Below are 115,343 nucleotides of genomic sequence, written 5' to 3' on the forward strand. Positions count from 1 at the left end.
GTAGAGTGCTTGTCGACTTTAATGCCTTCAATGGCTGAGAGATCAATCGTTTCGCCAGAGTTAACCATCGCCTTTGTTAAATCAGCGCGTTCCCGGTCTGTCATGTCTTGGAAGAAGATCGCCATAGCGAGCGCACTTGCCTGATAATCAGGAATGCTTCCGTCTGTATAGCCATTGACGAAGAATTGAATTTCTTCCGAAGTGAGTTCTTTTCCGTTTTGTTTTTTTATGATGATATCTACCATTCTCATTGTAATCACCAGTCCTTTTCTATTAAGTTCAGTAAATCAGTCCGACAACGGTTGCTGTTAAGAAGCTGACGAGTGTAGCGCCAAATAATAATTTCAGCCCGAAGCGCGCCACGACGTTTCCTTGTTTTTCATGGAGACCCTTTACAGCTCCGGCGATAATGCCGATGGATGAGAAGTTCGCGAATGACACAAGGAACACGGACACAATCGCCTGTGTACGGCCGCTGAAGTTAAAGCCATCCTGCGCAAGAGCCTGCATGGCAACAAACTCATTCGATACCATTTTGGTCGCCATAATGCTTCCGGCATTAACGGCTTCATTCCATGGGATACCGACGAGGAAAGCGAACGGCGCAAACACATATCCAAGCAATTCTTGGAAAGAAATACCGAGCACAGCGCTGAAAATGCCGTTGATCAACGCAATAATGGCTACAAATCCGATGAGCATCGCCGCTACGACAACCGCCACCTTGAATCCATCCATAATGTACTCGCCGAGCACTTCGAAGAAGGATTGTTTTTCTTCTTCCTGTACCTCAAGCATATCCTCTTCATCCGTTACTTCATAAGGATTAATGATTGACGCAATGATAAATCCGCCAAATAAGTTCAATACAAGCGCCGTCACCACATATTCCGGTTTAAGCAGGGTCATGTAAGAGCCGACAATCGACATCGACACGGTCGACATTGCTGATGCACACAGTGTGTAAAGACGTTGCTTTGGCAGCAGGCCCAGTTGTTTTTTCAAGGAAATAAAAACTTCCGATTGACCCAAAATCGCTGAAGCGACAGCATTATAGGATTCGAGCTTCCCCATTCCGTTAACCTTGCTCAGAGCGAGTCCGATATATTTTACGATAAACGGAAGGATTCTCCAGTGCTGAAGAATTCCGATCAAAGCTGAAATAAACACGATCGGGAGGAGAACACTCATGAAGAACGAGTATTCCTTCACATTCACGAGACCGCCGAATACGAAGTTAACCCCTTCAGCAGCATATAACAACAGGTAACCGAACCCTTTTGCAAAGCCTCCTACGAGAAAGTTTCCGACACCCGTATTCAGGAGAATGTAGCCTAATATAAATTGAAGAATAATCATGACGATAATCGGACGATATTTCACTCTTTTTTTCCCGCTGCTTGCAAGCCAGGCAATCCCCAAAATCACGATTAAGCCGACGATCCCAATTAAGTACTTCATATGTTTTCTCCTTTATTTGTATTCGCTTACAATAATGAATGCTCAGAATGAAGCTAAAGGATATGGCGGAAAGCTTGCCGCTTTCCGCTCATCGCAGCTTGAATTAATAGTTGTCTCCGTTATCTCCGTTCTCTCCGCTCACAATGGACACGCCTGCACTCGCACCGATTCGGCTTGCTCCGGCTGCAGTCATTTGATCAACATCGGCTTTTGTTCTGATTCCTCCTGAGGCTTTTACGCCGATATCAGGGCCGACCGTTTTACGCATTAAAGCAATATCCTCTGCAGTTGCACCGCCTGTGGAGAAGCCTGTTGACGTCTTCACGAAATCCGCTCCTGCTTTTACCGCTAAACGGCACGCGCGCTCTTTTTCTTCATCAGTGAGAAGGCATGTTTCAATGATAACTTTTACAAGAGCTTTTCCGGCAGCCGCTTCGACGACACCGCGGATATCCGCTTCAACAAAGTCGTTTTCCCCATCTTTTAATGCGGCGATGTTAATCACCATGTCCACTTCTGTGGCTCCTTTTGAAATGGCATCCTTTGTTTCAAACGCTTTCGTTTCTGTCGTATTGGCACCAAGCGGAAATCCGATAACCGTACAAACATCAACGCCGGTTCCTGCGAGTTCTTTTGCAGCTAACTGCACCCACGTCGGGTTCACGCAGACGGAGGCGAATTGATATTTCTTTGCTTCTTCTATCAATTTCACAATATCCGCTTTTTGTGTATGCGGTTTCAAAGCTGTATGATCAATTAGATTTGCAGTCATTTATCGCACTTCCTTTGTTTAAGATATTTTTAGCATAACTGACTTTTGAACATATGTAAATTGGTAAATGAAATTTTGTTCATATTTCACAAAACGGACGCATTATTGGTCTGCCAGCGCCTTTGCTGTGTGTTGGTCGATGATCAGCACATTGGCATATTTACCTGTCAAAGCCCCGTGAATTGCGGCGATTTTTCTGTGTCCGCCCGCTACAAGAATGGATCGTTCCTTGAGCCTCAAGTCATCCAATTGTACACCGATTGTCCTGTCATTTATGGCGCTGCTGCAAATGTCCCCGTTCGCGTCAAAGAAACGAGAACAAATATCTCCAACGCCAAGCTTTTTGAGAAGCGCTTTTTCCTCTTCATTAAAATAGCCGAGCCTGAATAACAAGGCTTCATCCCGAACGGTTCCCACTGTAAACAGGGCGACGTTCGCCTGCTTGCCCATTTCAATAATCCGTTCAATATGGCGGTCTTTTTCCACCATTTTTTTGACCTCGGCGTTATCAAACACAACCGGCAGCGGCAGATATCTCGGCATCGTCTGCAATGCCTCGGCAAAGAGCTGAATCGTTTCAGATGAGTATGTATTCACACGGGAATGGCTGATTCCGCCTTTCAGCTGAACGACCTCAACACCTTTCACATGCTTAGGCTGCATATTTTGCGCGATCTGATACATGGTGGTTCCCCAGCTGACGCCGACGATATCGCCGTCTTTAATCACGTCATGCATATATTCTGCACCGTAATGGCTCAGGTAATGTGTAATGGTCCTGTAGTCAGCCGTAGGAGAAAACACAACATGCGCTTCCAGCAATCCATACTTCTCCTCCAGCATCGTGCCGAGCGCGTCCAGGTCCTCAAACGGGTCCAACACACGAATTTGGACGTATCCTTTTTCTTTCGCATATTGCAGCAATCGGGAGACAGTAGGCCTTGAAATGTTAAGCTGCTCGGCGATTTGCTGCTGGCTGTAATCCGACTGATAGTAGAGCCGGGCCGCTTCTATGCTTAATTGTTGTTTATCCCGGTCCATTCCGCACCTCCTTAACTCCTATTGTATAGTTACGCATGCCAGTATTCCAGCTGATCTTTTTTGTAGAAGTTTAATGTCTGCAGTCATCATAGCAAATCATCCATACAAAAAAAACCTCAGCCGAAGCGGAGAGGTTTTGTTCTTATCGTTTGAAGTCCATATATTGATATCTCCCTTTCATCATTCCGTAAATTCCGTATAAAATAAGCCCGCCGGCCAGAAGTCCGAGGATCACTCTGCCATGCGGCTGCTGCGCCAGCTCAGCAAGTGCCCCGTCGAATCCTTTTGTATCGTCGGGATCAGAGGTGATGGCTGTTTTGATGAGAAAGAAGCCTATCGCACCAAAAATGATACCGCGCGCCATATTGCCGGCACGCCCTGTATTTCTGGCAATCCGTTTTTCTTGGTCATTCATTTTTGAGGTTTGGAAATCACGCATAAAACCGGCACGGACGCCATTCACAAACTGGACGATGCCATAAATGATAAACCCCGCGCCTGTCAGGCCGACAAGCCATTGACCAAACGGCTGGGCTAATAGATAGGCAGACCATGTTTGTTCTGAACTGCTGCCGTCACCTCGGTCAAACGCAAATCGCAGGGCATTCCAGGCAATGGACGCGTATATGACGGCGCTGATGACATTTCCGGTTCGCCGGGAAAGACCGCGCTTCCCTTTACCGTGGCCTTCCGAATCTTTAAACGCGCTCAGCAGCATCCAGATGACAAACCCAATCAATCCAATACCGATCAGCCAAAGCAAGACCGACCCAAACGGCATACGCGCCAAAGATTGAAGCGCTCCGGCGGAATCCTCCGTGTCACCGCCGGCGCCGATGGCAGCCATAAAGGCCAGAATGCCGAGCAAGATAAATACACCTCCGAATGAAAAATAGCCAATCCTTCCAAAACGCCTTACCCAAGGCTTTGACTCATCCTTCACTTTCGAAGCGCCCTGCTTTGTTTTTTCTTTCGCATTCATGATCATCCAACCCTCTTTTCTCGGAAACTTGCTTACTAAGTTACTTATTCATTCCCGATTGACTGGAGATGAAACCGTTTTTCGCACTGGCCCGCAGCCTCTTAATCCAGCCGTGCGCCATTTCTCTGGTTTTTGTGCGCTTTCGCTTGTTAAAAACAAAAAGACTGTCCCGAATGGCTGACAGTCTCACCTTTGAACAAGAGAGGCACCGCTTCTATTTTCATTCTTTTGAGCTGGATATGATGGGGTCGCCCAGGCTGCGGCTACAACCGCCGTTATACCTCCGGCTAATTTTCCAATGATCATCGCAATTGCCATTTCTTTCTTCATCGCCGCCACAAAACCAAGATGGCTTCCCAGTACAAATGCGCCGCTCACGGCGAAAGCCACATTGATGACTTTTCCTCTCGGACTCATCTTTTTTACTAGCATCAGCATCGGAATATGATGGGCCAGAGAAGCGACCAGACCCGCAGTTGCCGCCTGATCCAGTTTCAAAAGGCTCCCTATTTTCCCAAGCGGCTTGTCGAATGTTTTCGTTATAAAGGCAACCATCGGGAAAGCCCCTGCCAGAACAATGGCGATGGTGCCTACAGTATGTATGCCAGTCTCAATTTTTGTCATATGGGGAATCAATACAATACCCGTCAATGTCTCAATCGAGATTGCCGCAAGTCCGATGATCGCCGCGATGCCGACGGCCTTCCCGAATACATGAAATATTCGGATCACGTATTCAGGAAACCGCCACAACCCGAAAGCAATGACAGCAGAAAAAACAATCGGGATGATCAAATTTTTCAGAATCAAACCGATATCAAAACCTGCCGCTAATCCGCCGATGAAGCACCCAATCGGTACCGTACTTATCCCAATCAAAATTCCTTTCGCAAAGTACGGATAATCCTCTTTTTCTATGATACCGAGGGCAACCGGGATCGTGAACACAATTGCCGGCCCCATCATCGTCCCTAAAAACACCCAAGAAAACAGCCCTGCCTCAGCGTCTTTCGCCATTTCACCGGCCAGCGCATAGCCTCCCATATCAATGGCCAAAATCGTGTTGGCGAAGGATGCCGGGTCTGCCCCAATGGCTAAATAGACTGGAGACACAACAGGAATCAGCACAGCCGCAAGCACGGGCGCCAGCGACACAATCCCGACCATGGACAGCGCAAGCGGCCCCATTGCCATAAACCCTTCTGCAAACGGTTTTCCAAGTCCCCATTTGTTGCCCAAACAATGATCGGCCGCTCCGAGAAAAAGAAATACAGCCAGAATGAATATCACCACATCATTAACAGTCATGGTTTCTCCTTTTTAATACGACTGATTCGTTTTATCATGCAAGGTGAAGAAATGGTACAGCGCACCATACAAGTTCGCATCGTTTTGAAAGCGGCATGGCACGATTTTCGGAATGATCGTGTGCATGGGGTTTTGGGCTGCGATTTCTTGTAACGCCCAGTTCAGTTTCTCAATAAGAGCAGGCTGGGCGCTGATGCCGCCTCCGATAGCGACAACCGACGGATCAATGATATATTGCAGGTTGTATATTTGCGCTACAAGCTCCAGACAGTACGTCTCAAATATCGCAAGAGCCTCTTGATCTCCGGAAAGGATATCGGCAAACACCTGCTCACCGTCAGAATCCTCTTTGGCAATGCCTTTCTTTGCCGCGATCCGCTGAATCATGGAGACAGCGGAGCACGTCTGTCCGAGAAAAACCGCTTTCTGATGATGGGAATGGAACTGGTTCATGATATAGCTCACTTCCCCCGCAAGCAGATGGCTTCCCCTATATAATTCTCCCCCGATGATGATGCCGCCGCCGACACCGCTGCCGAGGACCAACACAACGGCATTGCCCGCGTGCTTTACACTTCCGAGCCAGAGCTCCGCCAGCGCCGCACATTTTCCGTCATTCTCAACTGCCGCGGAGATGCCGAATTTGCTTTCTAGCGTTCCCGCCAAATTTACCTCGTGCAGACATGGCACTAAACCGCCATAATAAATCATACCTTTCTTTGTATCGACCATGCCGGGACAGCTTACTGCAATCCCTTTGATTTGTTTTTTCAGCGGTTCAATGACCGAAAATAAGCATGTTAAAAGATCGTTCAGGCTTTTTTTCGGTGTCGGGCGCTTTGCTTTTGAGATAATGGTTCCGGCTGAATCCATCACCGCGTGTTTGATAAATGTTCCGCCAATATCGAATACTAGGTACATAACCGGATGCTCCTAAAGTCGTATTTTTGTATGTTAAACATTCGACAGCTACAGAAAATAGCCTGCAAATTTGCTCTTTAAAAAAAGCTGACCCCGCATACATACGGGAGTCAGCTTTTTTAATTAAGCTCTTGAATACTCTCCTCCGCTTTAGCTGAAAACACTTTTGGTTCAGCACGGTCGAGGTCCTCATGAAATAAACATACTTTATGAATTTGGCGATTGTCATAGTGGTGAAAGTAATAATTCCCTGTGTCATTACACATCACAGAAGTATATTGTGTGTAATCTATTTCGCCATCATCGGTAATAACCGCTCCTTTTGGAATATTCATATTCGCCAAGATGTGAAAAGCGGATGATACCCCCTCCGTTTCACTGGCTGCCGGCTCCAAATGCTCTTTCAGAAAAACGGCTCTGACAAAACGGGAAGGCGGTGTGTAATCACCAGGCAGCCCTGAAGTTCCTGACCCTTGGCCAAACGCGGACAACGTCATTCCGCCCATCACTTTGTTTTCTAATTGTTTCGGTCTGACTCCGATATAATGGCGCAGGTTGGTCACATGCCATGGAAAGTCAGGGCTATTGGTCATCACACCCGGCTTATTGTCATGGACTTGTATTCCATCTGCTGTCGGTTCTATTGTCAGGCTGCGTCCCGTACGGTCTGATAAAATCCAGTGAAGCGGTAAAACGATACCCAATAAATCTAATTTCTTTTGAACGATTGTTAATGAGGCTATCTTTTCTTTTACCTCTTCCAAAGACGCACAGCTTGATAATACCCATGTAACGAACTCATGCGGTGCAATATGTGAGGAACCTTCCTGAGTCATTTCCCCGTATTCCGCATAACCCGGGAAATAAAGCGTCGCACATGATAACCCCTTTTCATTCACACCGTCTGCAAATAAGATATTCCCAAGATTTCTCCCCATACCGATAAACGCGTATTGCGTCTTATGCTGCTTGCCATTAGCTTCACTTTTCCAACTGTATTGACGCGGATAAAGCATCACGTCTGTGCCAAGCTGAAAGGCAAAATCCATCGTTCTGGCTAATAAATGGTTCCCGTCAGCAGTTTTCAATGTAAGACTTGTACACATATGATCCATCCCCTTTTTGCGTAATGTTTTCGGCTTGCAATACTACACTTGGTAAACTAATTATTTTACCAGCATAACGAATGTCGGGCATTTTAGTCAAAAGATTCAGTCAGACATTGGCACATTCTGCAAAAATATCAATGCTGCTGATTCTATATTTATGTGCTGACTTGAAGAGACAGAAGAAGATTCAAGCTTCAATGGCGAATGTACTGCTTTGAATTGTTTTCCAAAAATGAAAGGACAAGGAGACTCATTTATGAGAAAAACGAGTGTTTATTCATTCTGGCAAAAAGCGCAGCGGCTCCTTTTAATGGCGTTTATCTTGATCATTCCGTTAAAATTGACGGAGCAGCCAGAAAAGAAATATTAGTCTCCATTCCCCAATGAGGCTTGCAGGTCATTACTGATCGAACAGGGACAATGAAACCAAGATAACGAAAAGAATCCAGCCCTTTACGCGGCTGGATTTTTCATTTCATTATTTTTTGAGAACGAGTTCATGTATGGCATGCGCCACGCCATGTTCATTATTGGAACGAGTTTGAAAGTCCGCAGCCTCTCTCACTTCCGAAATCGCGTTTGCCATGGCAACGCCGCAGCCGGCCCATTCAATCATCGTTAAATCATTGCCGTTGTCCCCTATACTCATGACCTCTTGCTGCTCAATGCCCAGCAACTTCGCCAGCTGCCGAACGGCATTTCCTTTGCTGGCTTCAGGGTGAAGAATTTCATAGAAGAACGGCGCGCTTTTGACCATTGTATATTTTTCTTTCACATCTTCCGGTATAGATGAAATTACATGACTTAGATTCTCAGGCTTATCAATAAACATCACTTTCGGGATGACGATATCTTCTGATATTTCCTCGAGCTTGCGATAATGAAGCGGCACCTGTGTCACATATGACTCATATACCGTATATTCGCTGATATCACGGTTAGGTGTATACAAACGAGATGAGTCAAAGAAATGCATCGGTGTATTCAGCTCTAAGCTCAGCTCATATAAGGACTTAAGATCATCATATCCGAGAGACAGCTCAGATACGACTTCATTTGTATGCGTATTTTGCACAAGCGCTCCGTTATAGGCAATCACGTAGTCGCCTTCTTCAATTAAATTCAGTTCATCCAGGTATCTGCGTACGCCTCCGATAGGCCGGCCGGTGCAAAGTACAATTTTTACCCCTTCGGCTTTTGCAGCGTGTAATGCTTCACAGACTTCCGCTGACACTTCATGATGATCATTCAGTAATGTTCCATCCATATCAATTGCGATTAATTTGTACATCTTGCATCTCCTTTGTGTCTTTTTCAGACCATAGTCTCATCATATCTCTTTTTCTTTTTGATATTCAACTCAAACAGATGACTTTCTCCGTCTTTTCTTCATTTGCCTGATTTGTTTTCTGACAGGTATGCGGTTTCTCCTCTTTCTGCCTGTCTCCGTTTCGCTGCTGTCTGCTTTTTTCTGTTTCATCAGCATGAAACCGCCAGCCAAGAAAAGGATTCCCGTTATGTTCATACTCGCAAGCTTAACGCCCATCGCCGTTATAAAGTAAGCCCATGATGAATATGGGTTCCGCCTGATCATCACATAAGCCGCGATCTCTAAAACGATAAATACAGCATTAAGCGATAAATAAAAGATAAGAAATGCAAACATAAAAAACAGCACGTAATTAACCATTGCACCCGAATAAACCATAGAACGCATCATCTGCATAAATGAAAAAGACTGCATCGAACCGTTGATGACATTCGGATTATAGATCGTAAAGTGCCCGAATGAATTTTCAATTTTTAAAAATGCCCATAATACAGAAAACCACTGAATAATATGTAAAATAACGCCTGTTAAAACCAGTCGGTCAGCTGCTTTATTTCTCATTTTTGTCCCTCCTTGCCGTCAGGCGATGTGACTCTTTTCATCGTTTTCGTTTCTCCATTTTGAATCCAAATTAACGTGTCGTTTTCTCCCCTTTTTAAAGTGCTTTTGAGAGGATAATAAGCCCCGAGGTATTGGATCTCGATAGAACCATCTGTGCTTTGGGAGATCACCTTGTATGCCATAAAGGGCAATTGCACCTCTCCTCTTCCTTCAATGACTTCTTTTTCAAGCACTTGGTCTTTCGTAAATGTGACAGTGGCTGCTTTCACACCGTCCATAGGCCCCGGCTCCAGCCCCTCATCCCAAGTGCCATAATAAAAAGGCGTCTCGTCCTCTTTCTTCTGCTGGCAGCCTGACACCATGACACATCCAACAATCAACAGCAGGATGGCAAGTCCTTTGCCAAGCTTATTTTGATTCCTCAATTTATCACCATCCTCTAAAAAATCTTTATTACACCCCAGTTTTTGGGCGAATGCCGTGGCACTATGCCAATGACTACATAAGGTATAAGGAAATCACCCACATTTTAATTCCCAAGGAGAATGATTACATGAACCCTTATCAATATTACAGCCCGCAGCTCCCCCAACAGGAGAATTACTATGGCCAATATGAATACAATCCTTACGAACAGCAAGACCTTTTTGAGCCATTTCATAGCGAAAGACAGCCGTCAGCGCTGGAAAGAAGAGTAGCTGCGCTGGAAAGGCAGAACCAACAGCAGACAAGAGAATTAACCCGCCTGACAAATGAGGACCGTCGCCAAAACCGGGAAATTGCGCGGATGAACGAGCAGATCAGCCAATTGAGCCAAGGCATTGAACGCCATACACGCCGCTTAAACAGACTCAATCAGCGTCTGCGCGCAGTCGAAAACAGACTGAATATCCCATTTACTGCGGGTGAAGGCGGGTTCTAAATATGATGTAAAAGAGGAATACGATTCTCCAAACCTGTTGTGAGCGTCGTATTCCAAAATCGTTTTTTATGAAAAGAACCAATCGCCGATATGTATGCTGACGAATCGGTTACATACATTTCTGCCGCCCATGTTGTATAAAAAGGATGTTTACAAGTATACAATCTTTTACTAATTCCTTCAAAAGATGAGAGGCCACACCAATAAAAAGGGAAATAATTGAATTTACTCTTTGATTGAATTTCTTTCCGATCAAGTCACATCATAATATTGACAATTACAAGATAAATGTCAATTGATCATTTGGAGGATTTTTTTCTTATGCATAATACACAACATGGTTTACAGCAGCTCAATCAGTGCCGCCAAACGGCTCAGCAGCTCATCCAGCAAACGCAGCAAAGCAGCAATCAATATCGTCAAATGCTTCATCAGGAACAGCAAAACATTCAAATGCTTCAGCAAATCCTAACACATGAACAACAAGCTGCCCACACCATTCAGCAAGCGCTGCAAGGCCATGACTTGGCCATTCAAAAATGCCAGCAGATCGTCAACATGTGCAACCAAATGCAGCAGGAGCTGAACGGACAAACATCTGTGATGCATACAAATGTATCATCACTTCCATTCGGGCAAAACACGCCATTTCAGCAGCAGTCTTTCCAGCCGTAGCACATACAAAAAAGCGGCATAGATATCACTATGCCGCTTTTTCCTATTTACTGTTCAAATTTTGATTTTACCTCTTTTGGCATGTCATCAAGCTGAACTTCTTCCCAAGTCTCTACATATTTGCCCTTTGTATCTACTTTTAAATAGGCGTTCTTACGAAGATCTCCTCCGGCAAAGAAGGTGACTTCATCTTTTTTGCCGGACTTGTTGTATCCATCTAACGTATATTCAGTACCGCCTTGGCTAAGATGTTTGCCATCTCGGTTAATCTGTACATACATATCTTGTTTGGAAATGAGTGGATTGTATCTGTCTGTAACCTCATTATGGACGAAGAGAAAGCCGCAGATTGCCGCAACAGCCCCCAAGGCCACAACGATCACCAGTACTTTTTTCATTTTATGATCACCTTTACTTTATCGTTAAAAATCATTTTATTTTTTTCAGGTAGCTTGTCCGAACCATCAGGAAGAATAAAATTTGAAAAGCCAAGAATCCTCCGATCGTCATAAACAGCGGCTTCATCACATCAGAGAAGCCTTCTACCTCCAACGTTTTCATGGCAAACAGCGTATGGAGAACAGCGACCGCAAACGGGAAAAAGAATAAGATCGCTAATTGAATCGTTACGCTCTGGGACATCTCTTTTTCACTCAGACCGATTTTCGCCAATGAGCGATAACGCTGCTGGTCTTCCTCTAAGTCGGTAAACAAGCGGAAGTACAAAAAGCTTCCCGCCGCAGTAAAGAAGACAATAGCGATGAACAGTCCGATAAATAAACTCAAGCTTGGCAACTGCACCCTGACATAATACGTGTCGGCCTTTGTTGCAAAATCAAAGTTAACATCCGAATAATCTCCGTAAAACCTGTTTTTCAGTGATTGGCTGATACCCAGACTGTCTTTCCAGCCATCAAATTTGTAACCGAATAACTTTGTGCTCTCCCCTAGTTTTTCCAGATCATTGTAGGTTTTTTCGTTTACTGCAATGATGCTGTTAATTGAGATAAGAGGGTCTTTCACCTCTTTTACCGTCAGCTTTTGATTCGAAAGCTTCTGCTTCTGATTGAGCAGGTTCAATTGATGCGGCACTTCGTTTTTCGAATTCCCCTCGAAAGTGTTCGGGAAATAAATACCCTCGCCGTCTTTCAGTTTGTCCAAACTGATGTTGAAGTGTTTTGCTAACTTCGTTTCATCCATCATGATGACTGGAGGAACGCTATCCCCTTGCTTATAACGAATGTAAGAGGATTTTATATCTTCTCTTGCATATTGAAAATGGCCCTTTTTCAGATTATGTTCAATCTCTTGCAGATGGGTTTGTTCTTTCTTATTGCCGCCAAAAGATAAATACTCCATTTCATAAGCTGAATCCATTGAGCCGACAGTGGATTTGTACTTCACCAAAACCCCTGTGGCTGTAAACGCAACAGCTGAGATGATACTCACCATAAAAAACAGGCGGGCATTATCTTTTAACCGGTATACAAGATCAGAAATCCAAATGACATTTTTCCCGCGCAAATAAAAGGTTTTCCACTTTTTCAAAGCGCGTAAAATCCAAATGCTGCTCTGGCTGAAGAAAAAATAAGTGCCAATGATGGTTAGCAGCAAAATGATTACAGGCTCGAGACCGTGAACATTCCCTTTTACCACCATGCTGTATCCGGCAGCAAGACACGCGATGCCAAAAATCGACAAGATGATAGACGGCTTTGGCTCAGGTTTGATCTTTTCGGTACCCTTAATCAGTTTAATAATCGTTTTTGATCTGATGAAAAAGATCGTGAATTGCGATAAAAGGAAAAATAAGAACAGAAATCCACCAACCGTGATGCCCAGTGCTTTCCAAGGCATATATAACGGCAAAGCTTTCATTTCTAAAATATAAGCACCGATTGTAAAAAACGTTTTCGAGAAGATCAGACCGCCGATAATTCCGGCAATGACCGACAGGGCGCCGATGATCATGTTTTCCGCTGTAACCAGCACTCTGAGCTGCCCCGGCGTGATACCCTGAATCAACAGGATGCCGAATTCTTTATTTCTTGATTTCAAAAAGGCGTTTATGGAATACAGAACAAATAAGATAGAAAAAACAAAAATCATCCATTCGGCTGCGGTTAATCCCTTTTTGGCAATGTTATTCAGATATCCTTCTTTTAGAGCCGGATGGAAAAGAAACATGGCAAAGGTAAAGAATATCAATACGGAAAAGGCACTGCTCAAAAAGAACGCCAGATAAGCCCTTTTGTTCCGTGTGACATTTTTATAAGCGAACTGAAGAAAGGTCATTTGCGTTTCCTCCCAGCATAGACAGCACATCTAGGATTTGTTCATAAAATACTTGGCGGTTTTCGCCGCGGTAAATTTCGTTAAATAGTGCTCCGTCTTTAATAAAAATCACGCGCTGGCAATAGCTTGCCGCTACAGGGTCATGGGTGACCAGTAAAGCTGTGATATTGTCGTTTTGATTCAGGCTTTGCATCGTCTCCATAACATCCTTTGAAGCTTTGGAATCAAGGTTCCCCGTCGGCTCATCAGCCAGAATCAGGGACGGTTTATGAATGACAGCTCTCGCAATGGCGGCCCGTTGGCGCTGTCCTCCCGATACTTCAAAAGAGCGCTTATTCAAAAGCGTTTCAATTCCCAGTTTCTCAGCAATTTCCTGCAATTTCTTTTCCATGACAGACGGCGCTTCTTTTTCAAGAGTTAACGGCAGCATAATATTTTCGCCAATCGTTAACGTATCAAGAAGGTTGAAATCTTGGAATACAAACCCCAATTGCCTGCGGCGGAAATGGGCAAGCTTTGTCCGTTTCAGAAGATGCGGGTTCTCGCCCTGAATCAGGATATCACCGGAATCCGGACGGTCAATCGTTGAAATGATGTTTAAGAGCGTTGTTTTCCCGGAACCTGATGGCCCCATAACCGCCGTGAAACCCCCTTCTTCAACTGAAAACGATATTTGTTTTAAAGCTTGATGGGACACTTGTCCTTTATAGGTTTTATTTATATGTTTGACCTCGAGCATATTCGCCATGAGAATCCTCCTTATGTTTATTCTTAGTGTGCAGCGGCCTCATAAAAAATCCCCCTGCTAAGCTGTTTCGTAAACAAATCTTATCAAGGGGGATGAAAATGTGCTATGTCGTTTTCTTAATGTAACCTTACACTTTTGTAAGGAATATAAATTGAACCGCCGTGCCCTTTCCGGGAGCAGAGCTGATCTCCACTTCATGATTCAGTTTCCCTGTAATCTCTTTGACAAGGTAAAGCCCTATGCCCGTTGATTCTTGGAAGCGCCGTCCGTTTTCGCCGGTATAGTAGGGATCAAACACTCGCTTCAGATCCTGAGAAGGAATCCCGACACCATGATCTCTAATCTCCAATACCGTTTTGTCTTCACGCCGGAAGATCTTCAGCTCCAGCCGGTCACTCACTCCCGACGAATATTTCACCGCGTTTGTGATCACCTGGCCGACCGCGAACCTCAGCCATTTGGCATCCGTATAAATCATGTCATCCGCCTGTATATGGGTTTTAGGATAAACACGATGCTGAATAAAATACCTTTTATAGTTTTGAATGACGGATTGGAGAATGTCGGATAACGAGACCGCCTCTATTTTGAAATCCCTTTCGAACAGATCAAGCCTTGACGAGTAGAGCAGCGTTTCCAGCCCATACTCAATCTGCCGGACTTCTTTTTTAATTTGCTCAAAAATAGGCTCGTCCTCTTCCTGAATGATTAAATTAATGACAGAAAGCGGCGTTTTCACTTGATGCACCCATTGGTTCATATACGTCACCCGTGCTTCCAGCTTGGCTTCTGTTTCATGAAGCTTCTGATGCTGCAAACGGCTCAGCTCCATCTGCTTTTCATAAAGCTCTGCACAAAACACCGATGAACCGAGATAAGGAACTTCTGTATCCTCTTGATGAGCGCCGATCCATTGATAGACGCCCCGGTCTTGGTACCAGCGATACACCAAGTATCCTGCCAAAATCAGCAGCTGCACGCCTAATATATAAAAAAGGTGAGAAAAAGAATGAAGACCTGCAAACCAATAGTAAAAAAATACAAAGAAGCCTTGAACGAGAAAAAGCAGGATTAACACTGCGTGGGAATGTAAAAATAACTTCATGATCCAGCCCTCAGCTGATACCCTTCGCCGCGCACGGATTCTATAGAAATCGGCACATGGAGATCGCGCAGTTTTTTACGCAGCCGGGTAATATACACATTTAGTGTATTGTCATCGACAAAGATATCAGTATCCCATGTTTTTTCCATTAACCGGTCTCTTCCCGTTACCTTTTCTCCTCTTTCCAACAGCACCTCAAGCAGCTTGCTTTCCTTTTTGGACAGCTCGCATTTTTGGTCTTGATAACGCAATTCAAACCGTTCCACAAAGAGCTGCACTCCTTCGTATTCCAACACTTTTTCCCCTTGTTTTGCCGCGTACTCTCCGTAAGCCCTGCGAATCTGGCTTTTGATTTTCGCCAAAACAATATCATAGGAAAACGGTTTTTCTATATAATCATCTCCGCCATTTTCAATCGCCATCACCTGATCCATCTCTCCGCTTCTGGCCGATATAAAAATAATCGGACTGGTCGAATGCTGGCGGATCTGGCGGCACCAGTAATATCCGTCATACGATGGCAAATTGATATCAAGCAGCACCACATCCGGTTTTTCCCGCAAAAACAGGTCCAAGACAGATGTGAAATCAGAGGTCACCACCGTTTGATACCCGTATTTCTCCAGATAATTCTGCAATAGCGACCGAATGTTTTCACTGTCTTCTACAATCATCACTTTCTTCATATGACACACTCCCAACCTGTATAGACGGCCTTGTCAGAGACGCCGAAGTACTTCTATTAATGATCCCATCATAATGGTTCAAGGACTGCTGAAGCAACACAAAGTAAGCGGGCCTTCACAAGTAAGGACCCGCTTCTTATTGTTAATGATGGTCATGTCGAATATGTATATCTTCAATAGGCTGTTTTGGTGCATTAAATTTGCTCTCGGCTTCACTTCTTGCCGCCGCAAATTTCCGCGCCTCCACATGATCTTTATACACGTCGAGCTGAATTAAGTACAGCGGCCGCGCTTTGAACCCGTGAATAATCGTCACCGCCCACAAAGGGAGCACAATGATAAGCCCCGGGGTATCGGGAAGCACAAAGCCAAACGCAAATAGTATAAAATAAATGATTCCATACATAATCCAGTTTCTATTTCTCACCCTAATGCCAATAAATAAAAAGGCGAAAAAACTGGTAATGGCAAAAGGCATAAAAATAAACAGCATCCACCAGCTATTCAGCCATTCCCACGTTTCTCCTCGTTTGGTTATTCCCATATTTTACTCCTCCTTTCTTCCTATAATAATGGAAAGAACAAAGCACGTCATCTTCATTTCTTGCGTAACTGGAAAAGTTCTCGCCGCCTTAAAAATAGTGATAGACGAAGAAGGGGTTTCTTGCTATATTAATATTTGATAATGATTATCATTATTATTTAATCGGAATACATAATAGGGAGGTTCTTTATGAGAAAGAACACATTGGTTATGGGCATGCTAGTTCTTCTGCTTTTGTTTGTCAGCGCTTGTAGCGGCTCAGCTTCAAAAGAAAGCACGGGCGGTTCAGCTTCCGGCAAAGAAAAGACAGAAATGAGAACATATAAATCAACAAAAGGGAACGTCAAAATCCCCGTACATCCGAAGCGTATCGTCACTGATTTTTATGCTGGCGAATTTTTCTCCGTCGGCGCAAATGTCGTCGGGTCCGGGTCTTGGTCATTTGATAATCCATTTTTGAAAAATCAGATGAAAGATGTAAAAGATATCGGTGATCCGGTCAGTGTTGAAAAGGTGATGGAGCTTCAGCCGGACTTAATTGTCGTTATGAATGATGAGAATGTTGATAAATTAAAGAAAATCGCTCCAACTGTGGTCGTTCCTTATAACACCGCCAAAAATGTAGAAGATACAGTCGAGCTGTTCGGTGATATTGCCGGAGCAAAGAATGAAGCCAAGTCATTTATGGCCGATTTCAATAAAAAGGCGGCGGCTGCCAAGAAGAAGATCGCAGGCGTGATTGACAAAGATGCCACGTTCGGCCTTTATGAAAACACAGACAAAGGCGAATTCTGGGCCTTCAACGACAACGCCGGGCGAGGCGGACAAGCGATATACAATGCGCTTGGCTTAAAAGCCCCTAAAAAGATTGAACAAGATATCATGAAAACGGGAGAAATGAAACAGCTCTCTCAAGAAGTCATCCCTGAATACGCCGCTGATTATATGTTTATCACGGACTACAATCCGAAAGGCGAAAGCAAAACACTCGACAAACTAAAAGAATCGTCCATTTGGAAAAACCTCGATGCCGTGAAAAAGAATAGAGTGTTTATTAATGATTTTGATACGTACTACCCGTACGATCCGATTTCGGTCAGCAAACAGGTTGATTTGATTGCTGATATGCTTGTGAAGCGCGAGAAGGAAAATCAGAAGTAAAAAAGAGGGCACGCACCTTCTCAGATGATATTGCTGAGAAGGTGTTTTTTTCGCAAAAAGAAAACACTCACCAATTCAAAGTGAGTGCGATGTATAGCGATGCTGTTCGTTTGTTAAGTTTTAGCCGACTTGTAGCTTTGTCGCTTTATTTGAAGAGCCAAATTCTCTCATTTTGCTTTTGACTGTTTCCATAACGGCATGAACCCCAGGAGCCAGAATGACACGCGGTTCGTAAAAGTCCGTGTTCTTGTTGAACATGTTACGTGTCTCTTCCGTCCAAGCCACCATACATTCAGTATTAATATTAATCTTTGCATGTCCGAGCTGGATGGCTTTTGTGATTTGATCTCTTGGAATGCCGGATGCTCCATGAAGAACAAGCGGAACGTCCGTTACCTTGGCGATCTCCTCCATTTCCTTAAATCCAAGCTTCGGTTCCCCCTGATACTTTCCATGCACGGAGCCGAGCGCCGCTGCCAATGCGTCGATATTGGTTTCTTTCACAAGTCGCTCACATTCATGGATATCTGCGTATTGCACCCCGCCAATGAGACCGTCTTCCATACCGCCGACCGTACCGACCTCTGCTTCAACCGACACATTGTGCAGGCGGGCATACTCAACGACTTCTCTTGTCATGGCGATATTCTCATCAATTGAAGAATGAGAGCCGTCAATCATCACCGAACTAAAACCGGCATCAATCGCTTTTTTACACCGCTCCGCACTGCTTCCGTGATCAAGATGCAATGTAACAGGGACCGTTATCGACAACTCTTCCATTAACGCATGGACCATAGCGGAAATCGTATGAAATCCGCCTAAGTAATCTACTAACCGATCAGACGCCGCCGCGATCACAGGAGATTGTTCTTCTTCCGCCGCTTGTAAAATCGCCTTTGTCCATTGAAGGCCGTTGATATTAAATTGCCCGACTGCGTACTGGCTGCGCTTTGCTTCTGCCAGCAGGTTCTTCATGGGTACTAAAGCCACGTTCACCCCTCCTATCTCACTACATCTTGAAGTATTTTGACACGGCATCAACCGCTGTTGCTTTTGCCGTCTTAATGGTTTCCTCTGCGCTTAGCTTATAATATTCCGGTCTGAATAGCTCAACAGATACAACGTCTGAAAAGCCGATTTCTTTTAATGCAGATAAGTGGGCGTCCAGATCAATAGCCCCTTGGCCCGGCCATACGCGATCTTCATCTGTTAAGAAACCGATCGGAAAATCTTCCGTATCGTCAATATGATAAATAAAGATTTTCTTGCCGTCCGCCTGCTTTAAGCTTTCGATATTTGACCCCATCGCATGGAAGTGGAAGCTGTCAAGGACAAGTCCGACGTTGTCGCGGTTGACAGTATTGACGATGTCATATGCCTGTTCAAACGTATTGACTGTACATTGCGGATGTCCGACAAACTCAAGGGCGATTTTAACGCCGTACGGTTCGGCGATATCAGAAAGCTCAGTCAGAACCTCTACACAGCTCTTTTTGATCTCTTCTTTTAAGATTTTCTGCTCTGTCACAAGCGGAACCGCCACTACATATTTCACACCGAGGGTTTTGCACGTTTCCATCATGCCCTTAAATTCAGCAATGATGTCCTTATAGCCCTTTTCATCACGATTATTGAAGAAAACAAGTGCGTTTAAGGCAAGCGGTTTAATGTGATGGGTTTGAAAGTATTCCGCAAGATCGGCCAGCGAATGGGCTTTTAAGTACTCCGGCAGCTTATCCATTGTGCGGATTTCAATATAATCATAGCCGTACTTTTCGCATAGCTCTAAATCCTGTTTGAGATTTGAGTTTTTCAATGTTGTCGCTTCATTAAAACAAAGTTTCATGTCAGACTCTCCTATCTGCGTTTTAGATATGAAGGGAGTTCGGCAGGAAGGCTGTTCGCCATATCCCGCCGAACTCCATGCTCAGCTTATGCCAGACCTAATTCTTCTTTCATTTTTCGAAGCATAAATCGGCTTGATTCATCCGCTTTTTCGTCGACCCAAGCAAAAACGGCATTCGTCGCAATTCCGTCGAACTTCATCTCTCTCAGCTTTCTGAAAATCGTATCAAAATCAACCTCGCCTTGACCCATGTCCAAATGCTGGTGAACCGTTACTTTCGCGTCAGGCGGATTGACGATGTAGCGCAGGCCATGAGCCGCTTTATGATTAAAGGTATCTGCAAATAAAACATGTGTGAGACGGTCGCCGGCTTCGTCAAACATTGTCTCGATATCGCCTTTGCCGTCATCATAGAAGAAGGTATGCGCAGTCGAGTAGACAAGGTTGATCCAATCCCGGTCAAGCGCGCGGATCATATCCATTGCCCCTTTGTGCGTTTCGATAAAATCGTATGGATGGGCTTGAAGATTCAGTTTAATGCCTTCTTTTTCAAAAACGGGCAGAAGCTCATCCATGGATTTGATAAATTTTTCTTCACATACATAAGGATCATATTTTGAACCGCTGAATTCGCTGTTCATTAAATCCACTTCAAGTTCAACCGCAATTTCGATCGCCCTTTTCCAATTGCGCACCGCAGCCTGGCGGCGGTCTTCTTCAGGACCCGCCCAGTGGTAAAGCGGAAGGAGTGATGAAAGCTTAACACCTGTATCTCTTAAAAGCCGTTTTAATTGTTTGATCTTTGCTGAATCGACTTTCGGATATTTATAGAATGGACAAAAATCCTCGCGCGGCGACAGTTCGATATATTCATAACCAAGCTCCGCCGTTTTATAGACCATTTCCTCCAACGTTAAATCATCTCGATACATCGATGGATCCAATGCTAATTTCATTTTTTTCACTCCTCAATATTCCTAGTTTTCAACTGTTGTAAAAGATTGATAGAATTCCGGTTTTTCCTTCAATTCAACTTTTTCTTTTTGTCCAGATTCCTGGGCTTTTACACACGCGTCAGTCGTAACAGCAGCAATATAGCCGTCCCATGCCGTCGGCCCGCTGACTTCGCCTTTTTTCTGGATGGAATCAATGAAGTCTTGGATTTCCACATCGTACGCATCCACAAAGCGTCTCTGCCAATCCATCAGAATATCTGTGCTGAATTTTCCTTCTTTTCTCACGCTGATGCTTGATGGTTCAGGAAGCTTGATGATCCCGTCTTCTCCAACGACTTCACACTGAATGTCATATCCGTATTTACAATTGACGTAAATTTCAGCGTTGATCACAATGCCGCCTTTTGTTTCAATCACAACCATTTGCGGATCTTTTAGATGCGGCAGCGCATTTTTTGATTTTTTCGGATAGATGACTTGGACGGACTCGTAGTCATCATTGACGAGCCAGTGAAGGACATCAATTTCATGAACGAGCGTATCGACAACTGCCATATCAGTCGTATAATTTTCAGCTACAGTCGGGTTGCGGTGCGCGCAGTGAATCATAAGCGGCTCTCCGATGACATTGTTGTCGAGCGCCTCTTTCAACTGGACGTAACCGCTGTCATAACGGCGCATAAAGCCTACCTGTACAAGGCGTTTGCCCGTTTTCATTTCCTCTTCGACAATACGCATGCATCCTTCAGCAGTTGTCGCGAGAGGCTTTTCACAGAATACATATTTCTTGGCTTTAATCGCTTTCAAAACACTGGACTCGTGAGCCGGTCCCCAGCTTGTGACCAAGACAGCGTCTACATTTTCATCAGCAACGAGGCTGTCATCATCAGGATAAACAGTTGCGTTTAATTGATAGTCTTGAACGACCTGTTGTGCCGCTTCTTGATTGACATCCGTTACAGCCACAATCTCCGCGCCAGCCAGTTTGTTCGTGATGCGGTTAATGTGCTCTTTTCCGATTGCCCCAGTTCCGATAACACCAATACGTAAAATCATTGATCGTCACTCCTTCTAATAGTCATTACATGATTTTTCTATCGTTACCTTGCTTGGCAGCAGGAGTTCCATAAAGGTCTTCTTGAATTTCTTCAAGCGACTTGCCAGACGTATTCGGTGCGAAAATAAGCCCTATGATCATACTAGCCGTCACACATCCAAGGAGAATCGCAGCCATAAAGCCAATGCCGAAGTTCGTCATAATCATCGGTACAAACAAGCTCCAAACTCCTATCGAAATACGAACAAGAAAGAACATCAATCCTTGCGCTGAAGCACGGTATTCAGTTGGAAACAGCTCGCTGGCCCATAATTGGTAGTTCGCTTGCTGCCCGGCTCCGTTATTGATTCCCATAGCCACGATAAACAGGAGCAGAATAGGCATGCCTTGAACCGGCATCAGAAACAGCGACCAGCCGATGACCGCCATAAAGGCGCAAATACCAAAAACAGTTTTTCTGTATTTATCTGCAAAAGGCATGAAGATAAAAGCAACACCCAGTCCGGTGAAAATAAACAGACCCATTTGCAGCATATTTGCCATATTGGCAGAAACGCCCCCGACTTGCTGGTATATATAAGGCATGAAAAATCCCATGACCCCGGCTGCTAAATTCCAAATCAGATAAACACCCATTAGAAACAAAATTTTCTTTAAGAATGTAGGCTTGAGTAAGTTCAGATAAGACGTTTTATTCACCAAGACCGCACCTTCAGCCTGTGGTTGTTTTGATTGACCTTTCCAAGCTTCAGATTCAGGCAATCGAATTCTTAATATATAAGTGATCAACGCAATCACTAATAAATGAGCAAACACAATTTTATTTCCCAACAGGCCTAAATCGCCGACCAGCACTGACAGCATCAGGACGACTACTGCTCCGGCAGCCCAAGCCACCTGTGCAACACCGCAATGCCTGGCTCGGTTTCTCTTTGGCGCGTTTTCCGCAATGATGGTCCACGATGCCGTGATATCCGCACCTACGGAGATACCGATAATCATGTAACCGCTTAACAGCATGGGAAAATTCATTCCAAACAGCACCAAACAAATCCCTAACGCGTACACTAACATGCTGTTTGTGTAGACCGCTTTTCGTCCCACTTTGTCCGCGAGATATCCGCCGAGCAAAGCGCCGACTGCCGCTGAAATGGCGTTTGCGCTAAACGCGCCGAGCAATCCGATTTGGCTGTCTGACAGCTTCAGGTAGCTGACCCACATTGATAAACCTGCTGATCCTGCCACGATGGAACCCGCATCAATATAGTTTGCTAATGCTGCGGCGATGGTCCTTTGATTAAAAGCCGAATCCGCCTTCGCACTATTCATATTTGGTCCCCCTCTAGTCAGTTTGCAAGATCGAGCAGCTGACGATCAATATACTTTCTGGCCAAAAGCGCATATTCAAGCGGATTTGCAACAGCCGGGTCTTGCTCAGCTTCAATCACGATCCATCCGGAATAATCGTGTTTCAACAAGGTTTGATATACTTCTACAAAATTGATGCATCCATCTCCGGGAACAGTGAACATGCCTTGCAAAAAGGACTGCTGAAAAGATTTTCCCTCTTTTTTGCATTGCTCCATGACGTTTACCCGTGCGTCTTTGAAGTGGACATGTTTAATCCGGTCAATATGCTTTTCAAGTATTGTCATGTAATTGCCGTCGGAGATATAAGCGTGGCCTGTATCATAGAGAAGGTGTACATGCTTTGCGTCCGTTCCGTCCATAAGGCGGTCTACTTCTTCCGCTGTTTGGACCCCGGTGCCGAGATGATGGTGATAGACAAGCTTCAGGTCATACTTTTCAGCGATTTTGCCAAGGTGGTTTAATCCCTCACAAAGCCTCTCCCATTCCTCATCTGTAAAGTATGGCTTCTCTTTAAACACGTCTTTTTCCAACCCTTGCACACTGTAGGTTTGTTCAGAAACGACAGCAACATCCGCGTGCACCTGATTCAAATATTCACAATGTGCGGTAAATTCCTTCTCCGTTTCATCAAGCCCGTCGCGCAGGATAAAGTTGCTGAACCATTTCCCGGCAATCCGTAAGTTTCGAAGCTCAAGCTCCTTATTGAGGATGGAGGGTTCAGGGAAAAACCCTCCTACTTCCGTACCTTGAAAGCGTGCGACAACGATATCGCTTAACAAATGCTGCAATGTATTTCCCGCTCCGATCTCAGGAATATCATCATTACGCCAGCCTATGGGGGCGATGCCCCATAGAATCTCTTTTTTGCCCATCGTGATGTCCTCCCCTCTAGTACTGCTTCGCAGACTCCAGCATTTTCTCTTTGGCTTCATATGCCTTCTGGACGCTTTCTTGCTCAGAAACTTCAGCAACGCCGACATGCCACCAGCTGTCATAGCCGTCCGTCATTGTTTTCGGCAGCACTTTCATTTCTATCAAAGTTGACACGTCTTGTTTCTTCGCATCCTCTAACGCTGCTTTCAGCTCTTCTGCCGTGTTGGCGCGGTAGGTTTTGGCTCCGTAGCCCTCAGCCACTTTTGCATAGTCCACGTTCAAAATTTGATTGTCGTCTGTGCGGAACTCACAATAATAGCTGCCGCTTCCGTGATCCATTTGCAGATTGTTGATACAGCCGAATCCTGAATTGTCAAAGAGCAGGACATTGATTTTCTTGTTGTACTGAATTGCCGTGATTAATTCGGAGTGAAGCATCAAGAAGCTGCCGTCTCCGACAAGTGAATACACTTCTTTGTCCGGATGGGCTAATTTAAGTCCGAGTGTGCCGGACACTTCATATCCCATGCATGAATAGCCATATTCCAGATGATACGTATTCGGTACATGAGAATGCCATAAGCGCTGTAAATCTCCTGGGAGGGAGCCTGCTGAACTGATGACAACGCTGTCTTCGGGAATCGTCTCATTAATCGTTAGCAGCGCTGTTGTTTGCGGAAGCTCGGTATTCAAAGCGTCAGCGTACTCATTCAGCACGTCTTGATTAAAATGATTTTTAATTTCCGGCACAAATTCTTCGCGTTTAAATGTCACCTTGCTGAGCCGGTCACGTTCAGCCAGCCACTCTTCTTTAAGATCCTGAATGGTTGAACCAAATTCGCTTTTGTACCCTTCTAATATGCCGTGCAGCTTGCCAAGCGTTACTTTCGCATCCGCTACCACTTGGAACGCATCCAGTTTGTACGCTTGCATTCTGCTGACATTGATATTCAAAAATTTCGCTTTATCAAAATCAAATGCGGTCTTAGAAGATGTCGCAAAGTCGGTATATCTGGTGCCGATTCCGATGATCAGATCTGACTGGCGGGCCGCTTTATTCGCTGCGAGAGTTCCGGTGATTCCCATCCCGCCTAAATTGTTGGCAAAATCGGCTTCAACCGTGGATTTACCTGCCTGCGTTTCAACCAATGGAATGTTGTATGCTTCAGAGATGGCGATTAATTCTTCGCGTGCATCAGAATATTTAGCGCCTCCGCCCACTAAGATCACAGGGTTTTTGCTTGATTTGATCAGCTCCGCCGCGCCTTGCAATTCACGCTCGCTCGGCTGCATCCGGTCAATATAATGGACCCGTTTGACGAAGAAACTTTCATCGAAATCATACGCTTCCCCTTCAACATCTTGTGAAATACAAATCGTTGCAGGACCGGCTTTCGCAGGATCAGTCATGACTTCAAATGCGCGGATCAAGCTGCTCATAAGCTGTTCAGGACGCGTGATGCGGTCCCAATACCTTGATACCGGCTTCAATGCATCGTTTGTCGTAATCGCCGCGCTGTATTCTTGTTCCACTTGCTGCAGCACTGGGTCAGGCTGTCTTGTCGCAAACGTGTCTGCCGGAATCAAAAGCACAGGAATATTATTTGCCAGCGCCGTACCTGCGGCTGCCGTTAAGTTGGCCGCTCCCGGTCCGACAGATGTCGACACTGCATAAATTTTTCTTCTCAGCATTTGCTTGCTGTATGCCATGGCAGCGTGTGCCATACCTTGTTCATTCTTACCTTGAAATACTTTTAAATGGCCGGCATCTTGTTCCAGCGCTTGACCGATCCCTACCACATTTCCATGGCCGAAGATGGTGAAGATCCCTTCAACGAAAGGCTCTTCCTTCCCGTCAACATGGATATACTGCTGGTTTAAGAATTTTATCAGCGCCTGTGCTGTTGTTAAGCGAATTTTCTTCCCCACAAACGATCCCACCTTTATTCGTTCTTTTTAAAATGAAGGCTGAGCCTCAACGAGCTGTTCGATTTCTGATACGGTCGGCATTGCTTCCGATGAGCTATGCTTGCTGACAACGATGGATGCGGAAGCGCTTCCGTATTTCAATGCCGTTTCGATATCTTTGCCTGAAACAAGGCCATAGATAAAGGCTGAAGCATACGAATCGCCAGCTCCAAACGTTTTCAAGACATTCGTCTTGTATGCTTTCGCGCGGAATACTTCTCCAGATTTGCTATATGCGTATGACCCTTCGACACCATGCTTGATGACGACCAGGTCTGCGGAATGTTCAAATAAGTATTTAACCGACTCGTCGTTGCTGCCTCCGATGCGGTTTTCCATCATGTCGAATTCATCTCGTGTGCCGATCACGATGTCGGATTGTTCAGCAATTAATGTATAATAAACAGAGGTTTCTTCAGTTGATTTCCATGTATAAGGGCGATAATCGAGTTCAAATACGACTTTCACCTGATGCTTTTTCGCCAGATTCACAGCTTTTAAGACAGCTTCACGAGAAGGGCTTTTCGCAAGAGCCGTCCCTGAGACAAGCAGCATCTTTGCTTTTGCGATATACGCTTCACTGACTTCAGATGGCTCCAGATATAGGTCTGCCACATCATCCCGGTACATTAATATGCTGCATTCTTCCGGGCTTTTGATTTCCGTAAAGGCAAGGCCGACTTTATGTCCGTCTTGGTCGACGATCATTTGTGTCGTATCAATGCCCGTGTTTCTCATATAGGATTCTATGAATCTCCCATGCTGGTCATCAGGAATTTTGCCGATGAAACCCGCTCTTAGGCCCAGCTTGGAACTTCCGATCGCAATATTGGCCGGTGAGCCGCCGACATATTTTGAAAACGTCATCGTTTCTTCCATTGGCCGATTGTACTCCACCGCATTTAAATCAATACATGCGCGTCCGATGGCAACAATATCAAATTCCTTATCCTCATTAAACGTATACTTCATCGTAAACAGCCACTCCTCACTGATTGTTAGCGTTCCAGAATCCATTCATGGTCGGGGTCATTATGAAACTTCCACTTTCTTGCCGGTCCTGCCATTACATTTAAATAGTAAGATGTATATCCATCCGGAACCCCAACTGGGTGATAGCCCGCCGGCACGATGACAACGTTTTCATTTTCTACAGTCATTGTCTCGTCAATTGAACGGTCATCCGTATACACACGCTGGAATACAAAGCCTTGCGGCGGGTCCATTTCGTGATAATAAGTTTCTTCTAAAAAGGATTCTGCAGGTAAGTTTTCTTGGTCATGTTTATGAGGCGGGTAGCTCGACCAGTTTCCGCTGTCTGTATATACTTCAACAACTAACAGACTGTTTGCTGACGGGTCTGAATCTGGCAAAATGTTATGCACAATCCGTTTGTTTGAGCGTTTTCCGCGGTGTTCAACGCCGTTATCTTCCGCTTTGATCAGCTTTGTCGGCAGCTGCTTTTCAGATGGAGAATAGCAAAGCGCCACTCTGGCTTGGCTGACCGCTGTAATCTCAAAGGATTGATCGTTTGACACATAGACGCTGTCCGTCGGTATTCTTTCAAATACACTGTCGCGTGTGCCGATGCTTTCAAATGTTTGATCATGATCAGTGACTGTGATTTTACCTGTAACCGCAACAATGCAGCATTCTATTTTTTGTAATTCCTCTGTATAGCGGGAACCCGGTGCAAGGTCCACAACTTTAAATTCAACATATTCGAGATCTGAATTTGATGTTGTTACTTCATGTACAACCTTTACGCCTTGAGAAAGCTCATCCGTTTGAGGCTTTCGCAATAAATAACTCATAAAAAAAGACCTCCTCATTGGTTTTTAAAATAGGCCCGAACAACGCAGCCGCGCTGTTCGGTCTCTTCATATATTAGTTGAAATCAGGAGACGGATATCTTGCTGTCACTACTTTTTTACGAGTATAGAAGTCTACGCTGTCTTTTCCGTTCGCATGTAATGTGCCAAAGAATGAAGACTTCCAGCCGGAGAATGGGAAGAATGCCATTGGCGCCGGTACGCCCAAGTTGATGCCAAGCATTCCCGCATCAATGTTCTCACGGAAGTAACGAATGGCGTTGGCATTAGATGTGAACAAGCACGCGCCGTTTGCAAATTCAGACTCGTTGGCGATCTCAACGGCTTCCTTCAGATTTTTCACACGGATGACAGATAAGACAGGGGCGAAGATTTCGTCCTTCCAGATTGTCATATCCGTTGTCACGTTATCAAAGATCGTCGGTCCGACAAAGTAGCCTTCGTCAGATACGTTTTCACGGCCGTCACAAACCAGTCTCGCGCCCTCTTCAAGGCCTTTTTCAATATAACTGAGTGTGCGTTTTTTGTTATCTTCACGAATGACAGGTCCTAAGAACACACCGTCATCAAGTCCGTTCCCCATTTTCACGCTTGCCGCTTTTTCTTGTAATTTCGCCATGAATTCATCAGCGATTCCTTCTTCAACCGTTACGACCGCACAAGCCATGCAGCGTTCTCCGGCTGAACCAAATGCTGCGCCGATAATGTTTGTGATCGTATCTTCCATATGTGCGTCATTCAGGACAATCGTGTGATTTTTGGCGCCGGTCAAAGCTTGAACACGTTTTAAGTTTTCGCTTCCTTTTTTAAATACATATTCGCCGACCGGTTTAGATCCGACAAATGAAATCGCTTTAATTTCCGGGTGTTCGAGTACGCCGTTCACTACGTCATGAGCACCGTGCACTACGTTGAAGACCCCTTTTGGAAGTCCGGCTTGTTCGAAAAGCTCGACCAGCTTCTCGGTTAACAGCGGTGTACGCTCAGACGGTTTTAGAATGAATGTGTTTCCTAATGCGATCGCCATCGGGAACATCCAGCAAGGAACCATCATCGGGAAGTTAAATGGCGCGATTCCGCCGACAACTCCGATGGGATAGCGGTAGTTTGCAGCTTCTACATCAGTTGCGATTGATGCGAGGGAATCTCCCATCATCAAGGATGGCGCTCCTGCGGCAAACTCAACGTTTTCGATACCGCGTCCGACTTCGCCTAACGCTTCAGTTGTGTTTTTACCGTTTTCTAATGTGATCAGACGAGCGAGCTCTTCTTTATTTTGCTGGAGGAGCTGCTGGTAGTTAAATAGAATTCTTGCGCGGCGCGGCACAGCTACTTTTGACCACTTCTTAAAGGCTTGAGATGCTTTTTCAACCGCGTAATCTATATCTTCTTTAGTAGAAATCGGAACTTGGCACAGAACTTCTTTTGTTGCCGGATTGACAACGTCTTCATATTTATCTGTTTTACTTTCAACCCATTCACCATTAATGTAGTTTTTTAGTTTTCTAATTTCAGCCATCTTTATTGCCTCCTTCAATAGTAAACATCAAACGCTTATATAAATGATGCGAGGATGGTATAAATGATTGATTGCCATTATCCTTCATTCATGACCCGTTCTTCCAAAATGACTTGAATTAACCGCTTTCACTAAAGACCCGATAGTTTCTCATGGTTTAAACCTTATAAGAAACCAGAGCAACAGAGTATTTTTTGGTCATTTCTTGGTTATATTCTAATTGTATCTTACCCACAAGTCAACCATATTATCTTAATTTTTTCATTATTTTTATTATTTCTTTATCTCACACTTTTTGAGTCCAAACTTGGCTGTAAGACGAGTCCTTGCAAAAGACATATACGAGTGTTATCATTTTTTAAGTAAATATTGATTAACTTTTGGTTATGTTATATATTTGAATTAATTTAAGATTAGAAGGAGACTTTTGTATGAAACTGATGCGGATACAGGAGATGGAGGAATACATTTTAACGAATGGCACCGTTTCGTTAGATGAACTATGCCAGGTCTTCAATGTCTCTAAAAACACGGTCAGACGCGATATCAACAAATTAACTGAAAAGGGTGCCATCCAAAAAGTATACGGCGGTGTAACGTCAATTGAGAAATCAGCACTCGTTCCTTTTGAAAACCGTACAATCCAAAACCAAGATGAAAAAACGAAGATCGGCCATTATGCTTCACGATTTATAGAAGACCAAGATCTCATTTTCATCGACTCGGGCACAACCACCAAATCAATTATGGATACGCTTGATCAGGGCAGAAACGTGACGATTCTGACCAATAGCTTAGACGTAATCAATGCTGCCTCATCATTAAATAATGTGAATTTGCTTATCATCGGAAGCAGCTATAAGAGAAAAACAAGATCCTTTGTCGGAATTGATGATCCCGGCACATTAGACAAATACAACATTAACAAAGCCTTTATGTCATCAACCGGAATCACGCTCACACACGGTTTAACCAATTCCGATTTGATGGAATATGAAATCAAAAAGAAAATCTCTGAAAAAGCAAAAGAAGTGTATTTACTCGCTGATCACTCTAAATTTGGCAAGTCAACTCTGCTGACGTACGCACCGTTTAAGCGAGTGGATTGCATAGTAACATCGAAACCGCTGGATGAGGAATATAACAAGTTTTGCAAAGAGCATCAAATTGATATTCATCTGGCACAGGGTTAACATTAGAAGGGAACTTGACCGGGCATACATATGAAAGCGCCCCATCGGAAAAGTTTCATATATATCCATTCATTTTTCTAGGAGGATTAACCATGCAAAAAACAAGAATCGGCAAATCAGACCTGCAAGTATTTCCAATTGGTTTAGGAACAAATGCGGTTGGAGGGCACAACCTTTATCCAGATTTAAATGAAGAAGCAGGGAAAGAACTGGTTCGTGAAGCGCTTCGTAGCGGCGTGAATTTATTAGATACCGCTTACATTTACGGGGTAGGCCGCTCTGAAGAATTAATCGGCGAGGTCCTTCGTGAATATAACCGGGAAGATGTCATCATCGCAACAAAAGCCGCCCACAGAAAAGAAGGTGATGACTTTGTCTTTGATAACTCACCGGCATTTTTGAAACAATCTGTTGAAGACGCGCTTAAACGCCTTCAGACCGATTACATTGACCTTTTCTACATTCATTTTCCTGATGACCATACACCGAAAGATGAAGCCGTGAAAGCCCTGCATGAGTTAAAAATAGAAGGGAAAATCCGCGCGATCGGCGTATCTAACTTCTCTTTGGAACAATTAAAGGAAGCCAATAAAGACGGATTTGTCGATGTGCTGCAAGGCGAGTACAATCTGTTAAACCGTGAAGCAGAGTCAACATTCTTCCCGTATATTATGGAAAATAACATTTCATTCGTTCCGTTCTTCCCTCTAGTGTCAGGACTGCTGGCAGGGAAATACACAGAAGACACAACGTTCCCAGAGGGCGACCTTCGGAGAGAACAGGAAAATTTCCAAGGTGACCTTTTCAAAGAAAATATCAAGAAAGTCAATCAACTGGCGCCAATTGCCGAAAAGCACAATGTCGGCATTGCCCATGTGGTACTGGCTTGGTACCTTGCAAGACCTGAAATTAATATTTTAATACCTGGGGCAAAACGTGCAGAACAGCTGAAAGATAATATGAAAACAGTAAACGTTGAGCTATCAAAAGAAGATATTTCATTTATTGATGAATTGTTTGCTTAAGACATAAAACAGATTGATGACAAAATGCCAAAATGGTTTTATGTTTTGGCATTTTGTTTTCTTTTCAGCGCGGCGGACTTCGGCAGTCTGCCCGTGCCATTAGCCGCTGATCTTTTTCTCGTGAGCACCGGCGCGCAGACCTGACTCGGATCAATAAAAACCAAATTCAATCTGCCGTCTACAGCAAAATACTCCCCCCTCTCAAGCAGCAAAACAAAGCTTTCTTCTTGTCTGTCGGAGCTCCCTTCATGGTCCTTTTCTTGCGTGAGTGTGGTTTTGGCACTTAAAATGGTTCAGAAAGGAATGATCACTTTGGCAAAGACAGAATTTCCCCTTATCACTCACAATCTTTCTCTCGATCTAGTAAATACCGAAATCATAAGCTACGATAAACGGCACGATCACATCCATTCAGAAGAAGATCTGATGAAATGGTTAGACAAAATGGGAGAAGCAGCTCCTTTTCTAAACCGCTCTGCGTTAAAAAAAGTCCAAGAAGATTTTTCAAATGTATCACAAAAGATTCTCCAATTCCGCTCCGTACTGAGAGAACATTTCGAGAACATTGCCGAGGGCGGGGAGCCTGCACCGTCTTTTGTCTCTTTCCTACAAGACCAAATCGCAGTTGCTCCTTTTACTTATGAAATCATTGATGACAAGCTCGCGCGTATTCCTGCCGGAAACATTGATGATGCGATTCTTTCTCTTATCGCTTACGATGCATTATGGCTTATTCATACAAAAGAAATAAAGCAATTGAAGCGATGCGCCAATGAAAAGTGTATTTTGCTTTTTCTCGATAAGACCGGAAGACGAAAATGGTGCTCCATGAAGATATGCGGAAACAGACAAAAGGTCTCACGCCATCAGAAAAAAACAAATAAATGACATAAACGAGCAGAAAGCTGTCCTTCAATCGGACAGTTTTTTTATATCCACGCATTAAATTAACCGCTAAAATAATAATTGACAGGTTAGTTCTCAATGATTATTCTATACATACAGGAGGGGATAATTTTGGAAACCAACTATTTGTTGAAAATGAAAGGAAAGGGAAAAACGCCTTTAAAGATAAACGGTAAGGACGCTGCTACAGGTCTTATAGGCGGATTTATCACCATTTTGGCATTAGCCTCATTAACGTCTTACACATCAAGCCTATGGTTAATGGCGCCTTTTGGAGCGAGCTGTGTGTTAGCATTTGGCGCTTGGAATGCACCTTTATCACAACCCAGAAATGTGATTGGCGGCCACTTCATTTCTGCACTGACGGGCCTTATTGTGTTTCATTTATTCGGTGCTCATCCATGGACATTCGCATTAGGGGCAGGGCTCGCTATTTTCTTTATGATGCTGACCAAAACCACTCATCCTCCCGCTGGTGCAGACCCGATTGTTGTCATTCAGGGAGCGTATAGTTGGAGTTATTTGGTTTTTCCGGTGCTGATAGGATCTTTCATCATCGTGATTATCGCTCTCTTGCTGAATAACTTGCGTGAGAACCGCCAATATCCTACATTTTGGATATGAGTGACAACCTGCAATATTAAGCAAATTAAACTTTTTCAATCGCAAATGTTTCGAGTCTAATAGGTAAAGGGTACTAAACAATTACTTATAAAATCTTAGATATTCATCTATTGGTTCAAGACTGAGGAGGAACATTTGTGAACACAAACACAAGGAAATATATGATTTACTTTTTCGGTGCTTTAGGGGGGCTGCTTTACGGATACGATACGGGTGTCATCTCTGGAGCGCTGCTGTTTATCAACAATGACATTCCTTTAACGACATTAACAGAAGGATTGGTTGTCAGCATGCTTCTCCTTGGCGCGATTTTCGGTGCTGCCTTAAGCGGCACATGCTCAGATCGCTGGGGCAGGAGAAAGGTTGTATTTGTTCTATCCATTATTTTCATCATTGGAGCGTTGGTTTGTGCATTTTCTCAAAACATAACCATGCTGATTGCGTCTCGGGTGATTCTCGGTTTGGCTGTGGGAGGTTCAACGGCACTTGTACCCGTGTACCTTTCTGAAATGGCGCCGACGAAAATCCGCGGAACACTTGGAACCATGAACAATTTAATGATTGTAACGGGTATTTTACTCGCATATATCGTGAACTATCTTTTCACACCGTTTGAAGCATGGCGCTGGATGGTCGGTCTGGCTGCGGTGCCGGCCGTTCTTTTATTAATCGGTATCGCATTTATGCCGGAATCGCCAAGATGGCTGGTAAAGCGCGGGCGTGAAGATGAAGCAAAAAAAATCATGGAAATCACTCATGATCATCAAGAAGATATTGAAATGGAACTGGCAGAAATGAAACAAGGCGAGTCAGAGAAAAAAGAAACGACACTAGACTTGCTGAAAGCAAAATGGATTCGCCCCATGCTTCTGATTGGCGTCGGGCTCGCCGTTTTCCAACAGGCTGTCGGGATTAACACGGTAATCTACTATGCGCCGACCATTTTCACTAAGGCTGGTCTCGGGACATCGGCATCAGTGCTCGGCACGATGGGAATCGGCGTACTTAACGTCATCATGTGCATCACAGCGATGATACTTATAGACCGCATCGGCCGCAAAAAACTGCTGATCTGGGGAAGCGTCGGGATTACGCTGAGCCTGGCCGCACTATCGGCTGTGCTCCTGTCTTTGGGACTCTCTACATCAACAGCGTGGCTGACCGTCGTATTTCTCGGGGTTTATATCGTGTTTTACCAGGCGACATGGGGTCCGGTTGTATGGGTTCTGATGCCTGAACTCTTCCCGTCCAAAGCCCGCGGGGCCGCGACGGGCTTCACCACTTTGGTGTTATCCGCAACCAACCTTATCGTGTCGCTGGTCTTCCCATTGATGCTCAGCGCAATGGGCATCGCATGGGTCTTTACCATCTTTTCAGTCATTTGTCTTCTCTCATTTTTCTTCGCCCTCTACATGGTTCCTGAAACCAAAGGGAAAAGCTTAGAAGAAATTGAAGAAAGTCTGAAAAACCGATTTAAAAAGAAGAAAAACAGACAAAATCAAATGCTTAACGAGCGAACATCGTAAACAAAAAAGGAATCGTCTCTGGACGATTCCTTTTTTATGGTCACACCATAACCTTGCATATATTGTTCGTAAACTCCACCGGATCTTGGATCGGCAGACCTTCAATCAGAAGCGCTTGGTTATATAAAAGATTTGTGTACAAGCTCAATTTGTCTTTATCCTGTTCAAATGCATCTTGCAGTGTTTTGAATACCTCGTGATTCGGGTTGATTTCCAACACTTTTTCAGCCTTCACATTTTGATTGTCCGGCATCGCGTTTAGGATTTTTTCCATTTCGATTGTCACTTCGCCGTCAGCAGCAAGGCAGACCGGATGGGATTTGAGGCGTTTTGACACTTTGACGTTGTTGACTTTGCCAGACAGAATGCTTTTCATTTCCTCAAACAGATCTTTGTATTTGTTTTCTTCTTCTTCGGACTGTTTTTGATCCTCATCCGTATCGATTCCCAAATCACCGCTTGATACGGATTTGAACTCTTTTTCCTTATAAGTGGTAAGCATCTTAATCGCAAACTCGTCTATGTCCTCTGTAAAGTACAGAATTTCATAACCTTTGTCGGCTACCATTTCTGTTTGCGGCAATTTCTCAATTCGTTCATACGAATCACCGGACGCGTAATAAATATATTTCTGATCCTCCGGCATTCTGGAAACGTACTCATCTAAGCTGACCAGTTTTTTCTCCTTAGAAGAGTAGAATAATAAGAGATCCTTCAATACATCTTTATGAGCGCCGAACTCATTGTACACACCGAATTTCAGTTGTCTGCCGAAAGATTGATAGAATGATTCATATTTTTCTCTGTCATTTTTCAGCAGGCTTTGCAGTTCGCTTTTGATTTTTTTGTTGATGTTTTTCGCAATCAGCTTCAGCTGGCGGTCATGCTGCAGCATTTCTCTGGAAATGTTCAGTGACAGGTCCTCAGAATCAACCATCCCCTTCACAAAGCTGAAATGGTCCGGAAGCAGATCCGCACATTTGTTCATGATCAGTACGCCATTGGAATACAGCTCCAGCCCCTTCTCATATTCCTTAGAATAATAGTCAAACGGCATATTTTCAGGAATAAATAAAATTGCGTTATAGCGAACGGCGCCATCAACACTTATATGCACATGAGTGAGCGGTTTATCAAAGCCGTAATGCTTTTCAGAATAAAACGTTTCATAGTCCTCATCGGTCAGCTCGCTCTTGTTTTTTCTCCAGATCGGCACCATGCTGTTGACCGTCTGTTCTTCCTGAACCTCTTCAAACTCATTGTCACTGTCTTCTTTTGGCTTATTAACAGTCTCATCCATTTTGATCGGATAGCGAATGAAGTCAGAATACTTTTTGATAATCGCTTTTAAACGGTAGTTTTCTAAAAACTCATCATAGCTATCGTCTTCTGTATTCTCTTTGATCTTCAGGATAATGTCTGTTCCGACGGAATCCTTCTCACACTGCTCAATCGTGTAGCCGTCCGCACCCGCAGACTCCCACTTATACGCCTCTTCACTGCCGAGCGCCTTACTGACGACCGTCACCACATCGGCCACCATAAACGCCGCATAAAATCCGACACCAAATTGGCCGATGATATCATGTCCGTCCTTTAGTTCATTTTCCTTTTTAAACGCAAGAGAACCGCTTTTCGCAATGGTTCCGAGATGCTGTTCAAGCTCATCTTTTGTCATGCCAATCCCTGTATCAGAGATGGTCAGCGTTCTCGCATCTTTGTCAGCCGCTACTTTTATGTAGTAATTGTCTTTATCGAAAGTTAATGCATCATCTGTCAGCGCTCTGTAGTAAATTTTGTCAATCGCATCACTCGCATTGGAGATTAACTCACGCAGGAAGATTTCTTTTTGGGTGTAAATGGAGTTAATCATCATATCAAGCAGTCTTTTGGACTCTGCTTTAAATTCTTTTTTGGCCATTGAGATCGCTCCTTTAATTCTTGCTTTGATGTTATGTAAACTCTTTTCAACATCTATTTACCACATATAATGCCAACTGTCAATCATGTAATTCTTATACATGGGAAGATGCTTATATATGTAAATTTAACATTAGTTGGATGTATTTTCACTAATTTTTCTCAGTCATTCTGATAAAAAAGAGATGACAGTCAGCACAACAAACACGACCGGAATCATGACGAAGCAATAAAACTTGAGCTCCTTCTTATGCTGTACCTTCAAAACACATAAACCTCCCAACAAATCCTAGTTCATCTTAACATATGTTGGAATTTCTTTTCATGCATGTTTATCACTGTACACAGCGGGAAGACATATAGAAAAAGGAGGACTTGCTTTATGGGAAGACTTAAAAACAAAACCGCTGTGATCACAGGCGCTGCGACAGGCATTGGACAAGCAACGGCGCAGGTTTTTGCCAATGAGGGCGCGCGTGTGATTTGTGCAGATGTCAATGAAGATCAAATGAAAGAAACAGCCGAAAGTATCAGGAAAAACGGAGGGCAGGCGGAAGCCTTTCATCTCGATGTGTCAGATGAAGACAATGTAAAATCGTTTGCCGAACAAATGAAAGACACATTCGGAACGATTGATATTCTCTTTAACAACGCCGGCGTCGATCAGGAAGGCGGAAAAGTGCACGAATACCCGGTTGAACTGTTCGACCGTATTATCGCAGTCGACTTGCGCGGAACGTTTTTATGCAGCAAATACTTAATTCCGCTCATGCTCGAAAAAGGAGGCTCCATCATCAACACCTCCTCCATGTCAGGCAGGGCGGCGGACCTCGACCGTTCCGGCTACAATGCCGCAAAAGGCGGAATCACCAATTTCACAAAAGCGATGGCCATTGATTATGCAAGAAACGGCATTCGCGTCAATTCCATCTCGCCGGGCACGATTGAAACACCACTGATTGACAAACTGGCAGGCACAAAGGAACAAGAAATGGGAGAGAAATTCCGCGAGGCCAATAAATGGATCACACCGCTCGGCCGTTTAGGAAAGGCGAAGGAAATGGCCACCGTGGCGCTGTTCCTCGCTTCAGACGACAGTTCTTATGTAACTGGGGAAGACATTACGGCAGACGGCGGCATTATGGCGTATACATGGCCTGGGAAAATGCTGATTGATGAGAAATGGAAGGAAGAAACGGAATAAGAAGCAGAAAAGAAGTCGAAAAAGACACCGATCGCAGGTGTCTTTTTTTTATTCCTTGTATTTCGCATATGATCATAGCGAACTATAGCAGAATTACTTTATATTTCTTCACATCCAAAAACTGCAGAAACTCCCTAGCCAGCACTTCCGGCGCATGTTCTTTCCCTTCATGAAGCCGATACAAGATCAGCCCGATTATCATAGCGGCGACATAATAGGCATAGAGTTTCTTGCCCGCATGAATATCGACCTGCTGGTGTAAATAAAACGATTCTAATGCTATGAAGATCTCAGGTATCAAATCAGGAATTCCATAGTCCGTATCGAGAAAATGCATGATGGACATCTGATCAGATAAAGCAGAAAACAACCGGACAATCGCCACTTCCGCTTCTGCCATGGAATAGGTTTCCGGATTGGCTGTAATCGTAAATATCTCAATCAGCTCAGAGCATGATTGATGAATCATCGTTTTTAACAATTCCTCTTTATTCGCATAGTGGTCATAAAAGGTTGCCCGGCGGATATTACTTTTGCGGGTAATGTCTGAAATGGTTACCGCCGCATACTCTTTTTTCTCCACAATTAACTCGAGTAAGGCCTCTTGCAAGGCTTGTCTCGTCCGGACAATACGCCGGTCTGTGTGCTTTTCTTCCTTCTGCTTGACCGCAGCGGGATTTCCAAACAGCCAATAAAATCGTTTTTGAGAAATGAGGTCCCACACTTGTTGGCTGACGTCCTCCGCAGAAGCAGCAAGATCCTCTTTCAGCCAATATAAAATGATCGCGTACGTATAAAGAGCCCGGTAGTGCCCGTAAATATCTTGCTCAATCGGCGTCAGATTCGCATTGATCGGAGACAGCATGACATCCTGATGGAATACATCTCTAAAGAATCGATGAAAATTGAGATACGGCATTTTGTCCCTGTCCATCATCGTGTAAAAAAAAGACCTGTGCTGATCGACAAACGATAACGTCGGATGCACCTTTTGCCACTTGCGGTTCAAATTCAAATAATCCTTATTCTTCAGAGAATCATACAGAGCTTGACTCAGCCCTTCCTTCATTTCCTCTGCAATGTCTTCAAAAACCGAAAATTTATCCTCGTAATAAAGGTAAAGTGTCCCTCGGCTCACATTGGCATGCCCGGCTATTTCTTTCATTGTGATTTGGCGAATATCTCTTTCCTTCAGCAAGACCAGCAGTGCTTTTTTGATGTCAGCCGTCACAGAATCCGGCATAAGAGACATCTCCTCTCATTAGACAGATGTTCTATAAATGTACGGTAACGTATAAATGCTTTTCCACTGTCTTTCATTAAGAAATGACACCACTTTATAATAGTTGCGAGACAATAAGAAAGCAAATACAGGGGGATATAACAATGGATCAACAACTAAAAATCGACATTCAGCGTGTCTTTCAATTACAGAAAAATAACCAAAAAGCGTTGCGTGCCTCAACAGCTGAGCAGCGCAGAGAAAAACTGAACCGTTTACTCGAAGCGGTTGTCGCACATGAGGAAGACATCATTGAAGCCATTCGCAAAGACGTACGGAAACCATATCACGAGGTCAAAAAAGCGGAAACCGCAGGAACGATAAAAGCCATTAAAGATAATATGGACAACCTGGAAAAATGGATGGCGCCAAAAGAAGTCGGTTCCTCTTTACATCCGGATGCAAACGGCATTTTAATGTACGAGCCAAAAGGAGTTACGTTAATCCTCGGCCCATGGAATTATCCGTTTATGCTCACAATGGCGCCGCTTGCCGCTTCTATCGCAGCAGGAAACAGCGCGATTGTGAAACTGTCCGACTTCACGATGAACACAAGCCATATCGCCGCAAAAGTGATTCGTGAAGCGTTTGATGAAAAAGAAGTCGCGATTTTTGAAGGGGAGGTTGAGGTTGCAACTGAGCTGCTCGATCAGCCGTTCGACCACATTTTCTTCACAGGAAGCACAAATGTAGGAAAAATCGTCATGACAGCCGCGGCGAAGCATTTGGCATCCGTCACACTGGAGCTTGGCGGAAAAAGTCCGACCATTATTGACAGTGAATACGATATGCTGGACGCGGCGAAAAAAATCGCGGTCGGCAAATTTGTGAATGCAGGCCAAACATGTATCGCGCCGGATTATATTTTCATTAAAAAGGACGTACAAGACCAATTTGCCGGCCTTTTACAAACGATTGTCAACGCCGGATTTATGGAGGACGATCATACCGTTGATCGAAATAAGTTCACGCAAATTGTCAATGACCGCAACTTTTATCGCGTGAAAGACTTGTTCGATGATGCCATCAGTAAAGGCGCGGAAGTCGTGTTCGGCGGCACATTTGATGCAAGCGACCGCACCATTTCACCAACGGTACTGAAAAACGTAACACCGGATATGAAAATCATGCAGGAAGAAATCTTTGCGCCTATCCTGCCTCTGATGAACTATGAAGACATAGACGAGGTCATTGATTACATTACTGATCGCGATAAACCCCTTGCTTTGTACGTATTCAGCCACAATCAAGAACTTATTGATAACGTCTTACAGCATACAACTTCTGGAAATGCCGCTGTGAATGATGTCGTCGTTCATTTCAGTGACGTGAACCTGCCATTTGGCGGTGTCAATACAAGCGGAATCGGCTCTTACCATGGGGTATACGGATTCAAAGAGTTTTCACATGAAAAAGGCGTATTTATTCAAGCAGCTAAGTAGTTTATAAGCCGATCACACAAGGCGCTCCCTTTTAAACGGGGAGCGCCTTTTTTACTATTTTGCTGTGCCAAAATCTTGACCATTTGACCTGTCCCTTATTTGGGGACTTTCAAAATTAAAAGCAGGCTATTTCAGAGTGCTTTTTGGAATGTTCGTGGTGAGCGGAAAGCGATAAAAAACCAAACCACATTCCCAATTAAACTTGCGATGCAAAAAACAGTGACCCCCATTAAGGAAGAAATTGAATAATCTCCAACCGCTCCCATCACGATCATAACGGCCATCACCGAAAGACTGATCAGCAGTCCAATCGCGCAAAATACTGCCATTACAATCTTCATAGCCTTTACGCCCAGCATGTATACGATTAAAGGGAGAAGATAAAAAACAAGAATAGTGCCCACTGCCATCCACATCCCTAAAGTGTTAAATTGATTAGCCTTAGGCCCTGTATCCGCTACAGGAGAGAGTGAGGCGGTGACAATCAGCAAGCAGAAGAGTAACGCAGAAACCAAGGTCATCACGATTATACCGTTTTTCTTTGTTTTCATATTTTGCTTTCCTTTCTCAACTTCAAATCAATCTGTCAGCTTTTTATGATTTGAAATTTTATCAGTTTACTACTGTTATAATAAAACAAAAAAGGATTATAATCTATATTATTTTTCCTATATTAACCACAATACTCATTGGTAAATCACATTTATAGAAAAGAAAATCGAACAGTAAAAAACTTGTCGGTTTGGTAAAATACGAATCCAAAAAACAGCATCCTCGGTCATCTGGCACTGTTCCATGATTTCTTTTAATGTAAAAGACATTTTCTATCACCGCCACTGGTAGATTTATATTGTAGAAAAACAAGGATAAAAGACTCATTTTTAAGAATATTAGGATTTTATCACCATATCATATTGCAAATACCTTTTTTGCAAAGTATACTATTCCAGATTACTTCAAGGGAGAGAAAAATATACATGGAAAAACCAGCAGGATTTTGGATTCGTTTTTTAGCTTATATTATTGATTTTATTATAGTAGGAATACCAACTTATATCATTCAATTTATCATTACTTCCATTTTTGTGGTTGGCGCGGTATCAGCAAACCCAGGCGGAATGACAGAGGAAGAATATACAATCATCTACTTGATCTTCGGAGTAATGCCTATGATTATTATTTCTGTCATTTTAGGAATCTTATATTACGGCCTGTTAACAGCTTCTAAAATGCAAGGTACACTCGGTAAGAAAATCCTCGGTCTCAAAGTAGTCAATGAACAAGGCGGACGGGTTTCAGTCGGACAGGGAATCGGCCGTTACTTTGCATACATATTATCTGGAATTATCTTTTATATCGGTTTTATCATGGTCGCCTTCGGACAGAAAAAAGGGCTGCATGATATCATTTGTCAAACACGTGTTGTCTATAAATAAAGGAATACATAAAAAGTCTAGACGTCAAAAAGAGTCTAGACTTTTGTGTGTTTACGTAAACTAAACTATTATTTTGATTCCTTGAAAATCGGCTGCCATTTTAAATACGTGGCGCTTCTCCACAACCACTCAAACGGTCCCATCCGGAATGTTCGCAGCCAAAGATGGCTGACAATCATTTGGAGAGCACATATGGCTATTGTCACGAGAATACCGACAGCAGGATATACTTTTCCGTATAAACCCAATCCGAAATGATAGAAAATCCACGTTCCAATGACAGATTGCATGAGATAGTTGGTGAACGCTGTTCTTCCAACGGCGGAAAAGTACTGCAAGGGCTTAGCGAATCTTGTCTTATGATAAAGATATACAATCGTTGTGACATAGAAAAACATCAGAAAAGGCGCGCCGATCAGCATAAAGACTTCCTTCTCGAACAGCCCGTACAGAACATGGCTGCCAACTCCTATTATCAGTCCTGCGAGCCACACTCTTTTTAATGCCTGACGATGCTTTTCAGGCTGATGCAGCAATCCTGCCTTCGCTGCCGCTGCCCCGAGCAAAAACATACTGAAATACGGAATGGAAGCCAGAAAGAATACAAGCGGGTTATATGTTAACATGCCGTTCATTGACATATAAGCCATGCGATCATGAACCCGCTGTTCAGCAATTTCTTTAAAGCTGCCGCTGCTGTAAACCTGCAACGTTTGCTTCGCTTCTTGTTCAATTTGTTGAATCGTCTCTTGCTTCCATTCCTGTCCGTCTGAAGGAGAAAAGCTCGACAAAAAGAAAGGAATCGAAAACATGAGATACAAAGCGGCCGCCCATATCACCAGCGTTTTCGTCTTTGCTTTTCTAAATAAAAGTAAGATAAAGCCAAGCAGGGCGTACTGCGTTAATATATCTCCGTCCCACACCAAAAACGCATGAATCGTTCCAAGAATCAGCAATGCTAATAATCTTCTAATATAAAGCGGGACAAAACGCTGTCCTTTGCTTAACGATCTCTCCATCATCACAACCATGCCAAATCCAAATAAAAACGAAAACAATAAAATGAACTTGGTTTGGATCAATAAATCCAATATCATCCTGACACCGAAATCTAAATCAGACCACTTTTCTGTAAAAAAGTTATCTTTTCCAAGCACAGATAAATATACATCCGGATAACTGAAATGAGCCAAATTAACAAATAAGATACCGAAAATTGCTATTCCTCTTAAGACATCAAGCACCTGAATACGTTCATCTTTCAGGGTTGGCTGTAATGTAGTCAACTGCAACACGCTCCTTTTTTCTATACATTTAGCTTATGAAAAAAAGTCGTGCTGAAAAATCGATTTAGGTGGCAGTTTACGAGTTAAACCTTACAATATTGTCATTTTTACGGATTAACAACCTTCAAATCCAGTTTTTCGATATTCTGCATGACACGATCAAATCGCAGAGCTTGAGGTTCACTTGGGAAAATGTGATCTTCATACGGTTCACCTAACGTACGGAAAAACGGCTCAAACAAGCCCGGAACCAATACGCCCACCATCTTCGTATAATGCGAATCCAGTCGGTAGGAGTGAACAGTATGGGCAGGAACATGCAGGAAATCGCCAGGGTTTAACTGAATTTCTTCACCATCCGCCCACATTGTCATTTGCCCTTCAAGGCAGAAGAAGGTCTCTGTGTGATGTTCATGATAGTGATCTACGATGCGATCGCCTTTTGGCCCTTCAGATGAAACAACGATAAATTGCCCATCTGTATTCCTTTGAGCCGCCACAATACGGTGAAGCTGATCACCCGTCAATAGGCGCTCTCCTTCTCCAGACTCAATCACATATGGGACAACATCATCAGGGACCTTCTTATTTTCCACTAGCTTCGCCGCACCGGCTGGTTTTTCACCTTCAATAAATGTAATGTCCGCAACAGCAGCCGCTTCTGCAAAGTGCTCATTCGACACCTCTTCGCTCACGTGCGGCGGATGCTCAGCCTTGTCATATGGCGTTCCAATCACAGAATACATACGCGCCGCATTCCCTTTCATCGTGTAAGACACAAACCGGGTTCTGTGGCTCTGCATCCGATAGCTGTGGGGCGTTCCTGCTGGGATTTGCGCATAATCCCCGGACAGCAAGAGATGATTCTCTCCATCAAGTGTAAGCTCAAGTTTTCCATCAAGGACAAAAATTCCTTCATGCGTATCCTTGTGCATGTGCAGCGGAAAATGTTCTCCTTTTCCTCCAGAAAGCAGCACGATCTCAAACAGACCGCCTGTGCTCTTTCCATTTGCCATAATGGTTGCTACCTGTCTGCCGAACAGATAACGCTCTCCTTCGCCGCTTCGAAGCAAATAAGGCATTTTTTCTTCAGGTAATGTATGTTTTAATAAAGTTTTCATCTTGTTTCCTCCAATTTAGACCAGTCTATATATTTATTAAATGACTAGACCGTTCTATATAATTGTAGGGGAAAGGATAACAAAATGCTACCCTTTTTTTCTCACCAGCACGGGAATTTGCTCCGCAATGAGAAGAAGGGGGGCTTTGTTTTTATTCGTTAAGGAAAGCATAATACCGCCTTCAATCATAGAATTAATCAGCGTTCCCAGCTTGCTTGCTTCTTCTTCTTCAAATCCGTTTTGCATTAATTTTCCGGCGAAAACCGCTTCCCAGCTTTTAAAAACCTTCATGCAAACCGTACGCAGCGGTTCACTGATTAACGCTGTCTCACTTGCCAATAAGCCGACTGGAATGCCTTGAATGCTCTCCATACTATCAAACTGACTCGCTGTTTCTTTTATAAATAGCTGAATCGCTTCGACAGGATCAGTGACCTTGTCCATACTGTGCCGAATGATATCTTCAATAAATCTTCCTGTATATGTAACCGCTTCAATCGCTAACTCTTCTTTTCCGTTCGGGAAAAAGTGATAAAGGGACCCTTTCGGAGCACCGCTTTCTTTTACAATCTGATTTAAACCGGTCGCGTGATATCCTTGCAGCTGAAACAGGCGTGACGCCGTATGAAGAATTTTCTCACGTGAATCTCCTCTGCTACTCATTGAAACATTCCCTCCTAGGTATGGTGAAGAGCGACTTATATAATATAAAAAAGAACCGTGTGAATGTCAAAAAGAGATAAAAACCTCGTCGATGGTATATATGTTTTTATAATCACGAACGATTGCAGAAAAAATTAAACCAATGTGCTCCAATAGAGTACCGAAACACACTGATTTTATAGCTGGCTGCTTGACAGGGATAAGACCCATGCACCACAGGTAAGATGATAAATGGAAAACCGCCATGCTATACTCTTTTTTAACCATATGAGATACCAGCCCACTCCTTTTAGGCTGTCGGGATGTCTCGGCAATCTGTAAATCTTATCTCACCCTCACTGTCTATTTCGATATTCTTCTTATGATTGATGGTAATGGAAAGCGGATAAACTTCAGCTTTTTTGTCTGAAAAAATCCAGCGGCGTCCTCTAGGCCCTAACAGTAAAAACGCCCCTTCCTCATACTCTCCCATAAAATTTAACCCATCTTCTTTTACCGATTCTTCATATCTGACCGGAACCCCAAACTGAATGAGACCCTTCCCTGCTGAAATCACATCATTTGTTGTGATATTAATTTCACTAATATCGATAACAGACTGAACTGAAAAATTTTCATCACTCGCCGCTGATGAATTTCTAGCTATAAATTCTACTATATTATGAGACGGATCTGAGAAATAAAGTGAATAGGCATCTGAATGCTCAAAGTAAACTTCATCCTCATCATCTTCTTTATGTAACGTTACTTTACTTTTCGCCCAAGTTTTGGCTTCTTTAAACTTATTCTGAGGGATATTAAAAGCAAAATGATAGAAAGGTTCCTCATCAGAATGGCTTTTCCTGATTTCCAATTCACTGCAGCCGGCCTTAATTGAAAAAGCGTCTTCACTGCTTTCTATTAAAGGAAATCCAAGCTCATGAACATAAAAATGTCTCATTTGATCTACATCATTACTATACAGAGTCACCTTGCTTATTAACATTCAAGCCCCTCCCATTTTCTTCTTTTTTCCATCATATCACTGGTTAAGATGTCCATCCAATTGATCGGCTTTGGAAATGGGGAAAAAAGATGGCATTATTAATTCTTCATCTTTTTTAAACCTTCTACTAAAAAGGAGAATAATAAAAAATAAAATAGCAAATACCAACCCTTGAACAAAGTAATTGGTATTTTTATGATTTTCTTTTCTGGATGAAAATTCTATAAAATAACATCAAAATCTGCTGAAATACAATAGTATAATTGGTGAAAACATATAGATTAACGGGACTGTTGCCAATGCGGCTAGTGAGAAAGAATATAAAAAACAGGAAGTACTTTAAAGCAGGTTTAGTGATTGAATCGGCAGGCAGCGGAGGTGTCAAATAAAGAAGACTGCCAGAAAATTCTACTTTGTTGGCAGTCTTCACTCAATATCGTATTTTTTATTGTGATCACTCTTTAAAGAAATCAATCAATGGTTGAAAGTCCTGAGCTAAATCAACGCCATTCGGCTCTGCTTGAAGCAAACGATCTATCATCTGTTCCAATTTCTCAATATCCTGCTTATCTGTATATTCAATGAAGTTTAAGCCCTCTAGCCAATCTCGATAAGAATGTTTTGCTTTCCCATAGCTATTCCCAAAGACAAGGCAAGGCGTTTTCGTAATAATTGAGAAAATCATCGCATGCAAGCGGTCTGTGATCACTAATTTACTAGAACTAATGCGGTCAAGCATCTCCAGAAAATGTTTCTCGCGCTCGGCATAATCAATCGTGTCTACAGTATCCAGCACGGTATCCGTTCGCTCCACATAGGTCGTTTTCTCTGCCCATTTCATCATTTGAGATACAAAGTCTTCATCGGTTACTTTCTCTTTATCCGCTCTTAAAATAAAGAGAACGCCGTCCCGTTCAAGCTCTCTCGGCTCTATATCTAAAGACAGCACCATATCCGGAGTGAAAATCACATCTGAATTGAATGTTTCTTTTACCACATCTAGTGTTTGTGTCTCACGAGCGGCAATCGTTAAATTCGAATTTTGATGATAAGCATTCTGCGTTTTCTTCTTCTCTTTATTTCCTTCTTCCGTATCTTCAAAGTACACTGATTGCGGAAGAGAGATAGATTTATAATCTTTAAAAGCCGCAAAGACCTTTCTTCTGTCTTCCTCAATATCGAGGTAAAGGTTTCCTAAATTACCCCCGCCAGTAAAACAGACAATATCGTCTTCACGAATGATTTCCTTTACCAATTCAATGCCTTCATCTGTTGCATAATCCATCATTTCAATGTACTCATAGTAAGGAAAATGATTCTTAATAAATTTCTCTTCTGCATACGCAATTGCCTGATCCCCAATGTTTGTATAACTTGGTGAACCAAACAGAAACACTTTTCGTTTATCATTTAATAAGGCTTCCGGCTCCACATTCGGAGCGATACCTTTCACTAGTTTTTTACCTTTGATTTCTTGTACGGTCATACTGATGTCCTCCTTCTGGGCTGATTATCTTATTGTTCTGTACCCCGAAAGGAGGAGGGGTATGCGCGTGTGTGTGTTTGACTTAAAAACGCATAAGGGGCTTTATATACGATTTGCATTTCTGACAGTTTTCATAGATGCCGCAATGTTCCTTGCCGTTCTTTCCATATAATGAGCGGCGTGTTCAAATGCATCAGGAAGTGTAATCACTCCTGGAACGATGCTGAAAAGGGCGTCAATTCCGTGTTCATACACAACATCACTATCTAAGGATAATGATCCCGCAAGCCCAATAACAGGCACATCATATTTCTTAGCCGCTTTGGCCACGCCGATCGGAGTTTTTCCATAAATGGTTTGACTATCGATCCGCCCTTCACCAGTGATAACAAGGTCTGCATCTTTGACTGCATCCTCAAAACCGACAAATTCAAGGACGATATCAATTCCTCTTTTGAGGTCAGCGTCCAGGAAAGCCAGCAAGCTTGCCCCGAGACCGCCTGCTGCGCCGGCGCCCTCTATATCTCTGCAGGATTTTCCAAGGGCTCTTTCTGCGATATCAGCAAAGCGGGACAGGTTCTGATCAAGTAAATGTACCATTTCAGGTGTGGCGCCTTTTTGAGGACCGAAAATAGCTGAAGCCCCTCTAGGTCCTGTTAATGGGTTATCTACATCGCAGGCCACCACAATTTTCACATCTTTTAATCTGGCATCAAGACCGGTCACGTCTATTGAAACGAGTTGCGAGAGTGCACCGCCTCCGGGACCGATATTGTTTCCTGATTGATCCAGAAGCCTTCCGCCCAACGCCTGAACCATTCCAGCTCCCCCATCGTTCGTAGCGCTTCCGCCCACCCCAATAATCAAATGCTTTACACCTGAATCTAGGGCAGCTAATATTAATTCTCCCGTTCCCCTTGTGGAGGTGACTAACGGATTTCTGTTTTCTTCGGGCACAAGATGCAAGCCCGATGCAGCAGCCATTTCGATAACGGCTGTTTTCCCATCTCCTAGTAATCCATAAAATGCTTTCACTGTTTCACCCAGCGGACCTGTGACAAACTGCTCTTTCATGCATCCGTTTGTCGCATCTACCAGTGACTGAACCGTTCCTTCACCGCCGTCCGCCATCGGCAGCTTCCGATATTCGGCATCCGGGAAAACCGTTTTGAAGCCTCTTTCTATGGCGTGAGCAGCCTCCAACGCTGATAAACTTTCCTTAAAAGAATCTGGTGCAATCACTATCTTCATACGATCACCTCTCTCTATAGTCGCAGGACACGTTAACCGAATAGTTTAAAAACGCCGAAGATAAGCGTTGAAATAATCGCAAGCGTTAAACCGATTAAAGATTCATATGGCATCAGTTTTAAGCGTTCCTTTATGTCCATATTAACGCTTCCGGCTGTAGCGTGGAAAAAGCTCCCGTGCGGCAGGTGATCAAGCACGGTTGAGCCTGCATGTATCATTGCCGCTCCAGCCAACGCTGATATCCCCAATCCTAAGATGGTGCTGCTGAAAACACCGCTTGCTACCGCTGTTCCCGCTGTTGTGGAAGCTGTTGCGGCAGACATAAATATGCCTGACACAGGCGCCAATAAAAAAGCTGGCAGACCTGACGAGTTTAATGCACTAATAAAGACATCCTTCAATGCAGAGTTGGAAATGATGCCGGCCAATGTCCCAGTCCCTAACAGCATAATGGCGACACCGGACATTTTACTCAAACCGGAAATGGCATATTCATTGATATTCTTCGTCTTTTTCATTGCAATTGCTCCTATGATTCCGCCTGCTGGCAGGGCAACCATCGGATCAATGCTGATATTACATAATGGCCGCAATGCGAGCAAGATGATCGTGACAAGCGGTGCAATCAATGCTGTTATGAATAAAGGAATCTTTTGATCCGTCATTTCCGTATCTTGGTTCCCCACTGAAGATCCTTTATTAACAAGCCGTTTCGCTAAGAAATATGTAACGGCCAGCCCGAAAATGGCAGGGATAATTCCCGCAGCCATCATAGATGTAAGAGGAACCCCAAAAGCATCAGAAGCGGCAATGGCATTCGGGTTCGGTGACATGATATTCCCCGCTTTACCGCCGCCAATCATGGCCAGTAAAATAGCCGTTTTAGAAAGCTGTGCACGTTTGGCAATAGCCAAAGCAATCGGTGACACTGTAATGACGGCTACGTCTATGAAGACTCCGACGGTCGTTAATATCATCACAGCTATTGATAATGCCAGCAGAGCACGTGATTCTCCAAGTTTTTTGATAATCGTTTCCGCAATCGATAAAGCTGCTCCTGACTCAATCAGGACGCCCGCCAGGACACCTGCAGCCATGATTCTCAAAACTGCCGGGATGATATCTTTCGCGCCTTCCATCATGAAGGCAACAGTATTTGTAATATCCACACCGCCAATCAACCCGCCGATTAAAGCACCCGCAACCATCCCATATGCAGGCGGCACTTTTTTCAAGATGAGTATGATCGCAATGAGTAAGGCACTGACGGCCCCTAAAGCGCTTACGGTAACATCCATGCTCATTCCCCCACCGTGTTTGTTGTGTATTTATTGTAAGCGTTTACTTAAGTAGATACATTGTGAAAGATGATGAAATAAGAGAATGAAATAAGGATGTACATTGTGCATAAGCACAATCAGCTAATGTCATACAAAAGCTTTGCTATGTACAATTCAATCAAGTCCTTTATATTTCGCGGATCTTTGCCAGTCAATTCTTTTATTTTCTCAAGTCGGTACCTTAGGGTATTTCGATGGATAAACAGACTTTCTGCAATTTTGTTTAACTCTCCGCCCTCTTTTATATAGGCTTCCAGCGTATTAACCAGTTCGCCCTTCTTACCTTGCTCCAACAGCTGATGGTAAAAGGAGAAAGCACTTTTGTCCTGCTCTTCCTGAGCCAGTTGTGCCAGTATGACTTCTAATCTGTAATCCTCGTAATGGTAAAAGCCCGCCTCAGGCTGAAGTTTGCTTCCTATGAGAATTGCTCTTTTGGCTTGATAAAATGAAGAACGTAATTCTTTTATGCCTTTAGCCAAGTTTCCGCTTCCGATACGCACGCCATCCAATGTTGTTAACAACCGCTTCAACAAGGGCAATAACTCTCTTTTGATTTCTTTACCCGCTGCCGTTTTCAGAACGACGATTTCATTATTAAACGTAACTCCGATTAAATCAGATTTACTGATTTCATATTGAATAGACCTCATTATGTTTTGAATCGTTATTTCTGTATAATTTGATGGTTTCATGACGATGGCCATTCTAGGCTGTTCTAGATTTATTCCAAGAAATCCGGCCCGTTCTTTTAACCATTCTTCATTCAAACCTTCTTCTGAAATAAGCTGATTCACAATCTCACTCTGTATCCTTTGTTTCCATTGCACTCTCTCCAGCAAAAACGATTGCTCCAATACCAGTTCGGCCGCCATTTTTACAAGCTGGGCATAGTTCTGGATTTGCTCAGGCTCTCCTGTAATACCTACAACACCAACGATTTGGCTGCTAAATCGGATAGGCAAATTGATTCCAGGCCTTGCCCCCTTCATTTTGGCCGCCCTCGATTCATCTATTTCAATATGTTCACCGTTTTTAAGAACGAGAAGAGCACCATCATGGAGCTGATTAATCCTTTCGCTGTCGCCCGAGCCTATGATAACCCCCTTATCGTCCATGACATTTATATTTCTATTCAAAATGTTCATTGTACGCTCAACGATATCCTGAGCCAGCTCATACGTTAAAAATTGCATGCTGCTTTCCCGCCTCCTCCTTCATCTTTTCTCCAATTTACCATAGTGAAGTTGCACAATAAATAAGGCGGCGCGGAATGTATGGAAGATCACAGCTTGAAGAAACGTCTGCCTTTTTTAATGACCTCTGCATTCGAATTTCACCACTGCACCTATGAGGAAATGGGAAAATTTTTAAGAAAAATTAGAAATGAAAGTGTTTGCATAATAGAAAAATTCAAGTTATCATACTTGTATACAAGTATACTCCTTTAGCAGGAAGGTGAGTTTATGCTCGACTCCAAGGATCTGTTGTATCCCGAAAAGTGGCTCTCAAAAGCTTCAACCGGTGTTCGTGTAGCTTGCGAGCTTAGGATGCGTATTATTTCCGGGTTGATTGAAAGCGGTACCATAATATCAGAAAATACAATCGCCGCAGACTTTTCAGTGAGCCGGTCGCCCGTTCGCGAGGCTTTGAAAATACTGGCATCCGAAAAAATCATCCGTTTAGAACGAATGGGAGCAGTTGTAATTGGTTTAACTGAAAAAGAAATAGCAGAAATTTATGATGTGCGTTTACTCATAGAAACGTTTGTATTTGAACGGCTTGTCAAAATAGACACCGATCTATTGGTAAAAGATCTTAGTAAAATTCTTGAAATGATGAAAGTCTCCATAAAATATGAGGACGCGGATGAGTTCTCTTATCAAGATGTGTTATTTCACGAAACGATTGTTCGCGCCATTGATCATTCATACATTCTGATGATATGGAACAATCTAAAACCTGTGATGGAAAGCTTCATTCTTTTATCGATGCGCATGCGATTAAAGGAAAAATATGAAGACTTCTCAAGGATTTTAGATAACCATGAGCTTTATATTCAAGCGATCAAAACAAAGGATAGGGCGCTGATGATTCAATCTCTGCACCAGAACTTTGATGATGTTCAAGAGAAAGTAGACGACCTTTGGTTGTCGCAACAAATGCTGGCTAAAGGAGCTGAACAAAAAAATGACTAATTATATGTTAGGAATAGATATCGGCACGACAAGTACGAAGGCTGTGTTATTCAATGAAAATGGGGTAGTGATACAAAAAGAAAGTATCGGATACCCGCTTCATACACCCGACATATCGACAGCTGAACAAAACCCGGAAGAGATTTTTCAGGCTGTGATACTCTCAACCGCAAAAATCATGCAACAGCATTCACAAAAAAAGATCTCATTTATTTCATTCAGCAGCGCCATGCACAGCGTCATTGCCATGGATGAAAACGATCAGCCGCTAACGCCGTGCATCACGTGGGCGGATAACCGAAGCGAAGGCTGGGCGCATAAGATTAAAGATGAATTAAACGGGCATGAAGTCTACAAACGGACAGGAACACCCATTCACCCCATGGCACCGTTAAGCAAAATTGCCTGGATCACGAATGACCGACCTGAAATCGCTTCCAAAGCAAAAAAATATATAGGGATTAAAGAATTTATTTTTAAAAAGCTATTTGATGAATATGTCGTCGATTATTCTCTAGCTTCAGCGATGGGGATGATGAATCTCAAAGACTTGGATTGGGACGAAGAAGCATTAAAAATCGCAGGTATTACAACGGATCATTTATCTAAACTAGTGCCAACAACCGAGATTTTTCATAACTGCAGCCCGGAATTAGCGAAACAGATGGGAATCGACCCGAAAACACCTTTTGTCATTGGCGCAAGCGACGGCGTGTTGTCTAACCTCGGCGTCAACGCGATTAAAAAAGGCGAAATCGCCGTCACAATCGGGACAAGCGGTGCGATTCGGACAATTATTGACCAGCCGCAAACGGATGAAAAGGGGAGAATTTTCTGCTACGCCTTAACGGAAAATCATTGGGTCATCGGCGGACCGGTTAACAATGGCGGAATCGTTCTTCGCTGGATCAGGGATGAATTTGCTTCTTCAGAAATCGAAACAGCGACAAGACTCGGAATTGATCCGTATGATGTGCTGACCAAAATTGCCGAACGTGTAAGACCGGGTGCTGATGGATTACTGTTCCATCCATACCTCGCCGGTGAACGTGCTCCTTTATGGAATCCTGATGTACGCGGCTCATTTTTCGGTCTGACTATGTCCCATAAAAAAGAACATATGATTCGAGCGGCATTGGAAGGCGTCATTTACAATTTATACACTGTCTTTTTAGCGTTAACGGAATGCATGGACGGTCCTGTTACACGGATTCAAGCGACTGGGGGCTTTGCAAGATCTGAGGTTTGGCGTCAAATGATGTCGGATATATTCGAATCCGAAGTAGTCGTTCCGGAAAGCTACGAAAGCTCATGTCTCGGTGCCTGCCTCCTAGGCCTGTACGCTACAGGAAAAATCGAGTCGTTTGATGTCGTTTCTGACATGGTCGGAAGCACTTACAGACATACGCCAAAAGAAGAATCAGCCAAAGAGTATAGAACATTAATGCCGATATTCATTAATTTATCTAGGGCATTAGAAAATGAATATACACAAATTGCAAATTATCAAAGAGGCTTAATCACACACAAATAGATAATGAAGGGGAGGCGTCATTCATGCCGTTAATAATTGTCGCAATTGGAATCTTAGCATTACTATTTTTGATTATGGGCTTAAAATTAAATACATTTATTTCCTTAATTGTCGTATCGTTCGGCGTTGCGTTAACACTTGGAATGCCATTTGATAAAATCGTCAGCTCCATCGAAGAAGGAATAGGCGGAACACTCGGGCACATCGCATTAATCTTCGGACTCGGCGCCATGCTGGGCAAGCTGATCGCAGATTCAGGCGGCGCACAGCGTATTGCGATGACGCTCGTCAACAAATTCGGTGAAAAAAATATTCAATGGGCAGTCGTCATTGCCTCATTCATTATCGGTATTGCTTTATTCTTTGAAGTTGGTTTGGTCCTATTAATTCCGATCGTATTTGCGATTTCAAGAGAAATAAAGATTTCTATCTTATTCCTCGGTATTCCGATGGTCGCGGCGCTATCCGTCACACACGGCTTCCTGCCTCCGCACCCGGGACCAACGGCGATCGCCGGAGAGTACGGTGCAAACATCGGTGAAGTGTTATTGTACGGCTTCATCATCGCTGTTCCGACGGTGCTTATCGCAGGGCCTTTGTTTACAAAGCTCGCTAAAAAACTAGTCCCTGAGTCATTTGCAAAAACCGGAAATATTTCGTCACTAGGCACACAAAAAACATTCAAGCTTGAGGAGACACCAAGCTTTGGAATCAGTGTATTTACAGCGATGCTTCCAATTATCATCATGTCGATCGCTACGATTATCGATTTGCTTCAAGAAACAATAGGATTTGCGGATAACGGTGCACTGGCATTCATCCGTTTGATCGGGAATGCATCGACTGCCATGGTCATCTCCTTATTAGTAGCTGTCTATACAATGGGAATTGCACGTAACATTCCAATCAAAACCGTGATGGACTCTTGTTCAACAGCCATCACACAAATTGGAATGATGCTCTTGATCATCGGAGGCGGCGGCGCCTTCAAACAAGTATTAATTAACGGCGGTGTCGGCGACTACGTAGCCGATTTATTCAAAGAAACGGCTTTATCGCCTATCTTACTTGCCTGGCTTATCGCGGCGATCCTGCGTATTTCCTTAGGATCAGCCACCGTTGCTGCATTAAGCACAACGGGACTTGTGATTCCATTGCTGGGACAGTCCGATGCCAATCTTGCATTAGTGGTGCTTGCAACCGGCGCGGGAAGCGTCATCGCTTCACACGTCAATGACGCAGGCTTCTGGATGTTCAAAGAGTATTTTGGTTTAAGCATGAAAGAAACATTCGCAACATGGACATTACTGGAAACGATTATTTCAGTTGCAGGATTAGGGTTTATTTTATTACTCAGTGTATTTGTATGAAATTGATGAAGGAGCTGTAATACATGTTCAATACAATTGGTGTCATAGGCTTAGGCGTGATGGGCAGCAATATCGCCTTAAACATGGCCAGTAAAGGGGAACGGGTCGCCGTCTATAATTACACGAGGGATTTAACGGACCAGCTCGTACAGAAGCTTGACGGACAGTCTGTCAATCCGTACTATGACCTTCAGGATTTTGTTCAATCGTTAGAAACACCAAGAAAAATCTTTCTGATGGTGACTGCGGGCAAACCGGTAGATTCCGTAATCCATTCGCTGATTCCTTTGCTTGAAAAAGGCGATGTCATCATGGATGGCGGAAACTCTCACTACAACGAAACGGAACAAAGATATGATCAGTTAAAAGAGAAGGGAATCGGCTATTTAGGAATCGGCATTTCCGGCGGCGAGGTCGGCGCTTTAAAAGGCCCATCCATCATGCCTGGCGGAGATCAAGATGTCTATGAAAAAGCCGCTCCCATCCTGACTAAAATAGCAGCACAAGTAGGAGATGACCCTTGCTGTGTGTATATCGGACCAAAAGGATCGGGTCATTTTGTAAAAATGGTGCACAACGGGATTGAGTATGCAGACATGCAGCTGATCGCAGAAGCCTATACATTTCTAAGAGACACATTGCGTCTGCCGCTCAATGAAATCGCTGACATTTTTGAAGAATGGAATCAAGGTGAACTGAAAAGCTATTTAATCGAAATCACAGCAGAGATTTTAAGGAAAAAAGATGAACGGACAGACGCCCCGCTGATCGATGTCATTCTTGATAAAGCAGGCCAAAAAGGCACAGGAAAATGGACGAGTATGCAAGCTATTGATAACGGCATTCCGTCATCCATTATCACGGAATCACTGTTCGCCCGTTACCTATCTGCATTAAAAGATGAACGGGTTGCGGCTGAACAAATCTTAGCCGGTCCAGAGACCGAAGAAAAGCACTTCGATAAAAACCTGTGGATTGATTACGTGAGACAAGCCTTATACATGGGAAAAGTATGCGCCTACGCACAAGGCTTTGCTCAATACAAAATGACGTCTGAGCTTTACGGGTATGACTTGCCGTTAAAAGACATCGCCCTTATTTTCCGCGGCGGCTGCATCATACGTGCAGAATTTCTAAACATCATCAGCGAAGCATTCCAAGAACAACCGGACCTACCAAACCTGCTCATCGCACCATATTTCTCAGAAAAGCTCAAAGCCTACCAAACAGGCCTGAGAAAAGTGGTGTGTGAAGGAATCAACGCCGGCATCTCGTTCCCATGCTTGAGTACGGCTCTATCTTATTACGATGGCTACCGCACAGGACGTTCCAACGCGAATATATTACAGGCTCAGCGTGATTACTTTGGTGCTCATACGTATGAACGGACGGATATGGATGGGTTTTTTCATACGGAATGGTCATGAAGAGTATGTAACAAAAGCTGGCAAACCGGACTTAAAAAGGTCCAGTTTGCCAGCTTTTTTAAATTCATGGAGGTGAAAAAAACTTCTCTTCCGACTTCATTTCGGCAAAGACACGTTCAATCATTTTTTCTTATTTTCAAGTACGGCGAAAGTGATCAAACTGCATTTTCACACCCCAATGTCACTTCTAATTGAGAATAAGCCATGATAAATTTCAACATCCTTGATAGAACAAAATAGACCAATCATTACCAGCATTTCCTCGTCATAAGTACAAAAAGCAAAAATAATCTAGGTGTTTCCCCTTGACAAAAAATAAATGTTATTTAATAATTCATATATAATTAGAATTATTATTGAAAGCTAAAGTTTATACTTTATGCTTTTTAATATTCTCAAAATCACATTTAGGAGGAACATAAATTATGTCTCTAATTGGAAAAGAAGTACAACCATTCGCAGCGAAAGCTTACAAAAACGGTGAATTCATCGATGTAACAAACGAAAGCCTAAAAGGTCAATGGAGCGTATTCTGCTTCTACCCAGCAGATTTCTCTTTCGTATGTCCGACTGAACTTGAAGATCTTCAAAACCAATACGCAGCCCTAAAAGAACTTGGTGTTGAAGTATACTCTGTTTCTACAGATACTCACTTCGTACACAAAGGCTGGCATGACAGCTCTGAAAAAATCGGCAAAATCACTTACGCTATGATCGGTGACCCATCTCAAACGATCTCTCGTAACTTTGATGTACTTAACGAAGAAGAAGGTCTTGCTGACCGCGGTACATTCATCATCGATCCGGATGGCGTAATCCAAACTGTTGAAATCAATGCAGGCGGTATCGGCCGTGACGCAAGCAACCTAGTAAACAAAGTAAAAGCAGCTCAATATGTTCGTCAAAACCCAGGCGAAGTTTGCCCGGCTAAATGGGAAGAAGGTTCTGAAACACTTACACCAAGCCTTGACCTAGTAGGTAAAATCTAAGGAGTGCATTCCATTGGTACTTGAAGCAAATATCAAAGCACAATTAAATCAATACATGCAGCTAATTGAGAATGACATTGTTCTCAAAGTGAGCGCAGGTGAAGATGACACCTCTAAGGATATGCTGGCTCTCATTGATGAGCTGGCTTCCATGTCATCGAAAATCACTGTTGAAAAAGCTGAATTGAACAGAACGCCAAGCTTCAGCGTGAATCGCGTCGGAGAAGACACTGGCGTCACTTTCGCCGGTATTCCTCTTGGACACGAATTCACTTCTTTAGTGTTGGCATTGCTGCAAGTGAGCGGCAGACCGCCTAAGGTAGATCAGAAGGTCATTGATCAGGTGAAGAAGATCAGCGGTGAGTACCGCTTTGAATCTTATATCAGCCTGACATGCCACAACTGCCCTGATGTTGTACAAGCATTAAACATGATGAGCGTGCTGAACCCGAACATCACTCACACCATGATTGACGGTGCGGCGTTTAAAGAAGAAGTCGAAACCAAAAACGTCATGGCAGTGCCAACTGTTTACTTGAATGGCGAAACTTTCGGAAGCGGACGTATGACCCTCGAAGAGATTCTTGCGAAAATGGGCAGCGGCGCAGATGCATCTGAGTTTGCTGACAAAGATCCTTACGACGTTCTTGTTGTCGGCGGCGGACCTGCCGGCGCAAGTGCAGCCATTTACACGGCTCGTAAAGGAATCCGCACAGGTGTTGTCGCTGAACGCTTTGGCGGACAGGTTCTCGACACCATGAGCATCGAAAACTTCATCAGCGTAAAAGCAACTGAAGGACCGAAGCTTGCTGCAAGTCTTGAAGAGCACGTGAAGGAATATGATATTGATGTCATGAACCTTCAGCGCGCAAAACGACTTGAGAAAAAAGATCTGTTCGAACTTGAACTCGAAAACGGTGCTGTCCTAAAAAGTAAAACAGTCATCCTTTCAACAGGTGCCCGCTGGCGCAATGTCAACGTACCTGGTGAACAAGAGTTCAAAAACAAAGGTGTCGCTTACTGCCCGCACTGTGATGGCCCATTGTTTGAAGGCAAAGACGTAGCTGTTATCGGCGGCGGAAACTCTGGTATCGAAGCAGCGATTGATCTTGCAGGTATTGTCAATCACGTCACTGTGCTAGAGTTCGCGCCGGAACTGAAGGCAGACGAAGTCTTGCAAAAACGTCTCTACAGCCTGCCAAACGTCACTGTACTAAAAAACGTACAAACAAAAGAAATCACAGGCGATCAGAGCGTAAACGGCATCACATACGTAGACCGCGAAACAGGCGAAGAAAAACACGTTGAACTCCAAGGTGTATTCGTCCAAATCGGTCTCGTGCCAAACACTGAATGGTTAGACGAAACCGTTGAACGCAACCGCATCGGCGAAATCGCAGTCGACAAACGCGGCGCAACAAGCGTTCCTGGTTTATTCGCTGCCGGTGACTGTACAGACGGTCCTTATAACCAAATTATTATTTCGATGGGATCAGGTGCAAGTGCCGCTTTAGGCGCGTTTGATTATTTGATCCGCAATTAATACAAAAGCCGCCATATTACCTGATTGGCGGCTTTTTTGATATGTCTGCGTTGAATTAAGAAGGCAGTATTTCTTCTAAACAATCCTCGCTGATTTTATAAGCTTTTGGTCTTCTGCTCACCAGCTCAACAAATCCTTGCTGCTCTAAATAATCCATTACGCGGCTAACCAAAGATAAAGCCGGCATACTGCATGCAGTACACCGGCTTGTTAATGATTAGAGATTTAAGGAATCACCATTTAATATGACTCATCAGGTCCTTCTTTTTTTGTTTCCTCTAGTCCAATATAAAATAAATAATAAAATAAACCATAGAGGAGTCAGCAACAAGGCCGGGCGAGTTGCATCCGCAAACAGCATAATCATGAGAATGACAGCAAACAGCGCCAGAACAACGTAATTGATAAACGGCGCAAATGGCGCTTTGAATGTTGATCTTGAGTGTAATGGCGGACAGGTTTTCTTGTATCTGATATGACAAACAAGAATCACACCCCACACCCAAATAAAACAAATCGCGCTAATGGTTGTCACGATGCCAAAAGCTTGTTCCGGTATCAGTTTGCTTAAAAGAGCTCCCGCTGAGAGGACAATAACCGATACCCATAACGCGTTACTCGGCACATGATTTTTATTCAGCTTCGCAAAATTGGCCGGGCCCTGTTTCGTTTTGCTTAAATTGTACAGAATCCGGCTTGTTGAAAACATCCCGCTGTTACAAGCAGAAGCGGCTGATGTTAATACAACAAAATTAATGATACCCGCAGCAAGCGGAATACCGACTAAGCTGAAGGTTTTCACAAAAGGACTTTCGGCAGCATTCAATTCCGTCCATGGGTTAATACATAATAGGACGATAAGCGCGCCGACGTAGAAAAATAGAATCCGCAAAGGAATTTTATTAATAGCCGATGGAATATTTTTTTTCGGATTTGATGTTTCCGCCGCCGATACACCTACTAATTCCACACCGACATATGCAAAGATCACCATTTGGAAAGAAAGCAAAAAGCCTGAAAATCCGTTTGGAAACAAGCCGCCATGCTCCCAAAGATTTGTAACCGAAACCGTTCCTGTGTGGGTCTTGAATCCGATCACCAGCAAAATAACACCAATCACAATTAATGCGAGAATCGTAATGACCTTTATTAAAGCAAACCAAAACTCCAATTCTCCAAAAAGCTTGACCGTTAATAGATTGAACCCTAATAAAATGAGTAAACAGATAAGTGCAGGGATCCACTGCGGAATATCAAACCAATATTTCACATATACACCGACGGCAATCACATCCGCCATAGCCGTCATAATCCAGCAAAACCAGTAAGTCCAGCCGGTGACAAACGAGGCCCGCGGTCCCAGATACTCCTCGGCAATATCTGTTAACGATTGATACCCCGCTTTAGATAACAGCAGTTCTCCCAGCGCCCGCATCACGAAAAAAAGCGCCATACCTACAATGAAATACGCAAAGATGATAGAAGGACCCGCCAATTGAATCGCCTTACCGGAGCCTAAAAATAAACCGGTGCCAATCGTCCCGCCAATGGCGATGAGCTGTACATGCCGATTGGACAAGTCCCTCTTTAATTCTCGCTGTTCCAAATCAAACTCCTCCTTACCTCTTTATTGTGAAACGACGAGCAATAAATAAAACCCATAAAAAAAAGAGATTGGATGTCCTCCAATCTCGTGGTCATAAGAATAACAAATCATATTTGTGCGCTGACAATCATCAGCACGACAAATACATATTCGGTACTCTTCTGTCCTTTTGCCTGAGATTGTGAACCCTTCGGCGCCGCGGAATCTCCGCGGTCTCTCCAGAAGCTGCTCCTGCTATAGTGTGACCCACAGCAATCATAGCTTGCTACTTATTGAATTTTTTCGATAGAAACAACAACTATCAGATAACTTTTTATTTTAATAGGGATTGGGTGGTTTGTCAATGGTGATTTTTATTTCATAATTAGAAGTATTTAATCAAAAAATAGTTTTAGATAAAAGAAAAAAATCTGTTTGCCTTGGGGGAGTTTTTTCATGGCTGGAAGATGGTACTCAAAAGAAGAAAAACGAAACATACTTTCAGAATGTGATCAGGGAAATGCTTCGGTGAAAGAAAATATAGCATTCATACCGAAACAATTCGTGAATGAGCACATTTTTCATTATTTAATAATTTAAGGGTTTAACAAGCGGATTGTCTCTGTTAGTATGGCAACCAAAGGAGGAGGATAAATTATGCAAAGCATAATGAAGCTAACCACAGGTAAACTGGCAGCCTTGGTATTCCTAGTAGGTGCCTTAGCCCTCTTGGTTTTACCTAATGCTGCAGATGCCGCAGAATCCCAAGCTACATATGAAGTTGAAAACCTCAACAATAGTGAGCTAAAGATGACGTTCGATCGTGCAGAAGTCCGTATTGACGCTGAAGGTAATGCAACACTAAAAGATCATGTAACGGGCGAAGAGCAAGTTCTCCCTAAAAGTTCAACTGACAAAAATGGTGATCCTAGAAGGTGATCGAAATATACAAAATCATCATTCCTTCAATAATAGCCATATTTGTCCTATGGATTTTATTACAGATTTCACTCGATATGAGCATCTTTAAGAATCAATGAATTATTTTATCGTATTCATTATCTTCTTTCTCTTTATGAAGATGGTGAAAGACAATTGATGAAAGCTAAAAGACACAGCACGTCACCTGGATGATATCGTACACACAAAAAGCTACTTCAACGTGAAGTAGCTACCTTTTGTTAAATACCCATTTTGATCCATCTAGTTTTAGAAAATCGAAGAATAATTACGTTTATGATAATAATTGAAATTAAATATATAAAAATATATAAAATATCATTAATCCCAAGTGTCATATGATCAGATTGCAACACTCTTTCTATTCGGTGGTACATGGTGTTACCTGCCTCAAAAGGAGCAATAAAACCAAACGTTTTATTGCTTATAGCTACTAAAATAACAGAAGTAATCCAATAAACTATACTAACACCTATACTAGTTAATATATTAGAACTTAACATACTTATGGTTCCAATGATTAAAATATACTGCAATATAACTGCAGAAAATAAGAATAGCATTAATGTAAAATGGGAAAAATCATGGTACATCAACGATATGATGAGCAGACTAAGCGCTATAAACGCAAAACATTCCAAAAATAAAACAGCTATCTTTTTATAAAAGAAGGTATAGATGTTTTCTCCAATTAATTTATAAAAGAGAATATTTTTATTTGAATACTCTCTATTGATAAAGAAAGCTATAACAAATGAAAATAACATCAAACCAAATTGAGTGGCAACGGTATAGGAGCTAAAGAAAAACATCTCAGATGTAACATTGCTGACTTTATCGATTCCAATAAGCAAAAAATACCCCAGTAAAAATAAAAAAACGACCATAGATCCTAATATAATAAAAACTTTGTTGCTCATACTTTTTTTTAACTCTAATTTCATCTTATGCCCCCACTGTTCCATTACTCATTTATATACACTTCAATTAACTTTTCCACTGAATCACATTTATGGATTTTTTGATCATGAAATATATAATTATCCCCATCTATCGCCTTTAAATCAGACAAATCGTGTGTAATATTAATGATAATCTTCTCTGGGTTCTCCTGGATATACTTTTTCAGAAAACGATGAATTTCCATAACCGTTTTTTTGTCTAATGAATTTGTTATTTCATCTAAAACAATAATATTTTTATCCTCTAGTAAAAAGCTAAGCAATTTTAATTTTTGCTTTTGCCCATCACTTAAATTTTTGATAAGAACTTTACCATCTATATTATCAAGATTAAGTAATTGAGCAATCTTATTTATCATTTCTGCATCAAACTTTTCACTCAAAAAGTTTAATAAAAAGTCCTTAGAAACATCATGAGGTATATTCGACGAGCTAGATATTAAAGAAACATTTTGACGAATATCTCTATCGACTCGTTTGCTATTATTTAATAAAAAGTCTTTAGCAAGCTGTGATTTACCGACTCCATTTTTTCCGACTATATGATTGATTTTCCCATTCGAAAAATGTAAGTCCGTGTTCTGAAGTAACGTTTTACCTTTCACTTTTAAAGTATAGTTCGCTATATTCATATACATACTCCTAGGAAATATTTGAATTTTCAAGGTGCCTCTTTCGTTTCCGGTTCGGAACTGTAAGAAATGTTTTTTGATGATTAATTTGGAGATCTTTTACTCTATTTTACAATATATAACACTCAATGTACAACAACGGCAGTTTCCTTAAGGCAATTCTTTACAAGATAATTGACAAACAAGCCAAATAAATGGATCGTCAATACCATCTCTATACATATTGATAACAAGAATAAAGAGGATACTGAACCTTTCAGCCTAAGCCCTCGACTAAATAACATCCTCCGTAGATTTTTTTAGCTCTAGCCGCCTTAATCTTTCTCTCTTTTTTCTGCTTTTTCTTTATCTCGCTCATCTCGGCCCTCTTTCCCTCATTTTAATTGTCTCTAAAAGGAGTTATGCGTTACTATCGTATAAGGGTCCAATGATTAAAAATAATGTCATACTTTTAAATTCACCTTATCATGCAAATGCTCATAAATAGGGGTTTATTCTAAAAAGGGGATGGACGATTTTGGAAAGCAAGTACCTAGATCTACTCGCACAAAAATACGATTGTGAAGAAAAAGTGGTAACGGAAATCATTAATTTGAAAGCGATACTGAACCTGCCAAAAGGCACCGAGCATTTTGTCAGTGATTTGCACGGGGAGTATCAGGCATTCCAGCACGTGCTGCGTAATGGTTCAGGAAGAGTAAAAGAGAAGATACGCGATATTTTCAGCGGTGTCATTTATGATAGAGAAATTGATGAATTAGCAGCATTAGTCTATTATCCGGAAGACAAACTGAAGTTAATCAAACATGACTTTGATACGAAAGCAGCATTAAACGAGTGGTATAAAGAAACGATTAACAGAATGATTAAGCTCGTTTCTTATTGCTCCTCCAAGTATACCCGCTCCAAATTACGCAAAGCACTGCCTGCTCAGTTTGCTTATATTACTGAGGAGCTGTTATACAAAACAGAGGAATCCGCCAACAAAGAACAATATTACTCTGAAATCGCAGATCAGATCATTGCACTTGGCCAGGCCGATAAGCTGGTCACCGGTCTTGCTTACAGCATTCAGCGATTGGTGGTCGACCATCTTCATGTTGTCGGCGATATTTACGACCGCGGACCGCAGCCGGATAAGATCATGGAAGAACTGATCAACTATCATTCTGTGGATATTCAGTGGGGCAATCACGATGTCCTTTGGATAGGTGCCTATTCCGGTTCCAAAGTATGCTTGGCCAATATTATCCGTATCTGTGCCCGCTATGACAACTTGGATATTATTGAAGACGTGTACGGCATCAATTTGAGACCGCTGCTGAACCTTGCCGAAAAATATTACGATGATAATCCTTCTTTCCGTCCAAAAGCAGACGAAAACAGACCAGAGGCTGAGATTAAGCAAATCACAAAAATTCATCAAGCGATTGCGATGATCCAATTCAAGCTTGAGAGTCCGATTATCAAGAGACGGCCGAACTTTAATATGGAGGAACGGCTGTTACTAGAGAAGATTGATTATGATAAAAATGAAATCACGCTGAATGGAAAAACATATCAACTGGAAAACACCTGCTTTGCAACGATTAATCCGGAACAGCCAGATGAGCTATTAGAAGAAGAAGCAGAAGTCATGGACAAGCTGCTATTCTCTGTCCAGCATTCCGAAAAGCTGGGCCGCCATATGAATTTTATGATGAAAAAAGGCAGCCTTTATTTAAAATATAACGGCAATCTGTTAATTCATGGCTGTATTCCTGTCGATGAAAACGGCAATATGGAAACAATGATGATAGAGGATAAACCGTATGCGGGCCGTGAGCTGCTCGATGTATTTGAGCGGTTCTTACGGGAAGCGTTTGCCCACCCGGAAGAAACCGATGATCTGGCGACAGATATGGCCTGGTATTTATGGACAGGCGAGTATTCCTCCCTCTTCGGAAAACGTGCAATGACCACATTTGAGCGGTATTTCATCAAAGAGAAGGAAACGCATAAAGAGAAGAAAAACCCGTATTATTATTTACGCGAAGACGAGGCAACCTGCCGAAACATCCTGGCAGAATTCGGCCTCAATCCAGATCATGGCCATATCATCAACGGCCATACACCAGTAAAAGAAATCGAAGGAGAAGACCCAATCAAAGCAAACGGAAAAATGATCGTCATCGACGGCGGCTTCTCCAAAGCCTACCAATCCACAACAGGCATCGCCGGCTACACGCTGTTATACAATTCCTACGGCATGCAGCTCGTCGCCCATAAACACTTCAACTCCAAGGCAGAAGTCCTAAGCACCGGAACCGATGTCTTAACGGTGAAACGATTAGTGGATAAAGAGCTTGAGCGGAAGAAAGTGAAGGAAACGAATGTTGGTGAGGAATTGCTGCAGGAAGTTGCGATTTTGGAAAGTTTGCGGGAGTATCGGTATATGAAGTGAGGAAATATAGAGTTCAGAGATGACATTCTCTGGACTCTTTTTTATGGTTTCTCATTTAGCACAGCAAATTGCTAACAAGGTCTGGTTATCTGCTCGTTCGCTAGTACGTAAATAATACCAATACAAATATAAGAGGACGTTATTTTTACGAACACAAATATGAAAAAGTTAAATGATCCGCTATCAACCAACTCCCAAAGAAGATTATCATGACATTATTTATAAACATGATAAAGAAGGATAGGAGCCGATGCATACTTCTTCTCGTTTAAGACTTTTGATGATAATAGAACCTTAAATCATACAACCTGAACTAATCAAAGTCATATTAGATCAACTTCTCGTAATAGTTAAGGGTACTTCAAGAAATACCAAACAATATAAGTTCAGCTTCTTATTAATAAAATTTCGATTGAGAAACAAAAGGACGTGTAAGAGTGATTAATAAAAATAATTCGTTTTTGATTTTACAGAAGTCAACATATCCAAGACCTTTATACTTATATACAAGCTATAGCGTGTAACGGATAACGCTGATTTTTCACAGCCATTACCCGTGCCAGACAATAAAAACCACCTTATTTATGGTACGGTTCTTCGTGATAAATCTAAATGAAGATTTTTAGGTTGGTGTAAAACGGCCTTTATTAAATCGAATTTATGGATTTAATCCTTTTTTACATAATTGGTTATTCAATACTTATTATAATAATTTTAATACAATGGGCAAAAATAGAAAAGATATTCCTAAAAGATTTGAAATGAGGTGAATTGGTAAATGCAGTTAAAGTATAAAAACTTTTTTTCAATTCTTGGTCAATGGGTTTTCTTTGGAAGCATAATTGGTATAGTTGTCGGTTCGACAACAAATTTTCTTTTAGAGACAAATGATTATCTAGGAGATGATATACGAGCAAAAAGAGATTGGCTTATCTTCCTTCTCCCCTTTGGAGGAATTATCATAGGATACATATATATGAAATACGGAAAGGTATTTTTGAATAATACTTTGAATGACACTGCTGAATTAAATAATCTCGTGATAGACTCAGTTCATAGAAAAAAAGAGGTTCCGCGGAGAATGGGACCTATCGTCTATTTCGGGACTTTTATCACGGTCCTTTTTGGCGGTTCAACAGGAAGAGAAGGTGCAGCTGTCCAAATGGGAGGAAGTGTAGCTGCAGCGGTCAACAAATTTTTTAAGGTAAACAGATTCGACAAGAAAATTTTAATTATAAGCGGTATAAGTGCTGGTTTTGGGGCTGCCTTTGGAGCACCCATAACTGGTGCTGTTTTTGGCATGGAAATGGCGGCTTTAGGAAAGCTGAAATTTGAAGCACTTGTTCCTTGTCTTGTGGCTAGCTTTGTTGGTCACTATATAACTACAGCAGCTTGGGGACATAAACACGAAGAATTTATTATACAAACCGTACCGGAAATATCATCTATTACGTTTTTAAAAGTTATTCTTATAGCAGTCATTTTTAGCCTGATAAGTGTTTTCTACTGTCAGTTGAGGCACGGAATACAAAATTTCTCTGAGAAACTTTTTAAGAAAAATCATATGAAAAGAGCCTTCTTTGGAGGAATTGTCATTGTGGGATTAACTTTAATTGTTGGTTCACAAGACTACAATGGCCGGGGATTACAAATGCTGCAACAATCTTTTTCAGAAGAGGTGCCGCCTTTTGCTTTCCTGGCCAAGCTGGTATTTACTGCGGTAACCCTAGGGAGCGGCTTTGTCGGCGGGGAAGCCATCCCTTTATTTTTTATCGGGGCAACATTAGGTAATGCCTTACACACGTTCATTGACTTACCTATGTCATTTCTCGCCGCTTTAGGCTTAATCGCGGTTTTTTGCGGAGGCGCGAATACTCCTATAGCTGCTTTCCTGCTGGCAATGGAGATGTTTGATGGGAAAGGGTTAGAGTACTTTTTTGTTGCTTGTTTAGTCAGCTATCTATTCTCAGGACATCATGGGCTCTGGCCTTCTCAGAAAATATATGATCCTAAGAGCAGGTTATATAATCTTCCCCAAGGAGAAACCATAGAAAATGTAGAAAAAAGGAAAAAAAGCACTAAACAAAATTGATTGTTCGGAAAGGGGATTGCTTATGGATTTTCACTTCATATGGAAAGCTATTGTCGTTGTCGTAGGAGGAGTCATAATTTTGAGGTTAGCAGGAAGAAAATCAATCTCACAGCTTACGGTAGCTCAGACTGTCATGATGATAGCAGTCGGATCATTGATTATTCAACCTGTGGGTGACAGGAACATCTGGATTACAATGGTGATTACATTTTTGATGGTAATTACACTTCTTTTTATTGAGTATATCGCTTTGAAATACAATGTTTTTGAGACATTTGTTTATGGAAAATCACTTCTAGTAGTCGAAAACGGCCAAGTTAATGAAAGCAATTTAAAAAAACTGCGGTTAACTGTTGATATGCTTGAAGTACGAATGAGGCAGCAGAACATTCAGCATTTTACTGACTTACAATGGGCTACAATAGAACCGAACGGTCAGTTAGGGTATATCTTAAAGTCTGATAAACAATATGCTACTAAGGAGGATATTCAGATGCTCAAATCGCTGATTGAATCAAACCAATCTCATCCTCAGAATGGAACATCAAAAACTCAAACAATCGTGTCAGATAACATATTTACTGAGGTCAAAAACAGAAAACATAAAGAAAAACCTAAAGAGAATCTGGATTAAGAGCAATTATAAATATTTCAACTTGAATGTGATTTGGAGTTCGATCGCGTCTTTCCTCTTGGAGATAAAACAGGAAAACGGAATATTGTTTTCCTGTTATGTCAATTTCTAAGCATTTAAAAACCAACTGCACAGATTACCCTCAGCTAAATTTACCCTTCTCATTCCTCATTTACCTATGATAAGGCTCCCCACGATTAATCCGAAAAGCCCGATAAATCTGCTCTACCAGAATCAACCGCATCAACTGATGAGGAAACGTCATTTTCGAGAACGACAGCTTTTCATCCGCTCGCTTCATCACCGCGTCACTCAATCCGAGTGATCCGCCGATGACGAAGGTGACTTTGCTCTTTCCATAAGTAGCCAGCTTATCTATTGTATCGGCTAGTTCTTCGGATGTTTTCATTTTTCCTTCGATGGCGAGGGTGATGACGTGGGCGTCGGGGCTGATTTTTGATAAGATGCGGTCGCCTTCGCATAAGTCCTAAGCACCGGAACCGATGTCTTAACGGTGAAACGATTATTGAATAAAGAGCTTGAGCGAAAGAAAGTAAAGGAAACGAATGTTGGTGAGGAACTGCTGCAGGAAGTTGCTATTTTGGAGAGTTTGCGGGAATATCGGTATATGAAGTGAGGGATATGGGGTTCAGAGGGGACATTCTCTGGACTCTTTTTTATTGTTTCTCATTTAGCACAGCAAATTGCTAACAAATCTCGTTATCTACTCATTCATGGGCGTAAATAATACAATACTAAATATTGGACGACGGAAAAAGAAAGATCGAAGCCGGAACAGACGCTGTGTTTTGAAGGGAAGTGCGCACTTCTTTAATAGGGTCTGCGATACAATTTTCGAGCATGTTTATCCATTTGCTGTTGCGTTAGAGCCGGTGCTACTTCTTCAAGTTATAGACTTTTGATGATAATAGAACCTTAAATCATACAACTTGACTACTCGAAGTCATATATTAGATCAAATTCTCAACGTTTCAACTTCTAATTAATCAAAATTACGATTGAGCAAATAAAAAGATGTTCAAGAGTCGTTAAAAAATTCAATTCGATCTTGATTTTACAGAAGTCAACATATCAAGACCTATACTAATAATAGACATGCTATTAATTTGAAACGGATAACGATGATTTTTCACACAGCCATTACCCGTTCCAAAAAATAAAATACGATTGTACTTATAACTTTTTTTCTTTATTTATGGTATCACCATAACTAGTTTAAGTATGTTTTCCTTTTGATTATATTTATTCAACTGAGCATGACTTAGCATAGAAATTAAATTTATTCATAGCATCATATACTGTACCTAACGCATAATAACCTTCCTTAGATCGATCAACACATCCTATTAATGGTGAAGATAAAAACTGCAACATTTCAGCAATTTCTTCTAATGAAGGCGGTGTATCAAACCTATTATCATTTCTTAAAGTTCTATATATGTCTTTTTCTTGTAACAAACCTTCGGTCACAGGATCATTACTTTCCGCAACAAGACACTCCATAACAGATTGTAGTAGTTTCCCAGATCTTTTAATTTCTCTCCTTTCGACTTCTAAACAACTAATATCAACTTTGCCTGCTTGTGAAAATATATTTTTATAAGCATTAGCTTGCAATGGAATTTGAGAATGGGATCTAATTAATTTTTCCAGCGAATCAATATCTATCAAAACTACTTTATGTTCTATTGCTCGTTTAACTAAACGTTCTCCTTGAAAAGAATACCCTACAACCGCAATATAATCAGCTGAGTGTAGTTTCTTATGCTCTTTTAATGTATCAAAATTTATTTGTCCTTCTGAGACTACACCTGATTGTGTTGATTTTGCATCGACGGTTACAGTATATGAATATTTCGGAATACTTGGAGAATGTATTAACACATCCGTTTTACCTGCTCCACCAAGCCAAGTTGCATTAAAGCCTAAGGTTGAAAAAGCACCTGTAATAGCTTTCTCAAATCTTGCAGGGTTTGAAGAGTCTTTTGAAGCCAAACGAGGTTCGGTTAAATATTCATTTACTACTGAATAGTTATTTTCACTTTGATTGTTTTCAATCTCACTTTTAATTTCTATATCTATTTTTTGTTGTATTAAAACTTTTTTTAGGATATTTTTTGCTCTTTGCGTTAAACAATATTTACCCGGGCTTTCTTCTTGAACGAGTAACGCACATTGCATAATATTTAGTCGCTTTCTGATCTCCTCTATTCTTTCAGTCTCAAATCCATAAGATACCTTTGCGATTACAGCTAGTTCTTTAACAGATAAACTTTCTTTTTCTAATTCCTTTAACATTTCAAATATAAATAATACTTTTGCATGTAAACAGAAAACTAAATCTAAAGCTGATTTAGTAGTTAACCATTTTTTCGCTATTTCTGTAGCCTCATACAAATTTCTAGACTTTCGTTCTAAAAAATCAATATTGGTTAAAGTTGTAACAAAAGAATTTGCCGAAGAAACTGATATATTAAAGGTTTCCTTTGAATAATTCAAAAAGGATTCCTTATCAACAGTCGAATACATTAATTGAATGTATCCATTAAATGTATTACATACTTCAGAAATATTTCCTGGGATATAGCCTATAGACGGCTTTCTGGATTTAAGTTGTTCTTGACTCTTTTGAATTAACTCTTCTGCCCAAAAAGAAACGGGAATGTCAGTTTCTATAGTTGTCGGGTCTCCAATGATTTCTATTTCTTCGGGCTTTACATAACTAATATTTTTTATAAATTCCTTTCCTTTTTCAGTCAAGCAATAAGTATTTTTAAAATCATTAAAATTCACTAAACCTAATTGTCTGAACCACGTCAATCTATTACCAACTTCGGACTTGGTATCCCAATTTAATTTATAGTCTTTATTAGCTGTATTTAATAACTCCATAGTAGTTAATGGTTTATCAAGTTTTACAAGAAGTTCACCAATAAATCTAACATTAGCGCAAAATAAAGCTGTTAAGTATAAATCATCCTCAGACTCTAAATATCGTTTGCTTTCCTCTGATATTTTCCATATACCGTCTTCTTTATAGATTAGACCAATAGGTCTTAACCATCTACATAAATTTTCTAGCGTTGCTTCACTGGTACTTCCTTTAAACTTCATTTTTGTGCCATATGGAACTTTATTCACTAACGCTTTTAAAATTTCTCTTAAAACAACAGGCTGCCCCATGTCACTTCTGGGGATCTTCGGCAGTGAAAATACTTTTGCATTCCATTCCCTATGTTTGGGGTAATTTTTTGGATCAATTAAAAACATTTATCTCACCTTCCAAACTAAAATACCAATTAAAATATAACATTGAATAAAAAGCCTACCTAGTTCAGAAGATAGACTTTAATATTAAGATCCCATTCACTTATGATAAGGCTCTCCGTGACGTATCTAAATGAGGTTTTTCTCAATCTGTAATAAAGCTTTGGATAAAATCTACATATTCTTGATTTACTCCTTTTATTTTTTGAATTAAATCCTTATGCTTTAAATTCCTTTGAAATAAGTAGGATATAGCAACCAAGGTATCGCGTAAAGTGAAAGTTTCATTTTTAAAGAGATAATTTAATACTTCTCTTATCCTTAAGCCATTATCATTTACAAGTCCACTTTTCTCCAGATGTCTATAAATCATTAAATATAATACTGTAAACTGGTTGGGATTAAAGAATATATATTCCCAATTTTTTATTAACCCAATCAACTCTTTTGTATCAAGTTTTTCCCATTTTGCAGAAAAAATAATATTATTCCATATTTTATTTACCTCTCCACCATTAATTGCTATATATTTCTCCATTAACTCTTTATATTTTTTTAAATCGATTCCATAGTCTTCTTCTATATTGCATAAGGTATCTACAATTAAATTTAGATATCCACCTTCAACAATTTCTAAAGCCTTATTTTCTATCAAACTTCCACTAGAAAATCCTTTGTAATTACCATCTTCATAATTCTCACTTAACGACTCCGTAATTACTTGATATTGTGATACACTTAACATTTCAGTTTTTGATGTGTTTAAAACCAGTGAGTGCTCCCATAAATAATAACTAATTTCATTAAGTATTGCGTTATTTCTCTTTCTATCTTCAATTCCGTCTAAAAAAATTATATACATATCATCCACGTAACGAATTAGTTGGAGATTTTCCCTAACTAATAACTCTCGAATTTTATTATCAAAATTTGTTAAATAAAATTGCGATAGTATAGAAGAAGCTATTGAATAATGAAATTGAGGTAGATAATCAAACCCACAGTATTCCAAAATTTCCTCTAAATCATTTACATATTTAATATTTCCTAATAAGTACTTTATTGTTTTTATTAATTCCTTTACCTTAATTGAATTAAAGAAATCTTTTATATCAATTTTGAGAGCTGGTTTGCCACGATATATTTTTTGTTCTTTCTGAAATAACTTATAGCTTTCATTATACCTAGCATTTTCGGTAATTTGCTTTTTTGAAAATCCCAAATCAAGATAACCAGAATAATAGACTTTCATATTTTTATTTGAGAAATCTATTTTCTCTGTCCTAAATGATTCATTTGCTATTAAAAATACAAGATATGTATAGTATAAGTAATACAATGGATGTATTAAGAACATATTTCTAGGAGTAAAATAATCATTTTTATATACAAAGTCCCTGACCTTATAAGGTTTATACTTGCTACAAAATACATCTAATGGCATATCTAGTATTTCTAAAACTTTTTCTCTTCCTTCACTAAGTAGATAGTTAGTATTTGCTAGAGTTTGAGGATTATAATTATTTTTTAATGAAATAACATATTGAAAAGTTAGTTCCTTAATGGATTTTATGCTACTCATCTATTTCCGTCACTTCCATTTAAAATATAATAATTGCAGTAACTATGGGAAATAATATAAATAATATTATATTGAATTTTAAGACAATATTATCCACAGTTAAATCCCAAACCCTTTTTAAATTTTGTTTATCTTTCATACTTTCTCTAGCGTTTTTTTCATAATCAACAGGGTCATGATTCTCATTATTCTTTAATACGGTTTGATATTCATACATGATAATATTATATTCATTAATAAGATTACTTTCGTCCAAAGTATTTTCTTTCGAATTATCTTTAATTATTAAGGCCTTTAACCTTAAAATTAAATCCTCTATATCCAATTGATGGTAATGTACTTTCAATGCCCTTTCATTGTAATTTAATTCCCCTATGTAATATTGTATTAGTATTACATAAATTGAAAATACTCCTGAAACAATACTAAAAAGTTTGTCTGTAAAAATCGAGTTAATAGTTTGACCACCAAGCGATAAGAGTACAAATATCACTGCCTCTATGTTTAATATAAACATGACAACCTTCCATTGTTCACTGTATTTTTTCAATCTCAAGCTCATCTTTATTCTTGTATTTCTTGTTTTATTAAGTGTATTCATCTTTTTCTCTATCTCTGTTTTTATATCTAATTCTTTATACTTTCTTTCCATATTCTCACCTATTCTCTCTTTTCTGTTAAGCTAACTTAAACTATCAAATATTTAGAAATTTTTTGACCGTTAAAAAGCACCCCATAATTTAATTTGATGTGCTTTCATATTTCTCGCTACTAATAAAACCTCACTTACTTATGATAAGGTTCCCCACGATTAATCCGAAAAGCCCGATAAACCTGCTCCACCAGAATCAACCGCATCAACTGATGAGGAAAAGTCATTTTCGAGAACGACAGCTTTTCATCCGCTCGCTTCATCACCGCGTCACTCAATCCGAGTGATCCGCCGATGACGAAGGTGACTTTGCTTTTTCCATAAGTAGCCAACTTATCTATTGTATCGGCTAGTTCTTCGGATGTTTTCATTTTTCCTTCGATGGCGAGGGCGATGACGTGGGCGTCGGGGCTGATTTTTGATAGGATGCGGTCGCCTTCTTTGTCTTTTATGATTTTCATGTCCTGGTCGCTTAAATTTTCCGGCGCTTTTTCGTCCGGGAGTTCGATGATGTCGATTTTTGCGTAGGCCGAAAGTCGTTTTGTGTATTCTTCAATACCTTGCTTGAGGTATTTTTCTTTTAGTTTTCCGATTGTCACAATATTGATATTCACAGGTCATCCCCACCTTAGAAACAAGTTATTCATATATGTTGTCCACATTTGTGGATATCTTTTCTGTATTTTGTGTAAGATCATTCGTTCCCCACTATATATACTGCGGGCTCCCCACATAATTCACAGGCTGTGGATAAACTGTTAGTATGTTCGATTTTTCTGATTTCGGGCGGGAGTTCGTGGTCGTCTATGTACATATCCAGCACGGTTTCGATGTGTTCTTCACAGGAATAATAAGCATTTTTCATTTTTGAATCCTCCGATGTTTTCTTGCATTCTGCAAATGTTCTCTTCCCAATATAACCTATTTATTCACATGTTAGTAGTGCTTCGGGCTGAGTTTTATCCACAATTCGACAAGCAAAGCTGTTGATGAATTTGTTTCGATACAAAAAAGCCGGCGTTCCCAGAACGTCCGGCTTTCCCTCTTGATTTAGTTTAATGTTCCATGCGGATCAATCACAAATTTCTTCGCTGCGCCTTTGTCAAAGTCGCTGTATCCGTTTGGCGCGTCGTTCAGTGAAATGACGGTGGCGTTGACGGCTTTTGCGATTTGCGCTCTGCCGCTCAGGATCGCTTTCATGAGATTGCGGTTATACTTCATGGCCGGTGTTTGTCCGGTGACGAAGGTATGGGCTTTTGCCCAGCCTAGGCCGAATCGGATTTTTAATGAGCCTTTTTTGGCGTCTGCGTCGCTTGCGCCCGGGTCTTCGGTGACATATAGGCCCGGAATGCCGAGGCTTCCGCCGACTTGGGTGACATCCATAATGGAGTTCAGCACCGCGGCGGGGGCTTCCCCTTGATTGCCGTGTCCCGATGCTTCAAACCCAACGCAATCGACGGCGGCATCAACGGTTGGTTCGCCGAGTATCTGTTCAATTTGTTCGCCTAGACGGTCGTGTTTTTGCACGTTGACGGTTTCACAGCCAAAGCTTCTCGCCTGTGCCAGTCTGTCTTCGTTCAAATCGCCGACAATAACTGTAGAAGCGCCGAGAAGCTGGGCGGAGTGTGCGGCGGCTAAGCCGACAGGTCCCGCTCCTGCGATATAGACGCTTGATCCGGTTTGGACACCCGCTGTATAAGCGCCGTGAAATCCGGTTGGGAAAATATCGGACAGCATCGTTAAATCGAGGATTTTTTCTAATGCTTGTTCTTTATCCGGGAATACCAAAAGCTGAAAATCGGCGTACGGCACCATGACGTATTCCGACTGTCCACCGACCCATCCGCCCATATCAACGTAGCCGTAAGCCGATCCCGGCCGATCCGGATTTACGTTGAGGCAGACATGCGTTTTCTGCGTCTTGCACATGACACATCGACCGCAGGCAATATTGAAGGGAACGGATACGATGTCGCCTTTTTTGATAAATTCAACATCCCGGCCGGCTTCAATAACCTCACCGGTGATTTCATGCCCGAGCACTAAGCCTTTGGGTGCTGTCGTCCGTCCTCTCACCATGTGCTGATCGCTTCCGCAGATGTTGGTGGTGATGACCTTCAGAATCACGCCGTGCTCACATTTCCGATTGACATTTGCTTTCGGAACGCCGGGCCCGTCCCTCAGAATTAATTCCGGATATCCGATGTCTTCCACCGCCACGTTTCCATTTCCTTTATACACAACCGCTTTGTTCGCTGCCAACGCCATTCCTCCCTTTAGAACTTATATAAAAATAGAATTCGCTTGGATTTCTGCAAAATCGGCAATCCCGCTACTCAGATGATTTCGGTCCGGGATCACGTTTTCCCTTTATCATCACTGCTTTTTCCCTTTTTTCTCTACCTTCAAAGCAATCAAAACGCCTGCCAAACAAGCGATAATTGTGCCGATGATGTCAAACCAATCGGTTTTTCCTCTATTTAAAAGAAACACGGTGGCTGTTGAGGTCAGGGTGATCATGGCTGCCAGCAGTATGACACGTTTTTTGCTCATGTTATTTCTCCTTCCCATCATCTCCTTTTTTCTATATTTCCATTTTTCTATCAAAAACCCTTCAATACCTGAAAATCATAAAGCTTCAAATGGCTTTTCAGGGTCACGACTTTTTTTACATCTTCTATTTCTTTATCATTAAGCTTCTTCCCTGTTTTCAAGCTATATTGCTCAATGTTTGCCGGTTTGTTGTAGCTGTATGTGAAGAAATAGAGTTTGTCGCCTTTTCTGTGAATCTCTTTGAAATCGGCTTTCATTTTTTCTTGAGAAAGCGTGAAGGCGGGTTTGCTTTTACCTGTTTGGGAGTTGATTTGATAGACTTTGCCGAAGCCGTCGATGAAATAAAGATGCTTTTGATAGGAGAAAAAGCTTTTTTTGAAGCTGAACGGCATGGAGTCGTATAGGACTTGTTCGTCGTTTTTGTATGTAGCGATGTCGTGAAGTTCAACTTTGCCGCTTTTTTTATCGACTTTGACCATTTGATAGATATTGTCCGCTTTTTCACCCCGTACGACAAAATGGACCGATTCCTGATCAGCCGCGAGCTGGGATTCGACCGAAGTTCCTTCTTTGTAGGTCCATTCCGCTATCGTTTCATAGGTAAGGTCTTTTTGGTCAGCTCGTATTTTCAGTATCTTGTATCCTTTTTCATCATCCGTCGGAATCAGCGCATAGATGGAATCGCCGTCAAACCCGGAAGCGCGGATGTAGTAGGGGATGACGTCCTTTTTCCATTTCCCGTTGAATTGGCGGTACAGTTCTGAGCGGTAGTGATTGCCGTCTTTATCAAATCCGGAGTTATACAGGGTGTAGAAGCCGTTTTGGTCTCCAACATAACCGGCGCTGTCTCCTGTATGCTGATACGTTCTGTCATAGGCTGTAAGCCCGTTTTTGATTGTGAAAATCGTTTTTTTATCCTCCAGCATGACACTCTCGCCATTTACGCCGGCAGAGCCTTGTTCAAGCCCCCGCATCTTAAAAGAAGACAGGCTGCCGTTTTGGCCGGCAAATAGGGCATAGCTTTTTCCGCCGCCGAATGTATCCTGATCAGCAGCGGTTGAAAAGTAAAGCAGTGCGTCCTTATCATCCAGAAAGTCCTTCTGCTTCAGATCCTTTTTATCCACGGCGATATAGCCTTTTTCGGCTGATGATGCGTATATGGCGACTGCGGCAGACGCGGCGATGACAATGCTGAGCAAGATGATCCACCATGATTTTTTCTTCATTGCCCTCTCCTTAAGATGGAAAGCCCAAAAAGAACCGCTTTTCAGGCTTTCCATCTGTTTATTTAGTTAATGGTCGCAATGGTTGTTGTATATGAGGAGCTTGTGATGTCACGCGGATACACCCCAGCTCCTCCATTGCTGTCAACATCAATACCCGCTTTCAGCAAGAAGGCGGACCATAATAATTTCGAACAGTTTTTCGCGCCGTCATGTCCTGTGTTTCTGTTGTTGATAAAGTTAAAAGAGTACGCATCTCCGACCTTGGATACCGCCCAGTCGGCTGCGGCTGTTTTTTGGGAGGATGTGACGCTGACGCTTTGCACGATGGAGTTATCCTCTACATCTCTGGCGTTGTAGGCAATCTGTCTGACTCCGTCACCGGGTACAGATTCAACAATTTTGTCCGCGGCGGAATACATTCCGACATGTCCGTGGTTATAGTAGGCTGTGTAAGAGTTGGTATAATAAATGTTCCCTTTGGAGCTTTTCGGCAGTTTTTTCGAGCCTGAGGAGCCGCCCATGGTCGAGTAGCTTTTTTTGGCGATTTTGTCTCCTTCGGCTTTGTCAGCGGTGATCTCTTGATGGAATTGTTTGAGGATATCTTCTGTTTTTACGTTCTCTTGTTTTGCGAGCTGTTTTGCAGATTGGATGACTTCTTCAGGAGTGGTGCCTGGCTGGAGTGCAGCTATTTCTTCGGCATAAGGATAGTCTGCTGACGTTTTTGCGGCTTGCGCGTTTGACAGTGGTGTGGTGAGAGTGAGAGCCAGAGTGAAGGATAGAATCACGCCATAAACCTTCGATTTTCTTTTCATTACATCGCCTCTTTTCATTGTTTTAATGGAAATTAAGTTCCATATATTCATTATAATATCAGATTATTACAAATAGTCTATTAAATTTACAATTTTTTAAAAATATTTCTTGTACACAGGATAAATCGAGATGGGCTAATCAAAAAATGATTCTTTAGAGATAGTCTGACAAAGGACATAAAGAAAAGAGAGGACTGTTCTGACGCAGCCCTCTCTTCCCATCATAGTTCCTTGCTCATGCTGATATCTGTTTCGGTATAGCCGGTATGTTCGTAAAGCCGCCGTGCTGTTTCATTATGGGCAAACACATGCAAAGACAGTTTTTTGACGCCCAGCTCCTTCGCCTTGACGTCTAATGCGGCCAGCGCTTGTTTGGCTAAGCCCTGTCCCCTGTATGGCTCATACAAGCCAAAGCCGTAGATAAAGGCTGCTCGCTGTGGATGAGTCGGATCAATATACAGCCACAGCCAGCCGATGGATTCCATCTCATTGCGTATGATGCTCCAGTGGCGGTGATGCTGTGTTTGTAAGCCGTCCGGCAAAAGCTGGCGGAGGGCGGCCTTTGCTTTCTCATCTGCTTCCTCTTCTGTCCATGTACCTGCTGTTACTTTTTCTTTTGCATAGTGTTGATTTGAATACGCGCAGAAAGCCTGGAATTCTCTTTCCTCCATCGGTTTCAATGTGATCGGCATACTTCCTCCTCCTATTTCATAAAAAAACCTCCGTGCAGACGGAGGTTTTCTTTTTATAGCAATTTTTTGCCCAGCAATGATTCAGCAAGCTCAACTGCTGCATTTCCGGTTTTGTTTTTGTGATCCAGGATCGGATTCACTTCTACAAATTCAGCGGAAGTAATGATCCCCGCATCATACAGCATTTCCATGGCCAGGTGGCTCTCTCTGTAGCTGATGCCGCCGACGACAGGGGTGCCGACACCCGGTGCATCGTTTGGATCGAGTCCGTCTAAATCAAGGCTGAGGTGGACGCCGTCACAGTCTGACAGGTAATCAAGGGTTTCTTCGATGACCTTTGTCATGCCGAGGCGGTCAATTTCATGCATGGTGTATACCTTCATACCGCTTTCCTTGATATACTTGCGCTCTCCTTCATCTAGTGAACGGGCTCCGATAATGACGACGTTTTCCGGTTTGATCTTCGGCGCGTAGCCTTCCAGATTCACCAATGACTCATGGCCGATGCCAAGGCTGACGGCAAGCGGCATACCGTGAATATTGCCTGATGGTGATGTTTCAAGCGTATTCAAATCGCCGTGTGCGTCATACCAAATGACGCCGAGCTTATCGTAATGCTTTGCCGTACCGGCCAGCGTACCGATGGCGATGCTGTGGTCGCCGCCTAGGACCATCGGAAATTTTTGTTCTTCAATGACATTGTTGACCATTTGGGCGAGCTTTTCATTCCCCGCCAGTACGGAATGTAAGTTTTTCAGTTCTTGGTCATTTTTAATATTTTCGCGGTTGATCGGGATGTCGCCGAGGTCTTCAACCGAATAACCCATTTCTGATAACCGTTCGATAAGATGGGCATATCGTATCGCACTCGGCCCCATGTCAACTCCGCGTCGTGCTTGTCCTAAATCCATTGGCATTCCAATAATTGAAATTTGCTTATTCATCTGTAATTCCACCTCAACATATATGATGTTGTCCTGTGCGGGTAACAGCAAAGATGACTTGGACAAAAATGATTTAGAGTTCTAGTTGTTTATTTGCCTGCTGGCGTTTTTTGATAAACAGATGATAAATAACAACACATATCACCATAAAAGGAACGCCGCAATACAGAGCCATACGCTGTTCTGAGTCAAAAGCAAGGCTTATGAGAACAATCGTGTTTAATGTTAAACCGACAATCGGCACAATCGGGTAAAGTGGCGTTTTAAACTTTAAGTCTTCTACTTTTCCGCCGTCACGGATATATTTTCGTCTGAACATCAATTGGGACAGCGTAATGGTGATCCATCCGACCTGCGCACTCATTCCCGCCATCGACAACAGCCAGATATATAAAGTATCCTTAGCCGCAACGCTTGAAAGCAGAGAAAGACTGGCGAACAGCAATGTCACCAAAAGCGCGTTCATCGGAATCCCCCGTTTATTGGCTCTTCCTAAAAACGCAAATGCCTGTCCGTCATTCGCCATGGAGTACATGATCCGCGTGGATGCAAATAACCCGGAATTGGCCACTGAAAGCAGGGCGATTAAAATGACAAAGTTCATCATATCAGCCGCGTACGGAATTCCGATTTGGTCAAATACTGCGACAAACGGACTTTCCACGACACCGGCTTGTTTCCAAGGAATCATTCCAGCAATAATCGCAACCGATAATACGAAAAAGATCAGGGTTCTCCAAACGGTCTGTCTGATCGACCGGGGAACGGTTTTTTCCGGATTTTCACTTTCTCCCGCGGCGATCCCGATTAATTCGGTCCCTTGGAAGGCGAAATTCACGGTAATCATCGTAATCAGCATAGCCTGGATTCCATTAGGAAATAACCCGTCCTCATAAAAATGAGAGAATAAAGGCGCTTCTTGTCCGCCTTTCAAGTCGATAAGGCCAAACATCGCAGCTCCGCCAAGAAAAATGAAGAGTAAAATGACGAGAATTTTAATGCCTGAGAACCAAAATTCCGATTCACCAAATGCTTTAGCGGTCAACGCATTCAGCAGGAACAGCAATCCTCCGAATACGAGGCACCACACCCACACTCCGACATGCGGAAACCAGCGGAGCATTAACTGGCCCGCCGACAAAAACTCCAAAGCGACCGTAACCGCCCAGCCGAGCCAATAAATCCACCCCACCGCAAAACCAAAGGCCGGGCTGATAAATTTTGTCGCGTAGGTCTGAAACGATCCTGATACCGGCAAGGCGACCGCGAGCTCTCCTAAACAGAGCATCGTCAGGTACATGATAAAACCGCCTGTTAAATAAGACAGAACCGCACCGAGCGGCCCCGCTTCATTTATGGTATAACCGGTTCCAAGGAAAAAACCGGTCCCTATGACTCCTCCCAATGAAATCATGAACAAATGCCGTGATTTCATCGTCCTTTTGAGTTGATTTGCTTCTTGTTGTTTCGTATTCACATATCTGCACCCTTTCAGCAACTTGTATTGGATCTAAGCTGTAACACCCGCCTATCGTGCTGATGTCAGTTTGCTGTCCAAAGAGCCTCTATCTGTTATCTATTTAATATCAAATTCATTTTAATACATAAAGATACATTATACTAAAATACTGAAGCTGCGCAAATAGTGAGTGGCTAATTTGTCGTTGAAAATTTATACAGATGCTGTGAATATCGCGAGCTTAAGCGGATTTATGCTTTTTTGAGCACGTGTTTAATTTTTTCGATCGCCCAGTCCAAATCCTCTTTAGAAATGATTAACGGCGGAGCGAATCGGATAACGGTTTCATGAGTTTCCTTGCATAATAATCCTTCTTCTTTCAATCGCTCACAATAAGGGCGCGCAGCTTCTGTCAGTTCCACCCCAATGAAAAGTCCTCTTCCGCGGATTTCTTTTATCATCGGATTATCAATTTGCTCTATTTCAGCTTTAAAATAGTCTCCCAGCTCCAGTGAACGCTGAGCAAGCTTCTCATCCTCCAGAACTTCAAGAGAGGCGATAGATACAGCGCAAGCGAGCGGATTGCCGCCAAAAGTAGAGCCGTGTGAGCCTGGGTTGAACACATTCAGAATATCACGGTTCGCCGCAATGCATGAGATTGGAAATACGCCGCCGCCAAGCGCTTTCCCCAAGATATACATATCCGGCACAATGTTTTCCCAGTCACAGGCGAAGGTTTTGCCGGTACGGCCGAGCCCTGTCTGAATTTCGTCAGCAATAAACAGCACTTGCTCTTCCTTACAAATAGCCGCCGCTTCTTGTAAAAAGCCTTCAGGCGGTATCACAATCCCCGCTTCTCCTTGAATCGGTTCAAATAGGAAGGCTGCTGTATTCGGCGTAATCGCTTGTCGCAGCGCTTCTGCGTCTCCGTATGGAATCAGCTTAATCCCAGGAAGCATCGGGCCAAATCCCCGTTTATATTCGTCTTCAGAAGAAAGAGAAACCGCCAGCATTGTCCGGCCGTGGAAGTTTCCGACACACGCGATAATTTCCGCCTGATTGTCCGCTACCCCTTTTACCTCATAAGCCCAGCGTCTTGCCGCTTTGATGGCGGATTCAACAGCTTCGGCTCCCGTATTCATTGGCAATATCATGTCTTTACCCGTCAGCTTGGCTGTCTTTTCATAAAACGGTCCCAGCTGATCATTGTGAAATGCACGTGAAGTGAGCGTGATTTTATCGGCTTGATCCTTTAATGCCTGAATGATTTTCGGATGTCTGTGCCCCTGATTGACAGCCGAATAAGCGCTTAACATATCCATATATTCATTACCCTCAGGGTCCTTCACCCATGCACCGAGCGCTTCAGAAATAACAATCGGAAGCGGATGATAGTTGTTTGCCCCAAAATGTGAAGTTTGGCTGATGATTTCTTGAGATTTTGATAAAGCTGACATAATACTCATTCCCCCTGTAATGTGTGATTCAACATGTTATGCTGCTTTCCCTTTTTTATAAATGCAAGTTCCGTGCCAAAGCGAAAGAATGAGGTTTTTCGTCAAAATTCTCGGTTTTCCTGCAAAAATTTCAGGCAGTTTATGTGCAAAGAAAGGATAAGCGCAAAATTTTTTTGCATTTCTCGTTTAAATTATGAAGAAATTCATTTAAAAGCAAACTAAACAGTTAGAACTCAACAAAAAAAGGAGCAATCCAATTGGGGATTGCTCCTTTTACTATGATGAAACATCATCATAGTCATTTTCGTTTTTCCTTACTTCACATTAAAGTTTCATTTATTCAACTGTCTCTGATATATAAAATAGGAGCTTACTATTGATAATATAATACAGCCAATTGCAGCAGTGAAAATTATTGATTCTTTATAAGTTGATGGAAAAAATGCAGTAAGCATAATGATAACTCCTGCTAGGACAAAAAGTTTTGAACTAACTCTATGTGTATCCTTCCAAACCCTTTCATTGCTCAACGTCCATGGTGTTCTAATTCCCAAAAAGAAATTAGGCTTAACTATCTGAATAAAGTTTCCAAACACCATGAAAATCGCCCCCAATACAAAGCTTCCTAAATAAGGTATAGGGAGATCGTATCCTAGTCCAGTCAAAATGGTAATAAGGTTAATTATAAACAGAACCGCAAACATTGTATTAAATATAGCCATATATGGGCGCATAAATGTTTTGTAGTTATTTTTAGGATCAATCTTAGGGATGGTAACCATTAAAATATATTGAATAATCATTATGCCAATAAACGTCATCATTGCGTTAAATTTCGAAGAGTAATCATCTGCATTTCCACTTATTCCCCAGTGTGTCACCAAATCGTTTGGTAAAGATGAATATGTGAAAACCCATGTTAAAACGGTTAAAACAATGATAACTACCGAAAAGAGATATTTTTTCATGATTCTCCACCTTTCTTCTTATCATGTTCTGAATCAGTTAGGAAAAAGAACCAGCCTATAAGATCCTGTAATACAGTGGTATTTAATGAATAGATAATAAATTGACCTTTCTTCTCATCGAGAACTAAATCAGTATTCTTCAATATGTTAAGATGATGAGAAATACTAGGTTTTGACATTTCAAAGTGTTCTGCAATTTCCCCAGCTGTCAAATCTTGTTTCTTTAATAAATCTAAAATCCTTCTCCTAGTAGGATCGGCTAGTGCTTTAAAGGCTTTATTCAAAAACTTTCCCCCTCTCATACATTAATATTTAGATATTTAAGTAAACGTCTAAATATTAATCTGTTTTCCTGAAAATGCAAATAGATATATTTACTCAGTTCCCAATTATTTTGTTTTATTAAAAAAGTTTTTATTTAAACAGATAAGCGCAAAATTTTTTTGCATTTCCTTCATTATTTATTTTAAAATAATGAATGTTAAGACTATTATAAGGGGGGATTCTTCTGCACACAAACAGCGAATTTTTCACATTGGTTTTAGAAAGCATTCTGGAGGAAATCGATGTCGGTCTGCATGTGGTAGACGATCAAGGCAGCACCGTCATTTACAATAAAAAAATGATGCAAATCGAAGATATGGACGAACAGGACGTCCTGCATAAAAACCTGACTGATGTATTTATGTTTTCGAATCAGCAGGACAGCACCCTTGTACAGGCTCTACAGGAAGGAAAAACGATTAAAAACGTGAAACAAAGCTATTTCAATAATAAAGGCCAGGAAATTACGACGATCAACCACACCTTCCCGATTGTGAAGGACGGCGAGATCAAAGGCGCGGTAGAGATCGCAAAGGATGTGACGAAGCTGGAGCGTCTGATCAGAGAGAACATGCACAGAAAAGAACAGAACAGCTACACGTTTGACAGTATTCTCGGCGACAGCCCTGCGATTCAGGAGGTCATCGAAAATGCGAAACGCGCGACCCGCACCTCCTCGTCTGTGCTGCTTGCAGGCGAAACAGGCACCGGAAAAGAATTATTTGCTCAGAGCATACATAACGGCAGCCAGCGATCGGGCCGCCCGTTTATTTCACAAAACTGCGCGGCCTTGCCTGACAGTCTTGTCGAGAGCATTTTATTCGGAACGAAAAAAGGAGCATTTACAGGAGCGGTTGACCAGCCCGGCCTGTTTGAACAAGCCAATGGAGGAACACTTCTGTTAGATGAAATCAATTCTCTGAATCTCAGTTTGCAGGCGAAATTACTTCGCGCCATTCAAGAAAAGAAAATCAGACGCATCGGCTCTGTCCAGGATACGCCGATTGATGTCCGGATTATCGCCACGATGAATGAAGATCCGATTGACGCTATTGCCGGAGAGCGGCTTCGTAAAGACTTGTATTACAGGCTGAGTGTGGTCACACTGATTATTCCGCCGCTTCGTGAACGGAAAGAGGATATTTTGCTGCTCGCTTCGGAATTCATACAGACGAACAATCACTTATTTCAAATGAATGTAAAAGACCTGAGTGAAGAGGTAAAACAATTTTTCCTTTCATATGATTGGCCGGGAAATATCCGCGAGCTTGAGCATATGATCGAAGGGGCGATGAATTTTATAACAGACGAAGAAATGATTACGTTTGCCCATCTGCCGTATCAATACCGCATGAAAATCCAACCCGCTGATAAGCCATCAGAAAATACAGCTGATCCGCAGCCTGGGGCAGATTTAAAAGGGAAGATGGAAAGCTTTGAAAAATATATCATTGAGAAAATCTTAAGAAAACACAGTTACAACATTTCGCAAACGGCCAATGAGCTGGGCGTCAGCAGACAAAGCCTGCAATACCGCCTGAAAAAATTCGCTCTGCACGGCAAAGAGTAGCATTCAGAAAGGCTTTTATCCCGCAAAAAAAGGGCTGCATAGCGTTCACAGCCCTTTTCATCCTTTATCAGCCCTGTTGAATGAGCTGTTCTTGTTTGAACCAGAAATTCTCACTCACAGCTAACGTATGTTCTGCATTTACAACCTGATGCCACCAATTGCGGGGCGCATAAATGATTTCCCCCGGCTTTTGAGAAAAGTATATCGGTGTTGCCTGCTTTACGAGCGTTTTCTGCTCCATATCCTCTTGATCAAAGACGTTGATATTTCCTTCATATAAATACGGCGTATCATCCGGATGGAAAAACACCCAATCCTTTTGGCCGAAGATGACGGCATTCCAAGCATGCGTTTTGTTAAAGTCTTGGTGAAGCGGCGTGCCTGTTTGTTCAGACCCGAGAAAAAACCATTTAAAATCCTGGCCTGTCTCATCATCTACTCTTAACGTATCTTTAGTAAAGTAATCAGGGGATGAATAGACAAGATCGAGATCCTTTTGATTAAGAGCCGTAAAGTTCCAATCACAGTACCAACGATCCTCATTGTCGTGAATATGCTCAATGTAATTGGCGAGCCTGACTTGTTTAAACGTTTTGACTCCTTCAATATCAGATTTTCTAATGGTTACGATTCTGTCGCCATACTTTTCTTTAATAAAGTCTAACGTCCATTGCCTGCACTCCCAATTTTCCATCGCACCCAATAAGATAAAAGGTTTTTTATCAGCATATTCACTTAAAAACCGATCATACGATAAGTCTTCGATTCTGATCTTGTCAATTAACATCAAGACACCCCTTTTATTCGGCAGCACACCGCCTTTTGTTTTTCGCATAGCTATACGGACCGACAAATACCGTGACTTTTTTGTCTTCAAGCCATAAAATTTTATTGAAATTCTCCAATAAATGCCGATCATGAGATACACAAATAACCGTACCTTGAAACTGCTGCAGGCTGTTTTCCAGAATTTCCTGAGATTCAATGTCCAGATGGTTGGTCGGCTCGTCCAAGATTAATACATTTAACTTCTTCTCCATTAAAATCGACAGCTTTAACCGTATTCTTTCTCCGCCGGATAATACGGACAGCTTTTTAAAAACAGACGAACCGTAAAATCCGTATTTCGCGAGAATATTCCGGGCCATCCCCTCCTCAGACATCAGATTTTCTTTGAAAAATTGGACGATCGTTTGGTTAGAATCGCCTACATGGCTCTTTTGGTCAATATATCCGATCTTTAAATTCTCACCTATCTTTATCGTGCCATCCGCCAGTTGTTTCTCGCCGATGATGCATCTGATGAGTGTGGTTTTCCCGACACCGTTTCTGCCGACAATTCCGACTCTGTCCTTATGTTTAATATTCAGGTTCAGATTTTCATATAACATGGCAGATCCTTGCGCGACGGTGCCGTTTTCAATGAACACAATGTCTTTTGATCCGATGCCGGCTTCTTGAAAAGCATTTTTCAGCTTTTGCTCTGTTTTTACCGGTTTATTAATTATTTCTATGCGCTTTAATGCTTTTTCCATGTTATTTGCCCGTCTGTGAAGACCGATCGATGGCGGATTGGAACGGTTAGCCCAGTCTCTTAGCTGTGCGATTGATTCTTTCATTTTTTGAATTTTCTTCTGCTGTTCTTCGTATTTTTCAAATTGTGCAACAATGAATTCCTCTTTCTTTTTCAAAAATTCATTAAAGCCATACGGCCAAATCCTCAGTTCTTTGTCTTCTAATTCCAGCACCTTCATGGCTGCCTGATTCGCAAATGTCTTATCATGGGTTGTAAAAAGAATGGTTTTGTCCGATTTTTTAATAAAACTCTCCAGCCATTCAATCGCATGTACATCTAAATGGTTGGTCGGTTCATCTAATAAAATGATGTCATCATTGCGGATTAAGATCTCTGCTAGCCCTGCCTTTGTTTTTTCGCCTCCGCTTAAACTCGAGAACGGCTGATCCTTCAGGTGGCTTATGCTGAGCCCGTTACAAACATCATCAATGATGGTATGCATTTGGTATCCGTTATTTCTTTCGAAAATTTCTGTTAATTTACTGTATTTCTCCAGGAGATTCGTCAGTTCGCGGTCGCTCAGCGCCTCAGATAATTTCACTTCAATGGCTTTCATCTCGTTTTGTATCTCCATGAGAGATTCAAATGACGTCTCCAGGTATTGATACAGCGTCATGTCTTCCTTCGGCTCTGCAATTTGCTTTAATAAACCGACAGTCGCCCCTTTGTTGATGGCGATATTCCCTTCCTCCGGCTCCAGATGCCCGGCAAGTACGTTGAAAAGAGTGCTTTTTCCTGAACCGTTTGGACCGGCGATGAGTATTTTTTCTCCTTCATTAATAAAAAATGAAACGTTTTGAAAAATACAATCTCCCGCAAGATTTACCGTAAGATTATGGACATTTAACAATGATCATCATCCTTTAGTGAAGCGCTAAAGCTCCACTTTTTCTTGTTGGACGGAAATGTTGGCTTTTTGTTTATAAAAGCTGATAAGCATAAACAGCGACAATAAGATGGATAACACACCGATAACAGTCAGCAGCAACACATTATCGAAGTAATCTGATAAGAAACCGATAAGCGGGAACGCGATAAACATAATGAACGATGTCATTAAGCTGATAATGGAAAGAAGCGTAGCCCTTGTTTTCGATGGGATTTCATTATTAATCACTTGGCTCGATACAGGGTCGATGATGTCATACAACGCATTAATCAGAACAAAAGCCGCTACAGTAATATAGATGCTGCTTAACGGAATAAAGAGATACAGGACTCCGATGATACAAAATGTCGTGATTAACACACGTCTCGGAGTAAATTTCTCTGCCGGCTTGGACGATAAAAATGAAAACATCGCCTGTAATAGCGATAAGCCCGCAAAAATAATAGATATATCACGTACGGAGATGCCTTCTTGGCTTAATAAATCTTGCCCGTACATATAAAAAACAGACGTAATGGCAAAAAAGACGGAGACAGACGTAACCAAATATTTAAAAGCCCGGTTGAGTCTGAAAAAGTCCCTCACTTCATTCACAATGGTTCCTACGGATTGCATTTGATCGTCGCTGTCCGTAAATTGGATTTCCTTTAATTGAGTAATAACAGCCATTGCAATCAGCTGTGTCAGAATACCCGCGATAAAGACATAGGACCATGAATGTTCTTGCAAATATCCGCCGGCGCCCATGGCGATAGCCAATCCGACAATAACTAAACCGTTATAGGTTCCGATCGACTTGCCATAAAGCTTTTCTTTTCCATTTGTTTTTAAGGAATCATATAAAAAAGCATGGTCAGTCCCGGAAATAAAGGTTAATCCTACACCATAAATAATGTGTGCCAATAACAGAATCCAAAAATCATGGAACAGCAAAAACATGGCTAAATAAATAATAATAAGGGAATGTCCCAGCAGCAGCGATTTTTTCCTGCCGATTTTATCTGATATGATACCGGTCGGAATCTCCGATAAGAACATAGCCAGATTTAATACGGACTGCAAAATGCCAACGAGAAATAATGAATAATGTAAGCTTGTTAAATATAAAATCCATATTCCTCTTTCAAAAAAAAAGTTCCCAAAAAAACCTGAGAAGTATAACAAGTTGCGATTTCTCAATTCAATACCCCTTTCCAGCTATCTGCATTTCAAATCATGAACAGAAAGGAGGCCGTCCGGATTCAAATGAAAACCTTCTATGCATGGATCTTGCAAATACAGACTTTTCCCAAAACAAATTGGGTAATATTGAGTTGTATTCTCGAATAAACCATAAAGTTCCTTCTTTTTTTATGCTTGGCGAACTCAATGATGTCCATGTTCACCTTTTTTTCTGGAATATCATGAATAAGGCCTTTGACAAACGGTATCGCGTTTTAAATGCATAGGAAACTTGTGACCATTAATGTAAACTGTGACAACGGCAAAGTCGTGAAGCATGAAACGCAGAAAAAACAAGTTGGGATTACAAAAACAAAAGCGCACAGCATTGCTTTGAACAAATGCAAAGGAACCGTAAAATCTTCAACTTTATCAAAACAAAATGGAACATACATTTACATCATTAAAATCACTGCTCAAAACCATAAAGAGCAAACAGTCAAAGTAAACGCTGAGAACGGAAGCATTTGCAGCTAAATCAGCCGTTTCACGTGTAACATTTACTCAAATACTTCATGTCTGCTTTGAAATACCTCTTTACCTGAATACGTGTGACCCGTGTTCAGTTCTTTTCATAAAACAGCAAAACAGCCTGGCGTTTTCGCCAGACTGCTTTTTTATCGTCCTAATTTATCCGCTTCAGTTAGCTTGATTTCCGCAGATTTTTCTTTACCGGCCCGGTAAAACTTCACCTTCACCCGATCACCGATTTTTTTCTGATACAACTGCTTACGAAGATCGACAATGTCGCTTATCTTTTCACCGTCAAACTCAGTAATCACATCAAGCTCCTTAAGTCCGGCTTTACCGGCAGGCGATAATGTGGATACGCCCATTACCACTGCGCCTGACGTTACCTTTTCAGGAAGCTTCAGCGTTTCCTCCCAATGGTAGCTGGCAATGTCGCTCAGTGATTTCATTTCAATTCCGAGATAAGGACGCCTCACTTCTCCGTATTTCTCTAAATCCTCGATCACAGGTATGGCAAGCTTTGATGGAATGGAAAGGCCGATGCCCTCTACCGCTGACTCAGCGATTTTCATTGAATTAATGCCGATCACTTTCCCGTCAATATTCAGTAAAGCGCCACCACTGTTTCCCGGGTTAATCGCAGCATCGGTTTGCAGAACCTCCGCATTCCAATCCGCCTGGCCGTCACCATTAGAATCAACCGGCACAGCACGTTCAGTTCCTGAAATGACACCCTGTGTCACCGAACCGGCAAATTCAAGGCCTAACGGGTTTCCAATCGCGATGACAGGTTCTCCAGACTTCACTTTATCCGAGTTGCCAAACTGCGCGACCGCCTTGATTTTATCGCTATTCACCTTTAATACCGCAAGATCCATCAGCTGGTCGCTGCCGATAAGCTCTGCTGCCACCCGCGATCCGTCTTTCAGGCTGATTTCGATTTGAGAAGCGCCTTCTATCACATGGTGGTTGGTCACTACATAGGCTGTGTTCCCGTTTTTCTTATAAATGACGCCTGAACCGCTGCCTGCCTCGCCGCTTTTTCCCCAAAAGTCGGTTTTCTGGATATTCACTACGCCGACGACAGCCTCAGACACATTGCTGACAACCTTTGTGACAGCATTATTCACACTTACATTTACTGTTCGGACCGGTTCTTGGGTGTTCTCGCCGAGATTTGTTTCTCCTGTTTCAGAACCCCAATTTGACAGGTACGGCATCATAAGCGCCATCAAAACAGCTCCGACAATGACGCCGATCAGGCTTGAAAGAAAATATCCTCTTTTGCCTCTCCTTGGCCGATCCGGAACATAATTTTCATCGTCACGATTATAATCCACCATATTCAAATCCTTTCAGAGAACATAAATATGGTTATAGTGTAGGTTAGAACGGATCATAATAATCATGATTTTGATGAAAAATTACACAGCGCATAGCGGTGTCGGTTTTTTTGGATCAGTATCAAATAATTCAAAGGTTTCGCCTGTGACATACCCTTTAGACGCCAATGTCTGCTGGACTGACATTCTGGCGAGTTCTTTCATGTTGTTGTCCTGACTCAAATGCGCCAAATAGATACGCGATGTCTCGTCTCCGATAACGTCCGTCATGGCGAGCGCTGCGTCTTCATTGGACACATGCCCGACATCGCTTAATATCCTGCGTTTAATGCTCCACGGGTACCTTCCCATTTGCAGCATGCCGACGTCATGGTTGCTTTCAAACACAAATGCATTCGCCGAGCGGATAATGCCCTTCATTCTGTCGCTGACGTACCCCGTATCTGTCATTAAAGCAAGCTTTCGGCCATTATAATGAAACACATAGAACATCGGCTCCGCAGCATCATGAGAAACACCGAACGACTCTACATCAAGTCCGCCGAACGATTTCACCGTCTCCATCGGAAAGACGAACTTTTGCCCGTTGTCTAATTTGCCAATCTGATTCTCCATTGCTTTCCATGTCTTCTCATTCGCATAGACGGGGAGCTTGTACTTTCTGGCTACAACGCCGAGCCCTTTAATATGGTCACTATGCTCATGAGTGACAAAAATCCCGTCCAGATCATCCATGTTCCGTCCGATTTGCGCCATCAAGCCGTCCATGGCTTTCCCGCTCAATCCGGCATCTACCAAAAACGCGTGATCGTCTGTTTCCAAGTAAAACGCGTTTCCCGTACTCCCGCTCGCAAGTACGCTAAATTGCAAGCTCATTATATCTCACTCCATTACTTTATTTGACTCGAATCAAACACTCTGCTGTCCATTGCATTCACCGTAAAATTCTCTTGAACCTTCTTCTTCGTTCCATCTACGGTCTTTTCGTATTCCACTGTAATTCTCCAAACCGGCGCCAACACTTGCGTACTTGTCAGCGGGTATTGGGCGATATATCCGAACTTCACCGTTTTTACCGTACTGTGGGCCTTTAACAGATTTTGATAATACAATGATTCAACAGCATCCAATTCAGAGATCAGGCTTTCCTTCTGGATTTCTTTAAACGTATCGAGGGTTGATTGTTCATAGGAAATGACTTCATTTTTGTCATTTAAGTGCAAAATCACTTGTCCGATCATTTCTGAAGCGTCATCGTTTTCCTGATAAATATATTTTCCTTGATATGTTTGGAAGAAAATCACTTGTTTTTTATCCTTATCTACTTTCCAAAGCTTATATTCTTCCCCATCTTGAAATTCTGAGGAGACAAGCGCCTTTGCATCATCTTCCACACTATCCTTTGAGAGAGCGATAGGGCTGGTAAACTCCATTTTTAATTTCGTCACTTTATGCTTGTCACTCGGCATGTCCATCTTAGGTTTTTGGCCTTTAAGCGATTCTATCTCTTCTTTAGTAAAAGATTTCTGATTCGCTGTAATTCGAGAACCTTCCTTTGCGTTGTCAGATAGTGTGCCATAGGTAATATGATCTTCATTCATGTCAGTCTGCACACTTGAGTTTTTAATCACGTCGTACTCACTGCTTGAACGCTTTTCAAAAAACTGGTATCCCAAAAAAATATCGAGAACGAGGAAGGCAATGATGAAGATTGACTTTGTCTTATTCCACTCCACTAGTTGCCCCCCTCCTTCGTTAATAAATCTTTCGTTATCGGCACAGTTTTCCCGTTAATTTTCATCCCCCATACCGGCTTCAGCTCTACAATCGGTTCATCATTTGAGGAAGCCGCAACTAGTTGGTACGCAGGGAAAATTTGATCAATATCGTCGATATCATATACCTGTTGTTTCTCCAGTAAATTTTTCACTTCGCTGCCGCTCATCAGATCAGCTGTGCCCGTTTTAATAGGATTGGTGCCAAGAATATAATTCGGCCGTTTATAGCTAAGAATATCATCACTGGCCCATTGCAGCGTCATTACCGGCGCTGCGCCGAACGGTTTGGAGTCACTGTTAATAATCGGCAACTGGTTCATAAACATATAGAAGGTCAGCTGCTGGCTGTCGTTGATATTAAAAAATTGATAATCATCCGTCCAGCTTCCTGTATCTTCTAAGTATTTATGACTCTTCTTGATTAGCTCCCCTGTTTGGGAGGAGGTGCTTTGCGTCAGATTGCGATGCTGGAATTGAATTTGCCGCTGGCTGGAGCTTACCTCTAAACGGCTGACTCCGTCTGTCAGCACATTACGATTGTAATTTGAATCCTTCCTAACCGTATTCGGTTCACTGAACAGCACCTGCTTAAAGATGTTCGTATCAATCGTCTCTGTTATAAATTCTTTACTTTCCATTTCAAGTGATTTGTTCGGCAGTAAAAATTCCTTCTTCGTTCCGAGTGAGAACAAACTGTATGAAGGCATGCTTGATTTCTTACTGTAAAGGTCACTCATAATGTTTCGATAATTAGCCGAATCGACGGTGATTTCAAGAATCAGCTGCTTGCTGTAGGACGCAAGATATATTTTCTTGTTCGTTTTATTTTCATTAAAAGGAATAACGATATGATCAAAGGAACTATACTCAAAAGTCTGGTTCGACCATTTAAACAATTGCTGAAAAATATCAATAGGTATCGTATCGCTGAATTGGAGGTCCAGCTTAGAAGCTGAGCCATTTCTCCCATAAAGCCAGTTTTTAAATCCTGGCTTATCATATTGGTCTGAAATATCTTTAATTGCCTTTACATCCCAGCGAGGCAAGTCATTCCAGATTTTATTATAGAGATCTGAATCATCCACTTTGTAGTGGGCGCCGTTATCATGGATGAATATTTCCCGCGGCTTCACTACCTCAGACAGTTTTTGGCTAACCTTCTCGATCTTATATTTCTCACGCACCGTAGATTTTGTCGATGTTGAGCCTTCCATAAAGTTTGGCTGAAACGTCCAGATGCTCCACGTAAAAACAAGACTGATGATCACGAGTATGGAAAGTATTATGGTTTTTATATTTTCACGCTTCATCCCAATCATCCTCTTGTTCTTCTTTATATGGAAGAGTAAATGTCACAGTCGTTCCTTTACCCTCTATGCTGTCGGCCCAAATGTCGCCGCCATGCGCCTGAACCATTTCCTTCGCAATAGCAAGCCCCAAGCCGGTTCCGCCAAGCTTTCTCGTTCTCGCCTTATCCACTCTGTAAAAACGTTCAAAGATTTTTTCCATGTCTTTCTTCGGTATACCGATTCCTTCATCTTTGACACTAATATAGAGCAATTCTTCCTCTTCATTCACATTTACAGAAAACGTCACATGTCCGCCTTCTGGCGAATATTTTAAGGCATTCGAAATAATATTATCGAGTACCTGCGTAATTTTATCTTGGTCTATCTCTACATACAGACTTCTATCCGGCAGCTGGCGGATAAATTCAACATGCTGTTCTTTTGTCATTTCAAAACGGTCAATAATCAGAGAAATAAACCGGATGAAATGAATCCATTCGCGATTAAATTGATAATCCTTACTGTCAAACTTAGAAAGCTGAAGCAGATCATTTACGAGTCTGATCATGCGCTCTGTTTCGTTCTGGGTCACCATCAAGAAGCGCGGCGCAATGTCCTTATTTTCCCATGCGCCTTCTGCAAGCGCCTCTAAATAACTCCGCATCGTCGTCAGCGGCGTACGCAGTTCATGGGACACATTCGCCACAAATTCTCTGCGCTCCTGATCAATTTTTTCCTGCTCGGTTACATCATAAATGACAGCGATTAAGCCATCAATTTTGCCATGCTCCCGTTCAATAACAGAGAAATTCACGCGAAGCACAGTCGTTTGTTCTTCACGCTCAATTTCAAGCAGCATAGATTCCTGCTGTTCTACCAGATCCTCAAAGGTGAAATTCTCTTGAATCCCCAACAGAGAAGTGATTGGCATTTCTAAGGCTGTTTCACGTGAAACATTTAAAAGTTCCAAAGCCGGACTGTTTAAGAGAATAATAGCTCCATTTCGATTTGTCGCAATGACGCCGTCTGTCATATAAGCAATAACAGAAGACAGCTTTCTCCTCTCACCCTCAGTCATCGCTTGAGCATCTTCCAATTCTCTTGTCAGATGATTAAATGTCGTTGCAAGCTGCCCAATCTCATCATGTCCATACTTTCTGACCTTTCGGGAGAAGTTCCCTTTCGCAAGCTCCATTGCCTGTCTGCGCATATCTGAAAGCGGATGGGTAATGGTCCTTGCCAGAAAAATGCCGAGCAGAGCCGTCAGAACAAGAGCCAGTCCTGTACCGGATGCCAGTATTTTGTTTATCGTCTTCATTTGATTAAAGACATCTTCCATACTGGCTACTACATATATCGCTCCGACAACTTCCTGATTCTCTGTCATGACCGGTTTTGCCGAAATAAGAACCCTGATTTTGCTTTTCGGGTCATAGTATTTTCTGCTGTAAGACTGTTTCATAGAAAAAATTCTTTTATATATCGGGTCTGTCGTTTGTTTGCCCGCTACTTCCTCTCCATACGGTTTAGAGGAAGCCAAAACTTCATAGCTTTTGTCGACAAAACTGATTTCCCGTATCTCATTGCTCTTTGTAAAATCGTTCAAGATACGGTTGACATCATCTTTAATAACTGTACTGTCATTGTCACTCTTATATTCCTGCTCTATATAATAGGAGAGGTTATCAATCCGCTGATTAAGAGAGGTTTCATAGGAATCAATCAGTGACTTCTCTACCTGCTTAACAAAGTACACCCCAATAATTTGCATAGCTACGATAATTAAGAGTACATACATCAATGTAATCTTAAATTGGATCGACCGAAAAAAACCAACCTTATTCATGGGAGTATTAGTCCTGTTCTGGGTTTCTTAAGTAATAACCCACGCCTCGTCTTGTCACGATCCAATTTGGATGGCTTGGGTTGTCCTCAATTTTTTCACGAAGACGCCGGACTGTCACATCAACCGTTCTGACATCTCCAAAGTAATCGTAGCCCCAAACCGTTTGAAGCAAATGCTCACGGGTCATCACTTGACCGATGTGCTTCGCTAAGTAATGCAGCAGTTCAAACTCACGGTGAGTCAATTCAATCGTTTCTTCTCTTTTTGACACCACATATGCATCAGGGAAAATCACCAGAGAACCGATGTGAATATCATTGGAAGAGGACTCTTCCTCTGCCGGTGCAGTCGTCAGCTGTCGTCGCAGATTCGCTTTTACCCGCGCCAAAAGTTCACGTGTGCTGAACGGCTTTGTCACATAATCATCAGCCCCGAGTTCTAGCCCGATGACCTTGTCAATTTCGGAATCCTTTGCCGTCAGCATAATGATCGGCATGTCATATTTCTTTCTCACTTCCCGGCATACTTCTACGCCGTCTTTATTCGGAAGCATAATATCTAAAAGAATCAAATCAGGCTGAATTTCTTCGACCATTTCGACGGCTTCATTTCCGTCATAGGCACAATGTACTTCATAGCCCTCTTTTCTTAAATTAAACTCTAATATATCTGCAATCGGTTTTTCATCATCCACTACAAGGATCTTTTTATCCATCATCTTGATTTTCCTCCTGCCGAATTAACTTCGTTTCATCTGTATAACAATCGTTTCATTACATAAGCCCGCTAAGAAAGACCGGGTCCTTGTCTATTATAACGGTTTAAGGTCAAAAGATAAAAAAATTAAAGGTTTAAGAAAAAAACACATTCTTCAACAGATGTATATCTTTTGTCACGTTTTTTATTTTCATTTAAAATTTCTCATTTAAATGAAACCTCAACAGAAGAGTCACCGTCTAAATTATTGACGTCTTCTTCTTTTGGACCGGCTGAAAGGCCGGTTCTCCCTTTTTCTTCTATTATATCATCCACTCGTATTTCTTTTCTTAAACTCACAGAAAAAACGCACCTGCAATTGCAGATGCGTTTGGTAAGTGGCTCGGGACGGAATCGAACCGCCGACACACGGATTTTCAGTCCGTTGCTCTACCAACTGAGCTACCGAGCCAAATGTTTTATTTTTCTCTACTAAGTAAAGTAAAATGGCGGTCCGGACGGGACTCGAACCCGCGACCTCCTGCGTGACAGGCAGGCATTCTAACCAACTGAACTACCGGACCTTACAGTAATTTGCCCCGAGAGCTGTCGTGTCAGCCCTCATGGACAAATAAGGAGTTTAGCAATAACGCTAAAGTAAATCAATGACCCGTACGGGATTCGAACCCGTGTTACCGCCGTGAAAGGGCGGTGTCTTAACCGCTTGACCAACGGGCCTTACAAATGGTGAGCCATGAAGGACTCGAACCTTCGACCCTCTGATTAAAAGTCAGATGCTCTACCAACTGAGCTAATGGCTCTTGATACGTCGGAGTTTTACCATAGAGCATTCAACTTGAATCAAATTCTTTACTGTACTCTATTGAAGCAATTCCCGTAACAACGAGATTTATAATATCACAGAATAAATAGAAGTGGCAATAACTTTTTCATTTTTTATTCTATTATTTTTTTTCAAGACAAAAAACAACTCAATATCCCAAGAAAAAAAGCCTCTCACAAGAGAGGCTTTTTGGCAATTAGTTGGCGCGATATACACTGCGGATTACATTTGTCTGTGAACGATCCGGTCCGACAGAGAAAATGGAAAGCGGGATTCCTGTAAGCTGTGATACACGCTCAAGGTAATGGCGCGCATTCTCAGGAAGCTCGCTGAGGTTTTTCACTCCTGTAATATCTTCCGTCCAGCCTGGCATTTCTTCATAAACCGGCTCACATTCTGCAAGAGCTTTCAGGCTTGCAGGGAATTCCTCAATGACTTCGCCTTTGTAGCGGTATGCCACACAGATTTTCAACGTTTCAATTCCTGTTAATACGTCGATTGAGTTCAGTGAAAGGTCTGTGATTCCGCTGACACGGCGCGCGTGGCGGACAACTACACTGTCAAACCAGCCGACGCGGCGGGCGCGGCCTGTCGTTGTTCCGTATTCACGGCCGACTTCACGGATTTGATCACCAATTTCATCTTTCAGCTCAGTCGGGAATGGACCATCGCCGACACGGGTTGTATAAGCTTTCGAAACGCCGACGACGTGCTGAATTTTTGTCGGGCCTACACCTGAACCGATTGTAACTCCCCCGGCAACAGGATTAGATGATGTAACAAATGGATACGTACCTTGGTCAATATCAAGCATGACTCCTTGTGCGCCTTCGAATAACACGCGGCGGCCTTCGTCAAGCGCGTCATTTAAAACGACAGACGTATCACAAACGTAATGCTTAATTTGCTGGCCATATTCATAATACTCATCTAAAATATCTTCTATTTTAAAGCCTTCCGCTTCATACATTTTTTCAAGCAGACGGTTTTTCTCCGCAAGATTCCGTTCCAGTTTTTCTGCAAATACGTCACGATCCAAAAGGTCTGCGATACGAATGCCGACTCTGGCGGCTTTATCCATATAAGCGGGACCGATCCCTTTTTTCGTCGTACCGATTTTGTTTGCTCCTTTTCGTTCTTCTTCCACTTCATCAAGTTTTAAATGATATGGCAGAATAACGTGAGCTCTGTTGCTGATTCTCAGGTTATCTGTACTGACGTTACGCTCGTGAAGATACGCAAGTTCTGTGACCAATGCTTTTGGATCAACAACCATTCCGTTTCCGATCACACACGTTTTATCCTTATAAAAAATTCCTGACGGGATTAAGTGAAGCTTGTACGTAATTCCATCAAACTTAATTGTATGTCCTGCATTGTTTCCGCCTTGATAACGTGCGATCACTTCTGCATTTTCTGAGAGGAAATCCGTAATTTTACCTTTTCCTTCATCGCCCCATTGCGTACCTACTACAACTACTGAAGACATATCCGTGCACCTCCGTTAACCTTTTAAAACGATATCCTTATTCAAACAAATTAAGTTTATCAGTGAAGAAACAGAAAGTCAATTGTAAATCCGAACATTATATTATAAAGAATCTATATTTGTTCGCTTTAAATGCTTTTAAAAGCGTTTTCTCGTGAAATTATGAACAAAAGCTCATGAAATATTTATATCTTCATATAAAAAGAGTCCGGATCGACCGGACTCTTTGTTATCAAATACCTTCTGTATTCATAAAGACAATTCGCCAGCCATCCGGGTCTTCAATTGTAACGCCGCCGTTGCTCCAGTAAGGATTTTCCGATTCAACCTCCCGATAGCCCATTTTCTTTAATTTTGAGGTGATGCCAGTGACTTCATCAAGGTTGGGGAGATAAAACACAAGTAAGCTGTCTGCATGAGGAACAGGAGCAGTGCTTGCTTCTTCAGTATTTTGAGTGAATTCCAAATGATATTGGTCATGGGGCAGCCCGAACATGACGCCATCATAACCGTTATGCTGAGAAAAACCGCCAATTCTTTTCAAGCCAAGTCCTTCTTCGTAAAAACGAATCATTTGATTAATCTGGCCGGTTGGTCTTGCGATGCGAACTTGCGCCGCATCAAACTGGGAAAATTCCATCCCGCATCACTCCTTTCATTTCATTATATGGAATGGGCTTGAATCCCTCATCGGAAGAACGGCTGTATTTCTTTCAGACTTTTGAATGAAAAAAACCCCAAGATTAACTCTTGGGGTTTATGCGCCAGGCGGAACTCCGGCGTCATCAAAGCGCCGTTCCAAATTGACGAACTTATTGTATTCTTTTACAAATGCAAGCGAAACCGTGCCTACCGGGCCGTTACGCTGTTTTGCGATAATGATTTCAATAATGTTTTTGTTCTCTGATTCTTTATCATAATAGTCATCACGGTATAAGAATGCAACGATATCAGCATCCTGCTCGATACTCCCCGATTCACGAATATCAGACATCATCGGGCGTTTATCCTGACGCTGTTCCACTCCCCTTGAAAGCTGAGACAGTGCGATAACAGGGACTTGCAGCTCCCTGGCGATTGATTTCAGCTCACGGGAGATTTCAGATACCTCTTGCTGGCGGTTATCCTTTGAACGGCCGCTCCCTTGAATGAGCTGCAAATAGTCGATCAGGATCATGCCAAGACCGTTTTCCTGCTTCAAACGTCTGCATTTGGCGCGAATTTCACTGACCCGGATACCCGGCGTATCGTCAATGTATATTCCGCTGTTGGACAGGCTTCCCATCGCCATCGTCAGCTTGCCCCAATCCTCTTCAGTCAGATTTCCTGTCCGAAGGTTTTGGGCATTGATGTTGCCTTCCGCACAGAGCATACGCATAACCAGCTGCTCAGCTCCCATCTCAAGACTGAAGATCGCAACGCTCTCATCGGTCTTGGTGGCCACGTTTTGGGCGATATTCAAAGCAAAAGCGGTTTTCCCCACCGAAGGACGCGCGGCAACAATAATCAAGTCATTTCGCTGAAACCCCGCTGTCATCCGGTCAAGCTCCGCAAATCCTGTAGGAATGCCGGTAATATCACCTTTGCGATTGTGAAGCTGCTCGATATTATCATACGTTTGGACAAGCACGTCCTTAATATTTTGAAAGGCGCTCGTATTTTTGCGCTGCGCCACTTCCATAATCGTTTTTTCAGCTTCGCTTAATAAATCCTCGACTTCGTCCTCACGCGTATAGCCGTCTTGCGCGATGGTTGTCGCCGTTCTGATCAGTCTGCGGAGAATCGATTTTTCCTCAACGATTTTCGCGTAGTATTCTATGTTAGCCGCTGTCGGAACCGAGTTTGCGATATCCGTGAGATAGGAAATGCCTCCAACCTCTTCTAATAAATCCGTATTCGCAAGCTCTGAGGTCACCGTAACCAAGTCAACCGGTTCACCGCGGTCTCCGAGCACGAGCATGGCATTATATATTTTCTGGTGAGACATTCTATAGAAATCATCTGGAATTAATACTTCAGAAGCCTGTGTTAAAGCAGATGGCTGCAAAAAAACAGCACCTAACACGGCTTGTTCGGCTTCTATATTTTGCGGCGGCAGCCGATCATTCAGAAGGTCTGTCATGCTAAGCACCGTCCTTTCATAAAAAATATCCAAACTCCATTTTACCATTTATACAAAAAAAAAATAGAACTATCTCATACTCCTTTTTTTGTCAACTGCATGCTGCGATGTTTCAGCAGAAGCGCCTATGGGAAATCAAAAAATAAATGATAATGGAGGGATCATCATGAAAGAATATGCGGTTACACCCAATGTCGATGTAGATGGCTGGTTTATCAAAGTGGAAAATGTGGCGCCTACAGCTTTATATACTTCAAAGGATGCCGCGATTGAAAAAGCATCACAAATGGCAAAAGACAACAGTCCGGCAAAGCTTGTCATCTACGATCAACACAAAAATGTAGAAGAAGAACGCTCATTTTAATCTGTCATGAGCTGAAAACCCTTCGCCTTCCCAGCGCGACGGGTTTTCAGTTTACCGGGCTCATTATTCGATAAAATGTTTGTCTAAATCTGCCCGCAGCACAAGATCAGAAGCTTTTTGATAAAGCTCCCATTCTTCATAGGATGCGAATTTTCGCCTCAGCTCCAGGAGCTTATGCCTCATGACAACATATTCCTCACACGTACATAGGCTCTCTGCTTTCTGTTGATGTTCATAAAGCGTTTGTTTTAATAATGATAATGGCAAATGCATAAGAATCCTCCTTCATTCAGTTATAAAGGGCAGCTTTCTTATACTCCATTCATCTGTGATATATTCTTACGTACCGTCCCCTATTCTAGTACAATGGACAAAAGAGAGGAGTGATCGTATGAAGCCTTTGCAAATTTCAGCTGATACCGCGCAAAAGCTTGCAGAATCCTTGAATCTGCCGCTGGAGCAAATCATGCATATGCCTCAGCATATACTGCTTGCGAAATTGGCCGAGTTACAGGAAAAGGAAAAATAACAAAAAATAACAATGTATGATCACTTTCATTTTACGAAATTATATTTTTTATATGTATAAAGAGGAGAAGCTATTTTGCCAAATACAACAACACATACCATCCGAAATTTTTGGCTGATCTCAGGCATTATTTTTATAGCGTTTAACCTGAGACCGGCTATTACGTCTGTCGGACCGGTCGTCAGTTCGATCCGGACAGAGTTACACCTGTCGAATGGACTGGCCGGTTTTTTGACAGCTCTGCCCTTGCTGTCTTTTGCGATTCTGTCTCCGCTTGCCCCTAAACTAGGTCAGCGGCTTGGCAATGAACGCACCTTATGGATAGGCATGCTGACGCTTTTCATTGGTATTATCATACGGTCCGCCGGCATGACCTCCTTCTTATTCGCGGGGACGATCCTGATCGGCGTGGGCATCGCGATCGGCAATGTTCTATTGCCAAGCTTAATCAAGCATAAATACCCGGAAAAGTCTGGGCTTATGATCAGCCTTTATACAACCTCCATGAGTACTTTTGCAGGCTTGGCTTCTGGGATCAGTGTGCCTCTTGCAAGCCAGCTTTCAGGCGGATGGAAACAATCATTTTTGCTTTGGGGCGGCCTTGCTTTTCTTGCGCTTCTCATTTGGATACCGCAGCTTCGCCACCGGGATACGGCGAATCAGACCATTTCGCTCCAACCAAATCAGCAGCCGATCTGGACATCTAAAATGGCTTGGAATGTCACGATTTTTATGGGCTTACAGTCTTTTTTATTTTATAGCAGCATCGCTTGGTTTCCGGAAATTCTTCGTTCGCACGGCATGGACCCGGCAACCTCCGGATGGATGGTATCTCTTATGCAATTCGCCAGTCTGCCAACCACATTCTTAACCCCTATTTTGGCAGACCGCGTGAAACAGCAGCGAGGAATCGTTGCAGGGCTGACGTCAGTTTACTTTATTGGCTTATGCGGACTGCTGGCGGGCGGAAACCATGTGATGCTTGTCATATGGATGATTATTATTGGGATCGGGCAAGGTTCAAGCATCAGTTTGGCGCTTACGCTGATCGGGCTGCGCAGCGAAAATGCCCGTCAGGCGGCCGCATTATCAGGCATGTCACAGTCATTGGGCTACTTATTAGCAGCAATCGGTCCCATCTTCATCGGCTTCCTTTATGACCAAACCCATTCATGGACACTGCCGATTATTCTTTTGATGATCATTTTGGCAGTAATGGGAGCCGCGGGACTGGGTGCGGGTCGCAATAAATACATCCTTCAAAAAGAACAACAGAGACATTCAGCTTAGAACAAACAGTTTTTGGGCACAGATACACTCTATAAAGTGTTATGCTAAAATCAAAACAAAGTAAAAGAACGTGAGAAACTTTCTTTGAATATAAAAAGGGGGGATAGTTTATTGTTTTTTAAGCCAAGTGAAAATAAAGATAAAACGAGTACTAATATAGCTTTTTATTGTTCATTTATTTATTGGTCTGGATTTTTATTAATAAATAGTATTCTTGATTTTTATAACAAGGGTATAAAGATAAATTCACTTTTGTTATTAATAACAGGATTAATAGTTTTTTTTGTTAGTGAATTCATATCGAAATATATCAAAAAAAACAAATCAAAAAAACAATAAAAAAACAGTGTGAGCTTACGCCCACACTGTTTTTTATTGAGATCTACAGGAGTATGTATTTGTCGCTCCTGAACCCATTTTTGTAATAATAATACCTTTTCCTTTAGAATTACAAGCATTTATAGCACCCATACCTAACAGTGGTACTGCACCCAACATTAATGTAAGTGCAGTTGGACTTTTAGCAAAAATTTTAGCTATAGCTGCAGATGTAGCCCAAAATCCAGAATTTATGCCCACAGCATTACTCAATTTCTTTATTTTCGAGTTACTAATTTTATATGTTTTATAGTTTATACCTAAACCCATTGTTGTTATCATTTGTTCCACAGGTTTATTTACTTCACTTTTAGTTAACTCCTCAACATACTCGCTGAATATTATCAACGCGTCATCACCAGTCAAAGAAGTAGATTTTTGATTTGCATAACTCACAATAGAATCGTACAACTTTTTTGCTTCTAAACTCAGTTGACTTATTTCTTTTTGAGAATTAGATGATAGATTTTCCATATCCAATTTTTCATCCAATTCATTAATAGCTTCAACTAAGACTTCGGTATTTTTCACATCTTTTCCAGATACAGTTATCATGTCATATTCAGACGATTCTGTGCTGGCTAAAGCACTGAAAGGCAACATGCTAACCAAAAGCACTAATGATAATAAAAACACACAAGTTTTTTTCATTTAAATTCCCCTTCTTTTTATATAATATGGGGCATTGGTTACGATACCACACACTCACACTCTATCAAATTATTGGTAAAATATAAATATTTTTCTACAAAAAGAAGGTCGAATTATTGTCAAACTTGATTTTCCTGTGCTCTTTAAAAGCCTTCCATCAAACTAAAACAAGGCTGTTTTATTTATTTGATTATGTAATTTTTGATACCTGGATGCCAATAAGCTATGACCTCAAATGCTCCATTTGCAACCTCATCATCTTCTTCCGTCACCTTATTACCGCGCACAACATCTGTATCCTTGACCGGATACTTAGAGATTTCAAGAACAGCTTTTTGCTCCATCATCGCTTCCCGTACATCACTTTCGATCTGTTCAGCATCGATCTTAGCTTTACCTTTCACTCGACGAATATCGACAATCGGAGTGTAATCCAATTTCAATGCCTTTTTCCAAAGGCTTGTCCAATCCGCCTGCTTAATATAATTTTTCTTTACGGGCAACAACACATGAAAATGAGGATGATATGTATCTTCTTCATCAGCGTTTCTAGGGACAGTGAGGTGGGGAGCAATCATATTCCACACCTCTTGTTTGCTATCCGGCTTTATCGGCAGCGTATGGATGTACGTGCTTGGACTTCTGGGACTTGGATTAACCATTGCTCTCCTCTTTCTCAAACGAAATCATCCATTCGGTAAGCAGCTGACCATCATCAGCTTATGCGTTCTGCTGCTCGCACCGATTTACTGGTCGGCAACTCCGCTCCTATACGGCGGCAACAGCGTTCTTCCTGAATCTGGACCGCAGTTGAAAACCTCTTCAGGCGGGGGCGGCATGTTCACCTCCGAGGTCGACACCGGGCTGCTTTCCTACCTTCAGGAGAATAATGCAGGCGAAGAATCCTTATTCGCCACGCAGACGACGGTAACCGCCGCGCCATACATTATCAATACAGACGAATCTGTCTTGGCACTCGGCGGCTTCAACGGCACAGACCCGATTTTGACGGTGTCTGAACTGAAAATATTTATAAAAGAAGGCAAAGTGAAATACTTCCTTCTGAGCAGCGATAACTCAGGCAATAGTGAACTTGTCTCATGGATCAAGAAAAACGGAACCGTGATTTCTTCCGATGATTACAGCAGTTCTTCAAGCAGTACAAGCAGCTCAATACAGCAAGGCATGATTGGCGGTCCTGGCGGCAGCCAAAATCAGCAAACACTATATGAAGTGTTTTTGATGACATAAAAAAGAGGCTTGGAATAATTCCAAGCCTCTTTATCTATTATACTAGCTCTTTTACATGTACTTTTAGTACAGCCTGCACCTCTGGATGCAGTTTCACCGGGACATTTGTATATCCTAAAGCGCGGATACCATCGCTTAATTCCAGCTTTCGTTTATCCACTTTGATTTGGTGGTCTTTTTGAAGCTGTTCAGCGATTTGTTTGCTTGTTACAGATCCAAACAAACGGCCGCCTTCTCCTGATTTAGCGCTAAGCTCAACAGTCAGGTTTTCTAGCTTTTCTTTTAAATCCTTCGCCTGTTCAAGCTCTGCAATCGCTTCTTTTTTCTCTTTTTGTTTCTGTCCGTTCAATACGCTGATGTTTGATGCGTTAGCTTCTACAGCGAGGCCTTTTTTAAGGAGAAAGTTATGAGCATAACCGTCTGCTACATTTTTCACTTCGCCTTTTTTGCCTTTTCCTTTTACATCTTGTAAGAAAATAACCTTCATCTCTGAACGCCTCCTTCAAAATATTCATCAATTGCACTTCGCAGCCGCTCCAGCGCTTCTGACACAGAAATGCCGGACAACTGGGTCGCCGCATTTGTTAAATGTCCTCCGCCTTCCAAGGCCTCCATAATAATTTGAACATTGACTTCGCCAAGCGATCTCGCACTGATACACACCGTTTGCTCATCCCGCCTTGCAACCGCAAATGAAGCCTCAACCTCACTCATGGACAACAGAGAATCAGCCGTCTGTGCAATAAGCACTTGATCAAAATACTCCTCCGCATTCTCAGGAAGAGACGCAATGGCAATGCTGTCTTTATAAAGAGATGTATGCTGAATCAGCTTCGCCCGTTTAATATAAGAATCAACGGTCTCCTTGAGGAACTTCTGCACGAGCACCGTGTCCGCGCCTTTCGCCCTTAAGTAAGAAGCGGCGTCAAATGTACGTGAGCCGGTGCGAAGTGAAAAACTCTTTGTATCCACTATTATACCAGCTAATAGGGCTGTTGCTTCAATCATATTAATTTTTAAGCGTTTCGGCTGATATTCAAGAAGCTCAGTCACCAATTCAGCAGTAGAGGAAGCGTACGGTTCCATATAAACGAGCAGAGGATCCTTTATGAACTCTTCCCCTCTGCGATGATGGTCGATGACCACGATATGCTCAATCTTGTTGACCAATCGCTCCTCCATGACAAGAGAAGGTTTATGCGTATCAACAATCACAAGCAGCGTATCATCATTAGCAAGCTCCATCGCTTCCTCAGTCGTAATAAATCTCGACCAAAGCTCTTCATATTTTTTAATTTCTTCTATCAAACGCTGAACACTTGCACCGATTTGATTTGGATCAATCACAATAAAACCGTCTTTACTGTTCGCCTGAGCCACCTTTAATATGCCGATGGCAGCGCCAATTGAATCCATATCCGGGAACTTGTGGCCCATAATAATCACATTGCTGCTTTCAGATACGATTTCCTTTAACGCATGGGAAATCACACGGGCGCGCACCCTTGTACGCTTCTCCATCGGATTGGTCTTGCCTCCGTAAAATTTCACCTTGCCATTCGGCATCTTAATCGCTACCTGATCTCCGCCGCGTCCCAGAGCCAGATCCAGACTCGACTGCGCCAAGTCACCAAGTTCTTTCAAAGAAGAGACCGAGGCCCCGACCCCGATGCTTAATGTCAGTGAAACACTGTGCACCGATGTCTTCTCGCGAATCTCATCAAGAATGGAAAACTTAGATCCCTCAAGCTCGGTTAAAATATGTTCATTCAACACACCGATAAATCGTTCAGAAGACGTTCTCTTTAAGAAAATACCGTACTCTTGCGCCCAGTTGTTCAGCAGTGAAGTCACTTGGCTGTTCATCGTACTTCTCGTTTGATCATCCAAGCCCTGTGTGACATCATCGTAATTATCGAGAAAAATATATGCCAATACAGTTCTTTCGTTTTCATATTGTTTTTCGATCTGTATCTGCTCAGTCACATCAAAGAAATACAACAGGCGCTCGTCTCGTTTGATCACCACTTTAAATTTCCGGTCATTTAGTGTAACCGTTTCCGAATCAACCTCTTGTTTAATGAGCGGCACGACGGATTCGCACGTATCATAAAGCGATCTCCCCACAAGAGTGCTTTCATTAAAACAAGAAGAAAGAAACGGATTCGCCCATTCAATGTAATATTGATCATTAAAAAGCATGATCCCGATGGGCATTTCCATCAATGCTTCTTCACCGACTTTTTTCAACCTATAAGATAGCGTGGAAATATAACCGTCAATCTCTTTTCTGATAAGAGAATCCGCGCGTTTTATAAAAAACAAAATGACTGCGAGCAGCAAAATACCGCCGGCTCCGATCATCCAGTTAAAATAAAAGCTGATGAGGACTGTGATGATTGTCAAAGCAATCAACGCATAGATGGGATACCGAAATAACGGTTTTTCGTAAAAGCTTGGCATTTCTATCAACTCCCCACCATGTGAGTAAAACCCATTTTTCACTTCACCTTATTCCTTATGTTAAAGCCTATGTCAATAATACCCAACAGGCGGATCACCGCCATAAAAATCGGCGACAGCAGCCCCAAAATAATCGCAATAATCCCAACTGCTTTAGGATATTTTTTCATATGGCAATAGAAAAATATAAACGCTAAACCTTGAATAAAGACTAATATGCCTAGTATAAATCCCCCGTTTAAAGCGAGAGAATACAGCATTTGGCCCTTTTCTAAAGGCATAAAGGACAAAATAATGATTAAAAGATACAGCCACATGATACTTTGCGGGAGTTTCAACTCTCTAAAAGGCTTTAACTTGGGAATATCGGGGGAAAATCGCCTTAAGAGCGGCTTAGCGATAAGATAACTGAGGAAAGAAAAAATAGCCCCTAACATGACAATAGCTGTTGGAAAAAGATATTGGACCGTACCTAATTGTTCTTCCATCAGTTTCATTTGCTGCTCCAGCTGATCCCCATTACCGGTATTCTTTAAGAACGATTCGGTCATAGACAATGATTGGCGATATTGAGACATAGCTTCATCAATCATATTGATCCCCAAAAACTGAATGCTTATCACAAAATAGAAGACAATGCACAGCATGTAAATGAGGGCGCCGGATACAATAGCATGCCCTGGCTCTTTCTTTTTAAAAAAGTATCCCATGGCAATCCCGGCAAACGCTGACATAAAAGCAACGATAAGCCCGTTAAATGAACCGACAATAAATACCACCGGAAGACTGACAACGCCCATCCACAAACCCAATTTCAACCCATGCCGAATGGTGTAGAGAATAACGGGCAGCGGCAATGCAAACAGAAGAATGGATCCGATGATTGGAATATAAACGACCATTAACGTGATGATAGTAAAAAGACTGATTAGGATAGCACCTTCCATTAATGCCCTTGTTTGTTTCACTTAGTCACCTCATACCTCGATTAATCATGAACATACGAATAGAAAAGAGCAGCTTAAACGACTGCTCTTTTTGACGCCGCAAAATTTCTTTTTCGCACCAAGTTTCTTTTTCATATCATCTCTAAAATCACCTTTACATTTTAACATAAGTTGAAAAGGCAAGTAAAATCAGGCCAGGTCTTTCTCATGTTTCATGTGAAACATTTATAGCCGATTAAAAATAAAAGACATCCTCTCATGAAGAATGCCCGCTGAACCAATATTATAAATGTTTATCATCCATAAATCCGGAACTATCTTTGTTTTTCTTTTTCGTTTTTCTAACATATAAGAAGATTAGAATGACGACTAGAAGAGTGGTTGCTTGAAGAATACCGCCTGTAAACAAGAAAAAGTTCTTTATCATCTCCAACATATATGATCACCTCTATTATGATTTTCACAAGTGGTTTCCTATATCAATGTAAATTCCCTTTTTATAAACTTCGAAACATCAGTAACCACATCATACCCGGGGCATATGCTGATATAGAAATTAACTGATGAAGGAGATACTTACATGGATGAACGCAGAACACTGGCTTGGCACGAAACGTTGGAAATTCATGAATTGGTGGCTTTTCAAGCAAACGGCCTTATAAAACTGAAAAAAATGATTCGGGAAGTAACGGATTCCCGCTTAAAACAGCTTTACAGCTTTTCTATTCAAGCAATTGAACAGAATTTGAAAGAACTGCTTGCTTTCTTTCCCCAAGCACCTATTTACAATCGGGATGATGAAGAGGAAGAGCGAGCGGATACACCGTTTTACAGCGGAGATTTGCTCGGTTTTGCCAAAACTTCCGTTCGCAGCTATGCGATCGCGATTACAGAAACCGCTACACCTCAATTAAGAATCGTGCTTGTAAAACAACTAAACGCAGCCATTAAATGGCATGAGCAGGTGTTCAATTATATGTATGAGCACGGTTATTACCCCGCGTACAACCTGGCAGATTTATTGAAAAACGATGTAAAGAATGCACGAAGAGCCATTTCTATGAAATAAAAACAGCAGCAAAGGATTTCCCTTTGCTGCTTACTTCTGACTTGTATTGTCCTTGAGCATACCAGCCGAGCGATACGCTTCAAGCGCCTCTCTGTTGGTGTCGCCCCATTTTTTCATTTGTAACACAATCGGCTCCAAGGTCCTCCCGAATTCTGTAAGTGAGTATTCCACCTTAGGAGGCACCTGATGATACACCTCTCGATGCACAATTCCGTCCGCTTCAAGCTCCCGAAGCTGAAGCGTAAGCATTCTCTGCGTAATATTGGGGCAAATTCTTCGGAATTCGTTAAAGCGTTTCTTCCCGTCTATCATGTGATAAAAAAGAATTCCCTTCCACTTACCTCCAATCACATCAAGTGTAAATTCAACCGGGCAGCCTTCTTTGTTCGGGTATATTTTGTTGTCTGAACTCATTCCCGCACCCTCCCATAGTACCTTTTTTGATACTACATACGATTTAGTGACTTAACTGCCCAATATTTTACACATGTTTCATTCCGCATACAATCAAAAAGCTCCTTTTTCGCATCAATTTTTGAGGTTTTCAATGCTTACACCTACTGCCATCCGTGTTAAACTATATAAAGAATGTTTACACTACTTAAAAAGGATAAGGAGCTATCATGGAAAAAATACTTATTTTCGGACACCAAAACCCAGACACAGATACAATTTGTTCAGCCATTGCGTACGCAGACTTAAAAAACAAGCTAGGTTTCAACACTGAACCTGTCAGACTCGGCCAAGTCAATGAAGAAACAAAATACGCGCTTGATTATTTTAAGAAAGAAAGCCCTCGTCTTGTTGAAACAGCGGCTAATGAAGTGAACGGCGTCATTTTGGTTGACCATAACGAACGCCAGCAAAGCATCAAGGATATTGAAGACGTTCAAATTCTTGAGGTCATCGATCATCACCGCATTGCCAATTTTGAAACAAGCGAACCCGTTTACTACAGAGCGGAGCCTGTCGGATGTACGGCAACCATTTTGAACAAGTTATATAAAGAAAATAACGTAACAATCGAAAAAGAAATCGCAGGACTTATGCTGTCAGCAATCATTTCTGACTCGCTTCTATTCAAATCTCCTACCTGCACCGAGCAAGATGTAGCTGCGGCTAAAGAGCTTGCGGAAATCGCAGGAGTAGATGCAGAAGAATACGGGCTTAACATGCTCAAAGCGGGCGCTGATTTAAGCAAGAAAACAGTAGAAGAACTCATCACTCTTGATGCGAAAGAATTCAATCTTGGCGGCAAAAAAGTTGAAATCGCACAGGTCAATACAGTTGATATTGAAGATGTCAAAAAGCGCCAGCCGGAATTAGAAGCTGCCCTTTCTAAAGTCATCGCTGAGAAAAACTTGGATCTCTTCCTTTTAGTCATTACAGACATTTTGGAAAATGATTCACTTGCTCTTGCTATCGGTGATCAGACGGATAAAGTGGAAAAAGCCTTTAACGTGACATTAGAAAACAATACGGCCTTACTAAAAGGCGTCGTTTCCCGAAAAAAACAAGTTGTTCCTGTTTTAACAGATGCCATTTCCGAATAATTGATAAGCATCCCGGCGAATCTTGCCGGGATGCTTTTTTACGTTCTATTCACCAAGTTTTTCGATCTGATTCATCACACCGCTGATTTGCTGCGCGCTTTGCACCAGTTCTGTCTCTTCCAATTTTTCAACTGTTATTTTGCCCTCCTCCGTCATGCTCAACAGCTCGGCCGCACTTTCTTGCAGTTTTTCATTCTGCTGTGTGATGGTGTCATGAATATCAGCCGCCGCATCAGGCGGTGTTAATTTATCAAACTCGGCTGCCGCTTTTTGTATGGACTCTAGCTGCGTTTCCAGTTCCTTTTTGGCATCTGCATCAGTTACGGCTTGTTCTGCAAGCGCAGGTGCTTCTTCAGCAAGCGTTTTGACTTCTGTGACATATCCGGCCGCCTCATTCGCATAGGACAGTCCATCATTCAAATTGTCCAGCGCTCCGCAGCCGCCGGCTCCTAAAAGGGATACTCCCGCCAAAACGGTCAGTACAGCTTTCATCGCTTCAGCCTCCTTATTACTTCTTTTTATTTTTATCTTTCAGCTTTTCTTTTAATAACGGAATCAGTTTTTCCTTCGCTAAAGGCAGCCCTTTTTTCACCAAATCGCTTTTCATCAATTTTGACAGCTTAGACATCAACATTCTCCTCTCCCTTTTAAAAATGAAAAAAACTCCACCGATTTGGTGAAGTTTTTAAACAAAAAGACCTTCACCAAATCATATTTGGCAAAGGTCTCGCTAACAATAGAATTGCCAGCAAAGCCGAGGACTTACATCCTGTAATGACGACTTTACTGTACCAGCTACTCCCCTTTGGAGTATTCATTTTTATTACTTTCATTGTAAGTGACAGAAGCATCCTGCGTCAAATTCCGGCTCTGTTTATTCTTTTAAAGCATGTGGTAAGGAAACAAAGGAGTCTTTCATCTGAATGTAATTCACTCGCGGAGAACATGCTATTGCAGAGGAGGTTTTCAACATGAGTCAGGAGCATGTGAAACGGCCTGGTCATACCAGATGGTATATTTCATCATTACTAAGCGGTATTATTATTCTTAATTACTTTGACCGTGTGGCCATATCCGTTGCCGCGCCTGCTATACAGGATTCATTTCATTTATCGGCAACCGAACTTGGCATTGTCTTTTCGATCTACACTTATTCATACACAGTCATGCAGCTGCCCGTCGGGAGTTTATTAGACAAGTTTGGCGTTGCGTGGGTCACACGCGTGGGAATGACAATTTGGAGCATTTTAACGATTTTGCTCGCTTTTTTGCAGGGAAAGCTGCTTTTGTATATTGTCCGTTTTCTCATCGGACTGACAAGCGCTTCTGCCTTTCCCGCTGCATCCAAGGCCACCGCATTATGGTTTCCTCCAAGTGAACGCGGACTGGCGAATTCATTGTTTGATTCAGCCGCCAAATTTTCAAATGTGCTCGGCGCGCCATTAGTTGCCTTTCTCGTCACGACCTTTGATTGGCGGGTCGCCTTTTTAACAATTGGTATCATAAATGTGCTGTTTACGATGCTGTTCTGGTGGTATTATGAGCAGCCTGAACGACATAAACGCATTTCCAGCGGCGAGTTAAATTATATACAAAAGCATAATACCATTACATCCGAGCAAATTCCTTATAAAACAGGACCCCTTTTGAAAGCATTGTTTACGAATCGAAAAGTATGGGGCCTGATGATTGGTTTTACAGGGTACGGCTATACATTTAACCTGTTACTTACGTGGCTGCCGACATTTTTCAAGCACACTTATGGCATGGATCTGATGTCATCCGGCTTATTCACCGCCGTTCCATGGCTGATTTCCACCATTTCCGGTATTGCGGTCGGCGGCTGGCTTGTCGACTATTTCATCAAAAAGGGATATCAGAATACAAAAGTCTATCAAACCATTATTGTGATCGGCATGGGCTTAGGCTTCTTCTTTTTAGGCGCCCTTTTTACAGATAACATTACGATTGCCATTGTTTGTATTTCCATCGGCCTTGCGGGAATTTCGGCAACGGCTCCGATCGGCTGGTCCATATCGGCAGAACTTGCCCCCATCGGATCTGTCTCCATGCTGAGCTCCATGGTCAACTTGGCAAACAATTTATTCGGCGGAATCATCGCCGCATCGCTGACAGGTTATTTATTAGATGTAACCGGCTCCTTCACGCTCAGTTTTCTTGTTGCCGGAGCTGTCCTCTTGATCGGATTGGTATTTTATGTATTTGTACTTGGTGAAGTGAAAAGAATTCAGTTGAAATAGAGAGCCTGCTTAATGAATGGCTCTCTTTTTGGTACAAATTGAACAAAAAAGCTAACCGTAAGGAAACAATAATACGATGGAAAATTCATATAACCACCCATTAATTGAATTCCATCAACATCTGCCTTCAATATTTCCAGTAAAGAAATTCAGAATCATTGCGCTCAATTTTAAATCCTAACTTTTCAAGTACATTTTCAGAAGCGGTATTTTCAATTTCACATCTAGCCTTGATAGCTGTTACCTCAATCTGGTCCAAAGCCCACTTTAACAATGTTTGGGCAGCTTCAATACAATAACCTTTGCGTCGGTGGCTTTTATTAATAGCAAAACCCATTTCAATCATACCGTTAGAGTCTGGATTGCCTAAAAAGCCTATACCGCCGACTATCTCTTTCGTATCCTTCATCACAATAATCCAGGAGTCAAACCCTTTTGTTCCGTTATTTTTCAGAAGAAGCTCTCGAAAAAAAGGTAAAGCTTCAAAGAAATCGGGCTCAGGCCATTCACCATTGGTTTTGTATCCCAATGCTTCGATTCCCAATAAGTCACGCTTAGCTGCCGCTTCGATTAGATTAAGATCTAGTGTTTTCAATAATAGGCGATCTGTTTCAAGCTGCACTCATTTGCCTCCTTTGGCAAGTCGAATGATAAAAAAGAAACTTTCATATGAGAGTAATCATGTGGTTTGGAATAGGCTGATGTCAGCCTGGTTTCTAGCTATATTTTTAGTCGGTCCTTTTGCCAGAATGGTTACAAATGTCAACAGACGATCTATTAGCTAACGTCACCGCCAAAGATTGACACATTCTGCCGATCAACACTAAATGCCCGCCCATTCCATTTCAGCACGGTCTGTACAAACCCAAGTGAATCCGCATTGTACCTTCCCGCGATTCTCTGATACGCTTCGAGTTCATATGTGCCGTCTCTGTTGAAATCAACCGGATACAAGCCGGACAAAGGATTGACCCAGCCTTCTATCGGCGCTTTCAAAACGCCATTCTTGTTATAAATTTCAGTTAGATATTCCCTGCCTTTGTAAGTAAGATCGAGTATATACATTTCATTTAGTTTATAACTGATCACAGCGGCTTTGTATTGATTTTGATAAGCCACATTGTACTTGAAGTCTTCATTAAATGCGTCCGAATTAAAAATTTGCCTCATTTGACCATTAATAGAAGAAAAAACATACGCATAAACAGCACCGCCGCTTCCCCCCGTATCAATGACCACTAAAATATCATCCGCCTTGTTTCCTGTAAAATCACCAAGAAAGAGTGTCGGATTGTATCCGGCGTTATTTTTAAACGAGATTTGCTGATCGCGATTTGTCCTTCCATCTCGGATAACCAACGTGACATTTTTCCAAAAAGGACTGTCAGGCGTTT

Annotated in this window: 108 protein-coding genes, 4 tRNA genes, 8 pseudogenes and 1 riboswitch (2 of these 121 running past the window's edge); of the genes and pseudogenes, 33 read left to right on the plus strand and 87 right to left on the minus strand. The window is 42.2% G+C overall.

The features are described 5' to 3' along the window. The 11 genes from AAHT65_RS05640 to AAHT65_RS05690 form a co-directional block, all read right to left on the minus strand. On the minus strand, window positions 1-251 hold the beginning of the coding sequence (locus tag AAHT65_RS05640) for a pyrimidine-nucleoside phosphorylase (protein WP_343311110.1). Its footprint begins 1,051 nt before the window's first position; only the first 251 of its 1,302 coding nucleotides appear in the window; it begins with the start codon at window positions 249-251; its stop codon lies off the left edge, out of view. A gap of 28 nt (window positions 252-279) precedes the next feature. Further along, window positions 280-1,461, minus strand: a complete 1,182-nt coding sequence (locus tag AAHT65_RS05645) for a NupC/NupG family nucleoside CNT transporter (RefSeq protein ID WP_327853415.1) — start codon at window positions 1,459-1,461, stop codon at window positions 280-282. Between the two features lie 103 nt (window positions 1,462-1,564). Beyond that, a complete protein-coding gene (gene deoC / locus AAHT65_RS05650) occupies window positions 1,565-2,233 on the minus strand; it encodes a deoxyribose-phosphate aldolase (RefSeq protein WP_343311111.1) in 669 nt (222 codons plus the stop codon). Between the two features lie 102 nt (window positions 2,234-2,335). Then, window positions 2,336-3,274, minus strand: a complete 939-nt coding sequence (locus AAHT65_RS05655) for a sugar-binding transcriptional regulator (RefSeq protein WP_106360254.1) — start codon at window positions 3,272-3,274, stop codon at window positions 2,336-2,338. Window positions 3,275-3,416: 142 nt separating this feature from the next. After that, window positions 3,417-4,262 (minus strand): DUF1206 domain-containing protein, encoded by an 846-nt coding sequence (locus AAHT65_RS05660; RefSeq protein WP_106360255.1) that lies wholly within the window; start codon window positions 4,260-4,262, stop codon window positions 3,417-3,419. A 180-nt stretch (window positions 4,263-4,442) separates the two neighbouring features. After that, on the minus strand, window positions 4,443-5,564 hold the full coding sequence (eutH, locus tag AAHT65_RS05665) for an ethanolamine utilization protein EutH (RefSeq protein WP_343311113.1): 1,122 nt from the start codon (window positions 5,562-5,564) through the stop codon (window positions 4,443-4,445). Window positions 5,565-5,576: 12 nt separating this feature from the next. After that, on the minus strand, window positions 5,577-6,485 hold the full coding sequence (locus AAHT65_RS05670) for an ROK family protein (protein WP_343311114.1): 909 nt from the start codon (window positions 6,483-6,485) through the stop codon (window positions 5,577-5,579). A gap of 119 nt (window positions 6,486-6,604) precedes the next feature. After that, a complete protein-coding gene (locus AAHT65_RS05675; protein ID WP_343311115.1) occupies window positions 6,605-7,591 on the minus strand; it encodes a choloylglycine hydrolase family protein in 987 nt (328 codons plus the stop codon). A gap of 481 nt (window positions 7,592-8,072) precedes the next feature. Beyond that, window positions 8,073-8,885, minus strand: coding sequence for a sugar-phosphatase (gene yidA / locus AAHT65_RS05680; RefSeq protein WP_343311116.1), 813 nt, complete (start codon window positions 8,883-8,885; stop codon window positions 8,073-8,075). Window positions 8,886-8,954: 69 nt separating this feature from the next. Beyond that, on the minus strand, window positions 8,955-9,485 hold the full coding sequence (locus tag AAHT65_RS05685; protein ID WP_010790438.1) for a hypothetical protein: 531 nt from the start codon (window positions 9,483-9,485) through the stop codon (window positions 8,955-8,957). Beyond that, on the minus strand, window positions 9,482-9,847 hold the full coding sequence (locus AAHT65_RS05690; RefSeq protein ID WP_088118535.1) for a DUF3255 family protein: 366 nt from the start codon (window positions 9,845-9,847) through the stop codon (window positions 9,482-9,484). The genes AAHT65_RS05685 and AAHT65_RS05690 overlap by 4 nt, the downstream gene beginning before the upstream one ends. A 191-nt stretch (window positions 9,848-10,038) precedes the next feature. Between AAHT65_RS05690 and cotNE the strand changes: the two genes are divergently transcribed. Together cotNE and AAHT65_RS05700 are read left to right on the plus strand one after the other, a co-directional pair. Continuing rightward, window positions 10,039-10,407, plus strand: a complete 369-nt coding sequence (gene cotNE, locus AAHT65_RS05695) for an inner spore coat protein CotNE (protein ID WP_063638287.1) — start codon at window positions 10,039-10,041, stop codon at window positions 10,405-10,407. A gap of 321 nt (window positions 10,408-10,728) precedes the next feature. Continuing rightward, window positions 10,729-11,082: a hypothetical protein gene (locus tag AAHT65_RS05700; protein WP_088118316.1), complete on the plus strand. Its 354-nt coding sequence runs from the start codon at window positions 10,729-10,731 to the stop codon at window positions 11,080-11,082. A gap of 47 nt (window positions 11,083-11,129) precedes the next feature. On the opposite strand, the gene AAHT65_RS05705 is transcribed toward AAHT65_RS05700, so the two are convergent. From AAHT65_RS05705 to AAHT65_RS05730, 6 genes are all read right to left on the minus strand, one after another. After that, a complete protein-coding gene (locus tag AAHT65_RS05705; RefSeq protein ID WP_010790443.1) occupies window positions 11,130-11,480 on the minus strand; it encodes a YxeA family protein in 351 nt (116 codons plus the stop codon). Window positions 11,481-11,511: 31 nt separating this feature from the next. Beyond that, a complete protein-coding gene (locus AAHT65_RS05710) occupies window positions 11,512-13,377 on the minus strand; it encodes an ABC transporter permease (RefSeq protein WP_343311117.1) in 1,866 nt (621 codons plus the stop codon). After that, complete coding sequence (locus AAHT65_RS05715) at window positions 13,352-14,125, minus strand: ABC transporter ATP-binding protein (protein WP_003326221.1); 774 nt, start codon at window positions 14,123-14,125, stop codon at window positions 13,352-13,354. The genes AAHT65_RS05710 and AAHT65_RS05715 overlap by 26 nt, the downstream gene beginning before the upstream one ends. Before the next feature lie 127 nt (window positions 14,126-14,252). After that, the gene (locus AAHT65_RS05720; RefSeq protein WP_010790445.1) at window positions 14,253-15,230 is read right to left on the minus strand and encodes a sensor histidine kinase; all 978 of its coding nucleotides are present in this window, start codon (window positions 15,228-15,230) and stop codon (window positions 14,253-14,255) included. After that, entirely contained in the window at window positions 15,227-15,916 is a 690-nt protein-coding gene (locus AAHT65_RS05725; RefSeq protein WP_010790446.1) for a response regulator transcription factor, read from the minus strand. Before AAHT65_RS05725 ends, AAHT65_RS05720 begins: the two co-directional genes overlap by 4 nt. A 142-nt stretch (window positions 15,917-16,058) precedes the next feature. Continuing rightward, window positions 16,059-16,460 (minus strand): hypothetical protein, encoded by a 402-nt coding sequence (locus AAHT65_RS05730; RefSeq protein ID WP_343311119.1) that lies wholly within the window; start codon window positions 16,458-16,460, stop codon window positions 16,059-16,061. Window positions 16,461-16,649: 189 nt separating this feature from the next. Here AAHT65_RS05730 and AAHT65_RS05735 point away from each other — a divergent pair, with 189 nt between their 5' ends. Beyond that, window positions 16,650-17,621 (plus strand): iron-hydroxamate ABC transporter substrate-binding protein, encoded by a 972-nt coding sequence (locus AAHT65_RS05735; RefSeq protein WP_088118320.1) that lies wholly within the window; start codon window positions 16,650-16,652, stop codon window positions 17,619-17,621. A 120-nt stretch (window positions 17,622-17,741) separates the two neighbouring features. Here AAHT65_RS05735 and fba read toward each other — a convergent pair whose 3' ends face one another. The 10 genes from fba to iolA all read right to left on the minus strand — a co-directional run bounded on the left by fba (window position 17,742) and on the right by iolA (window position 29,046). Further along, window positions 17,742-18,614: a class II fructose-1,6-bisphosphate aldolase gene (gene fba, locus AAHT65_RS05740; RefSeq protein ID WP_343311120.1), complete on the minus strand. Its 873-nt coding sequence runs from the start codon at window positions 18,612-18,614 to the stop codon at window positions 17,742-17,744. Window positions 18,615-18,633: 19 nt separating this feature from the next. After that, window positions 18,634-19,470 carry a 2-keto-myo-inositol isomerase gene (gene iolI / locus AAHT65_RS05745; RefSeq protein ID WP_343311121.1) on the minus strand — a complete coding sequence of 279 codons (837 nt, stop codon included), beginning with the start codon at window positions 19,468-19,470 and terminating at the stop codon, window positions 18,634-18,636. Window positions 19,471-19,556: 86 nt separating this feature from the next. Next, window positions 19,557-20,426 carry a sugar phosphate isomerase/epimerase family protein gene (locus tag AAHT65_RS05750; RefSeq protein WP_035175361.1) on the minus strand — a complete coding sequence of 290 codons (870 nt, stop codon included), beginning with the start codon at window positions 20,424-20,426 and terminating at the stop codon, window positions 19,557-19,559. A gap of 21 nt (window positions 20,427-20,447) precedes the next feature. Further along, window positions 20,448-21,482, minus strand: coding sequence for a bifunctional inositol 2-dehydrogenase/D-chiro-inositol 1-dehydrogenase (gene iolG, locus AAHT65_RS05755; protein WP_094233053.1), 1,035 nt, complete (start codon window positions 21,480-21,482; stop codon window positions 20,448-20,450). A 25-nt stretch (window positions 21,483-21,507) separates the two neighbouring features. Beyond that, window positions 21,508-22,812, minus strand: coding sequence for an MFS transporter (locus AAHT65_RS05760; RefSeq protein WP_343311122.1), 1,305 nt, complete (start codon window positions 22,810-22,812; stop codon window positions 21,508-21,510). A 17-nt stretch (window positions 22,813-22,829) separates the two neighbouring features. Then, window positions 22,830-23,726: a myo-inosose-2 dehydratase gene (gene iolE, locus AAHT65_RS05765; RefSeq protein ID WP_343311123.1), complete on the minus strand. Its 897-nt coding sequence runs from the start codon at window positions 23,724-23,726 to the stop codon at window positions 22,830-22,832. 16 nt (window positions 23,727-23,742) lie between these two features. Further along, window positions 23,743-25,656, minus strand: a complete 1,914-nt coding sequence (iolD, locus tag AAHT65_RS05770) for a 3D-(3,5/4)-trihydroxycyclohexane-1,2-dione acylhydrolase (decyclizing) (RefSeq protein ID WP_088118327.1) — start codon at window positions 25,654-25,656, stop codon at window positions 23,743-23,745. Window positions 25,657-25,683: 27 nt separating this feature from the next. Beyond that, a complete protein-coding gene (gene iolC, locus AAHT65_RS05775) occupies window positions 25,684-26,667 on the minus strand; it encodes a 5-dehydro-2-deoxygluconokinase (RefSeq protein ID WP_343311124.1) in 984 nt (327 codons plus the stop codon). Between the two features lie 26 nt (window positions 26,668-26,693). Further along, complete coding sequence (gene iolB / locus AAHT65_RS05780; RefSeq protein WP_088118329.1) at window positions 26,694-27,509, minus strand: 5-deoxy-glucuronate isomerase; 816 nt, start codon at window positions 27,507-27,509, stop codon at window positions 26,694-26,696. A gap of 73 nt (window positions 27,510-27,582) precedes the next feature. Further along, window positions 27,583-29,046 carry a methylmalonate-semialdehyde dehydrogenase gene (gene iolA / locus AAHT65_RS05785; protein ID WP_268488920.1) on the minus strand — a complete coding sequence of 488 codons (1,464 nt, stop codon included), beginning with the start codon at window positions 29,044-29,046 and terminating at the stop codon, window positions 27,583-27,585. 431 nt (window positions 29,047-29,477) lie between these two features. Here iolA and AAHT65_RS05790 point away from each other — a divergent pair, with 431 nt between their 5' ends. Continuing rightward, window positions 29,478-30,239, plus strand: a complete 762-nt coding sequence (locus AAHT65_RS05790; RefSeq protein WP_088118330.1) for a DeoR/GlpR family DNA-binding transcription regulator — start codon at window positions 29,478-29,480, stop codon at window positions 30,237-30,239. 92 nt (window positions 30,240-30,331) lie between these two features. Next, the gene (locus AAHT65_RS05795) at window positions 30,332-31,264 is read left to right on the plus strand and encodes an aldo/keto reductase (protein ID WP_106360269.1); all 933 of its coding nucleotides are present in this window, start codon (window positions 30,332-30,334) and stop codon (window positions 31,262-31,264) included. 38 nt (window positions 31,265-31,302) lie between these two features. Here the strand turns inward: AAHT65_RS05795 and AAHT65_RS05800 are convergent, their stop codons facing one another. Further along, window positions 31,303-31,476: a hypothetical protein gene (locus AAHT65_RS05800; RefSeq protein ID WP_258176543.1), complete on the minus strand. Its 174-nt coding sequence runs from the start codon at window positions 31,474-31,476 to the stop codon at window positions 31,303-31,305. A 91-nt stretch (window positions 31,477-31,567) separates the two neighbouring features. On the opposite strand from AAHT65_RS05800, the gene AAHT65_RS05805 reads away from it, so the two are divergent. The 3 genes from AAHT65_RS05805 to AAHT65_RS05815 all read left to right on the plus strand — a co-directional run bounded on the left by AAHT65_RS05805 (window position 31,568) and on the right by AAHT65_RS05815 (window position 34,320). Beyond that, a complete protein-coding gene (locus AAHT65_RS05805) occupies window positions 31,568-32,152 on the plus strand; it encodes a CGNR zinc finger domain-containing protein (RefSeq protein WP_106360345.1) in 585 nt (194 codons plus the stop codon). 96 nt (window positions 32,153-32,248) lie between these two features. Then, entirely contained in the window at window positions 32,249-32,794 is a 546-nt protein-coding gene (locus tag AAHT65_RS05810) for an HPP family protein (protein WP_061668935.1), read from the plus strand. Between the two features lie 137 nt (window positions 32,795-32,931). After that, window positions 32,932-34,320, plus strand: coding sequence for a sugar porter family MFS transporter (locus tag AAHT65_RS05815; protein ID WP_106360270.1), 1,389 nt, complete (start codon window positions 32,932-32,934; stop codon window positions 34,318-34,320). A gap of 40 nt (window positions 34,321-34,360) precedes the next feature. Here AAHT65_RS05815 and htpG read toward each other — a convergent pair whose 3' ends face one another. Beyond that, on the minus strand, window positions 34,361-36,241 hold the full coding sequence (gene htpG, locus AAHT65_RS05820; RefSeq protein WP_010790465.1) for a molecular chaperone HtpG: 1,881 nt from the start codon (window positions 36,239-36,241) through the stop codon (window positions 34,361-34,363). A 174-nt stretch (window positions 36,242-36,415) separates the two neighbouring features. Next, a pseudogene (locus AAHT65_RS05825) lies at window positions 36,416-36,505 on the minus strand (hypothetical protein); the annotation flags it as partial. A gap of 117 nt (window positions 36,506-36,622) precedes the next feature. On the opposite strand from AAHT65_RS05825, the gene AAHT65_RS05830 reads away from it, so the two are divergent. Beyond that, window positions 36,623-37,444 (plus strand): SDR family oxidoreductase, encoded by an 822-nt coding sequence (locus tag AAHT65_RS05830; protein WP_106035124.1) that lies wholly within the window; start codon window positions 36,623-36,625, stop codon window positions 37,442-37,444. A gap of 82 nt (window positions 37,445-37,526) precedes the next feature. Here the strand turns inward: AAHT65_RS05830 and AAHT65_RS05835 are convergent, their stop codons facing one another. Further along, the gene (locus tag AAHT65_RS05835) at window positions 37,527-38,687 is read right to left on the minus strand and encodes a TetR/AcrR family transcriptional regulator (RefSeq protein WP_343311125.1); all 1,161 of its coding nucleotides are present in this window, start codon (window positions 38,685-38,687) and stop codon (window positions 37,527-37,529) included. Between the two features lie 143 nt (window positions 38,688-38,830). Between AAHT65_RS05835 and AAHT65_RS05840 the strand changes: the two genes are divergently transcribed. Next, window positions 38,831-40,168 (plus strand): aldehyde dehydrogenase family protein, encoded by a 1,338-nt coding sequence (locus AAHT65_RS05840; protein ID WP_088118337.1) that lies wholly within the window; start codon window positions 38,831-38,833, stop codon window positions 40,166-40,168. Between the two features lie 131 nt (window positions 40,169-40,299). Here the strand turns inward: AAHT65_RS05840 and AAHT65_RS05845 are convergent, their stop codons facing one another. After that, complete coding sequence (locus tag AAHT65_RS05845; RefSeq protein WP_035175364.1) at window positions 40,300-40,719, minus strand: DUF5391 family protein; 420 nt, start codon at window positions 40,717-40,719, stop codon at window positions 40,300-40,302. Between the two features lie 426 nt (window positions 40,720-41,145). On the opposite strand from AAHT65_RS05845, the gene AAHT65_RS05850 reads away from it, so the two are divergent. Continuing rightward, window positions 41,146-41,604, plus strand: a complete 459-nt coding sequence (locus AAHT65_RS05850) for an RDD family protein (RefSeq protein ID WP_063638304.1) — start codon at window positions 41,146-41,148, stop codon at window positions 41,602-41,604. 68 nt (window positions 41,605-41,672) lie between these two features. On the opposite strand, the gene AAHT65_RS05855 is transcribed toward AAHT65_RS05850, so the two are convergent. From AAHT65_RS05855 to AAHT65_RS05865, 3 genes are all read right to left on the minus strand, one after another. Beyond that, window positions 41,673-42,890, minus strand: a complete 1,218-nt coding sequence (locus AAHT65_RS05855; RefSeq protein ID WP_343311126.1) for a DUF418 domain-containing protein — start codon at window positions 42,888-42,890, stop codon at window positions 41,673-41,675. 107 nt (window positions 42,891-42,997) lie between these two features. Next, window positions 42,998-44,011 carry a quercetin 2,3-dioxygenase gene (locus AAHT65_RS05860; RefSeq protein ID WP_343311127.1) on the minus strand — a complete coding sequence of 338 codons (1,014 nt, stop codon included), beginning with the start codon at window positions 44,009-44,011 and terminating at the stop codon, window positions 42,998-43,000. Window positions 44,012-44,098: 87 nt separating this feature from the next. Continuing rightward, a complete protein-coding gene (locus tag AAHT65_RS05865) occupies window positions 44,099-44,674 on the minus strand; it encodes a TetR/AcrR family transcriptional regulator (RefSeq protein WP_199679998.1) in 576 nt (191 codons plus the stop codon). 98 nt (window positions 44,675-44,772) lie between these two features. Here AAHT65_RS05865 and AAHT65_RS21595 point away from each other — a divergent pair, with 98 nt between their 5' ends. Continuing rightward, window positions 44,773-44,856 carry an IS3 family transposase gene (locus AAHT65_RS21595; protein WP_141292157.1) on the plus strand — a complete coding sequence of 28 codons (84 nt, stop codon included), beginning with the start codon at window positions 44,773-44,775 and terminating at the stop codon, window positions 44,854-44,856. Window positions 44,857-44,963: 107 nt separating this feature from the next. Here the strand turns inward: AAHT65_RS21595 and AAHT65_RS05870 are convergent, their stop codons facing one another. The 5 genes from AAHT65_RS05870 to AAHT65_RS05890 all read right to left on the minus strand — a co-directional run bounded on the left by AAHT65_RS05870 (window position 44,964) and on the right by AAHT65_RS05890 (window position 50,929). Next, the gene (locus tag AAHT65_RS05870; protein ID WP_343311128.1) at window positions 44,964-45,659 is read right to left on the minus strand and encodes a glyoxalase; all 696 of its coding nucleotides are present in this window, start codon (window positions 45,657-45,659) and stop codon (window positions 44,964-44,966) included. Between the two features lie 454 nt (window positions 45,660-46,113). Further along, on the minus strand, window positions 46,114-47,145 hold the full coding sequence (locus tag AAHT65_RS05875) for a polysaccharide pyruvyl transferase family protein (RefSeq protein WP_063638309.1): 1,032 nt from the start codon (window positions 47,143-47,145) through the stop codon (window positions 46,114-46,116). A gap of 102 nt (window positions 47,146-47,247) precedes the next feature. Next, on the minus strand, window positions 47,248-48,396 hold the full coding sequence (locus AAHT65_RS05880; RefSeq protein ID WP_343311129.1) for a glycerate kinase: 1,149 nt from the start codon (window positions 48,394-48,396) through the stop codon (window positions 47,248-47,250). Between the two features lie 32 nt (window positions 48,397-48,428). Beyond that, complete coding sequence (locus tag AAHT65_RS05885; RefSeq protein ID WP_343311130.1) at window positions 48,429-49,694, minus strand: GntP family permease; 1,266 nt, start codon at window positions 49,692-49,694, stop codon at window positions 48,429-48,431. Window positions 49,695-49,813: 119 nt separating this feature from the next. Further along, window positions 49,814-50,929: a sugar diacid recognition domain-containing protein gene (locus AAHT65_RS05890; protein WP_343311131.1), complete on the minus strand. Its 1,116-nt coding sequence runs from the start codon at window positions 50,927-50,929 to the stop codon at window positions 49,814-49,816. A 270-nt stretch (window positions 50,930-51,199) separates the two neighbouring features. Here AAHT65_RS05890 and AAHT65_RS05895 point away from each other — a divergent pair, with 270 nt between their 5' ends. The 6 genes from AAHT65_RS05895 to ahpF all read left to right on the plus strand — a co-directional run bounded on the left by AAHT65_RS05895 (window position 51,200) and on the right by ahpF (window position 58,794). Further along, window positions 51,200-51,931: a GntR family transcriptional regulator gene (locus tag AAHT65_RS05895; protein WP_343311132.1), complete on the plus strand. Its 732-nt coding sequence runs from the start codon at window positions 51,200-51,202 to the stop codon at window positions 51,929-51,931. After that, the gene (gene gntK, locus AAHT65_RS05900) at window positions 51,924-53,465 is read left to right on the plus strand and encodes a gluconokinase (protein WP_199680008.1); all 1,542 of its coding nucleotides are present in this window, start codon (window positions 51,924-51,926) and stop codon (window positions 53,463-53,465) included. Before AAHT65_RS05895 ends, gntK begins: the two co-directional genes overlap by 8 nt. A 23-nt stretch (window positions 53,466-53,488) precedes the next feature. Continuing rightward, window positions 53,489-54,835 carry a gluconate permease GntP gene (gene gntP / locus AAHT65_RS05905; RefSeq protein WP_010790481.1) on the plus strand — a complete coding sequence of 449 codons (1,347 nt, stop codon included), beginning with the start codon at window positions 53,489-53,491 and terminating at the stop codon, window positions 54,833-54,835. 23 nt (window positions 54,836-54,858) lie between these two features. Then, window positions 54,859-56,262, plus strand: a complete 1,404-nt coding sequence (gnd, locus tag AAHT65_RS05910) for a decarboxylating NADP(+)-dependent phosphogluconate dehydrogenase (protein WP_343311133.1) — start codon at window positions 54,859-54,861, stop codon at window positions 56,260-56,262. Between the two features lie 425 nt (window positions 56,263-56,687). After that, entirely contained in the window at window positions 56,688-57,251 is a 564-nt protein-coding gene (gene ahpC / locus AAHT65_RS05915; RefSeq protein ID WP_003326173.1) for an alkyl hydroperoxide reductase subunit C, read from the plus strand. A 13-nt stretch (window positions 57,252-57,264) separates the two neighbouring features. Beyond that, window positions 57,265-58,794, plus strand: coding sequence for an alkyl hydroperoxide reductase subunit F (ahpF, locus tag AAHT65_RS05920; protein WP_343311134.1), 1,530 nt, complete (start codon window positions 57,265-57,267; stop codon window positions 58,792-58,794). A gap of 253 nt (window positions 58,795-59,047) precedes the next feature. Here ahpF and AAHT65_RS05925 read toward each other — a convergent pair whose 3' ends face one another. After that, complete coding sequence (locus AAHT65_RS05925; protein WP_094233080.1) at window positions 59,048-60,400, minus strand: amino acid permease; 1,353 nt, start codon at window positions 60,398-60,400, stop codon at window positions 59,048-59,050. Window positions 60,401-60,551: 151 nt separating this feature from the next. Further along, window positions 60,552-60,632, minus strand: a riboswitch (glycine riboswitch). Between the two features lie 404 nt (window positions 60,633-61,036). Here AAHT65_RS05925 and AAHT65_RS05930 point away from each other — a divergent pair. Together AAHT65_RS05930 and AAHT65_RS05935 are read left to right on the plus strand one after the other, a co-directional pair. After that, a pseudogene (locus AAHT65_RS05930) lies at window positions 61,037-61,309 on the plus strand (Pathogenicity island protein); the annotation flags it as partial. 14 nt (window positions 61,310-61,323) lie between these two features. Then, window positions 61,324-61,478, plus strand: a pseudogene (locus AAHT65_RS05935) (hypothetical protein). Between the two features lie 82 nt (window positions 61,479-61,560). On the opposite strand, the gene AAHT65_RS05940 reads toward AAHT65_RS05935, so the two are convergent. Together AAHT65_RS05940 and AAHT65_RS05945 are read right to left on the minus strand one after the other, a co-directional pair. Next, complete coding sequence (locus tag AAHT65_RS05940; protein WP_343311135.1) at window positions 61,561-62,283, minus strand: peptide ABC transporter permease; 723 nt, start codon at window positions 62,281-62,283, stop codon at window positions 61,561-61,563. 20 nt (window positions 62,284-62,303) lie between these two features. Further along, a complete protein-coding gene (locus AAHT65_RS05945) occupies window positions 62,304-62,933 on the minus strand; it encodes an ATP-binding cassette domain-containing protein (protein WP_343311136.1) in 630 nt (209 codons plus the stop codon). 517 nt (window positions 62,934-63,450) lie between these two features. On the opposite strand from AAHT65_RS05945, the gene fbp reads away from it, so the two are divergent. The 3 genes from fbp to AAHT65_RS05960 all read left to right on the plus strand — a co-directional run bounded on the left by fbp (window position 63,451) and on the right by AAHT65_RS05960 (window position 68,102). Beyond that, on the plus strand, window positions 63,451-65,376 hold the full coding sequence (fbp, locus tag AAHT65_RS05950; protein WP_343311137.1) for a fructose-1,6-bisphosphatase: 1,926 nt from the start codon (window positions 63,451-63,453) through the stop codon (window positions 65,374-65,376). Window positions 65,377-66,154: 778 nt separating this feature from the next. Beyond that, complete coding sequence (locus AAHT65_RS05955) at window positions 66,155-67,468, plus strand: voltage-gated chloride channel family protein (RefSeq protein ID WP_343311138.1); 1,314 nt, start codon at window positions 66,155-66,157, stop codon at window positions 67,466-67,468. A gap of 79 nt (window positions 67,469-67,547) precedes the next feature. Continuing rightward, window positions 67,548-68,102 (plus strand): DUF421 domain-containing protein, encoded by a 555-nt coding sequence (locus tag AAHT65_RS05960; RefSeq protein ID WP_253295022.1) that lies wholly within the window; start codon window positions 67,548-67,550, stop codon window positions 68,100-68,102. 172 nt (window positions 68,103-68,274) lie between these two features. Here the strand turns inward: AAHT65_RS05960 and rlmH (AAHT65_RS05965) are convergent. Next, window positions 68,275-68,580: pseudogene (rlmH, locus tag AAHT65_RS05965) on the minus strand (23S rRNA (pseudouridine(1915)-N(3))-methyltransferase RlmH); the annotation flags it as partial. Window positions 68,581-68,586: 6 nt separating this feature from the next. On the opposite strand from rlmH (AAHT65_RS05965), the pseudogene AAHT65_RS05970 reads away from it, so the two are divergent. After that, window positions 68,587-68,739 (plus strand): annotated as a pseudogene (locus AAHT65_RS05970) (fructose-bisphosphatase class III); the annotation flags it as partial. Between the two features lie 626 nt (window positions 68,740-69,365). On the opposite strand, the gene AAHT65_RS05975 reads toward AAHT65_RS05970, so the two are convergent. The 15 genes from AAHT65_RS05975 to AAHT65_RS06045 form a co-directional block, all read right to left on the minus strand. After that, window positions 69,366-71,393, minus strand: coding sequence for a hypothetical protein (locus AAHT65_RS05975; protein WP_343311140.1), 2,028 nt, complete (start codon window positions 71,391-71,393; stop codon window positions 69,366-69,368). Between the two features lie 142 nt (window positions 71,394-71,535). Beyond that, window positions 71,536-72,972 (minus strand): reverse transcriptase domain-containing protein, encoded by a 1,437-nt coding sequence (locus tag AAHT65_RS05980; protein ID WP_343311141.1) that lies wholly within the window; start codon window positions 72,970-72,972, stop codon window positions 71,536-71,538. Between the two features lie 19 nt (window positions 72,973-72,991). Then, window positions 72,992-73,624: an SLATT domain-containing protein gene (locus tag AAHT65_RS05985; protein ID WP_106360295.1), complete on the minus strand. Its 633-nt coding sequence runs from the start codon at window positions 73,622-73,624 to the stop codon at window positions 72,992-72,994. A gap of 134 nt (window positions 73,625-73,758) precedes the next feature. Further along, window positions 73,759-74,238 (minus strand): 23S rRNA (pseudouridine(1915)-N(3))-methyltransferase RlmH, encoded by a 480-nt coding sequence (gene rlmH / locus AAHT65_RS05990; protein ID WP_044429977.1) that lies wholly within the window; start codon window positions 74,236-74,238, stop codon window positions 73,759-73,761. Window positions 74,239-74,318: 80 nt separating this feature from the next. Beyond that, complete coding sequence (locus AAHT65_RS05995; protein ID WP_063638403.1) at window positions 74,319-74,489, minus strand: CxxH/CxxC protein; 171 nt, start codon at window positions 74,487-74,489, stop codon at window positions 74,319-74,321. A gap of 185 nt (window positions 74,490-74,674) precedes the next feature. Beyond that, entirely contained in the window at window positions 74,675-75,892 is a 1,218-nt protein-coding gene (fdhA, locus tag AAHT65_RS06000) for a formaldehyde dehydrogenase, glutathione-independent (protein WP_106272185.1), read from the minus strand. A 108-nt stretch (window positions 75,893-76,000) separates the two neighbouring features. Continuing rightward, a complete protein-coding gene (locus tag AAHT65_RS06005; RefSeq protein WP_343311142.1) occupies window positions 76,001-76,177 on the minus strand; it encodes a hypothetical protein in 177 nt (58 codons plus the stop codon). 50 nt (window positions 76,178-76,227) lie between these two features. Then, complete coding sequence (locus AAHT65_RS06010) at window positions 76,228-77,403, minus strand: hypothetical protein (protein WP_343311144.1); 1,176 nt, start codon at window positions 77,401-77,403, stop codon at window positions 76,228-76,230. Between the two features lie 62 nt (window positions 77,404-77,465). After that, the gene (locus tag AAHT65_RS06015) at window positions 77,466-78,215 is read right to left on the minus strand and encodes a hypothetical protein (RefSeq protein WP_343311145.1); all 750 of its coding nucleotides are present in this window, start codon (window positions 78,213-78,215) and stop codon (window positions 77,466-77,468) included. Between the two features lie 221 nt (window positions 78,216-78,436). Then, window positions 78,437-78,907 (minus strand): GNAT family N-acetyltransferase, encoded by a 471-nt coding sequence (locus AAHT65_RS06020; RefSeq protein WP_343311146.1) that lies wholly within the window; start codon window positions 78,905-78,907, stop codon window positions 78,437-78,439. A gap of 53 nt (window positions 78,908-78,960) precedes the next feature. Next, complete coding sequence (gene rocF, locus AAHT65_RS06025) at window positions 78,961-79,851, minus strand: arginase (RefSeq protein WP_219946907.1); 891 nt, start codon at window positions 79,849-79,851, stop codon at window positions 78,961-78,963. 73 nt (window positions 79,852-79,924) lie between these two features. After that, on the minus strand, window positions 79,925-81,328 hold the full coding sequence (locus AAHT65_RS06030; RefSeq protein ID WP_343311147.1) for an amino acid permease: 1,404 nt from the start codon (window positions 81,326-81,328) through the stop codon (window positions 79,925-79,927). Window positions 81,329-81,561: 233 nt separating this feature from the next. Beyond that, complete coding sequence (locus AAHT65_RS06035) at window positions 81,562-82,767, minus strand: ornithine--oxo-acid transaminase (RefSeq protein WP_343311148.1); 1,206 nt, start codon at window positions 82,765-82,767, stop codon at window positions 81,562-81,564. Between the two features lie 332 nt (window positions 82,768-83,099). Continuing rightward, window positions 83,100-83,735 (minus strand): SdpI family protein, encoded by a 636-nt coding sequence (locus tag AAHT65_RS06040; RefSeq protein WP_343311149.1) that lies wholly within the window; start codon window positions 83,733-83,735, stop codon window positions 83,100-83,102. Further along, complete coding sequence (locus tag AAHT65_RS06045) at window positions 83,732-84,019, minus strand: autorepressor SdpR family transcription factor (RefSeq protein ID WP_343311150.1); 288 nt, start codon at window positions 84,017-84,019, stop codon at window positions 83,732-83,734. Before AAHT65_RS06045 ends, AAHT65_RS06040 begins: the two co-directional genes overlap by 4 nt. A 224-nt stretch (window positions 84,020-84,243) precedes the next feature. On the opposite strand from AAHT65_RS06045, the gene AAHT65_RS06050 reads away from it, so the two are divergent. Next, window positions 84,244-85,629, plus strand: a complete 1,386-nt coding sequence (locus AAHT65_RS06050; protein WP_061668902.1) for a sigma-54 interaction domain-containing protein — start codon at window positions 84,244-84,246, stop codon at window positions 85,627-85,629. 67 nt (window positions 85,630-85,696) lie between these two features. Here the strand turns inward: AAHT65_RS06050 and AAHT65_RS06055 are convergent, their stop codons facing one another. From AAHT65_RS06055 to AAHT65_RS06065, 3 genes are read right to left on the minus strand one after another with little or no spacing between them, the layout of a single operon-like run. Then, entirely contained in the window at window positions 85,697-86,416 is a 720-nt protein-coding gene (locus AAHT65_RS06055) for a cupin-like domain-containing protein (RefSeq protein WP_106044441.1), read from the minus strand. A 13-nt stretch (window positions 86,417-86,429) separates the two neighbouring features. Next, window positions 86,430-88,055, minus strand: a complete 1,626-nt coding sequence (gene abc-f / locus AAHT65_RS06060; RefSeq protein ID WP_268370291.1) for a ribosomal protection-like ABC-F family protein — start codon at window positions 88,053-88,055, stop codon at window positions 86,430-86,432. A gap of 24 nt (window positions 88,056-88,079) precedes the next feature. Further along, window positions 88,080-89,273 carry an MFS transporter gene (locus AAHT65_RS06065; protein WP_343311151.1) on the minus strand — a complete coding sequence of 398 codons (1,194 nt, stop codon included), beginning with the start codon at window positions 89,271-89,273 and terminating at the stop codon, window positions 88,080-88,082. 261 nt (window positions 89,274-89,534) lie between these two features. On the opposite strand from AAHT65_RS06065, the gene AAHT65_RS06070 reads away from it, so the two are divergent. Continuing rightward, window positions 89,535-89,792, plus strand: coding sequence for a PepSY domain-containing protein (locus tag AAHT65_RS06070; protein ID WP_106272177.1), 258 nt, complete (start codon window positions 89,535-89,537; stop codon window positions 89,790-89,792). Window positions 89,793-89,932: 140 nt separating this feature from the next. Here the strand turns inward: AAHT65_RS06070 and AAHT65_RS06075 are convergent, their stop codons facing one another. The 14 genes and pseudogenes from AAHT65_RS06075 to dnaB form a co-directional block, all read right to left on the minus strand. Then, complete coding sequence (locus AAHT65_RS06075; protein WP_343311152.1) at window positions 89,933-91,129, minus strand: S1C family serine protease; 1,197 nt, start codon at window positions 91,127-91,129, stop codon at window positions 89,933-89,935. An 81-nt stretch (window positions 91,130-91,210) separates the two neighbouring features. Then, window positions 91,211-92,005 (minus strand): MBL fold metallo-hydrolase, encoded by a 795-nt coding sequence (locus tag AAHT65_RS06080; protein ID WP_003326116.1) that lies wholly within the window; start codon window positions 92,003-92,005, stop codon window positions 91,211-91,213. 14 nt (window positions 92,006-92,019) lie between these two features. Further along, entirely contained in the window at window positions 92,020-92,865 is an 846-nt protein-coding gene (locus AAHT65_RS06085; protein WP_343311153.1) for a two-component system regulatory protein YycI, read from the minus strand. Then, window positions 92,852-94,217 (minus strand): annotated as a pseudogene (gene yycH / locus AAHT65_RS06090) (two-component system activity regulator YycH). Before yycH ends, AAHT65_RS06085 begins: the two are co-directional and overlap by 14 nt. Beyond that, entirely contained in the window at window positions 94,207-96,042 is a 1,836-nt protein-coding gene (gene walK / locus AAHT65_RS06095; RefSeq protein WP_343311155.1) for a cell wall metabolism sensor histidine kinase WalK, read from the minus strand. Before walK ends, yycH begins: the two are co-directional and overlap by 11 nt. A 7-nt stretch (window positions 96,043-96,049) precedes the next feature. Next, on the minus strand, window positions 96,050-96,757 hold the full coding sequence (gene walR, locus AAHT65_RS06100) for a cell wall metabolism DNA-binding response regulator WalR (RefSeq protein WP_003326111.1): 708 nt from the start codon (window positions 96,755-96,757) through the stop codon (window positions 96,050-96,052). Between the two features lie 206 nt (window positions 96,758-96,963). Further along, window positions 96,964-97,098 carry a hypothetical protein gene (locus AAHT65_RS06105; RefSeq protein ID WP_003326110.1) on the minus strand — a complete coding sequence of 45 codons (135 nt, stop codon included), beginning with the start codon at window positions 97,096-97,098 and terminating at the stop codon, window positions 96,964-96,966. Window positions 97,099-97,137: 39 nt separating this feature from the next. Continuing rightward, window positions 97,138-97,210 (minus strand) — tRNA-Phe (locus tag AAHT65_RS06110). Between the two features lie 35 nt (window positions 97,211-97,245). After that, window positions 97,246-97,322, minus strand: a tRNA-Asp gene (locus AAHT65_RS06115). Window positions 97,323-97,404: 82 nt separating this feature from the next. Next, a tRNA-Glu gene (locus AAHT65_RS06120) sits at window positions 97,405-97,476 on the minus strand. A 7-nt stretch (window positions 97,477-97,483) separates the two neighbouring features. After that, a tRNA-Lys gene (locus AAHT65_RS06125) sits at window positions 97,484-97,559 on the minus strand. Window positions 97,560-97,778: 219 nt separating this feature from the next. Beyond that, window positions 97,779-99,071 (minus strand): adenylosuccinate synthase, encoded by a 1,293-nt coding sequence (gene purA / locus AAHT65_RS06130; protein ID WP_003326108.1) that lies wholly within the window; start codon window positions 99,069-99,071, stop codon window positions 97,779-97,781. A 232-nt stretch (window positions 99,072-99,303) separates the two neighbouring features. Continuing rightward, window positions 99,304-99,711: a VOC family protein gene (locus AAHT65_RS06135; protein WP_010790515.1), complete on the minus strand. Its 408-nt coding sequence runs from the start codon at window positions 99,709-99,711 to the stop codon at window positions 99,304-99,306. 117 nt (window positions 99,712-99,828) lie between these two features. After that, the gene (gene dnaB, locus AAHT65_RS06140) at window positions 99,829-101,193 is read right to left on the minus strand and encodes a replicative DNA helicase (protein WP_010790516.1); all 1,365 of its coding nucleotides are present in this window, start codon (window positions 101,191-101,193) and stop codon (window positions 99,829-99,831) included. Window positions 101,194-101,356: 163 nt separating this feature from the next. On the opposite strand from dnaB, the gene AAHT65_RS06145 reads away from it, so the two are divergent. Then, the gene (locus AAHT65_RS06145; protein WP_087941851.1) at window positions 101,357-101,557 is read left to right on the plus strand and encodes a DUF2188 domain-containing protein; all 201 of its coding nucleotides are present in this window, start codon (window positions 101,357-101,359) and stop codon (window positions 101,555-101,557) included. A 63-nt stretch (window positions 101,558-101,620) separates the two neighbouring features. Here AAHT65_RS06145 and AAHT65_RS06150 read toward each other — a convergent pair whose 3' ends face one another. Then, window positions 101,621-101,830 carry a hypothetical protein gene (locus AAHT65_RS06150; RefSeq protein WP_010790517.1) on the minus strand — a complete coding sequence of 70 codons (210 nt, stop codon included), beginning with the start codon at window positions 101,828-101,830 and terminating at the stop codon, window positions 101,621-101,623. Between the two features lie 118 nt (window positions 101,831-101,948). Here AAHT65_RS06150 and AAHT65_RS06155 point away from each other — a divergent pair, with 118 nt between their 5' ends. Continuing rightward, on the plus strand, window positions 101,949-102,086 hold the full coding sequence (locus AAHT65_RS06155) for a YycC family protein (protein ID WP_343311156.1): 138 nt from the start codon (window positions 101,949-101,951) through the stop codon (window positions 102,084-102,086). A gap of 75 nt (window positions 102,087-102,161) precedes the next feature. Then, complete coding sequence (locus AAHT65_RS06160; protein WP_343311157.1) at window positions 102,162-103,376, plus strand: MFS transporter; 1,215 nt, start codon at window positions 102,162-102,164, stop codon at window positions 103,374-103,376. A 372-nt stretch (window positions 103,377-103,748) separates the two neighbouring features. Here the strand turns inward: AAHT65_RS06160 and AAHT65_RS06165 are convergent, their stop codons facing one another. Further along, window positions 103,749-104,405 carry a hypothetical protein gene (locus AAHT65_RS06165; RefSeq protein WP_268514057.1) on the minus strand — a complete coding sequence of 219 codons (657 nt, stop codon included), beginning with the start codon at window positions 104,403-104,405 and terminating at the stop codon, window positions 103,749-103,751. A 182-nt stretch (window positions 104,406-104,587) separates the two neighbouring features. Further along, window positions 104,588-104,944 (minus strand): annotated as a pseudogene (locus AAHT65_RS06170) (protein rep); the annotation flags it as partial. A gap of 70 nt (window positions 104,945-105,014) precedes the next feature. Between AAHT65_RS06170 and AAHT65_RS06175 the strand changes: the two are divergent. Then, window positions 105,015-105,656: pseudogene (locus tag AAHT65_RS06175) on the plus strand (mannosyltransferase); the annotation flags it as partial. A 37-nt stretch (window positions 105,657-105,693) separates the two neighbouring features. On the opposite strand, the gene rplI reads toward AAHT65_RS06175, so the two are convergent. The 4 genes from rplI to AAHT65_RS06195 all read right to left on the minus strand — a co-directional run bounded on the left by rplI (window position 105,694) and on the right by AAHT65_RS06195 (window position 109,502). After that, window positions 105,694-106,143, minus strand: a complete 450-nt coding sequence (gene rplI, locus AAHT65_RS06180) for a 50S ribosomal protein L9 (protein WP_003326099.1) — start codon at window positions 106,141-106,143, stop codon at window positions 105,694-105,696. After that, a complete protein-coding gene (gdpP, locus tag AAHT65_RS06185; RefSeq protein WP_094233103.1) occupies window positions 106,140-108,119 on the minus strand; it encodes a cyclic-di-AMP phosphodiesterase GdpP in 1,980 nt (659 codons plus the stop codon). The genes rplI and gdpP overlap by 4 nt, the downstream gene beginning before the upstream one ends. Before the next feature lie 38 nt (window positions 108,120-108,157). Continuing rightward, a complete protein-coding gene (locus AAHT65_RS06190; RefSeq protein ID WP_088118375.1) occupies window positions 108,158-109,087 on the minus strand; it encodes a YybS family protein in 930 nt (309 codons plus the stop codon). A 262-nt stretch (window positions 109,088-109,349) separates the two neighbouring features. After that, window positions 109,350-109,502 (minus strand): hypothetical protein, encoded by a 153-nt coding sequence (locus AAHT65_RS06195; protein WP_003326096.1) that lies wholly within the window; start codon window positions 109,500-109,502, stop codon window positions 109,350-109,352. A gap of 144 nt (window positions 109,503-109,646) precedes the next feature. Between AAHT65_RS06195 and AAHT65_RS06200 the strand changes: the two genes are divergently transcribed. Beyond that, the gene (locus AAHT65_RS06200; RefSeq protein WP_003326095.1) at window positions 109,647-110,135 is read left to right on the plus strand and encodes a spore coat protein; all 489 of its coding nucleotides are present in this window, start codon (window positions 109,647-109,649) and stop codon (window positions 110,133-110,135) included. Window positions 110,136-110,165: 30 nt separating this feature from the next. On the opposite strand, the gene AAHT65_RS06205 is transcribed toward AAHT65_RS06200, so the two are convergent. Continuing rightward, window positions 110,166-110,549: a winged helix-turn-helix transcriptional regulator gene (locus tag AAHT65_RS06205; protein ID WP_277714165.1), complete on the minus strand. Its 384-nt coding sequence runs from the start codon at window positions 110,547-110,549 to the stop codon at window positions 110,166-110,168. 209 nt (window positions 110,550-110,758) lie between these two features. Here AAHT65_RS06205 and AAHT65_RS06210 point away from each other — a divergent pair, with 209 nt between their 5' ends. Further along, on the plus strand, window positions 110,759-111,688 hold the full coding sequence (locus tag AAHT65_RS06210) for a manganese-dependent inorganic pyrophosphatase (protein ID WP_003326092.1): 930 nt from the start codon (window positions 110,759-110,761) through the stop codon (window positions 111,686-111,688). Window positions 111,689-111,733: 45 nt separating this feature from the next. Here the strand turns inward: AAHT65_RS06210 and AAHT65_RS06215 are convergent, their stop codons facing one another. Then, complete coding sequence (locus AAHT65_RS06215; protein ID WP_003326091.1) at window positions 111,734-112,180, minus strand: DUF6376 family protein; 447 nt, start codon at window positions 112,178-112,180, stop codon at window positions 111,734-111,736. Between the two features lie 458 nt (window positions 112,181-112,638). Here AAHT65_RS06215 and AAHT65_RS06220 point away from each other — a divergent pair, with 458 nt between their 5' ends. Then, window positions 112,639-113,949 carry an MFS transporter gene (locus tag AAHT65_RS06220; protein ID WP_106035081.1) on the plus strand — a complete coding sequence of 437 codons (1,311 nt, stop codon included), beginning with the start codon at window positions 112,639-112,641 and terminating at the stop codon, window positions 113,947-113,949. A 127-nt stretch (window positions 113,950-114,076) separates the two neighbouring features. Here the strand turns inward: AAHT65_RS06220 and AAHT65_RS06225 are convergent, their stop codons facing one another. Then, window positions 114,077-114,571: a GNAT family N-acetyltransferase gene (locus AAHT65_RS06225; RefSeq protein WP_151289954.1), complete on the minus strand. Its 495-nt coding sequence runs from the start codon at window positions 114,569-114,571 to the stop codon at window positions 114,077-114,079. A 155-nt stretch (window positions 114,572-114,726) separates the two neighbouring features. Next, window positions 114,727-115,343: the 3' portion of a hypothetical protein gene (locus AAHT65_RS06230; RefSeq protein ID WP_047937542.1), read on the minus strand. 127 nt of this gene lie beyond the right edge of the window; only the last 617 of its 744 coding nucleotides appear in the window; its start codon lies off the right edge, out of view — the gene reads right to left on this strand; it ends in the stop codon at window positions 114,727-114,729.

The organism is Bacillus atrophaeus (assembly GCF_039519175.1).
Taxonomy (GTDB): Bacteria; Bacillota; Bacilli; order Bacillales; family Bacillaceae; genus Bacillus; species Bacillus atrophaeus.

Coding starts and splice junctions, on each gene's coding strand:
- AAHT65_RS05645 (WP_327853415.1), bottom strand. CDS start 1,461: ATGAAGTACTTAATTGGGATCGTCGGCTTAATCGTGATTTTGGGGATT.
- deoC (WP_343311111.1), bottom strand. CDS start 2,233: ATGACTGCAAATCTAATTGATCATACAGCTTTGAAACCGCATACACAA.
- AAHT65_RS05655 (WP_106360254.1), bottom strand. CDS start 3,274: ATGGACCGGGATAAACAACAATTAAGCATAGAAGCGGCCCGGCTCTAC.
- AAHT65_RS05660 (WP_106360255.1), bottom strand. CDS start 4,262: ATGATCATGAATGCGAAAGAAAAAACAAAGCAGGGCGCTTCGAAAGTG.
- eutH (WP_343311113.1), bottom strand. CDS start 5,564: ATGACTGTTAATGATGTGGTGATATTCATTCTGGCTGTATTTCTTTTT.
- AAHT65_RS05670 (WP_343311114.1), bottom strand. CDS start 6,485: ATGTACCTAGTATTCGATATTGGCGGAACATTTATCAAACACGCGGTG.
- AAHT65_RS05675 (WP_343311115.1), bottom strand. CDS start 7,591: ATGTGTACAAGTCTTACATTGAAAACTGCTGACGGGAACCATTTATTA.
- yidA (WP_343311116.1), bottom strand. CDS start 8,885: ATGTACAAATTAATCGCAATTGATATGGATGGAACATTACTGAATGAT.
- AAHT65_RS05685 (WP_010790438.1), bottom strand. CDS start 9,485: ATGAGAAATAAAGCAGCTGACCGACTGGTTTTAACAGGCGTTATTTTA.
- AAHT65_RS05690 (WP_088118535.1), bottom strand. CDS start 9,847: ATGGTGTCAGGCTGCCAGCAGAAGAAAGAGGACGAGACGCCTTTTTAT.
- cotNE (WP_063638287.1), top strand. CDS start 10,039: ATGAACCCTTATCAATATTACAGCCCGCAGCTCCCCCAACAGGAGAAT.
- AAHT65_RS05700 (WP_088118316.1), top strand. CDS start 10,729: ATGCATAATACACAACATGGTTTACAGCAGCTCAATCAGTGCCGCCAA.
- AAHT65_RS05705 (WP_010790443.1), bottom strand. CDS start 11,480: ATGAAAAAAGTACTGGTGATCGTTGTGGCCTTGGGGGCTGTTGCGGCA.
- AAHT65_RS05710 (WP_343311117.1), bottom strand. CDS start 13,377: ATGACCTTTCTTCAGTTCGCTTATAAAAATGTCACACGGAACAAAAGG.
- AAHT65_RS05715 (WP_003326221.1), bottom strand. CDS start 14,125: ATGGCGAATATGCTCGAGGTCAAACATATAAATAAAACCTATAAAGGA.
- AAHT65_RS05720 (WP_010790445.1), bottom strand. CDS start 15,230: ATGAAGTTATTTTTACATTCCCACGCAGTGTTAATCCTGCTTTTTCTC.
- AAHT65_RS05725 (WP_010790446.1), bottom strand. CDS start 15,916: ATGAAGAAAGTGATGATTGTAGAAGACAGTGAAAACATTCGGTCGCTA.
- AAHT65_RS05730 (WP_343311119.1), bottom strand. CDS start 16,460: ATGGGAATAACCAAACGAGGAGAAACGTGGGAATGGCTGAATAGCTGG.
- AAHT65_RS05735 (WP_088118320.1), top strand. CDS start 16,650: ATGAGAAAGAACACATTGGTTATGGGCATGCTAGTTCTTCTGCTTTTG.
- iolI (WP_343311121.1), bottom strand. CDS start 19,470: ATGAAACTTTGTTTTAATGAAGCGACAACATTGAAAAACTCAAATCTC.
- AAHT65_RS05750 (WP_035175361.1), bottom strand. CDS start 20,426: ATGAAATTAGCATTGGATCCATCGATGTATCGAGATGATTTAACGTTG.
- iolG (WP_094233053.1), bottom strand. CDS start 21,482: ATGATTTTACGTATTGGTGTTATCGGAACTGGGGCAATCGGAAAAGAG.
- AAHT65_RS05760 (WP_343311122.1), bottom strand. CDS start 22,812: ATGAATAGTGCGAAGGCGGATTCGGCTTTTAATCAAAGGACCATCGCC.
- iolE (WP_343311123.1), bottom strand. CDS start 23,726: ATGGGCAAAAAAGAGATTCTATGGGGCATCGCCCCCATAGGCTGGCGT.
- iolC (WP_343311124.1), bottom strand. CDS start 26,667: ATGAAGTATACGTTTAATGAGGATAAGGAATTTGATATTGTTGCCATC.
- iolB (WP_088118329.1), bottom strand. CDS start 27,509: ATGAGTTATTTATTGCGAAAGCCTCAAACGGATGAGCTTTCTCAAGGC.
- iolA (WP_268488920.1), bottom strand. CDS start 29,046: ATGGCTGAAATTAGAAAACTAAAAAACTACATTAATGGTGAATGGGTT.
- AAHT65_RS05790 (WP_088118330.1), top strand. CDS start 29,478: ATGAAACTGATGCGGATACAGGAGATGGAGGAATACATTTTAACGAAT.
- AAHT65_RS05795 (WP_106360269.1), top strand. CDS start 30,332: ATGCAAAAAACAAGAATCGGCAAATCAGACCTGCAAGTATTTCCAATT.
- AAHT65_RS05805 (WP_106360345.1), top strand. CDS start 31,568: ATGATCACTTTGGCAAAGACAGAATTTCCCCTTATCACTCACAATCTT.
- AAHT65_RS05810 (WP_061668935.1), top strand. CDS start 32,249: ATGATTATTCTATACATACAGGAGGGGATAATTTTGGAAACCAACTAT.
- htpG (WP_010790465.1), bottom strand. CDS start 36,241: ATGGCCAAAAAAGAATTTAAAGCAGAGTCCAAAAGACTGCTTGATATG.
- AAHT65_RS05830 (WP_106035124.1), top strand. CDS start 36,623: ATGGGAAGACTTAAAAACAAAACCGCTGTGATCACAGGCGCTGCGACA.
- AAHT65_RS05835 (WP_343311125.1), bottom strand. CDS start 38,687: ATGCCGGATTCTGTGACGGCTGACATCAAAAAAGCACTGCTGGTCTTG.
- AAHT65_RS05840 (WP_088118337.1), top strand. CDS start 38,831: ATGGATCAACAACTAAAAATCGACATTCAGCGTGTCTTTCAATTACAG.
- AAHT65_RS05845 (WP_035175364.1), bottom strand. CDS start 40,719: ATGAAAACAAAGAAAAACGGTATAATCGTGATGACCTTGGTTTCTGCG.
- AAHT65_RS05850 (WP_063638304.1), top strand. CDS start 41,146: ATGGAAAAACCAGCAGGATTTTGGATTCGTTTTTTAGCTTATATTATT.
- AAHT65_RS05860 (WP_343311127.1), bottom strand. CDS start 44,011: ATGAAAACTTTATTAAAACATACATTACCTGAAGAAAAAATGCCTTAT.
- AAHT65_RS05865 (WP_199679998.1), bottom strand. CDS start 44,674: ATGAGTAGCAGAGGAGATTCACGTGAGAAAATTCTTCATACGGCGTCA.
- AAHT65_RS05870 (WP_343311128.1), bottom strand. CDS start 45,659: ATGTTAATAAGCAAGGTGACTCTGTATAGTAATGATGTAGATCAAATG.
- AAHT65_RS05875 (WP_063638309.1), bottom strand. CDS start 47,145: ATGACCGTACAAGAAATCAAAGGTAAAAAACTAGTGAAAGGTATCGCT.
- AAHT65_RS05880 (WP_343311129.1), bottom strand. CDS start 48,396: ATGAAGATAGTGATTGCACCAGATTCTTTTAAGGAAAGTTTATCAGCG.
- AAHT65_RS05885 (WP_343311130.1), bottom strand. CDS start 49,694: ATGGATGTTACCGTAAGCGCTTTAGGGGCCGTCAGTGCCTTACTCATT.
- AAHT65_RS05890 (WP_343311131.1), bottom strand. CDS start 50,929: ATGCAATTTTTAACGTATGAGCTGGCTCAGGATATCGTTGAGCGTACA.
- AAHT65_RS05895 (WP_343311132.1), top strand. CDS start 51,200: ATGCTCGACTCCAAGGATCTGTTGTATCCCGAAAAGTGGCTCTCAAAA.
- gntK (WP_199680008.1), top strand. CDS start 51,924: ATGACTAATTATATGTTAGGAATAGATATCGGCACGACAAGTACGAAG.
- gntP (WP_010790481.1), top strand. CDS start 53,489: ATGCCGTTAATAATTGTCGCAATTGGAATCTTAGCATTACTATTTTTG.
- gnd (WP_343311133.1), top strand. CDS start 54,859: ATGTTCAATACAATTGGTGTCATAGGCTTAGGCGTGATGGGCAGCAAT.
- ahpC (WP_003326173.1), top strand. CDS start 56,688: ATGTCTCTAATTGGAAAAGAAGTACAACCATTCGCAGCGAAAGCTTAC.
- AAHT65_RS05940 (WP_343311135.1), bottom strand. CDS start 62,283: ATGAAATTAGAGTTAAAAAAAAGTATGAGCAACAAAGTTTTTATTATA.
- AAHT65_RS05945 (WP_343311136.1), bottom strand. CDS start 62,933: ATGAATATAGCGAACTATACTTTAAAAGTGAAAGGTAAAACGTTACTT.
- AAHT65_RS05955 (WP_343311138.1), top strand. CDS start 66,155: ATGCAGTTAAAGTATAAAAACTTTTTTTCAATTCTTGGTCAATGGGTT.
- AAHT65_RS05975 (WP_343311140.1), bottom strand. CDS start 71,393: ATGTTTTTAATTGATCCAAAAAATTACCCCAAACATAGGGAATGGAAT.
- AAHT65_RS05980 (WP_343311141.1), bottom strand. CDS start 72,972: ATGAGTAGCATAAAATCCATTAAGGAACTAACTTTTCAATATGTTATT.
- AAHT65_RS05985 (WP_106360295.1), bottom strand. CDS start 73,624: ATGGAAAGAAAGTATAAAGAATTAGATATAAAAACAGAGATAGAGAAA.
- AAHT65_RS05995 (WP_063638403.1), bottom strand. CDS start 74,489: ATGAAAAATGCTTATTATTCCTGTGAAGAACACATCGAAACCGTGCTG.
- fdhA (WP_106272185.1), bottom strand. CDS start 75,892: ATGGCGTTGGCAGCGAACAAAGCGGTTGTGTATAAAGGAAATGGAAAC.
- AAHT65_RS06005 (WP_343311142.1), bottom strand. CDS start 76,177: ATGAGCAAAAAACGTGTCATACTGCTGGCAGCCATGATCACCCTGACC.
- AAHT65_RS06010 (WP_343311144.1), bottom strand. CDS start 77,403: ATGAAGAAAAAATCATGGTGGATCATCTTGCTCAGCATTGTCATCGCC.
- AAHT65_RS06015 (WP_343311145.1), bottom strand. CDS start 78,215: ATGAAAAGAAAATCGAAGGTTTATGGCGTGATTCTATCCTTCACTCTG.
- AAHT65_RS06020 (WP_343311146.1), bottom strand. CDS start 78,907: ATGCCGATCACATTGAAACCGATGGAGGAAAGAGAATTCCAGGCTTTC.
- rocF (WP_219946907.1), bottom strand. CDS start 79,851: ATGAATAAGCAAATTTCAATTATTGGAATGCCAATGGATTTAGGACAA.
- AAHT65_RS06035 (WP_343311148.1), bottom strand. CDS start 82,767: ATGTCAGCTTTATCAAAATCTCAAGAAATCATCAGCCAAACTTCACAT.
- AAHT65_RS06040 (WP_343311149.1), bottom strand. CDS start 83,735: ATGAAAAAATATCTCTTTTCGGTAGTTATCATTGTTTTAACCGTTTTA.
- AAHT65_RS06055 (WP_106044441.1), bottom strand. CDS start 86,416: ATGTTAATTGACAAGATCAGAATCGAAGACTTATCGTATGATCGGTTT.
- AAHT65_RS06070 (WP_106272177.1), top strand. CDS start 89,535: ATGCATAGGAAACTTGTGACCATTAATGTAAACTGTGACAACGGCAAA.
- AAHT65_RS06075 (WP_343311152.1), bottom strand. CDS start 91,129: ATGGTGGATTATAATCGTGACGATGAAAATTATGTTCCGGATCGGCCA.
- AAHT65_RS06080 (WP_003326116.1), bottom strand. CDS start 92,005: ATGAGCTTGCAATTTAGCGTACTTGCGAGCGGGAGTACGGGAAACGCG.
- walK (WP_343311155.1), bottom strand. CDS start 96,042: ATGAATAAGGTTGGTTTTTTTCGGTCGATCCAATTTAAGATTACATTG.
- walR (WP_003326111.1), bottom strand. CDS start 96,757: ATGGATAAAAAGATCCTTGTAGTGGATGATGAAAAACCGATTGCAGAT.
- purA (WP_003326108.1), bottom strand. CDS start 99,071: ATGTCTTCAGTAGTTGTAGTAGGTACGCAATGGGGCGATGAAGGAAAA.
- AAHT65_RS06135 (WP_010790515.1), bottom strand. CDS start 99,711: ATGGAATTTTCCCAGTTTGATGCGGCGCAAGTTCGCATCGCAAGACCA.
- dnaB (WP_010790516.1), bottom strand. CDS start 101,193: ATGACAGACCTTCTGAATGATCGGCTGCCGCCGCAAAATATAGAAGCC.
- AAHT65_RS06150 (WP_010790517.1), bottom strand. CDS start 101,830: ATGCATTTGCCATTATCATTATTAAAACAAACGCTTTATGAACATCAA.
- AAHT65_RS06155 (WP_343311156.1), top strand. CDS start 101,949: ATGAAGCCTTTGCAAATTTCAGCTGATACCGCGCAAAAGCTTGCAGAA.
- AAHT65_RS06165 (WP_268514057.1), bottom strand. CDS start 104,405: ATGAAAAAAACTTGTGTGTTTTTATTATCATTAGTGCTTTTGGTTAGC.
- rplI (WP_003326099.1), bottom strand. CDS start 106,143: ATGAAGGTTATTTTCTTACAAGATGTAAAAGGAAAAGGCAAAAAAGGC.
- gdpP (WP_094233103.1), bottom strand. CDS start 108,119: ATGCCAAGCTTTTACGAAAAACCGTTATTTCGGTATCCCATCTATGCG.
- AAHT65_RS06195 (WP_003326096.1), bottom strand. CDS start 109,502: ATGTTGGAGATGATAAAGAACTTTTTCTTGTTTACAGGCGGTATTCTT.
- AAHT65_RS06200 (WP_003326095.1), top strand. CDS start 109,647: ATGGATGAACGCAGAACACTGGCTTGGCACGAAACGTTGGAAATTCAT.
- AAHT65_RS06205 (WP_277714165.1), bottom strand. CDS start 110,549: ATGAGTTCAGACAACAAAATATACCCGAACAAAGAAGGCTGCCCGGTT.
- AAHT65_RS06210 (WP_003326092.1), top strand. CDS start 110,759: ATGGAAAAAATACTTATTTTCGGACACCAAAACCCAGACACAGATACA.
- AAHT65_RS06215 (WP_003326091.1), bottom strand. CDS start 112,180: ATGAAAGCTGTACTGACCGTTTTGGCGGGAGTATCCCTTTTAGGAGCC.